Source organism: Chitinophaga alhagiae, assembly GCF_003568665.1.
In the GTDB taxonomy this organism is placed as follows: domain Bacteria; phylum Bacteroidota; class Bacteroidia; order Chitinophagales; family Chitinophagaceae; genus Chitinophaga; species Chitinophaga alhagiae.
The window spans coordinates 1841805-1957147 of the sequence record NZ_QXMH01000001.1 but is presented as its reverse complement, the minus strand read 5'-3'; the positions used below and the strand labels follow the sequence as shown (position 1 = coordinate 1957147).

General features: G+C 52.6%; 93 protein-coding genes, 1 tRNA gene and 1 pseudogene (2 of these 95 cut by a window edge). 51 read left to right on the top strand and 44 right to left on the bottom strand.

Going from position 1 to position 115343, the window contains the following annotated elements; genetic code table 11:
• The 4 genes from D3A97_RS07935 to D3A97_RS07920 form a co-directional block, all read right to left on the bottom strand.
• Positions 1-275: the 5' portion of an outer membrane beta-barrel protein gene (locus tag D3A97_RS07935; protein ID WP_119077837.1), read on the bottom strand. 439 nt of this gene lie to the left of the window's left edge; the window shows 275 of its 714 coding nt (coding positions 1-275); its start codon is at positions 273-275; the stop codon falls past the left edge of the window.
• 369 nt (positions 276-644) lie between these two features.
• On the bottom strand, positions 645-1259 hold the full coding sequence (locus D3A97_RS07930) for a porin family protein (protein ID WP_119077836.1): 615 nt from the start codon (positions 1257-1259) through the stop codon (positions 645-647).
• Between the two features lie 75 nt (positions 1260-1334).
• Positions 1335-2006, bottom strand: a complete 672-nt coding sequence (locus D3A97_RS07925) for a porin family protein (RefSeq protein ID WP_262697036.1) — start codon at positions 2004-2006, stop codon at positions 1335-1337.
• A gap of 106 nt (positions 2007-2112) precedes the next feature.
• Positions 2113-3525 carry a TlpA family protein disulfide reductase gene (locus D3A97_RS07920; protein WP_119077834.1) on the bottom strand — a complete coding sequence of 471 codons (1413 nt, stop codon included), beginning with the start codon at positions 3523-3525 and terminating at the stop codon, positions 2113-2115.
• Between the two features lie 42 nt (positions 3526-3567).
• Between D3A97_RS07920 and rlmD the strand changes: the two genes are divergently transcribed.
• From rlmD to D3A97_RS07880, 9 genes and pseudogenes are all read left to right on the top strand, one after another.
• Positions 3568-4977 (top strand): 23S rRNA (uracil(1939)-C(5))-methyltransferase RlmD, encoded by a 1410-nt coding sequence (rlmD, locus tag D3A97_RS07915; RefSeq protein ID WP_119077833.1) that lies wholly within the window; start codon positions 3568-3570, stop codon positions 4975-4977.
• Positions 4978-5062: 85 nt separating this feature from the next.
• Positions 5063-5860: a rhomboid family intramembrane serine protease gene (locus D3A97_RS07910; protein ID WP_232825880.1), complete on the top strand. Its 798-nt coding sequence runs from the start codon at positions 5063-5065 to the stop codon at positions 5858-5860.
• 38 nt (positions 5861-5898) lie between these two features.
• On the top strand, positions 5899-6846 hold the full coding sequence (locus D3A97_RS07905; RefSeq protein ID WP_119077832.1) for a rhomboid family intramembrane serine protease: 948 nt from the start codon (positions 5899-5901) through the stop codon (positions 6844-6846).
• 50 nt (positions 6847-6896) lie between these two features.
• Positions 6897-7130, top strand: a pseudogene (locus D3A97_RS25455) (hypothetical protein); the annotation flags it as partial.
• 81 nt (positions 7131-7211) lie between these two features.
• Complete coding sequence (locus D3A97_RS07900; RefSeq protein WP_157986412.1) at positions 7212-7988, top strand: endonuclease/exonuclease/phosphatase family protein; 777 nt, start codon at positions 7212-7214, stop codon at positions 7986-7988.
• Between the two features lie 116 nt (positions 7989-8104).
• On the top strand, positions 8105-9217 hold the full coding sequence (locus D3A97_RS07895; RefSeq protein ID WP_198673893.1) for an endonuclease/exonuclease/phosphatase family protein: 1113 nt from the start codon (positions 8105-8107) through the stop codon (positions 9215-9217).
• Positions 9218-9327: 110 nt separating this feature from the next.
• Positions 9328-10824: a cysteine--tRNA ligase gene (gene cysS, locus D3A97_RS07890; RefSeq protein ID WP_119078480.1), complete on the top strand. Its 1497-nt coding sequence runs from the start codon at positions 9328-9330 to the stop codon at positions 10822-10824.
• 87 nt (positions 10825-10911) lie between these two features.
• Positions 10912-11901 (top strand): M28 family peptidase, encoded by a 990-nt coding sequence (locus tag D3A97_RS07885; RefSeq protein WP_157986410.1) that lies wholly within the window; start codon positions 10912-10914, stop codon positions 11899-11901.
• Between the two features lie 3 nt (positions 11902-11904).
• Complete coding sequence (locus D3A97_RS07880; RefSeq protein ID WP_119077828.1) at positions 11905-12528, top strand: DNA-3-methyladenine glycosylase family protein; 624 nt, start codon at positions 11905-11907, stop codon at positions 12526-12528.
• An 11-nt stretch (positions 12529-12539) separates the two neighbouring features.
• Here D3A97_RS07880 and D3A97_RS07875 read toward each other — a convergent pair whose 3' ends face one another.
• Positions 12540-13154 (bottom strand): hypothetical protein, encoded by a 615-nt coding sequence (locus tag D3A97_RS07875; RefSeq protein WP_157986409.1) that lies wholly within the window; start codon positions 13152-13154, stop codon positions 12540-12542.
• A gap of 189 nt (positions 13155-13343) precedes the next feature.
• Between D3A97_RS07875 and D3A97_RS07870 the strand changes: the two genes are divergently transcribed.
• The 3 genes from D3A97_RS07870 (at position 13344) to D3A97_RS07860 (ending at position 18993) form a co-directional block, all read left to right on the top strand.
• Positions 13344-16424 (top strand): SusC/RagA family TonB-linked outer membrane protein, encoded by a 3081-nt coding sequence (locus D3A97_RS07870; RefSeq protein ID WP_157986408.1) that lies wholly within the window; start codon positions 13344-13346, stop codon positions 16422-16424.
• A 13-nt stretch (positions 16425-16437) separates the two neighbouring features.
• A complete protein-coding gene (locus D3A97_RS07865; RefSeq protein WP_198673892.1) occupies positions 16438-18195 on the top strand; it encodes a RagB/SusD family nutrient uptake outer membrane protein in 1758 nt (585 codons plus the stop codon).
• Between the two features lie 495 nt (positions 18196-18690).
• Complete coding sequence (locus D3A97_RS07860) at positions 18691-18993, top strand: T9SS type B sorting domain-containing protein (protein WP_157986407.1); 303 nt, start codon at positions 18691-18693, stop codon at positions 18991-18993.
• Positions 18994-19168: 175 nt separating this feature from the next.
• Here D3A97_RS07860 and D3A97_RS07855 read toward each other — a convergent pair whose 3' ends face one another.
• Complete coding sequence (locus D3A97_RS07855; RefSeq protein ID WP_232825879.1) at positions 19169-22159, bottom strand: serine hydrolase domain-containing protein; 2991 nt, start codon at positions 22157-22159, stop codon at positions 19169-19171.
• Positions 22160-22446: 287 nt separating this feature from the next.
• Here D3A97_RS07855 and D3A97_RS07850 point away from each other — a divergent pair, with 287 nt between their 5' ends.
• From D3A97_RS07850 to D3A97_RS07840, 3 genes are all read left to right on the top strand, one after another.
• Complete coding sequence (locus tag D3A97_RS07850; RefSeq protein WP_119077822.1) at positions 22447-23034, top strand: adenylate kinase; 588 nt, start codon at positions 22447-22449, stop codon at positions 23032-23034.
• Positions 23035-23140: 106 nt separating this feature from the next.
• On the top strand, positions 23141-24154 hold the full coding sequence (gene obgE / locus D3A97_RS07845) for a GTPase ObgE (protein ID WP_119077821.1): 1014 nt from the start codon (positions 23141-23143) through the stop codon (positions 24152-24154).
• Between the two features lie 20 nt (positions 24155-24174).
• Positions 24175-24248, top strand: a tRNA-Thr gene (locus D3A97_RS07840).
• Between the two features lie 16 nt (positions 24249-24264).
• On the opposite strand, the gene D3A97_RS07835 is transcribed toward D3A97_RS07840, so the two are convergent.
• The 5 genes from D3A97_RS07835 to rnhB form a co-directional block, all read right to left on the bottom strand.
• Complete coding sequence (locus D3A97_RS07835) at positions 24265-25386, bottom strand: DnaJ domain-containing protein (protein ID WP_157986406.1); 1122 nt, start codon at positions 25384-25386, stop codon at positions 24265-24267.
• 524 nt (positions 25387-25910) lie between these two features.
• Positions 25911-26918, bottom strand: coding sequence for a recombinase RecA (gene recA, locus D3A97_RS07825; RefSeq protein WP_119077819.1), 1008 nt, complete (start codon positions 26916-26918; stop codon positions 25911-25913).
• Positions 26919-27192: 274 nt separating this feature from the next.
• Positions 27193-27858, bottom strand: coding sequence for a hypothetical protein (locus D3A97_RS07820; RefSeq protein ID WP_119077818.1), 666 nt, complete (start codon positions 27856-27858; stop codon positions 27193-27195).
• A gap of 14 nt (positions 27859-27872) precedes the next feature.
• The gene (gene rpoN, locus D3A97_RS07815) at positions 27873-29360 is read right to left on the bottom strand and encodes an RNA polymerase factor sigma-54 (RefSeq protein WP_119077817.1); all 1488 of its coding nucleotides are present in this window, start codon (positions 29358-29360) and stop codon (positions 27873-27875) included.
• 16 nt (positions 29361-29376) lie between these two features.
• Positions 29377-29997, bottom strand: coding sequence for a ribonuclease HII (gene rnhB / locus D3A97_RS07810; protein ID WP_119077816.1), 621 nt, complete (start codon positions 29995-29997; stop codon positions 29377-29379).
• Between the two features lie 108 nt (positions 29998-30105).
• Between rnhB and D3A97_RS07805 the strand changes: the two genes are divergently transcribed.
• The 3 genes from D3A97_RS07805 (at position 30106) to typA (ending at position 35405) form a co-directional block, all read left to right on the top strand.
• Positions 30106-31134, top strand: coding sequence for a COX15/CtaA family protein (locus D3A97_RS07805; protein ID WP_119077815.1), 1029 nt, complete (start codon positions 30106-30108; stop codon positions 31132-31134).
• Positions 31135-31183: 49 nt separating this feature from the next.
• Positions 31184-33412 carry a patatin-like phospholipase family protein gene (locus tag D3A97_RS07800; RefSeq protein ID WP_157986405.1) on the top strand — a complete coding sequence of 743 codons (2229 nt, stop codon included), beginning with the start codon at positions 31184-31186 and terminating at the stop codon, positions 33410-33412.
• A 178-nt stretch (positions 33413-33590) separates the two neighbouring features.
• Positions 33591-35405, top strand: a complete 1815-nt coding sequence (gene typA / locus D3A97_RS07795) for a translational GTPase TypA (RefSeq protein ID WP_119077813.1) — start codon at positions 33591-33593, stop codon at positions 35403-35405.
• 66 nt (positions 35406-35471) lie between these two features.
• Here typA and D3A97_RS07790 read toward each other — a convergent pair whose 3' ends face one another.
• On the bottom strand, positions 35472-35786 hold the full coding sequence (locus D3A97_RS07790) for a YbaB/EbfC family nucleoid-associated protein (protein WP_119077812.1): 315 nt from the start codon (positions 35784-35786) through the stop codon (positions 35472-35474).
• A gap of 66 nt (positions 35787-35852) precedes the next feature.
• Here D3A97_RS07790 and D3A97_RS07785 point away from each other — a divergent pair, with 66 nt between their 5' ends.
• Both D3A97_RS07785 and D3A97_RS07780 read left to right on the top strand, forming a co-directional pair.
• The gene (locus tag D3A97_RS07785) at positions 35853-37091 is read left to right on the top strand and encodes an NAD(P)/FAD-dependent oxidoreductase (RefSeq protein ID WP_119077811.1); all 1239 of its coding nucleotides are present in this window, start codon (positions 35853-35855) and stop codon (positions 37089-37091) included.
• Between the two features lies 1 nt (position 37092).
• The gene (locus tag D3A97_RS07780; RefSeq protein ID WP_119077810.1) at positions 37093-38184 is read left to right on the top strand and encodes a DUF2891 domain-containing protein; all 1092 of its coding nucleotides are present in this window, start codon (positions 37093-37095) and stop codon (positions 38182-38184) included.
• 79 nt (positions 38185-38263) lie between these two features.
• Here the strand turns inward: D3A97_RS07780 and D3A97_RS07775 are convergent, their stop codons facing one another.
• From D3A97_RS07775 to D3A97_RS07760, 4 genes are all read right to left on the bottom strand, one after another.
• Entirely contained in the window at positions 38264-39901 is a 1638-nt protein-coding gene (locus D3A97_RS07775; protein ID WP_157986404.1) for an amidohydrolase family protein, read from the bottom strand.
• A gap of 24 nt (positions 39902-39925) precedes the next feature.
• The gene (locus D3A97_RS07770; RefSeq protein WP_119077809.1) at positions 39926-41113 is read right to left on the bottom strand and encodes a transporter; all 1188 of its coding nucleotides are present in this window, start codon (positions 41111-41113) and stop codon (positions 39926-39928) included.
• A gap of 1 nt (position 41114) precedes the next feature.
• Complete coding sequence (locus D3A97_RS07765; protein WP_119077808.1) at positions 41115-41765, bottom strand: ATP-binding cassette domain-containing protein; 651 nt, start codon at positions 41763-41765, stop codon at positions 41115-41117.
• Positions 41766-41877: 112 nt separating this feature from the next.
• A complete protein-coding gene (locus D3A97_RS07760; RefSeq protein WP_262697046.1) occupies positions 41878-43614 on the bottom strand; it encodes a DUF4836 family protein in 1737 nt (578 codons plus the stop codon).
• A 173-nt stretch (positions 43615-43787) separates the two neighbouring features.
• On the opposite strand from D3A97_RS07760, the gene D3A97_RS07755 reads away from it, so the two are divergent.
• On the top strand, positions 43788-44069 hold the full coding sequence (locus D3A97_RS07755; RefSeq protein WP_119077806.1) for a YciI family protein: 282 nt from the start codon (positions 43788-43790) through the stop codon (positions 44067-44069).
• A gap of 369 nt (positions 44070-44438) precedes the next feature.
• Here the strand turns inward: D3A97_RS07755 and msrB are convergent, their stop codons facing one another.
• The gene (gene msrB / locus D3A97_RS07750) at positions 44439-44903 is read right to left on the bottom strand and encodes a peptide-methionine (R)-S-oxide reductase MsrB (protein ID WP_317126364.1); all 465 of its coding nucleotides are present in this window, start codon (positions 44901-44903) and stop codon (positions 44439-44441) included.
• A 262-nt stretch (positions 44904-45165) separates the two neighbouring features.
• On the opposite strand from msrB, the gene mutL reads away from it, so the two are divergent.
• On the top strand, positions 45166-47013 hold the full coding sequence (gene mutL, locus D3A97_RS07745) for a DNA mismatch repair endonuclease MutL (RefSeq protein ID WP_119077804.1): 1848 nt from the start codon (positions 45166-45168) through the stop codon (positions 47011-47013).
• Between the two features lie 114 nt (positions 47014-47127).
• On the opposite strand, the gene D3A97_RS07740 is transcribed toward mutL, so the two are convergent.
• A complete protein-coding gene (locus D3A97_RS07740) occupies positions 47128-48609 on the bottom strand; it encodes a gluconokinase (RefSeq protein ID WP_119077803.1) in 1482 nt (493 codons plus the stop codon).
• A 102-nt stretch (positions 48610-48711) separates the two neighbouring features.
• On the opposite strand from D3A97_RS07740, the gene D3A97_RS07735 reads away from it, so the two are divergent.
• The 4 genes from D3A97_RS07735 to D3A97_RS07720 are packed head-to-tail and all read left to right on the top strand — an operon-like array spanning position 48712 to position 52529.
• On the top strand, positions 48712-50445 hold the full coding sequence (locus tag D3A97_RS07735; protein WP_119077802.1) for a GMC family oxidoreductase: 1734 nt from the start codon (positions 48712-48714) through the stop codon (positions 50443-50445).
• Between the two features lie 5 nt (positions 50446-50450).
• A complete protein-coding gene (locus D3A97_RS07730; RefSeq protein ID WP_119077801.1) occupies positions 50451-51134 on the top strand; it encodes a gluconate 2-dehydrogenase subunit 3 family protein in 684 nt (227 codons plus the stop codon).
• A gap of 56 nt (positions 51135-51190) precedes the next feature.
• The gene (locus D3A97_RS07725) at positions 51191-51856 is read left to right on the top strand and encodes a hypothetical protein (protein WP_157986403.1); all 666 of its coding nucleotides are present in this window, start codon (positions 51191-51193) and stop codon (positions 51854-51856) included.
• Positions 51857-51866: 10 nt separating this feature from the next.
• Positions 51867-52529 carry a hypothetical protein gene (locus tag D3A97_RS07720; protein WP_119077799.1) on the top strand — a complete coding sequence of 221 codons (663 nt, stop codon included), beginning with the start codon at positions 51867-51869 and terminating at the stop codon, positions 52527-52529.
• 91 nt (positions 52530-52620) lie between these two features.
• Here the strand turns inward: D3A97_RS07720 and D3A97_RS07715 are convergent, their stop codons facing one another.
• Entirely contained in the window at positions 52621-54264 is a 1644-nt protein-coding gene (locus D3A97_RS07715) for a peptide MFS transporter (RefSeq protein WP_119077798.1), read from the bottom strand.
• A gap of 222 nt (positions 54265-54486) precedes the next feature.
• On the opposite strand from D3A97_RS07715, the gene D3A97_RS07710 reads away from it, so the two are divergent.
• Positions 54487-55938, top strand: coding sequence for a Gfo/Idh/MocA family protein (locus D3A97_RS07710; RefSeq protein ID WP_119077797.1), 1452 nt, complete (start codon positions 54487-54489; stop codon positions 55936-55938).
• Between the two features lie 77 nt (positions 55939-56015).
• On the opposite strand, the gene D3A97_RS07705 is transcribed toward D3A97_RS07710, so the two are convergent.
• Both D3A97_RS07705 and D3A97_RS07700 read right to left on the bottom strand, forming a co-directional pair.
• A complete protein-coding gene (locus D3A97_RS07705; protein WP_119077796.1) occupies positions 56016-56456 on the bottom strand; it encodes a hypothetical protein in 441 nt (146 codons plus the stop codon).
• 35 nt (positions 56457-56491) lie between these two features.
• Positions 56492-56962: an META domain-containing protein gene (locus D3A97_RS07700; protein WP_119077795.1), complete on the bottom strand. Its 471-nt coding sequence runs from the start codon at positions 56960-56962 to the stop codon at positions 56492-56494.
• 158 nt (positions 56963-57120) lie between these two features.
• Here D3A97_RS07700 and D3A97_RS07695 point away from each other — a divergent pair, with 158 nt between their 5' ends.
• The gene (locus tag D3A97_RS07695) at positions 57121-59262 is read left to right on the top strand and encodes a S46 family peptidase (protein WP_119077794.1); all 2142 of its coding nucleotides are present in this window, start codon (positions 57121-57123) and stop codon (positions 59260-59262) included.
• A gap of 70 nt (positions 59263-59332) precedes the next feature.
• Here the strand turns inward: D3A97_RS07695 and D3A97_RS07690 are convergent, their stop codons facing one another.
• From D3A97_RS07690 to D3A97_RS07680, 3 genes are all read right to left on the bottom strand, one after another.
• Positions 59333-60640 (bottom strand): D-alanyl-D-alanine carboxypeptidase/D-alanyl-D-alanine-endopeptidase, encoded by a 1308-nt coding sequence (locus tag D3A97_RS07690; RefSeq protein WP_119077793.1) that lies wholly within the window; start codon positions 60638-60640, stop codon positions 59333-59335.
• A gap of 116 nt (positions 60641-60756) precedes the next feature.
• Positions 60757-62094: a Gfo/Idh/MocA family protein gene (locus D3A97_RS07685; RefSeq protein ID WP_119078479.1), complete on the bottom strand. Its 1338-nt coding sequence runs from the start codon at positions 62092-62094 to the stop codon at positions 60757-60759.
• Positions 62095-62190: 96 nt separating this feature from the next.
• Positions 62191-63156, bottom strand: a complete 966-nt coding sequence (locus tag D3A97_RS07680) for a formylglycine-generating enzyme family protein (protein ID WP_119077792.1) — start codon at positions 63154-63156, stop codon at positions 62191-62193.
• A gap of 204 nt (positions 63157-63360) precedes the next feature.
• On the opposite strand from D3A97_RS07680, the gene D3A97_RS07675 reads away from it, so the two are divergent.
• The gene (locus D3A97_RS07675) at positions 63361-64287 is read left to right on the top strand and encodes a hydroxypyruvate isomerase family protein (protein ID WP_119077791.1); all 927 of its coding nucleotides are present in this window, start codon (positions 63361-63363) and stop codon (positions 64285-64287) included.
• A 237-nt stretch (positions 64288-64524) separates the two neighbouring features.
• Here D3A97_RS07675 and D3A97_RS07670 read toward each other — a convergent pair whose 3' ends face one another.
• The 3 genes from D3A97_RS07670 to D3A97_RS07660 all read right to left on the bottom strand — a co-directional run bounded on the left by D3A97_RS07670 (position 64525) and on the right by D3A97_RS07660 (position 67241).
• Positions 64525-65376 carry an alpha/beta hydrolase gene (locus D3A97_RS07670; protein ID WP_157986402.1) on the bottom strand — a complete coding sequence of 284 codons (852 nt, stop codon included), beginning with the start codon at positions 65374-65376 and terminating at the stop codon, positions 64525-64527.
• A gap of 179 nt (positions 65377-65555) precedes the next feature.
• Complete coding sequence (locus D3A97_RS07665) at positions 65556-66695, bottom strand: formimidoylglutamase (RefSeq protein ID WP_119077789.1); 1140 nt, start codon at positions 66693-66695, stop codon at positions 65556-65558.
• A gap of 165 nt (positions 66696-66860) precedes the next feature.
• Positions 66861-67241, bottom strand: coding sequence for a hypothetical protein (locus D3A97_RS07660; protein WP_119077788.1), 381 nt, complete (start codon positions 67239-67241; stop codon positions 66861-66863).
• A 206-nt stretch (positions 67242-67447) separates the two neighbouring features.
• On the opposite strand from D3A97_RS07660, the gene D3A97_RS07655 reads away from it, so the two are divergent.
• Entirely contained in the window at positions 67448-68548 is a 1101-nt protein-coding gene (locus D3A97_RS07655) for a glycosyltransferase (RefSeq protein ID WP_157986401.1), read from the top strand.
• 9 nt (positions 68549-68557) lie between these two features.
• On the opposite strand, the gene D3A97_RS07650 is transcribed toward D3A97_RS07655, so the two are convergent.
• Positions 68558-68923 carry an arsenate reductase family protein gene (locus tag D3A97_RS07650; protein ID WP_119077786.1) on the bottom strand — a complete coding sequence of 122 codons (366 nt, stop codon included), beginning with the start codon at positions 68921-68923 and terminating at the stop codon, positions 68558-68560.
• Positions 68924-68981: 58 nt separating this feature from the next.
• Between D3A97_RS07650 and polA the strand changes: the two genes are divergently transcribed.
• Positions 68982-71801, top strand: coding sequence for a DNA polymerase I (gene polA, locus D3A97_RS07645; RefSeq protein ID WP_119078478.1), 2820 nt, complete (start codon positions 68982-68984; stop codon positions 71799-71801).
• Positions 71802-71900: 99 nt separating this feature from the next.
• Positions 71901-72455 carry a GNAT family N-acetyltransferase gene (locus D3A97_RS07640; protein ID WP_119077785.1) on the top strand — a complete coding sequence of 185 codons (555 nt, stop codon included), beginning with the start codon at positions 71901-71903 and terminating at the stop codon, positions 72453-72455.
• 112 nt (positions 72456-72567) lie between these two features.
• Here D3A97_RS07640 and D3A97_RS07635 read toward each other — a convergent pair whose 3' ends face one another.
• Positions 72568-73185, bottom strand: coding sequence for an L-threonylcarbamoyladenylate synthase (locus tag D3A97_RS07635; RefSeq protein ID WP_119077784.1), 618 nt, complete (start codon positions 73183-73185; stop codon positions 72568-72570).
• A 107-nt stretch (positions 73186-73292) separates the two neighbouring features.
• Here D3A97_RS07635 and mtgA point away from each other — a divergent pair, with 107 nt between their 5' ends.
• Positions 73293-74000: a monofunctional biosynthetic peptidoglycan transglycosylase gene (gene mtgA / locus D3A97_RS07630; protein WP_119078477.1), complete on the top strand. Its 708-nt coding sequence runs from the start codon at positions 73293-73295 to the stop codon at positions 73998-74000.
• Between the two features lie 79 nt (positions 74001-74079).
• On the opposite strand, the gene D3A97_RS07625 is transcribed toward mtgA, so the two are convergent.
• The 4 genes from D3A97_RS07625 to D3A97_RS07610 all read right to left on the bottom strand — a co-directional run bounded on the left by D3A97_RS07625 (position 74080) and on the right by D3A97_RS07610 (position 77593).
• Entirely contained in the window at positions 74080-74595 is a 516-nt protein-coding gene (locus D3A97_RS07625; RefSeq protein ID WP_119077783.1) for an AAA family ATPase, read from the bottom strand.
• Positions 74592-75218: a nicotinamide riboside transporter PnuC gene (pnuC, locus tag D3A97_RS07620; RefSeq protein ID WP_119077782.1), complete on the bottom strand. Its 627-nt coding sequence runs from the start codon at positions 75216-75218 to the stop codon at positions 74592-74594. Before pnuC ends, D3A97_RS07625 begins: the two co-directional genes overlap by 4 nt.
• Before the next feature lie 52 nt (positions 75219-75270).
• On the bottom strand, positions 75271-76926 hold the full coding sequence (locus D3A97_RS07615) for a PNGase F N-terminal domain-containing protein (RefSeq protein ID WP_119077781.1): 1656 nt from the start codon (positions 76924-76926) through the stop codon (positions 75271-75273).
• Positions 76927-77011: 85 nt separating this feature from the next.
• Positions 77012-77593, bottom strand: a complete 582-nt coding sequence (locus D3A97_RS07610) for a NifU family protein (protein ID WP_119078476.1) — start codon at positions 77591-77593, stop codon at positions 77012-77014.
• Positions 77594-77711: 118 nt separating this feature from the next.
• On the opposite strand from D3A97_RS07610, the gene D3A97_RS07605 reads away from it, so the two are divergent.
• Entirely contained in the window at positions 77712-78164 is a 453-nt protein-coding gene (locus tag D3A97_RS07605; protein ID WP_119077780.1) for a methylglyoxal synthase, read from the top strand.
• 189 nt (positions 78165-78353) lie between these two features.
• On the opposite strand, the gene D3A97_RS07600 is transcribed toward D3A97_RS07605, so the two are convergent.
• Positions 78354-79385, bottom strand: a complete 1032-nt coding sequence (locus D3A97_RS07600) for a DUF3500 domain-containing protein (protein ID WP_119077779.1) — start codon at positions 79383-79385, stop codon at positions 78354-78356.
• Positions 79386-80106: 721 nt separating this feature from the next.
• Here D3A97_RS07600 and D3A97_RS07595 point away from each other — a divergent pair.
• The 4 genes from D3A97_RS07595 to D3A97_RS07580 all read left to right on the top strand — a co-directional run bounded on the left by D3A97_RS07595 (position 80107) and on the right by D3A97_RS07580 (position 89368).
• Positions 80107-81645: a glycoside hydrolase family 10-like protein gene (locus D3A97_RS07595; protein WP_119077778.1), complete on the top strand. Its 1539-nt coding sequence runs from the start codon at positions 80107-80109 to the stop codon at positions 81643-81645.
• 272 nt (positions 81646-81917) lie between these two features.
• The gene (gltB, locus tag D3A97_RS07590; protein ID WP_119077777.1) at positions 81918-86450 is read left to right on the top strand and encodes a glutamate synthase large subunit; all 4533 of its coding nucleotides are present in this window, start codon (positions 81918-81920) and stop codon (positions 86448-86450) included.
• A gap of 35 nt (positions 86451-86485) precedes the next feature.
• Positions 86486-87961 carry a glutamate synthase subunit beta gene (locus tag D3A97_RS07585; RefSeq protein ID WP_119077776.1) on the top strand — a complete coding sequence of 492 codons (1476 nt, stop codon included), beginning with the start codon at positions 86486-86488 and terminating at the stop codon, positions 87959-87961.
• Positions 87962-88234: 273 nt separating this feature from the next.
• On the top strand, positions 88235-89368 hold the full coding sequence (locus tag D3A97_RS07580) for a terpene synthase family protein (RefSeq protein WP_119077775.1): 1134 nt from the start codon (positions 88235-88237) through the stop codon (positions 89366-89368).
• A gap of 11 nt (positions 89369-89379) precedes the next feature.
• On the opposite strand, the gene D3A97_RS07575 is transcribed toward D3A97_RS07580, so the two are convergent.
• Positions 89380-91140 (bottom strand): ATP-binding response regulator, encoded by a 1761-nt coding sequence (locus D3A97_RS07575; RefSeq protein ID WP_198673890.1) that lies wholly within the window; start codon positions 91138-91140, stop codon positions 89380-89382.
• A gap of 179 nt (positions 91141-91319) precedes the next feature.
• Between D3A97_RS07575 and ypfJ the strand changes: the two genes are divergently transcribed.
• Entirely contained in the window at positions 91320-92159 is an 840-nt protein-coding gene (ypfJ, locus tag D3A97_RS07570) for a KPN_02809 family neutral zinc metallopeptidase (RefSeq protein ID WP_119077773.1), read from the top strand.
• 6 nt (positions 92160-92165) lie between these two features.
• Positions 92166-92720, top strand: coding sequence for a putative glycolipid-binding domain-containing protein (locus D3A97_RS07565; RefSeq protein WP_119077772.1), 555 nt, complete (start codon positions 92166-92168; stop codon positions 92718-92720).
• Here D3A97_RS07565 and D3A97_RS07560 read toward each other — a convergent pair.
• Positions 92711-93781: a lipase family protein gene (locus tag D3A97_RS07560; RefSeq protein ID WP_119077771.1), complete on the bottom strand. Its 1071-nt coding sequence runs from the start codon at positions 93779-93781 to the stop codon at positions 92711-92713. The genes D3A97_RS07565 and D3A97_RS07560 overlap by 10 nt on opposite strands.
• Before the next feature lie 57 nt (positions 93782-93838).
• Between D3A97_RS07560 and D3A97_RS07555 the strand changes: the two genes are divergently transcribed.
• The 5 genes from D3A97_RS07555 to corA all read left to right on the top strand — a co-directional run bounded on the left by D3A97_RS07555 (position 93839) and on the right by corA (position 98005).
• Positions 93839-94336 carry a GNAT family N-acetyltransferase gene (locus tag D3A97_RS07555; RefSeq protein ID WP_119077770.1) on the top strand — a complete coding sequence of 166 codons (498 nt, stop codon included), beginning with the start codon at positions 93839-93841 and terminating at the stop codon, positions 94334-94336.
• Between the two features lie 11 nt (positions 94337-94347).
• Entirely contained in the window at positions 94348-94731 is a 384-nt protein-coding gene (locus D3A97_RS07550) for a septal ring lytic transglycosylase RlpA family protein (protein ID WP_119077769.1), read from the top strand.
• A gap of 121 nt (positions 94732-94852) precedes the next feature.
• Positions 94853-95335: a hypothetical protein gene (locus D3A97_RS07545; RefSeq protein ID WP_119077768.1), complete on the top strand. Its 483-nt coding sequence runs from the start codon at positions 94853-94855 to the stop codon at positions 95333-95335.
• Positions 95336-95431: 96 nt separating this feature from the next.
• Complete coding sequence (locus D3A97_RS07540; RefSeq protein WP_119077767.1) at positions 95432-96691, top strand: DUF3472 domain-containing protein; 1260 nt, start codon at positions 95432-95434, stop codon at positions 96689-96691.
• Between the two features lie 216 nt (positions 96692-96907).
• Complete coding sequence (corA, locus tag D3A97_RS07535) at positions 96908-98005, top strand: magnesium/cobalt transporter CorA (RefSeq protein ID WP_119077766.1); 1098 nt, start codon at positions 96908-96910, stop codon at positions 98003-98005.
• A 3-nt stretch (positions 98006-98008) separates the two neighbouring features.
• Here the strand turns inward: corA and D3A97_RS07530 are convergent, their stop codons facing one another.
• Positions 98009-98512: a DUF2480 family protein gene (locus tag D3A97_RS07530; protein WP_119077765.1), complete on the bottom strand. Its 504-nt coding sequence runs from the start codon at positions 98510-98512 to the stop codon at positions 98009-98011.
• A gap of 129 nt (positions 98513-98641) precedes the next feature.
• The gene (locus D3A97_RS07525; protein ID WP_119077764.1) at positions 98642-100759 is read right to left on the bottom strand and encodes a peptidylprolyl isomerase; all 2118 of its coding nucleotides are present in this window, start codon (positions 100757-100759) and stop codon (positions 98642-98644) included.
• A gap of 752 nt (positions 100760-101511) precedes the next feature.
• On the opposite strand from D3A97_RS07525, the gene nadA reads away from it, so the two are divergent.
• Positions 101512-102519, top strand: coding sequence for a quinolinate synthase NadA (nadA, locus tag D3A97_RS07520; RefSeq protein ID WP_119077763.1), 1008 nt, complete (start codon positions 101512-101514; stop codon positions 102517-102519).
• A 434-nt stretch (positions 102520-102953) separates the two neighbouring features.
• Here the strand turns inward: nadA and D3A97_RS07515 are convergent, their stop codons facing one another.
• Positions 102954-103184 (bottom strand): FeoA family protein, encoded by a 231-nt coding sequence (locus D3A97_RS07515; protein ID WP_119077762.1) that lies wholly within the window; start codon positions 103182-103184, stop codon positions 102954-102956.
• 133 nt (positions 103185-103317) lie between these two features.
• Between D3A97_RS07515 and ybeY the strand changes: the two genes are divergently transcribed.
• The 4 genes from ybeY to D3A97_RS07495 all read left to right on the top strand — a co-directional run bounded on the left by ybeY (position 103318) and on the right by D3A97_RS07495 (position 108946).
• Positions 103318-103743, top strand: coding sequence for an rRNA maturation RNase YbeY (gene ybeY, locus D3A97_RS07510; RefSeq protein ID WP_119077761.1), 426 nt, complete (start codon positions 103318-103320; stop codon positions 103741-103743).
• 1102 nt (positions 103744-104845) lie between these two features.
• Positions 104846-106714, top strand: coding sequence for a tRNA uridine-5-carboxymethylaminomethyl(34) synthesis enzyme MnmG (gene mnmG / locus D3A97_RS07505; protein WP_119077760.1), 1869 nt, complete (start codon positions 104846-104848; stop codon positions 106712-106714).
• A gap of 415 nt (positions 106715-107129) precedes the next feature.
• Complete coding sequence (locus tag D3A97_RS07500) at positions 107130-107705, top strand: RNA polymerase sigma factor (protein ID WP_119077759.1); 576 nt, start codon at positions 107130-107132, stop codon at positions 107703-107705.
• Positions 107702-108946, top strand: coding sequence for a porin family protein (locus D3A97_RS07495; RefSeq protein ID WP_119077758.1), 1245 nt, complete (start codon positions 107702-107704; stop codon positions 108944-108946). The genes D3A97_RS07500 and D3A97_RS07495 overlap by 4 nt, the downstream gene beginning before the upstream one ends.
• Before the next feature lie 3 nt (positions 108947-108949).
• Here D3A97_RS07495 and D3A97_RS07490 read toward each other — a convergent pair whose 3' ends face one another.
• From D3A97_RS07490 to D3A97_RS07475, 4 genes are read right to left on the bottom strand one after another with little or no spacing between them, the layout of a single operon-like run.
• A complete protein-coding gene (locus D3A97_RS07490) occupies positions 108950-109477 on the bottom strand; it encodes a CopD family protein (protein ID WP_119077757.1) in 528 nt (175 codons plus the stop codon).
• 26 nt (positions 109478-109503) lie between these two features.
• The gene (locus D3A97_RS07485) at positions 109504-110457 is read right to left on the bottom strand and encodes a carotenoid biosynthesis protein (protein ID WP_119077756.1); all 954 of its coding nucleotides are present in this window, start codon (positions 110455-110457) and stop codon (positions 109504-109506) included.
• A 10-nt stretch (positions 110458-110467) separates the two neighbouring features.
• Positions 110468-111769: an MFS transporter gene (locus D3A97_RS07480; protein WP_119077755.1), complete on the bottom strand. Its 1302-nt coding sequence runs from the start codon at positions 111767-111769 to the stop codon at positions 110468-110470.
• A 19-nt stretch (positions 111770-111788) separates the two neighbouring features.
• Entirely contained in the window at positions 111789-112862 is a 1074-nt protein-coding gene (locus tag D3A97_RS07475) for a winged helix DNA-binding domain-containing protein (RefSeq protein ID WP_119077754.1), read from the bottom strand.
• Positions 112863-112902: 40 nt separating this feature from the next.
• On the opposite strand from D3A97_RS07475, the gene D3A97_RS07470 reads away from it, so the two are divergent.
• A complete protein-coding gene (locus tag D3A97_RS07470) occupies positions 112903-114174 on the top strand; it encodes a hypothetical protein (RefSeq protein WP_119077753.1) in 1272 nt (423 codons plus the stop codon).
• A gap of 63 nt (positions 114175-114237) precedes the next feature.
• Here D3A97_RS07470 and D3A97_RS07465 read toward each other — a convergent pair whose 3' ends face one another.
• On the bottom strand, positions 114238-115343 hold the 3' portion of the coding sequence (locus D3A97_RS07465) for a Gfo/Idh/MocA family protein (RefSeq protein WP_119077752.1). The gene runs 298 nt beyond the window's last position; 1106 of the gene's 1404 nt are visible here — the last part of the coding sequence; its start codon lies beyond the right edge, outside the window; the stop codon is at positions 114238-114240.

The window sequence follows — 115343 nt, the reverse complement described above, 5'->3', positions numbered from 1 at the left end:
ACCGGGGGCACCTCTTTAAAACCGGTGCCTTTGGTGATGTACCTGATCACCGGCTGAAAATAGAAGCCGTTCCTCAACGGCACATTCACCACCAGGTCCAGGTGCCAGCCGTGAAAGGTTTTCATATACCCTTCTGCGGAGCCAAAATCTCCCGGGGTTTCTCCGGTAACATCAACATTGGAGGCGGTGTAGCCGGAGCTCAAACCAACACTCACCTGCGCACTACTGTGCATCACGAATGCCAGTGCCATAAACAGCAGACCTGCTTTTTTCATAATTTCAGTTTTTCAATAGGGACCTTGCTGTGCTATAGGAGATAGTAAAAAAGGGGGTGCCCGCCATCCGGTTCAATTCTGGTCAATTACTGCGGGGTATGGTTCATTTGCTAAAATGTATGCCTATGCTCTTCTTTTGAATTTCGGGATCAAACATACGGCAAACTTTGTTCATTTGAAACACCCTGGGTCCGGTTGCGAAACAATTTATGATAATTTAATCAGGGCATACCAGCTCCATAGCGCCTGACAGGCCGCAAAAAAAACAACCGGCGCCGGCAAAAGGTTCGGATCTCCACAAAAAAACGGCGACAAAGCCTGCAGGGCAGGCCTCATCACCGTATAGATCCTTGTTTAATGTTCCGCGTACTATCTTCCGCCGAACTTGTAGCCTATGGATAGCCCGAAAGAGGTGTTTTTGAAGGTGTTATCATTGTCTGCACCTTCAATGTTCACCAGGCCCAGGTCTGTAAACAGGCCTACGTTAAAGCCCATGGGAAATTCATAACCAACCTGGAAGTTGGCGCCGGCATCCAGCCTTTTAAGGTCTTTGCCGTCTCCCCACTCTATGTCCCTGCTGATGTTGGTGCCAAACCAGTCTCCTTCCCATTTGCCGCCAAGCCCGTAAGCAATGTAGGGGCCAAGGCCAATGAAGAGGTTACCGGCGCCTACTTCGGGTTTGTACATAAAATTGATGGGCAGCTGCAGGTAGTGGATCCGGCTTCTCAGGTCCACGTCTCGCAGGTCGTTACCGCCTTTCCCTACATAGAGCAGGCTGGGTTGAACATAAAACTCGTCCGCCAGCGGTATGTCTGCTGTAAAGCCGGCCCGCAAACCAGTCATCATTTTACTGGTTTCCTTGTTGCCGCTGACTTTAGTGGTAACGCTGGAAAAGCTGGGGCCCGCGGTTACTCCAAACTTCACCTGGGCAAAGGTGGCTCCGGCTATCAGCATGGCCGCAACGGATAATGCTAGTTTTTTCATGTTTCGCTTTTGTTGTTTTAGAGAGATTTATATATAGTCAGGATGAAATGATAACTCCGGAATAGCGTAAATTGTTTAACGGGCGCCACCCAGCAGGTAGCCTACAGAAAAGCTCCATACCCGGTTCTTGCTCTTGTCATCAGTGCTATTATCTGCGCCAGACAGTATCTTGCCAAAACCCAGGCCGTATTGCGCTGATATCAGGAAGTTGCCGAACTCCACACCGGCCAGAAAGTTACCGCCGTAGTCAAAACGTTTGTACTTGTCGTACCCGCGGTTCTGGTCGCCGTCATTAAAGGGGGTATCGTCATCCCATTTAATATTGGATTCCCCGCTGGTTTTCACGCCTGCCAGGCTGGCTTCCCATTTGTTTTTACCGGCTACGCCAAATGCGGCATACGGGCCTACTCCGAGGAAAACCTTAGCTTGCTCCCCTACGGGTATTTTACCTACAAAATTCACGGGAATTTCGATGTACTGCGGGTTGGTAGTGGTCTTGTAATAGGTGCTTCCATCCGTATCGCCTTCGCTGAGCCTGGAGCCTTTACCGGTGTAAAAAACGCCGGGCTGCAGGGAAAGTACCGGAGATAAGGGGATGTCTGCAATAGCACCTACATGGAAAGAATTTAAGGAGCGGTTATTGTCAACGCCGCCGCTGTTAGTATTTGTAACGTTGGCGATATTCCAACCGCCTTTCACCCCAACTCTGACCTGGGCCATTGCGGCCACGGATAAACCGACAGCCATACAAGTGAGAACAATCCTTTTCGTCATAACCTAATGTTTTGGTGATGACTAAGGCTTTCCAAAGAACGTGCCAAATGCCTGATAACGTCTTGTAACACATTGTTTATCAGGGTTTACGGGCGGTGTCTGCCAGCTCCCTTTGCAGAAAGCCATCCAGTTGCTCCACACCTAAACGTTTGGCGAGTATCTTCTTGTTCTCGTCCAGCAGGTAAACAACAGGGGTTGAATAGACATCATAGAATTTGCGGTAATTGGTGGTATAGCCGGGGTCCCAGGCGTGTATCCAGCCGGTCAGTTTTTTATCCCTGATAAAGGCGGTCCATTCTTCCCGCGTGCCTTCTGTTTTTACGCCCAGCATGGTAACGCCCTGTTGTTTCCAGCTTGCCTTGAAGGCGGAATCCAGTTTAGGCACCTCCGTTATGCAGTGGCCGCAGGTGGGGTCCCAGAACACAACAACCGTGTATTTGGACTTGATATCGTAGAGGGAAGTACGGCGGGAGGCCGTATCCTGCAGCACCAGCTGGGCTGCTTTCTGGCCTATCAGGTTGGGGGCAATGCTGTAAGCGCGGGAAATGATCTTTTCTTTCTGCTCGTCGTTCACCCAATATGCCTGGCCAGTCACGTAATACTTTTCCACCAGGTGTACAAATACGGCGTCCATGCCCATAATAGGAGATGTTTCGTAGGTTTTGGTAAGCCACCATACTACAAACTTGAAGCTCTCCTTATCTTTTTGGGTTTTGGCAATAAGCCAGTCCGCTTCCGCAATCACGGAATCAGGCTGGGGCGCCACCAGCTGGTCAAAATAGCGGGCAAGGCGGGCTTCCAGCACAGGGGTCCGCACCAGGCGGCCGTCTGCCAGGTTTACATCGTCCCAGTAATGAGCCTTGTAATAACGGTAGGGGTAAGTGGAATCCAGGCTGCCGTTGGCTTTTTGGGGCATGGGCGGCACCACCGGCTCGCGCATGGCCTTGAATATGACGGCCAGCAGGGTGCCCGGCCTGGTGGTAACAATATCAGACCGGTATTGCTGCAGTTTTTTGCCAATGGCCTCTGACGCAGCGCGTACCGCGGCCGTGTCCTGCGCGGTACGGGCAGCGGCCTGCCGGCGCTGCACCTGCTCCATCTCGCCGGCCATGGTGGCTATATAACGGTTATAGGCGGCAAACATGGCATTGTCTTCCGAATTACGGAACTCCGTTTTGCCGGCCAGGTCGGCCGTATCCGCCGCCACGGAAAAAGTCTGCTGTTTATCCAGCAGTATCTCAAAATACCGTTGTTTGCCGGGCAATACGATGAGGTAAATGCCCCCGGGCTGGGTTTCCTTGCCTTTCAGTACGGCTATGCCCTGCTGGTTCATCTGCGCGGAATCCATCACGTACGTGGTTTTGCCCATATAGTGACCCAGGTAAACAGTGCCGCCGGTGTACCCTTTCAGCTGTACAGTAATATCGTAGCCCTGGGCATGCAGGGAAAACGGGCCGCAGACGCAGCAGAGGAAGAATAGCAGTTTTTGCATAGGTGGGATAAAAGTAGCAAAAACCGTCCTACCTTTGCACCCGTGAGGAAAAAAAATGTAGTTCTGGAAAATGTGCCCGTAACCGCTTATGCGGCAGAGGGTAAGGCCCTGGCCCGGGTAGACGGTAAAGTTGTTTTTATTGAAGGAGGCGTGGTGCCTGGAGATGTGGTAGACGTAAAGCTGAGCAAAAACAAAAAAGACTGGGCGGAAGGCAAGGCCATCAACATACGGAGCCTTTCCCCGGAACGGGTAGACCCTTTTTGCGCGCATTTTGGCCTTTGCGGCGGCTGTAAATGGCAAATGCTGCCGTACGAGCTGCAATTGCAGTATAAACAGCAGCAGGTAACAGACCACCTGCAGCGCATAGGCCACCTGGCGCTGCCGGACATGCCGCCCATACTGGGTGCGGAAAAAACCCGGCGGTACCGCAACAAGCTGGAATTTACCTTTTCCAACAAGGCTTACCTGACCAACGAAGAAATACGCGAAGCAGGGGAAGAATGGCCCCGGCGCAACGCTTTGGGGTTCCATATCCCCAGGTTGTTTGACAAAGTGCTGGACATACAGACCTGCTATCTGCAGGAAGAACCAGCCAACCTCATCAAAAACACGGTGAGAGACTGGGCGGAGACCCATCAACTGTCTTTTTACGACATCCGGCAGCAGCAGGGCTGGCTGCGCAACCTGGTGCTGCGCATCTGCACCACCGGCGAGGTGATGGTGAACCTCGTGATCCATTATGAAGACAAGGAAGCGCGCGAGGCGCTGTTAAGCCACCTGCTGGCCACGGTGCCCGCCATTACTACGCTGCTGTACACCATCAATCCCAAAAAGAATGATAGTATCTTTGACCTGGAGCCGAAAGTATTTTACGGGAAAGGGTACGTGGAAGAAAAGCTGGAGGACTTTACCTTCAAGATAGGCCCGAAATCCTTTTTCCAGACCAATACTTACCAGGGCGAGGCCCTGTACAAGGTGGCGCGCAGCTTTGCCGGGCTTACCGGCCGGGAAACCGTGTACGACCTGTATTGCGGTACCGGCAGCATCGGCATCTTTGTGTCCCGCCAGGCAGGCAAAGTGGTGGGCATAGAGCTGATTCCCGAAGCTATTGAAGACGCCCGGGAAAATGCCGCCATGAACAATGTAAAAAATGCGGCGTTTTTTGCAGGTGATGTGATCGATATTTGTGACGATGCCTTTTTTGCCGGACACGGCGCGCCGGACGTGATCATTACAGACCCGCCCCGTGCGGGGATGCATGAGAAGCTGACGTCTAAGCTGCTGGAAGTAGCGGCGCCGCGCATTGTGTACGTATCCTGCAACCCGGCTACGCAGGCCCGTGACCTGGCGCTGCTGAACGAAAAATACAGCATTGAAAAAGTGCAGGCGGTAGACATGTTCCCGCACACTCACCATATAGAAAATGTAGTGCTGTTGCAGAGAAGATATTAGTAGTAACAAACGTATAAGTATACACGAAATGAGTGAATTCAGGCCCGGCAGATTCCAGATGTTGCCCCTGGTAATCAAGAATCTATTGATCATAAATGGGTTGGTATACCTGGCGCAGGTAACCCTCAAAGGTGTTTTCCGGTACGATCTTACGGACATGTTTGCGCTCCATTACTGGGGATCTGACCTGTTCCGCCCGCATCAGCTGGTGACCCACCTGTTCATGCACGGCGGTTTTGCGCACCTTTTCTTCAATATGTTCGCGCTCTGGATGTTCGGGAGCATCCTGGAGAACCGCTGGGGGCCCAAGCGTTTCCTCATTTTTTACATGGTGTGCGGGCTGGGTGCGGCATTTTGCCACCTGGGCGTGGTAACGTATGACAATATGCAGCTTTCCTCTGCCGTGCAGCACTTCAGTAACAATCCCTCTTTTGACGCTTTCAACACTATTTACGATAAATACGGCCTGGGCAACTATACCATGTTCGAAGGCCCGCAGGAAATTCCCATGCAAAGCTTCCGCGATGCCTGGAGCGTGCAACCGCCGGAATCTTATGACATGGTGATCCGCGCAAAGATCTATCTCGGCAAATTCATTGAAGCCTACCGCGATGTGGCTACCGTGGGCGCCTCTGGCGCTGTTTTCGGCGTGCTGTTCGCTTTCGGGTACCTGTTCCCCAACAGCTATCTCTTCATTCTGCCTATTCCCTTCCCCATCAAGGCCAAATATTTTGTGGGCGGCTACATACTCATGGAGCTGTACCTGGGCTTCAAAAACTCCGCCGGAGACAACGTTGCGCACTTTGCGCACCTGGGTGGCGTATTATTTGCATACATTTTGCTGAAGATATGGAACAAACACAATCGCAAAACGTTCTATTGAGGCAAAATGCCTAAATTTGTAACATAAACACCAGAGCCATGCAAGTAGCAGAAAAAGAGCGGATGCCCCGGCTATCTTTGGGGGAAGAAAGGAACATGGTAACCCAGCTGCTGCTCCTGAACATCACCGTATTCATCCTGCTGTTCTTTATCAAGATCATTTACCAGATGGAAAATACGGGCCTTGCAGCTTTCGAAAGGGACATCCTCAACAATACCCGTTTCCCGGCAGACCCTATGGTACTGCTCACCAAACCCTGGACGCTGTTAACGGCCATGTTTGCCCATACCGGCTTCTGGGACGTTTTCAGCAATATGGTCTGGCTCTTTTGCTTTGGTACGCTTTTGCAACAAATAGGCGGCTTCCGCCTGATCGTTCCCTTGTATGTTATGGGCAGCCTTTGCGGCATGGCCTTTTACCTGGGCGGCATGAACCTGGTGCCCGCGCTGCAAACCGGCGTAGCCGGCAGCAGTATAACAGGCGCAGGGGCCGGCGTAATGGCCATTGCCATCGGGTTAACCACCCTGGCGCCCCGCAGCCGCGTTTTCCCCTTGCTGTTGAAAGGCGGCGTACCGGTTTGGGTGATCACCGCCATTTTCCTGGCCCTTCATGCTACAGACATTTACAGCAGCGGCAGTTATGCCGCCACCGGCCTGTTTCTGCTGGGCGGCGCCTTTATGGGCTTTATGTTCATTGCCCAGTATAAAAAGGGCCGCAACTGGGGCGCTCCCGTCAACAAAGTGATCTTCTCCGCAGGGCATATTTTCCACCCCAAAGAGCAGAAAGAAATACTCAGGGAAGAATACCTGGAACCCTCCAGCACCGCCGCCGCCGCTCCCTTTCAAAAAATAGGCGCTGTACCGGAGCACAAATTGAATGAGCTGCTGGACAAGATCAGCGCACAGGGCATGCACAGCCTCACTCCCGAAGAAAAAGACACTCTCCTCCGCGCCAGCAAGGAAAAGGAAAGTGCGGAAGATTTTTAAATCCGGGGGCCGCATGCTAACTTTGGCTATCAACATTTTTGCCCCCGAACGTGAAACTCGTCCGTGTCATCATCCGTCGTTTGCTATTGTGGAGTAACATATTCCTCGCAACAACGCTGCTGTTCTCATTTTTTCTGACATTTACCGACCCCGCCGTTTTCTGGCCGGCCGGTTTTGCCGGGCTACCCTTCATTTACCTCTGGCCGGCCTGTTTTCTTTTTATACCACTCTGGATCTTTTACCGGCGCAGGTATTGGTTAATATCACTTCCCGCGCTGCTGCTAACCCTCCCGGGCGTTGGGGCCAGCTGGGGATTTCATACCACGGGCGCCGCCCTTCCGCCAGGCCCCGCCTCATTTACCGTTATGACCTTTAACTGCAGCAGCATGGGCCTGCTCCGTTACAAAACCGACACGGGGAGGCTCCAGCGCATGTACGAAGAACTGGAAAAAGCCAGTCCTGACATACTCTGCCTGCAGGAGTTCTTCACCAATTCGGGCACCCGGGCCCCGAACCACCTGGACAGCATCCGCCGCAAGCTGAAGTATGACCACTACTACTTTGTAAACCATTACACCAACTGGCAAAACTGGCATTACGGCACTATTATCTTTTCGCGCTTTCCGCTGGTGGATACGGCGGCCATAGACTTGCAAAATGTATCCCCGGAAGAAAAAATGATCACCGCCCGGCTGGTGGTACATGGAGATACGGTGCGCCTGCTCTCCGCTCACCTGGCCTCCCAGAACCTGCAGAAAAACGAATACACGGTTGTTACCGCGCCCAACAAAGACCAGGCCCACGGCGTTATGAAGAAGATGAAAGCTGCCTTTGGCCTGCGCTCCATGCAAGCCCAGCTTATCCGCAGGGAAATTGCCGCCACGCGGGAACCGTTGATAGTACTGGGAGATTTTAACGATGTACCCGTTTCCTACACTTACAAGACCATCCGCGGCGGGCTGCAAGACGCTTTCCTGGCGCAGGGCTCGGGGCTGGGCAGAACCTTTTCGGCAGTGGCGCCGCATCTGCGGATAGACTACATTCTGCCGGGGCCGCACTTCACCGTAGAAGATTTTTTCATTTACCGCCGCAAGGGATTTGAGCATTTCCCCATCATGGCGCGGCTGTCTTTGAAGCCATGAAGCCCCCGGAGCGGCAGCCATCCTCCACTGGCAAGTGCTTCGCCCCGCTCCCCATAATTTTATTAACCGCTTGTTTTTTAATGCGTTAAATTTATACCGGCCAAACAAACTGCCTGTTGAAATTTTTAAGACTTTTTACCAAGGGGTTCTTTTTGACCCTCAATGTGATAACTGTTCTGTTTTTCCTGCTGGCCTGCCTGGCGCCATTTATTTCGCCGGTGCGGTTCTGGCCTATCAGCTTTATCACGTTGGGTTTCCCGTTCCTGCTCGTTGTGCTTGTGCTGTTCCTCATATTCTGGCTCATTTTTGACGTGAAGTACGCCCTTATTCCCCTGGTAGCCCTGGTAGTGGGCTGGAAGTCCGTTTCCGCCTTCTTTTCCTTCCGCTGGCCCACGCACTGGGAGCCGGCCAGCAAGCCGGAGGGCAGTTTTAATGTGATGAGCTACAACGTGGCCCTCTTTGGCCTGTATGCCCAAAAAAACAGCAAACCTACCCGCGAGGCCATGTTTGAGCTGATACGCCGGCAGCAGCCGGATATACTGTGCCTGCAGGATTTTTATACCTCTGAAAAGCGGAACGACTTTAATAACCGGGAAGATATTTCGGCGCTGATGCGGCTCCCGCACCGTTTTTTTTCGAGCGATTTTAACCGGGACGGCAACCAGCACTGGGGCAGCATCATTTTTTCCCGATACCCCATCCTCCAGTCAGACAAGGTGAAACTTTCTCCCGGGCCGCTGGGCGAAAGCCTCATTTTTGCGGACGTGTTGCGGGGCAACGATACCATTCGCGTGGTGAACATGCACCTGGAATCTTACCGTTTCAACGCGCAGGATTACCGCTCCATTGAAAAGATCAGGAAACAGGAAGACACCGGCCTGGTGGCCGCCAAAGGCATCATGCACAAAATGCGGGACGCCTCCGCCCGCCGCAGCCGGCAGGCCAACATTGTGGCTGACTTTATCCGTACCAGCCCCCACCCGGTAATTGTATGCGGGGATTTTAACGACACCCCCGCCTCCTACACCTATTTCAAGATCAGGGGCAACCTGCAGGACGTGTTCCTGAAAAAGGGCAGCGGTATTGGCAGGACCTTCTCCGGCCTTTCTCCCACCCTGCGCATAGATTACATTTTCGCAGACCGCCGCTTCCACGTAAATGGCGTCAACATCATTCATTCAGACCTGAGCGACCACTACCCGGTTATCACCAACTTGTCCTTCAAATAACTGCGGATATAACGCATTCGTAATTTGTTTTTCCCCTTTTGCACAAAAAATTCGAACTTGGAGGCATTAAAATTGCGAAATTCGCCCAGCCGAAATACGAAATAATGGATATGTCAGAACAGCTAAAACTCTACAATACCTTAAGCCGTCAAAAAGAAGTTTTTACACCGCTATATCCCGGTCATGTGGGCATGTACGTGTGCGGCCCCACCGTGTCCGGAGAGTCTCACCTGGGCCACGCACGCCCCTTCATCACCTTCGATGTACTGTACCGCTACCTGATGCACCTCGGTTACAAAGTGCGGTACGTCAGGAATATCACAGACGCCGGCCACTTTGAAGAAGAGGGCCGCGCCGCGGAAGACAAGATAGCCAAGGTAGCCCTGCTGGAAAAACTGGAGCCCATGGAGCTGGTGCAGAAATACACCAACCTTTACCACTGGGCCATGGAGCAGTTCAACACGCTCAAGCCCAGCATTGAGCCTACCGCTACCGGGCATATTGTAGAACAGATAGAAATGATCAAAAAGATCATGGACGCCGGTTTTGCCTACGAGGCCAACGGCTCCGTGTACTTTGACGTGAAAAAATACTCCGAGGCCCACCATTACGGCATCCTCAGCGGCCGCGTGCTGGAAGACCAGCTCGAAACCACGCGTGAGCTTGAAAACCAGGACGAGAAGCGCAACAAGGTAGACTTTGCCCTCTGGAAAAAAGCGCCGCCCGAGCACCTGATGCGCTGGCCCAGCCCCTGGGGCGAGGGTTTTCCCGGCTGGCACATTGAGTGCTCTGCCATGAGCGGCAAATACCTCGGCAAACAATTTGACATTCACGGCGGCGGTATGGACCTCCAGTTCCCCCATCATGAATGCGAAATTGCCCAAAGTGAAATTGCCAATGGTGAACTGATGGCCCGCTACTGGGTACACAACAACATGATTACCATTAACGGTAAAAAAATGGGTAAAAGCTACGGCAACGTGATCCGCCTCACGGAACTGTTTGCCGGCACGCACCCCCTGCTGGAACAGGGTTACAGCCCCATGACCATCCGTTTCTTCATTTTGCAGACACATTACCGCAGCACGCTGGACTTCTCCAACGAGGCCCTGCAGGCCGCGGAAAAAGGGCTGCAACGCCTCTGGCACGCCTACGAGGTGCTGCAGAAACTGGAATATGCCAGCAACGGATCGCCGTTGAACGAGGAGCTTGACAAACAGGTGCAAGCCTGGTGCCGGGAGTGTGCAGACGCCATGAATGACGACCTGGGCACGGCCAAAGTGCTGGCCAACCTGTTTGAGCTGGCGCCCGTGATCAACTCCCTCCGCGGCGGTCAGATAAAAATGAACGAACTGTCAGAAAGCACTTTTACCCTCCTGAAAGAAACCTGGCAAACCTGGCTCATTGACATACTGGGCCTGCGCCCGGAAAAACCGGCAGACAACAACCGGCTGGAAGGCGTGCTGCAATTGCTTATAGACATCCGCAAGGAGGCCAAGGGCAAAAAAGATTACGCTACGTCAGACAAGATCCGTAATCAACTATTGTCTATTGGCATACAGCTGAAAGACGAAAAAGACGGTTCTGTTACTTACGCTATTGAGTAGCGGCCGCATCACCTTGTTTTTATTAACCGCTTCATGTTTGTTCAGACAGGCAACCATGAAGCGTTTCATTTCATAATAAACCGCATCATGCCGGGTATTTTTTCAAGAAGCGTGAATGTTCCGCAACTGGCCATCCTGTTGGCTTTTGCACTGGCAGCCTGTAACGGCGGCCATAAACGGTCAGGAGAAGATAATAACGCGGCCGCGGCCGGTACGCCGCCGCCCGTATTTGCGGCAGACTCCGCTTACGCGGCCATTGAACGCCAGCTCGCCTTTGGCCCCCGCGTGCCCGGCACGCCCGCGCAGGAAAAATGCGCGGAGTGGCTCACCGGCACCCTCCGCAGCCTGGCGGATACTGTGTACGTACAGCGCACAAAAGTGGCCGTAACCCCTCAGCAAGAAGTGCCCTGCATCAATATTATTGCCTCCTTCAACCCCGCCGCCGCGCAGCGCATGCTGCTGCTGGCGCATTGGGACACGCGGCCCGTGGCGGATAAAGACGCCTTTGACAAAACAAAGCCGCTAGACGGGGCGGACGATGGGGCCAGCGGCGTGGCCATACTCCTGGAAACCGCGCGGCACCTGCAGGCCCGCAAACCCGGTTACGGCATAGACCTGCTGTTCACAGACGTGGAAGACTACAACAGCAACTACTGCCTGGGCACCCAGTATTGGGCCCGTAACCTGCATGTGCCTGGCTACAAGGCAAACTATGGCATTTTGCTGGATATGGTGGGCGGCCGGAATGCTACGTTCTTTATGGAAGGCACCTCCCGGCAGTATGCCTACGGCCCCATGAAACTGTTCTGGGACGCGGGCAATAATGCCGGCTTCAGCAGCTTCTTCCCCTATTCAGAGCCGCCGGGCGGTACCTCCTTCATTGAAGACGACCATACGTACGTGAACCAGATCGCCAAAATTCCCACGTTTGACGTTATCGGCATGCAGCCTAATGGCGCCCTCATGCCGCATCACCATACCACCAGCGATAACCTGTCCGTGATAGACCGGCAAACCATCAGGGCCGTTGGCCAAACCCTGCTGAACGTATTGTATGGCCAGCCTTTTAACTACTGATATATGGGTACCCACCACACCATTTACATGCCGCACCTGACCCGTGACAAAAAGCTCGGGAAGATCATAGAGGCCCCACTGGCAGACCTGCCTGTAAAGAAGAACATTGCGCTGAAGCTCATTGGCTCCATTATGAGCCAGCAACTGTCTGTAAAAGTGGCGGATGTGATCTACAACAGGTTTTTGCAGCTTTACGGCGGCAAGGAGCCACGCACGCAACAGGTACTGGATACGCCTCCTGAAACGCTGCGCGGCATAGGTCTCTCCAACGCCAAGGTCACTTACGTACATAACGTAGCCCGCTTTGTACAGGAAGAAAAACTCACAGACGCGCGCCTGCATAAACTCGGCAACGAAGAACTGATTGCCTACCTCACCAGCATCAAAGGCGTAGGCCGGTGGACGGTGGAAATGCTGCTGATGTTTTACCTCGGGCGGGAAGATATATTTGCTATTGATGACTGGGGCCTGCAACAGGCCATGACCAAACTGTACAAGCTGGATGCGGCTGATAAAAAGGCATACCGGGCCAAACTGCTGCAATTGTCAGGTAAATGGGCGCCGTACAGAACGCACGCCTGCCGCTACCTCTGGGCCTGGAAAGACAATGCGCCGGTGAACGGTTGAGGAACACCGTTTTAACGGATAGCATAAGATTGCAGCCTTGTAGTATCTGTATCCGTATCAAGCTGGATCAGCCCTACGCCTTTTGCATAATAGTTGGTGCTCAGTTCTGTAGGAGGTAAATAAGGAGGAACAGACACTTCCATCCGCACCCCTATCACGTTATTGAACACGGTGCCCAGCACCGTTTTGGAAGTTCCTTTCTGCATAATGGTATAGTCTACCGTCAGCTGCACATCTCCCACAATAGGCAGGTTAATGGGAAACTGCTCCTGCCAGCCGCCGCCTAAAGCCACATTTTCTTTCAGGTATTCCGTTTTGACCACGTTGGAAGGTACATTGCTGACAGCCGCAATGTCTGCCAGTTGCACATAACTGCCGCCCCCGCAGCGGAACAAGGACATGCCGCTGCCTGCATCGTCTTCCAGCACCCGAAACTGCTCTCCGTTCACCACACTGTCTCCCATCACCTGCAAGGTATAATAGAATGTGTCCGGCGAAGATACCGCCACCTGCTGGTACGCAAATGAAGAGCCCGTAGTGTAAGGCGCATAATCACAGGTATTCTGTACTACCGGCTCCTCTTGGCTTTTCTCCTTTTTACAGGCCGCCAGCAGAACAACAACCATTACTCCGGCAAAAAGCTGGTAAAACTTCATATTAAAAGCATTCGTGGCCTGAAGGTACCAGTTATTTTTTTCAAAATGAAAGGGTACACGCTACGCTTTATTTCGAAAATATTTAAATAAAAACAAGATAACTTTATTATGCATAGTTATCTAGTGTTACTATTATTTAACCCACCTAAAAAACCCGTTATGCGAAAAATTCCACGTTTAGGCGCAGCCATGCTCATGGCTGCCCTGGCCCATTTCACGGGAGGCATGCCCGTCTCCCAGGCCCAGCAGGTGAACACCGCCTCTTCCAAGAACATTACGGTAAAAGGGAAGATCAGGGACGCAAAGAACAGTCCCCTGCCCGGCGTTACCGTAAGGGTAAAAGGCACCACCAAAGGCACCGTATCTGACGAAAAGGGGGCATTCAGCATCCCTGACACAGACCCACAGACGGTGCTGGTCATTCAGTTCATCGGGTATGAGACCCAGGAGTACCCGGTAAACGGCTCCACCAGCATCAGCATTTTGCTGAAAGAAACAGAAAAACAGTTGGACGAGTATGTGGTAACAGGTTACGGCACCACCAAAAAAGTGACCAAAACCGGCTCCGTTAGTACCGTCAAAGGCTCCGAGATCAAGCAGGCGCCAACAGTGAACATTTCAAACGCATTAGTAGGGCGCGTTTCGGGCCTGATGGCCATTAACAGCAGTGGAGAGCCGGGGTACGACGGGTCACGCATTCTCATCAGGGGGCGCAGTACGTTCAACAACTCTGACCCGCTGGTGGTCATTGACGGTATTCCGCGAGACGGGTTCCAGCGGCTCAACCCGAACGACATTGAGAACGTATCTGTGCTGAAAGACGCATCCGCGGCCATTTTCGGCTCCCGTGCGGCCAACGGCGTTATTCTCATCACCACCAAACGCGGGCGCACCGGCAAGCCCATGCTGAGCTACAGCTTCAACCAGGGCTTCACCCAACCCACGCGCCTTCCCAAAATGGCCGATGCGCCTACTTATGCGCGCATCGTGAACGAGATCAACGAGAACGCCGGGGACCAGCCCAGCTTTTCGGAAGAGCGCATCCAGAAATTTGCGGACGGGTCTGATCCCTGGGGCCATCCCAACACAGACTGGATCGGGGAAGTGGTGAAACCCCTCTCCAGCCAGAACCGGCACGATCTGTCCCTCCGCGGCGGCTCTGACAAGTTCGTGTATTTCGTGTCTTTGGGCACCCTCTTCCAGGACGGTATTTTCAAGAACAGCGCTACCAAGTACCGGCAGCACAACATCCGCATCAACCTGGACGCCAACGTGAACAAATACCTGACGGTAAGAATGGACGTGGCCGGCCGCCTGGAAGACCGCAACTTTCCGCCCCGCAGCGCCGGCTCCATTTTCCGCGCCCTGCTCCGCGGCCGCCCCACGGAAGCCGCCCGCTGGCCCAACGGATTGCCCGGACCGGACATTGAGTATGGAGACAACCCCGTGGTGACCAGCACCAACGAAATAGGTTACCAGCGGGACAGAACGTACGTGATCAACAGCAACCTGGGCGTGATGCTCTACATTCCCGGCGTAGACGGGCTGTTTGTAGACGCCAACTTCGCGCTTGACCAGAACTTCAACTTCCAGAAGCGCTTCATCAAACCGTGGACGCTCTACACCTACCAGGGCACTGACCCTAACGGCCAGCCTATACTGGAGGCTTCCAAAAGAGGCGTAAGCGCGCCTGAGCTGGAACAATGGTACGGGCAGAACCAGAACATCACGCTCAATGCCAAGGTCAACTACATCAAAAGTTTCGGCAAACACAATGTTACCGGCATACTGGCGGTAGAACAGAATACCAACAAGGGAGACAATTTCTGGGCCCGCCGCCGGTATTACATCTCCGATGCGGTAGACCAGCTGTTTGCCGGCAGCAATGAGGAAAAGGACAACACCGGCCGGGGCTTCGACTATGCACGCCTCAACTACTTCGGCCGCCTTTCCTACAACTTTGATGAAAAGTACCTGTTTGATTTTAACTGGCGGTACGATGGCTCGCAGAACTTCCCCACCGGCCGCCGTTTCGGCTTTTTTCCCGGCGTGTCCGCAGGCTGGGTGGTATCCCGCGAGAACTTCTGGAAACGGGCCATAGGCACTACTATTGACTACTTCAAGCTGCGGGGCTCTTACGGGCAGATGGGGAACGACCTCGTAAACCCCTTCCAGTACCTGAACACGTTCGGCATCGCAGACGGCGGCACCGTATTCGGAGACAAGCTGAACCAGGGCATTTACACGCTCCGCATCCCGAATCCCAACATCACCTGGGAAGTGTCTAACAACATGGACCTGGCCATTGAAGCCAAGTTTTTCAACGGCCTCATTGGCATAGAAGCGGAGTACTTCCGTACCCACCGCTACAGCATCCTTACCAAACGCTCCGCCTCCGTGCCCATTTACACCGGGCTAACACTGCCTGATGAGAACATCGGCAAGGTGCTGAACCAGGGCGTAGACCTCAACATTTCCCACAAGCGCACAACGGGCAAGTTCACGTACGAAGTGGTGGCCAATATTTCCCATGCAAAGAACCAGATCGTGTTCTGGGACGAGGTGCCCAATGTGCCGGAATGGCAGCGCTCCACCGGCCGGCAGATAGGCGCCACGCTGTATTATGAGGCCATCGGCATTTTTAAAAGCAAGGAAGAAATAGAAAAGTACCCGCATGTGGGAGGCGCCGTGCCTGGCGATGTGATCTTCAGGGACGTGAATGAAGACGGGCAGATCAATGACCTTGACCGTGTACGGGTAAACCGCTCCGAGTACCCGCTCTGGAATTACGGCCTCACCCTGGGGGCGCAGTTCCGGAACTTTGACCTCACCATGCTCTGGCAGGCCGCAACCGGCAGTAGCCAGTACATCCGCACGGAGTCTGGCCTGATCGGCAACTTCCCCATGAAAATAGTGGAAGACCGATGGTCTCCCGAAAACCCGAACGGCACCATGCCCCGGCCGTATGACCGCGACAAGGAATACTGGGTAAGCCGCCCCAACACGTTCTGGCTGTGGAATACCAATTACCTGCGCCTCAAAACGCTGGAGCTGGGTTACACCATTCCACAAGCCCTGCGCAAACGCACCGGGCTGGAAGACCTGCGCGTGTATGTAAGCGGGCAAAACCTGGTCACGTTTGACAAGGTGAAGATATTTGACCCGGAGTCTCCCACCGGCAGCGGGCAATACTATCCGCAAACAAGGATCTTCAACGCCGGCCTGAATGTCACCTTCTAAAAAAATCAATGCTATGAAAACGATCATCAATATACTGCTGCTCACCGTTGTGTGTACCATGGCCTGTAATAAAGACCTGTTGGAGAAAAAACCGCTGACGGAATATATGGAAGAAGATGTGTGGCGTGACCCGAACCTGGTACAGGCTTATGTAAACGACCTCTATCCAAAAATGCGGCATGGGTTCAATGAGGTGATGCTGGCCTCCATGACAGACGAGGCCCGTTTTATTCACAACTACGGCACCACCACTTCCGTAACGGAAGCCATGAGCCCTGAAGACCTTGGCGCCCTCAACCTCTTCGGGGAATGGGACAAGCATTACAAGGCCATCCGCAACTGCAACATCTTTTTTGAGATGGTGGGCTCCGCCAAAGACCTCTCTGCGGAACAGCGCAAGCGCCTCACCGGCGAAGTGCATTTTTTGCGTGCCTACTTTTACCACATGCTCGTAAAGTACTGGGGCGGCGTACCGCTGGTGAAGCAGATATTCAAGCTCACAGACGGAGAAGCCATGCTGATACCGCGCAACAGCTTTGAAGAGTGCGTGCAATACATTGTAGACGAGTGCGACAGCGCCATGGCCCTGCTCCCGGAGGCACATGACCGGGACAATACAGGCCGTGCCACCCGCTTTGCCGCCATGGCCCTCAAATCACGCATGCTGCTCTATGCCGCCAGCGACCTGTTCAACCGGGGCGGCAATACCAACAATCCTGAATGGGGGTATGTGCAGGTAGACCAGGCAGCCCGCACCGCGCGCTGGCAAAAGGCCAAAGCCGCGGCGCTGGAGCTGATGAACACCGGGGCCTTTGCGCTGTATAAACCCACCGCTTCGGCTGTAGACAACTACACCCGGGTGTTCCTTGACAAAAACAATTCGGAGATCATCTTCTGCAAGTATTTTAACAAGCAGCAGCTGGGTACCAGCCACGATCTTTACAACGGGCCCAACGGGTACCACAACTGGGGAGGCAATGTGCCGCTGGAAAACTTTGTGGAAGGTTACCAGATGGAAGATGGTACAGACTTCAGCTGGGCCAACCCCGCCATGGCCGCCAAGCCTTATGAGAAGCGCGACCCACGGTTTTACGCCACCATTCTGTACAACGGCGTTAAATGGAAAAAGCGCCCCAGCGATGCGGTGGGGCTGGACCCCGTAGGCGTTATCCAGACCGGCAGGTACGAAAAGAGGAATGGAGCCAATATAGAAGTGGTGAACGGGCTGGATACCCGCCAGGGCCCTATTGAAAACTGGAATGGCAGCTATACCGGCTACTACCTGCGCAAGTTCATGGACATCAACCTGGACGCACAGTTCTTCCGCGGAGACCAGTCCTGGCCTTTCTTCCGCTACGCGGAAATACTGCTCAACTATGCGGAGGCCTCCATGGAGCTGGGCGAGGAAGGAGAAGCCCGTACTATTATTAACGAAGTGCGCACCCGCGGCGGCATGCCCGCCCTCGGCACATCCGTTACCGGCGCCGAGCTGGAAAGAATGTACCGGTACGAGCGCCGGTACGAGCTGGCGTTTGAAGAACACCGTTACTTTGACGCGCGGCGCTGGCTGATTGCTGAAACCGTGTTCAGCGGTCCCGCCAAAGCCATTGAAATTTATGGCAAGCTGAACCCGGATACCCTGCTGTATACTTACAAAGTATTAACAAATGGCGTTCAGGAAAGAAAGTTCACCAGGAAGCATTATCTACTGCCAATCATGGCGGAAGAGATCCGCAGGAACAGTAAAATGACGCCCAACCCGGGCTACTGATTCCCGCCACCACCCTGCCCGCACACAAACATGTGTGTGGGCAGGGTTTATGTAAAACATACACTTATCCATTTAAAAAAAATCCCGTGCCATTTGGCCGTTGAATGTCCATAAATCGTACATTCGATTCCCGGTTAACATGTGATTAACATCCCAAAACCAAGACAAACAGCTTAAGCATTATTCCACCGGATAAATATGCACCCGTAACATTAAGGCAACCATCTGCTCATATTTACTTAATGCGCCTTTAATGTTGAATTAACGCCAGACCCGGAGCTTTGTACCAGTTTAAAGATCAGTACAACAAGTTAACTATTTAAAAAAACCATCATGAAACAGAGCTTTGTTTTCTCACCAAAACAAATTCTTACCGCTGCTGCCATTGTTTTAGGCTGCTCCCTGCAAGCCTCCGCGCAAAATGACGCCTTAGCCTATGCCGGAACCCGTAAAGAAAGCCCTAAGACCCACGCAGCCATTGAAGAAAAAAATGCCATGACATTAAGAGGATGTAAAATGAACATCCGGCAGGATGCAGACGCCGCCCTCCGCTTCCTGGTGTTCATTGACAACCCAGCTATGGACAAACTCACGCTGTACATCAAGGACAGCAACAACAACACCCTGCATAAAGAAGACCTGCAGGCCGATTCACCAAGGTTTGTTGCCCGTTATAACCTCGAGAACCTGGAGGATGGCGCTTACACATTTGAAGTACGGAACGGTAAAAATAAACTGGAGAAGGCCGTAGACATCAGAACGCAAATGCAGGTGAGCCGTGTGGTTTCACTTGACTAGGCCCTGTGTCTGAGAAAAGACTGGAGGTGCATGCCGGCGGGCATGCACTCTTTTTTTGCCCAAGATCCGGCAAAACCGATTGTACGCGGCATACAGGTTCTGCAAAAGCTGCATGCAAAAACACAACAGCCGGCCTGGTGCAGGCCGGCTGTTACACAATCTAATTTGCCGCTTGTTACAACATGGCGTCATACAAGGTCTCCATCATATTGCCGCGAACATTGAGGCTTGATATTTTGGTGTTGGCGCCGCCGTTGGGGCATACCCGGTTGCTGAGGTAAATGAACACCAGGTTGTACTGCGGGTCTATCCATACGCAGGTACCGGTAAAGCCTGTGTGCCCATACGTAAGCGGGGATGCGCTTTTGGCGGGGTAAGGATCTTTGCGGGGGTCTTTGTCTTTTTCCTTCTCCGGTTTGTCAAACCCGAGGCCGCGGCGGCTGATGCTGCTGCCGTAGGAAGAAAACAGCTGGATGGTCTCTGGCTTAATATACTCGTGCCCGTTATAGGAGCCGCCGTTGGCCAGCATCTGGGCCAGTACGCCCAGGTCTGTAGCGTTCGAGAAAAGCCCTGCGTGGCCCGCCACCCCGCCAAACATGGCGGCGCCGGGGTCATGCACATCACCGCGTATCCATTGCACCCTGAAGTTGTTCTCGAACTCGGTGGGTACCAGCTGAGACAGCTGCAGCCGGCTGCGTGGTTCGAACCCGGTGGTAACAAGGCCGAGCGGCTCATAGAAGGTTTCGCGCACATAGGCGTCAAGCCGTTTGCCGGTGAGGGCTTCCACTATTTTACCGAGAAAAATAAAATCGTTATCGCTGTAAATATACTGGCGGCCAGGAGGGAGCAAACGGCTGTCCAGTATGCTGCGGAACATGGTGTCTACATAAGTAGGCCGCATATACATGTTCTCCGCTACCCGCAGGGTATGCAGGGAATCCTGCTCCGGCCGGTACAGCAGCGTGTCAGGCCAGCCGTTCTCATACAGGGTTTCCCTGTAAAAAGGTATCCAGGCCACCAGGCCGGCCTGGTGCAGCAGTATATCGCGGATGCGCAGCTTCTCCTTGTCAGAGCCGCGTACAAAAGGCAGGTAAGTGCCCAGCGTGGCATCTAGCTGCAGTTTGCCTTCATCGTACAGCCGCATGATGGAAATGGTGGTGGCGCAGATCTTCGTAACAGAGGCCAGGTCATATACGGAACTGTCTGTTACCTGTTCCTGCTGGCTGTAATCGTAATACCCGAAATTTTTATGGTATACCTGTTTGCCATTGCGCAGGGCCAGTATCTGGCAGCCGGGGGCGGCGCCCTGGTTCATCATGTCATAAGCCAGCGAATCCAGGCGCAGCAGCACCTGTGAGCTCATGCCCTCTGTTTCCGGCGCCACGGCCTCCAGTTGAGGCTTGTGCGGCAATGCGGGCGGAATAATGGAAGTAAGGCCCATCCCGAACTTGAAGTTGTTGCATACGGTAACAGGCAGTTTGCCTTTGGGCTCCAGCTTGCCGAAGATCACATCTGCCGCAGCGCGGTGGGTAATGCTGTCATCTTCGTACGCCGCCACAACCGTAGGCGCATCGCAGAAATAGCGGATGGCGTACGGGTTGCCGAAGGCCACCGTTACCGCGGGCATTTCTTCCTGCACCTGGTTGATAACGGCCCTTTCCGCGCGGGATATGCCATAATTGTTAGCCGGGCGGCGGCTGTAGTTCTGCACGGCAATGATCACGGCCTGGTACTCTGTTTTCAGGCGTTTCACCATGGCCGCAACACCAGCCTCTGATTGCCGGGAAGAAAACACATAAGCGTCTGCGTCAGGCCGGTATTCCTTTACCGCTTCCACAAAAGTATTGTTACCGCCATCTACCCCCACGGCCAGCACCGCCAGTTTTTTGCCGGCCGGCATGGGCAGCAGGTGGTTATCATTCTTCAGTACGGTAATGGCGCTTTCTGATATGCGTTTACGTAAAGGCAGCACCGCCTTGTTGAGGTCTTCCGTAATATTCACCGGGTCTATGGGCTTGAGGTTGGCCAGGCCCAGCTCGTACTTGGCCCGCAGCACTTTCTTTACGCGGCGGTATACTTCTTCCCTGCTGATAGTCCCTTTTTTGATAGCCTGGGCAATGGCGTTAATGCTGCCCCTGGCGGTGGAAGGAAGTTCCATCAGGTCGTTGCCCGCCAGCAGGCTCCGCAAGGACTCCTGCCCGTTGGTATAATATTTTGAAATGCCTTTCATTTCCAGTGCGTCCGTTACTATCAGGCCGTCAAAACCAAGGTCTTTCTGCAACAGGTTGGTAACCGTTTTATAGGAAATGGAAGTAGGCGTGTTGGCTTTATTATCTATGGCGGGCACGTACAGGTGGGCTATCATGATGGAGCCCACACCCGCTTCAATGGCCCGGCGGAAGGGATACAGCTCCAGCGAGTCCAGGTCGCTGAGGGATTTGTTGATGGAAGGAAGGTCATAATGGGAGTCTACGTCCGTATCCCCATGCCCGGGAAAGTGTTTGGCGCAGGCCATAATCCCCACGTCTTGCATGCCCTTGATCATGGCTACGCCGAGGCGCGCCACCTGGTATTTGTCTTCCCCGAAAGAGCGGTCGTTGATCACCGGGTTATTGGGGTTGTTGTTCACGTCCAGCACCGGCGCAAAATTATATTGAATGCCCATGCGGCGGCATTGCTCGCCAATGGCCTTGCCCACCTGGTAAATGAGCAGGCTGTCTTGCACGGCCCCCAGCATGAGGTTGCGCGGAAAGGCCATCACGCTGTCTACAAAGCGCATGCCCAGGCCCCACTCCCCGTCTACCGCCACCAGCAACGGCGTTTTGCTGATAGACTGGTAGGTGTTCACCAGGTTGGCCTGCCTTACCGGGCCGCCCTGGAAAGTGACCAGGCCGCCCACCTTGTTGTTCCTGATGTCCCGGATCACGGATGCCACGTGTTCTGCGCCCAGGTTGGAGTGTACGCGTATCATGATCAGCTGCGCAATCCGCTCTTCGTACGAAAGGGAAAGGAACACACTGTCTGCCCAGCGATCTGCCGCTGTTTTGGGTTGTTGCTGAAGGGTGGTTGTTTTTCCTGTACGTGAAGGCTTCTTTTGTTGTATGGATTGTCCGTTAACCGGGAGTATAAGGCCTATAAGCCCTAATGCGAATAAATACTTCCTCATCATTTTATAAACATACAAAAATTACTACTGGAATAGTTTGCCTCTCAACACATTGCAAATGTTCTATATGTGAATGGCCCTCGTTGTGATGTTGCAATAGGCCTTTTTAATTCGTCTATTAATTCCCTTTATTTGTTGAATTATATTTATTATTTTCCATTATTCTTTTACAGTATTTCATCAATCTTAATTTTAATTACCAATACATTCAATTGTTTGTTATCTTTGTACCTTACGGTTTAACACACAGGCCCCGTTGCCTGTTTTACGAATCATTATCATAGAACATGGTCAATTTGATTTTATTTGGCCCTCCAGGAAGCGGAAAGGGTACCCAGAGCGCCAACATTATTGAGAAATACGGTTTGCTCCACCTCTCTACAGGCGATCTGCTGCGTAAGGAGATTGCGGAAAGCACGCCTTTGGGCCTTGAAGCGCAGAAATTCATGAACCAGGGTATACTGGTGCCTGACGAGGTAGTGATAGGGATGATCAGCTCCATGCTGGACGCTAACCCCGAAGCCCGCGGCTTCATATTTGACGGGTTCCCCCGCAATACGGCCCAGGCGGAAGCGCTTGACAAGCTGCTGACCCTGAAAAAGGCCCCCATTTCCGTGGTATTGAGCCTGGAAGTGCCGGAAGACGAGCTGATACGCCGCCTGCTGGACCGTGGCAAAACTTCCGGCCGCCCGGATGACGCCAATGAGGCCATTGTAAAGAACCGCATTGTGGAATATCATAATAAAACCGCTCCTGTGGCCGATCACTATGCCAAATTTGGCAAGTTGAAAAGGGTGAAGGGCGATGGTTCTATAGAAGCTACTTTTGAACTGCTGTCCAAAGAGCTGGATGAATTGATTGGCGAACGGGTATAACGCCCGCGGGCCTTCCAAACATATTGCAGACGCAAAGATCAGGTAAAGCTAAACTTTACGATCTTTGCGTTTTGCATTTAACCCCTTTAACAGGGCATAGCGAGATATGGAGAATTTTGTTGACTACATACGGGTATACTGCAAGTCAGGCCACGGCGGCGCCGGCAGCCGGCACTTCATGCGTACCAAGTTCAAGGCCATGGCCGGGCCTGACGGCGGAGACGGCGGCCGCGGCGGGCACATCATGCTCCGCGGCAACCAACAGTTGTGGACGCTGTTGCACCTGCGCTGGTACAAGAACGTAATTGCCGAAAACGGGGAGAACGGCAGCGGTGACAACTGCACCGGCGCCCAGGGCAAGGACATTGTGATAGAAGTACCGCTCGGCACTATTGTACGTGACGAGGAGACCGGCGAAATAGAGGCGGAAGTGATGCAGGAAGGGGAAGAGGTCATTTTTATGCCCGGCGGCCAGGGCGGCCGCGGCAATGCCTATTTTAAAAGCCCCACCAACCAGGCCCCCGAATACGCCCAACCCGGCGAGCCCGGCCAGGAAGGCTGGAAGCTGCTGGAGCTGAAGGTGCTGGCGGATGTTGGGCTGGTAGGCTTCCCCAATGCCGGCAAGTCTACCCTGCTTTCTTCCATCACCGCCGCCAAGCCCAAAATTGCCAATTACGCGTTCACTACGCTAACACCCCAACTGGGCATGGTGCAGTACCGCGACGACCGCTCTTTTTGCGTGGCGGACCTGCCGGGCATCATAGAAGGCGCGCATGAAGGCAAGGGCCTCGGCCACCGCTTTTTGCGGCACATAGAACGCAACGCCGTGCTGCTGTTTGTGATACCGGCAGACAGTGAAGACCACCGCAGGGAATTTGCCATACTGGTGAACGAGCTGGAACAGTACAACCCGGAAATGCTGGACAAACAGTTTCTCATAGCCATCAGCAAAAGCGATATGCTGGACGATGAGCTGAAGGAGGCCATTGCGGCAGAGCTGCCGGAAAACGTGCCCCATGTGTTCATCAGCGCCATTACCCAGTCTGGTTTGCAGGAGCTGAAAGACCTGCTGTGGGAAACGCTCAATTCAGCGGTAAATTCTGCGGAAGAAAACGAATAGATTATTATTTTTGTACGGCTGCCACCCTAGCTCAGCTGGTCAGAGCGGTTGTTTCGTAAATAACAGGTCGTCGGTTCGATCCCGATGGGTGGCTCAAACAATAACCTTCGTTACTGCGCAGGCGCAGCGGCGGAGGTTATTCTTTTTTGCAGCAGGTCTATCATGCCCGCCAGGTCTGCCCATACCGTGTCTTTATCATTTGCATCGTAGAGCTTCTCAAAGAGGTCACGGGTGAGCCGCCCGTTCCGCTGGTTGAAATGGAACGCAATGAAGTGCCGCAGCAGTTCCTTGCGCGTACCATCATCCTGACCGGAGGCATCCGGCGGGGGTACGCCCCTGTCAAAAAGGTAGCGCAGGTTTTCGAGAATGGCAATGCTGCGGTATTTGTCCGGCCCGGGAAATATCACCCGCCCGCCGTCATAGATCAGGCGTATTTCCGCAATAGGCTCGTCATTAGGCAAGTTTTTCACCGAGCAGCCATAGCAGCTGCGGTATGTTCCCACCAGGTCGTTAAAGTACAGGTACAACCGGTTGTGCTGCACGTACATGGCACCATCGTAATGGAAAACGAGGTGATACCTGCCCGCTTTCTCCGCAAACAGGTAGCTGCCCGCTACCAGTTCAGGCACCTCATCGTTGTCCATGTGCAGGAAGGTATGCGTGGTATCTCCACCCGCCAGGAAGTCCTTTAGCCGCTGCTCTCCCTGGCCCGGTATAACCAGCATAGGGTTGGGGTCTGCCACCTGGGGAAACAGGCCTGAGGCAATGGGCGGCAGTTCCACCTGCGTTTCCGGTACCTCTTCGGGGAAATACGGCTTTGGTTTGGGCCCGAAAAAGTACAGCAGCGTAAAGAAGGCCAGCAACACGGCGGCGGTGACCCACATGGCTTTTTTGGGCAGGCGGCCCGTTACCTGTATGTTCACCTGAAAGGAGTACGAACGGCCGCCCTGTTGCGGCGGTGGCTGGTAATACGTTCGCTGTTGTGTATGGCCGGCGGTAGATGCCGTGGGTGAAGTACGCTGCCAGGCCAGCCGCTGGTCATAACTGCGTTTGCGGTCAGGATTGCCCAATACTTCGTAAGCCGCCAGCACCTGCCTGAATTTCTCTTCCAGCGCCTTGTTACCCCCCGTTTTGTCCGGGTGGTATTGCATGCACAACTTCCTGAATGCCGCTTTAATCTGCTGCTCCGTGGCTTGTTCGCTTACGCCCAGTATGGAATACAAACTATGCATTACAATGTAAAGTAATGCATTATTTCCGGCTTGGGGAAGCGGCGGCCTGCGGCTTTTGCAGGGAGGCCGCATCCAGGCAACGCTGCTGGCACAGCCGTACCGCTGGTATCAATATTGAGACGGGAGGGTATGGTCCGTTCATTGCACATAGGCACCTCCGGCTGGAGCTATAAAGACTGGAAGGGGCTGTATTATCCGGAAAATCTTAAGTACACGGAAACAGAAAACCGGTACAAATTTGTGCATTTATTTGCCTGGGCGTGCAATTTTGCGGTACGTCACGCATTTTACCGTCCTGCCAAAGCCCTCTCCTGTACTACATTTGGGCATATCCCGTGTATACTTGCCCCATGACCTTGGCTATGGATGGAGCATGGCTGGTCCATATCAAGAGCATGGATACCCCGGGGTTCACGGTTTGTTGACAAAACCGGCGGGGAGTGCAGCACAAAAAAAGGTCCGTTAGAAAACGGACCTTCTACTAAACTAACCCAAACAAACGTTTAATTAACGTTTTAAAGATTTTATGCCTGTTCGGCCAGCTTGGCCTTGATTTTTGTTTCTACTTCGATGGCCACTTCAGGATTGTCTACCAGCAGCTGTTTTACAGCATCGCGGCCCTGACCCAGCTTGTTGCCTTCGTAGCTGAACCAGCTACCGCTTTTCTGGATAATACCATACTCCACGCCCATATCTATCAGCTCTCCTACTTTGGACACGCCCAGGCCGAATATGATATCGAACTCTGCCTGGCGGAAGGGGGGCGCTACCTTGTTTTTCACCACTTTTACCTTTACGCGGTTACCCACGGCTTCGTCTCCGTCTTTGATCTGGCTCATACGGCGGATATCCAGCCGGATGGAAGCGTAGAATTTGAGGGCGTTACCGCCGGTGGTGGTTTCGGGGTTGCCGAACATCACGCCTATTTTTTCGCGGAGCTGGTTGATGAAGATGCAGCAGCAATTGGTTTTGGAAATGGTGGCGGTGAGCTTGCGCAGCGCCTGGGACATCAGGCGGGCCTGCAGGCCCATTTTGCTTTCTCCCATTTCCCCTTCCAGCTCGCCTTTGGGTACCAGGGCGGCTACGGAGTCTATCACCACCACGTCTACCGCGCCGGACAGGATCAGGCGGTCCGCAATTTCCAGGGCCTGCTCCCCATGGTCAGGCTGGGAGATCAGCAATGAGTCCACATCCACTCCCAGGCGGCGGGCGTACGTGCTGTCAAAGGCATGTTCCGCATCTATAATGGCGCAGATACCGCCTTTCTTTTGCGCTTCTGCAATGGTATGAATAGCTATAGTGGTTTTACCGGAAGCCTCCGGCCCGTAAATTTCAATAATACGGCCTTTGGGCAGACCACCAACGCCCAGCGCAATATCCAGGCCCAGCGATCCCGTGGAGATCACGTCCCATACGTGGTCCCCCTTTTCTCCCATCATCATCACGGAACCCTTCCCGAAGTCCTTGTCGATCTTGTCCATCGTGAGGCGGAGGGCTTTCAGCTTATCGGCGTTTGTTGCGGCGTTTGACATTGTAGTAAGTATTTATTGTTCAAATTTAATGGTAATGCAAGGTATAATTATTTTCTGAAACGATCCTAAAAAACTTAGCATTTTTTATTTGATGCTAATTTTTGTAGTATCGTGCGTTCTCCCGTTAATTGGGGTAACACGCAATGGACAATACAAAGGTGCATGCGCATTGCGCAGGGAATGTGCGTAGTAAAAAAAAGTTCAGCAGAATTACCGCCGCCGAAGTGTGCGACGCAACGGCTGCCGGAGCAAGTACCCCGGCCGGGCCCACCCTCTACCCTACTATCCAGTAAGCGATCAGCTGTGAAGAAATGCCCACTATGAACCCGAGGTATATTTCGGCCGGGGTATGGGCGCTCAGCACCAGCCGCGCCGTGGCGGCCACGCCGGCCAGCAGGAAGGCCAGCGCCAGGGGAACGGACACGTTCATGCCCATGCCCCACATGAGGGCCAGCAGAAAGCCGATAACCCCGCCCCAGCCTACGGTATGCATGCTGATCTTCACAAAACTGTTGGCCACAAAAGAGATCACGATGGCAATGAAAATGCCCAGGAAGAAGGCGTTGAAGAAATCGGGGCTTACGCCTTCGCGGATGAAGGTGTAAAAAGCCCAGAAGTAGAAAATAATGGTGCCCACATAGGGAATGATGCGCTCCCGCGGGTCCCGGAGCTGCACGCTGTCTACGAACTTCAGGGTTTTGGCCAGCACCACCACCAGCAGCGGGAAAATAATGCAGGTTACCAGCACCCTGATGTAGAGCACGTCATAATTGAACCGGAAACTGTTCTGCCTGAACGCGGAAAAGTACTCCGGCAGCGCGGTAACGGCTATCAGGGTGATCAGTAGGGGTATGAACAGGGGATGCAGCAAATAAGAAAATACATTTGCAACGGCCCGCAGCGCAGGCGAAAAGGTAACGGGTGCTTTCTGCTCTTCCATGAAAATTAGGTGTGTTATAGTTCCTTGCGTAAACGGGCCACGGGAATATTGAGCTGCTCCCGGTATTTGGCCACGGTGCGGCGCGCAATGTTGTATCCTTTGTCCTGCAGCATTTTAGTCAGGTTCTCATCACTCAGCGGCTTGCGTTTGTTTTCCCCGCCGATCATATCCGCCAGTATCTTTTTCACTTCCCGGGTAGACACTTCCTCACCACTGTCTGTAGAAAGCGATTCGGAGAAGAAGAACTTCAGCTTGAAGGTGCCGAACTCCGTTTGCACGTACTTGCTGTTGGCCACACGGCTCACGGTGGAAATGTCCAGTTGCGTAATGTCCGCAATATCCTTCAGGATCATGGGCTTCATGGTGGTCTCGTCTCCCGTCAGGAAAAAATCGTGCTGGTAGTTCATGATGGCCTCCATGGTGCTGAGCAGGGTATGCTGGCGCTGCTTGATGGCGTCTATGAACCATTTGGCGGCGTCTATTTTCTGTTTGATGAACAGCACGGCCTCTTTCTGCCGTTTGTCTTTCTTGTCTCCGCGGTCATACTCCTTCAGCATTTCGCGGTAACCTTCGGAAATACGGAGGTCAGGCGCGTTCTTGCTGTTGAGAGACAGCTCCAGCTTGCCGTTATTGTTGAGAATGAAAAAGTCTGGTATCACATAACTCTCTGCCTTGTTGAGCACGCTGTAATTGCCACCCGGCTTGGGATTGAGCTTGATGATCTGGCCAATGGCCTCTCGCAGGTCCTCATCAGAGAGGTTGAGGGAGCGCTGTATCTTTTCGTAGTGCTTTTTAGTGAACTCGTCAAAGTAGTTTTCCAGTATCTGGGTGGCGGTGAGCACGCCGGGGTCTTCCTGGTTTTTCCGCTTCAGCTGCAGCAACAGGCATTCTTTCAGGTCTGTGCAGCATACGCCGGGAGGGTCAAAGGTCTGAATGAGCTTTATGAGCTGGCGGATCTCTTCTTCCGTGGTCTCGATGTTCTGCGAAAAAGACAGGTCGTCTACAATGGCGCCGGTTTCGCGGCGGAGGTACCCGTCATCGTCAATACTGCCAATGATCTGCTCTGCAATGCGGCGTTCCCTGTCATCGAGCGTTTGCATGCCCAGCTGGCTCAGCAGGTGGTCATGAAAGGTGGTTTCCACACGCACGGGAATGGTGCGGGTCTCATCCTGCTCGGGATAGTTATCGTCACGCAGTTTATAGTCCGCTATTTCATCATCGCCTTCAGAAACGTATTCTGAAATATCGATGTTGTCATATTCATTTTCGCTGCCATCAGGCTCAAATTCCTCTTCGGCGGGGGTCTCAAATTCTTCGTTATTATCCTTGTTAAAGTCCTCTTCCTGCCCGTCTTCACCATATTCCAGCGCGGGGTTCTCTTCCAGCTCTTCCTTGATCCTTTCTTCCAGTACGGCCGTTGGCACCTGCAGCAGTTTCATGAGCTGAATCTGCTGGGGTGATAACTTCTGTAATAGTTTCTGTTGTTGCGTTTGCTTTAACATGGCTCGTTCCTAAATTTTACCACTTTTCCTCTTCTCCCCCGTCCAGGCTGAGCTGTTCATCCGGTAACAAGCGGAACGTCCTTCTGTGATAGGGCGTATCGCCATGCGTACGGATCGCATCCCGGTGAAAGCGGGTGGGATAACCTTTGTTTTCTCTCCACCCGTAATGCGGGAATTGCTCGTGCAGCCTGTGCATGTACTCATCCCGGTATGTTTTGGCCAGGATGGAGGCTGCAGCTATGGATGCATACTTTCCGTCGCCCTGTATGATGCAGGTATGCGGGATGTTGCCATAGGGATGAAAACGGTTCCCATCGATGAGTATCATTTGGGGCTGTAGCGATAATCGTGCCAAAGCTTCGTGCATCGCCTTGAATGAGGCTTTCAGGATATTGATCCTGTCTATTTCCTCGTTGTCGATGCTGGCCACGGCAAATGCCAGCGCTTTTTTTTCTATCACCTTTCTGACCTTCATCCTGTCAGATTCCTTCATCTGTTTTGAATCATTGAGCAACGGATGGCGGAAGTTGCGTGGCAGTATCACCGCCGCGGCAAATACGGGGCCTGCCAGGCACCCCCTTCCGGCTTCATCGCAACCGGCTTCCGTCAAAACATCCTGGTAATATGGCAGTAACACGTTGAATGGCTTTGTTCGCGCTAAAATTACAAAAACCGGTGGAATGATCGGGGAATTGATAAAAATCATCCCCGGCCACCGGTATTTAACCCTAATTTTGCAGGGCTTATGGAAATGCAGCAAAATAAAGGGAACAGGGCCATTGTGATATGGCTTTTCACCGGCGTGGTGATGATCATTGTGCAGGTACTGCTGGGCGGTATTACCCGCCTCACCGGTTCGGGGCTGTCTATTACGGAATGGAAACCCATACTGGGCGCCCTGCCGCCCATGAACGAAGCGGCCTGGCAGGACGCGTTTGCCAAATACCAGGAAATAGGACAGGCAAAAGTGATCAACAGCCATTTTACACTGGCAGACTTTAAATGGATCTATTTCTGGGAGTGGCTGCACCGCAACTGGGCGCGCCTCATCGGGATCGTGTTTGCCATACCGTTCATTTATTTTATTGTGAAGAAGAAGATACACCGCAGTATGATCAACCCCATGATCGTCCTTTTTCTGCTGGGCGGCCTGCAGGGCGCCATTGGCTGGATCATGGTAAAAAGCGGCCTGAACGAGGAAAACCTGTACGTGAGCCACATCCGCCTGGCCATCCACTTTATTGCGGCCCTGGGGCTGCTCTGGTACACACTGTGGTTTGCGCTGAAACTGAGCGTGCCCCCGCAAAACATTACTCCCGCGCCCGCCGCCCGCAAACTCTCCTCCTGGATACTGGGCCTGCTGGTGATACAACTCATCTACGGCGCCTTTATGGCCGGCCTGCATGCGGCCCTGGCGGCCAACACCTGGCCGGACATTAACGGCATGTGGTGGCCGGAAGGCATGTTCCCCACGGGCAAATTCTGGGACGCCGTTACCCATAACAAGATCACGATCCACTTTATTCACCGCGGCATCGCATACCTGCTCACGCTGCTGATAGCCATCTGGTTCCTGAAAACGGCCAGGCTCCCCAGGCTGGCCGGCGTACGCATGCTGGCGCTGCTCACTGTGCTGCTGCAGGTATTTTTAGGCGTGCTGGTACTGCTGAACACGCGCACCGCCATTCCCCTGGGTTTTGCACTGGCCCACCAGTTCACCGGCATGGCCCTGCTAATGGTAATGGTGTGGGGGCGTTTTCTAACGTGTGCATAGCGCAGTCCGCTTTTTACACATTTAAAAAAATTTTAGTTTATTTTGAAGTGTGAAAAGAATCTGGCTTCGTTTTTTTTATTCCTTCCCTGTTCAGCTCCTGTTGCTGCATTTCCGCAAATACCAGGTGTTGCTGATTTTCTGGGCCATACTGTTCAGTACCATCAACGGCGGCTTTGCCAAGCTGTTCGGGGGCGATGCGCTGTACCTGGCCCCGGAATACATGGGGAAAGTGAATTTTTACAGCACCACGGTAATGGGTGTGGCCACCGCTATTTTCACCATGAGCTGGAACATTACCACGTTCATCCTGCACAGCGGCCGCTTCAAGTTCCTGGCCACCACCACGCAGCCCTTTTTCCGCTACTGCCTCAATAACGCCGTTATTCCAGGCCTCTTCCTGCTCAACCTGCTCTGGCGCGGCTGGGAATACCAGCGCTGGCAGGAGCTGAACTCCGTACCGCAAATACTGCTGCTGGCGGAAGGTTTCATCTGCGGCTTCCTGGCCGTGATCTTCATTTCCTTTTTCTATTTTTTCAATGCAGACAAAAACATCGGCAAACGCCTGAACCGCAAATTCGGCAACCCGCGCAATTTTCTGCGCACCGTGCTCAAGCCCAACCAGGAGCGTGACGAGAACGCGCTGCCGGTACACAACTATTTTGCCAGCCCCTGGCGCATACGCCGCGCGCGCAATGTAGACCACTACAACAAACATTACCTGGACAATATTTTCAAGCAGCACCACTTTGCCGCCATCATCACCGTGGGCCTGGCGCTCGTTTTTCTTGTGATCATGGCCTACCTGATGGATTACAATGCCTTCAGGATACCCGCCGGCGCCAGCGTGCTCATCTTCTTCGCCTTTCTCATTGCCATTGCGGGCGCCTACGCCTACCTGCTGGAAACATGGGCCATTCCCGTACTTATCTTCCTGATACTGGGCGTGAACTGGATGGTGAAAAACCAGTGGATAGACAACCGCAACAAAGCCTACGGGCTTGATTACCACAACAAGGAAGAGCGCCCCGAATACAGCGTGAAACACCTGCAGGAATTTTTTACGGCCTCACGCGCGGAGGCAGACAAAAAACATACCCTGCAGATACTGGAAAAATGGAAAGCCAAATTCCCCGCCGGTACCAAACCGCCTATGATCGTTATCAACACCAGCGGGGGCGGCAGCCGCTCGGCCACGTGGACCATGAACGTGCTGCAGCGATATGACAGTTTGTTGCAGGGCCGGCTGCTGAAACATACCATGCTCATTACCGGCGCCTCCGGTGGCATGCTGGGCGCCACCTACTTCCGGGAACTGTACCTGCAGCAGCAATCCGCCAAGCTGCCGGCAAAAACGCTGTATGACAGTATCTATACGGACAAGATCTCGCGGGACCTGCTCAATTCCGTGTTCAGCTCCTTTGCGGTGAATGACTTCATCACCCCTTTCCGCAATTTCAACATCGGTAAAAACCTCTACGCCAAAGACCGCGGTTATGCTTTTGAAATGCAGCTGAACATCAACACCGGCAACGCCCTCAACAAAACCGTCAGCGCCTACCGGCAGGCGGAGGCAGAAGCCAGCATCCCCATGCTGGTCTGGTGCGCCACCATCAATGCAGACGGACGCCGCCTCTACATTTCGCCGCAGCCTGTGAGCTATTTGTGCGCGGCAGATTACCAATACCCTACCCGCAGCGTACGGGATATAGACGGGGTGGATTTTGCGCAGTTCTTTTCCCGGCAACATGCGGACGAACTGCGCGTTACCAGCGCCATCCGCATGAGCGCCACCTTCCCCTACATACTGCCCAACGTGTTCCTGCCCAGCAAACCCATTGTAGACGTGATGGACGCAGGCATACGGGACAATTTCGGGCAGGAAACGAGCCTGCGCTTTCTGTACACCTTCCGGGACTGGATCAACGCCAACACTTCAGGCGTGATCTTCATGCAGATACGGGATACCCGCAAAAACGACGTAAGCCCCATCAAACAGACCAAAGACCTCGGCGACCTGATGTTTGAGCCCCTCTTTTCCATGCAGGCGCACTGGATGAGCATGCAGGACTTTCACCAGGACCACCTGCTGAACTACATAGAATGTTATTTCCCCAACAAATTCAACCGCCTCATTTTCCAGTACGTACCGCAGCAGGCGGAAAAAGCGGCCGCCCTCAGCCTCCACCTTACCAGTCGTGAGAAGCTGGATATTGCCCGTGCGCTGGACAACCCCGGCAACCAGGAAACCTTCCGCCAGCTGCAGAAAGCGCTGGAATAGCAGTACACGTACCGTTCCACAGGAAACCGGCAACTCATAACAAATTGATTATGAACGCTTAATAAGTTAGGCGCTACGGCTGTTTAAAGAAATGTTATTTCACGGTAATTTAAGGTGCATCCCCGCCGTTTTTCCCATAATATGCGTACCTTTGCGCCTCTTTTATCACAATTTATATATGCAAATAAGAAACATTGCCATTATCGCACACGTAGACCACGGGAAAACCACGCTGGTGGACAAGATCCTGCATTCTACGAACGTATTCCGGGCCAACCAGGAAACGGGTGAGCTGATCATGGATAACAACGACCTTGAAAAGGAACGCGGTATCACCATCCTCAGCAAAAACGTATCCGTGGTGTATAAGGATGTGAAGATCAACGTGATAGACACTCCGGGCCACGCCGACTTCGGCGGCGAGGTGGAGCGGGTGCTGAAAATGGCCGATGGCGTGATACTGCTGGTAGACGCCTTTGAAGGGCCCATGCCGCAGACGCGCTTCGTACTGCAAAAAGCGCTGCAGCTCAACCTGAAGCCGATTGTGGTGATCAACAAAGTAGATAAACCCAACTGCCGCCCCGATGAAGTGCACGACGCCGTGTTTGAGCTGTTCTTCAACCTGGACGCCACGGAAGAACAACTGGATTTCCCCACCTTCTACGGTTCGGGCAAAAACGGCTGGTTCAATGATTCCCTGACACAACGTGAAGACATTCTCCCCCTGCTGGACGGCATCCTGAAACATGTACCGGAGCCTAAAATATCCGAAGGTACCCTGCAAATGCAGATCACCTCGCTGGATTACTCCACCTTCCTGGGCCGTATTGCCGTAGGTAAAGTGGTGCGCGGCACGCTGGCGGAAAACCAGCCCATTTCACTGGTACAAACAGACGGCACCATCAAGAAATCACGCGTGCGCGAGCTGTATGTGTTTGAGTCTCTCGGCAAAAAACGCGTTACAGAAGTGCAGCCCGGCGATATTTGCGCCGTGGTGGGCCTGGAAGATTTCGGTATTGGCGATACTATTGCCGACTTCGAGAACCCCGAAGCGCTGCCGGTGATCAGTGTAGACGAACCTACCATGAACATGCTGTTCAGCATCAATAACTCTCCCTTCTTCGGTAAAGACGGCAAGTTTGTGACTTCCCGCCACCTGCGGGACCGCCTGCTGAAAGAAACGGAGAAGAACCTGGCCCTGCGCGTAGTGGATACAGACTCCGCAGACAGCTTCCTGGTATACGGCCGCGGCATTCTTCACCTGGGCGTACTGGTAGAGACCATGCGCCGCGAAGGGTACGAGCTGACAGTAGGCCAGCCGCAGGTGATCCTCAAAAACATTGACGGCAAAAAATGCGAACCGTACGAAACCCTGGTGGTAGACGTTCCGCAGGAATTTGCTTCCAAGGTGATAGACCTGGTGACCCGCCGCAAAGGTGAAATGCTTATCATGGAAACCAAAGGCGAAATGCAGCACCTGGAATTTGAGATCCCCTCACGCGGCCTCATCGGCCTGCGTACGCAGATGCTGACCAACACCGCCGGCGAAGCCGTTATGGCCCACCGCTTTAATGACTACAAACCCTGGAAAGGCCCCATCCCCGGCCGCAGCAACGGTGTGCTGATTGCCAAGGAAGGCGGTACCACTACCGGTTACTCTCTTGACAAATTGCAAGACCGCGGTTCTTTCTTCGTAGATCCGGGAGAGGAAGTGTACAGGGGCATGATCATCGGGGAAAACAACAAACCCGGTGACCTGGTGGTGAACCCGAATGAAGGTAAAAAACTCACAAATATGCGCGCCAGCGGTAGTGACGCAGCTACCAACATTGCGCCCAAGATATTGATGACTTTGGAAGAGTGCATGGAGTACATTCAACAGGATGAGTGTATTGAAGTGACACCGAACCATACCCGTATGCGTAAAACCATCCTGGATGAAGAAGAAAGGAAGAAGTTCCAGAAGATGATGAAAGCGGAAGAGGTGAACTGATAAGCATCAATAGCGCAAGACAAAAGGAAATAAAGCCGGGCAGTAAAAGCCCGGTTTTTTTATACCTTACATGCCCGGCAAACCCATGCCGCCCAGCATGCCCCCGGCCACGCCTTTCATTTCCGTTTCCCAGGCGTTCTCGGCGTTCTTAAGCGCGCGGTTGAGGGCGGTGATGAGCAGGTCTTCCAGCTCTTCCTTGCGTTCCGCGTTCAGCAGAGAAGGATCTACTTCCAGGCTCTGCACCTCGCGGTTGCCCGTTACCACTACCTTTACCGCACCGTTGCCGGCCTCGCCAGCCACCGTAATATTTTTAAGGCGCTCTTTGCTGTCATTCATTTTTTGCTGCGCCTCCTGCAGTTTCCCGAACAGGTCTCCGAACATAATAGTCAGTTTCAGGCAAAGATATATATTTCCACAGCGGCGCCAGAATACGTATCTTGGCGGCCTATGATCACCACATCAGTATGTATTATAGGGGCCGGCCCTGGTGGCGCTACAGCGGCCCTGCAACTGGACAGGCTGGGCATTTCCTGCGTAGTAGTGGACAAGGCCGTTTTCCCGAGAGACAAGGTATGCGGAGACGGGCTTAGCGGTAAGGTCATTACAGCGCTGGAAAAGATAGATCCCGCCGTGGCAGGGCGGCTGCGCCTGCTGGTGGAAAAAGAGAACAGCTGGGGCGTTACCTTCGTTTCTCCCGGCCGCCAAAGCATGGACGTTCCCTACAAACCCAACTACAACAAACAGGAAGACGCCCCCCTCGGTTTTGTGTGCAAACGCATTCACTTCGACAATTTCATGGTAGACGAGTTGAAGCGCAGCCTCAATGTTCGTTTATACGAAGGCGTTAGTATAGACAAATACACGGAAGAAGCAGACGGCTACATACTTACCAGCAACACCGGAGACTTTGCCGTAAAGGCCCAGCTGGTGATAGTGGCCAATGGCGCCCACTCCTCCTTCACCCGCGATGTAGCAGGCATCCGCATGGAGCCGAAATATTACGCGGCCGGCATACGGGCCTACTACAAAGGCGTTACAGGCATGCATGCAGACAGTTTTATAGAACTGCACTTCCTGAAAGACCTGCTGCCCGGCTACCTCTGGATATTCCCCCTGCCCAACGGAGAAGCCAATGTTGGCATGGATATGCTCAGCGATGCGGTGCGTGACAGGAAAGTAAATCTCAAAACACTGCTCACAGATACCCTGAAGAACGATCCCATTTTTGCCGAGCGTTTCAAACAGGCGGAAATGGTGAGCAGCCTGGACGGTTACGGCCTGCCGCTGGGCTCTAAAAAAAGACGCCTCTCCGGCAGCCGGTATATGCTGGTGGGCGATGCGGCCTTTATCATAGATCCTTTCACCGGCGAAGGCATCGGCAACGCCCTCTACTGCGGGGCCATAGCCGGTAAACAGGCCGCCGCTTGCCTGAGCGCGAAAGATTTCTCCGCGGAAACCCTGCTGGCATACGATGAGGATGTGTACCGTGTGCTGGGGCCCGAGCTGCGGCTCAGCTACAAACTGCAGCAGCTGGTAAAATACCCGCGGCTGTTTAACTGGCTGATGAAAATGGGCATGCGGAACAAACAGCTTCGTGACGTGATCTCCAGTATGTTCTATGAAGTAGACCTCCGGAAGAAACTCACACGGCCTTCTTTTTACTTTAAACTGTTACTTAACCGCTGATATGAGAGTTGTATCCCTGCTGGTATGCCTGCTGTGGCTTACAAAAAGCAATGCGCAAATGCCTCTCTACACGGAAAAAGACGGACAACTGCGCCTCACTACCGCCGGCGCGCTGCATTTTGCCGCGCTGCCCCTGAAGTGCATGCAGCATGCTTTCCCGTACAAAACAGGCATCGTGTTTTCAGACTCTTCCCTGCTGCAGGCCCCGCAAAACTATCACCCGGCCTTCTACGGCTGCTACGACTGGCACAGCAGCGTACACGGCCACTGGATGCTGGTACGGTTGTTAAAAATGTACCCTGACCTGCCTAACGCAGCGGAAATAAAGAGAAAGCTCGCAGAAAACCTCTCGCAAGACAACATCCGGCAGGAAATGCTCATTTTCCGCAACAAGGAAAACAAAGGGTTTGAGCGTATTTACGGCTGGAGCTGGCTGATGCAATTGCAAACGGAGCTTATAACCTGGGACGATCCGCTGGCCAGGCAACTGCGCGGCAACATTGCGCCATTGGCCCGCCTGTTCAGCACCGCCTGGCGGGATTTTCTGAAAAAGATCGTATACCCCATCCGCGTAGGCGAGCATACCAACCTGGCCTTTGGCCTCCGCCTGGCCTGGGACTACGGCGTTGTTACACGGGATACGGCCCTGCAGTCTTCCATCCGCGAGGCCGCCCTGCGCTTCTACGCCAAAGACCGCAACTGCCCCGCCTCCTGGGAGCCGGGCGGTTATGACTTTTTATCTCCCTGCCTGGAAGAAGCAGACCTGATGTGGCGCATCCTTCCTGCAGACGCGTATAAAACCTGGGTGAAGAACTTTTTGCCGGGGCTCTTTGAGCAAGAAATCACCCTGTTCAGCCTGGCCGAGGTAAAAGACCGTACAGACGGCAAACTGGTACACCTGGACGGCCTCAACCTCAGCCGCGCCTGGTGCCTGTACGGTATTGCGCGGCATTGCGGGGAAACGGGCAACAACATCAGGGAACTGGCCAACCGCCACCTGCACGCGGCGCTGCCGCATGTGGCCAGCGGGGATTATGCGGGGGAGCACTGGCTGGCAACGTTTGCGGTGTATGCGTTGACGGTGGAGTATTAAATCCGGAATATAAGAAACAGGACCGGCTAAGTATGATAGCCGGTCCTGTTCATTTTGGGTATGTGTTTGAAAATCCTTTCTATCCCCCAATCGTTTCCGAGTCAAATATCACCACCTTTTCCCAGTAGGTATTACAGTTCTTGATAAACTCCAGGTGTACAGGATGCTCCTGGTAAATATCATGCCCGGCCTCATCTTTGAAAACGGTGAGCAGACAATAGCTGTAACTTTTGTCTATAACGGGGCGGTCTGTTTTGGCGGGTTTGCCTACGTTGAACATCAGCAGGGTCTCAATTTTTCCCAGCGAGCTAACGCCTTCCTCAAATTTCTTTACGTCTGCCGCAGAGAGGCCCGGCTTCAGGTAAAAATTTACAACGTGAACGAATTTTTTAGTATCTGGCATGATGGTATTGTTTTGAACGGCCAACAAGTTAGCGGTTCCCTGTTTAAAAATCAAGCCGTCTTTCATCACAAAGCTCACCTTTCCCATTGCCTGTATGTCTTTCAGCGGGTCTCCGTCTACCGCGGTAAAGTCTGCCGTTTTGCCGGGGGTTATGCTCCCCAGTTGGTCCTGCACGCCCAATAGCTCCGCTGCCCGGCTGGTGGCTGATTTAATAGCTTCCATGGGAGGCATGCCGGCTTCCACCATGTAGGTAAATTCCAGCCAGTTGCGGCCGTGCATGAATACGCCGGCGTCTGTACCGAAAGCTATTTTAACACCTTTCTTCCAGGCCTTTGCAAAAGTGCCTTGTATTTGCGGGCCAATAGCTTCCGCCTTGGGCTTCACAATAGCGGGAAAGTAGCCGGCAATTTTGGCCGAATCTGCCACGGAGCGGCCGGCGGTAATGGTGGGTACATACCAGGTACCGTGTTTGATGGCCAGGGCCATGCCTTCCTCATCCATCAGCGTACCATGTTCTATAGAGTTAACACCGGCGCGGATGGCGCGTTTAATGCCCTCTGTGCCATGGGCGTGGGCGGCTACTTTCATATTGTAATCCCGCGCCGTGCTGATGATGGCTTGCAGCTCTTCATCCGTAAACTGCGGGCTGCTGCCGTCTTTGGCCACACTCAGCACACCTCCGGTGGCGGTGATCTTGATGAGGTCTGCCCCGTTTTTGTATGCCTGGCGTACGGCCTTGCGGCATTCATCCGCGCCGTTGGCCACGCCCGCTTCCGGGCCGGGGTTACCCATCAGGTCTTGCCGGTATCCGTTAGTAGGGTCTGCATGCCCGCCGGTGGTGGCAATAGACTTGCCGGCCGTGAAAATGCGCGGGCCGGTGATGAGGCCTTTGTTGATGGCATTCCGCAGGGCAATGTTCACCCCGGAGCCGCCCAGGTCCCGTACGGTAGTAAAGCCCGTCAGCAACGTGCGCTCCGCATAACGTACGCTCAGGTAAGCCAGGTCTGCGGGGTTTTGGATAAACTTGTCTGTATACGCTGTTTTGCTGGTCTCTCCTTCCAGGTGTACGTGCATGTCCATCCAGCCCGGCATTACGGTTTGCTGCTTCAGGTCGATCACTTTGTCTCCGGGGGCTGGCGCGGCGTACCCTGCCTGTACGGCCAGTATCTTTTTACCTTCAATGATCACAGACATTTGACGGCGTGCGTTGTTAGACACACCGTCTATCAGCATACCGCAATGCAGTATGGTTTTTTGCGCCAGGGCCGGCAGCATGCTGCAGGCAGTGCATAGCAGCAGAAAGGTCTTTTTCATGATTTTGGTAATAGGGGTGGTAAATTATATATCTGCAATATGTTTTTTAACGGAAAACAGGTTCACGGCATATACCAGTACCAGTATGGCCAGCGTGGCCAGCAGCGCCGCCAGCGAAGGCCATTGCGGCACAAACATGTTGTGCCCGGCCAGTATGCCAGACACCCACCATTGCAACCCCGCCACCAGCAGCAGCGCCAGCACGCCTATCACAATGTACATGGGAACAAATTGCCGGAGCAGGTAGCCCTGCAACTGCCGCGGCGCGGCGCCGAGGGTGATCAGCAGGCGTATTTCCTTTTTGCAGGAAGCGATCACCAGTTGAATGAACATACTGAACACCAACAGCGCAAACAGCAGCAGCACCAGCCCGAAAAAGCCCACTACGCTTACGATCACCTGCACAATGCCGCGTATCTTGCTATACTTTGTTTTTTCCGTGTCTGTAGAAAACCCGTGTTTTTCCAGGTAATCTGCCAGCACGGTGCTGCTGGGGTCTTTTGTTTTGATGATGATGCGGGAAGGCGCCTTGGCAGCCCCGCTGCCATATATGCCGTTAGCCCAGTCCATAAAGGCCTGCGGCACCAGCACGGTGGAGATGCGGTCGGAAAAACCAGCTATTTTACCGGCAAACTGACCGGTGCGGAGCCCCTGGCTGATCACGATACCCGGACTGAGGGTCTTGATGGTTTCTTCCGAGAACTGGGGGATGCTGTTGCCCAGGGCAAAACCGAAGTTGAACATATCTACAAAGTCACGCGGCACTATGACCGGTATCACCATCTGGCCCGGCTGCCATTTCCATTCATCGCTCTTCACATCTATGAAGCTGTCTGGCACCGCTTCAAAAAACATTTCAGTAGAAAACCCCAGCTGGTCTGCCACCATTTTTACATTGAATTGCGCGGCGGTAATAACGCCCAAGCTCTGCACAAAGGGCTGGGCGGCAAAATCGTTCAGCTCCGTTTTGGTAAAAGTGGTCAACTCGGGGCGGCCCATCATTTCATTGGTGATCTTTTTATTGATCACCAAAAAGTCTGCCCGCTCGTTCTGGTTCTTTTCGCCGTACAGCAGCGCTGAAAAATTGTGATGCACCTGCAGTGCCACCAGGATCAGCAGCATGGCTATTCCCAGGCCAACGGCCGCCATCCAGAACCGGCCTTTCCCAACGCCGGTGCGGATGATCTTTTTGAGTAACTGGTAAAACTGCATGTTATAAAAGATAGCTTACGTGGTAATCAAATCGGTTGTCGTGATCAAGGTCTGTGAGTATGAACCCGGCCTTGCGGCGCTGGCATTCCTCCGCGATCAGCTGCGCGGCTTTTTGCGCATTGGCCTCATCCAGGTGGCTGAACGGCTCGTCCATCATCAGCCATTGAAATGGCTGCATCAGGGCGCGGATGATGGCAATACGCTGCTTTTCCCCGTATGAAAGGGTGGCGGCGCTCTGGCGCAGCACATGGCTTACGCCCAGCCGCGCGGCAAACTCTTCTATCTTTTCCGGCCCGTACATGGGCTGTGGCTGCATCACCCTTTTCAACTCCACGTTTTCCTGTGCGGTCAGTTGGTCAAACAACCGGAGGTCCTGGAAAATTACGCTGATCTGCGCCTGCCGCATAGCGGCCAGTTGGTCCCGGCTATAGGAAGGCCATGGCTGGCCATTTATCTGTATGGTACCCGTATAATCATACCGGATATGATAGAGGTAATGCACCAGCGTGGTTTTGCCGGTGCCGGAGGGCGCCTTGATCTTGATGAACTGCCCGGGGCTGAATGTAACATTGCGGTTCCAGATGTCCGAAGCCTGCTGCATTACCTTGTCTCGCAGCGGTACGGGCACTACCGCAGATAGCGCTATCTGCATGTTTTGCTGTTCTGTTAAATGGCCGATGTGGAATGTTAAATATAGAATATTCCACCAAATAAAAAGCTGCCCCGGATGGGAGCAGCTTTTATATATCTTGAATATCTCAGGGTCAGGGGGCTACCGGGGCGGCCACGGTATCCGCAGCTACGGCAGCGGAGTCTGTTACAGCATCGCCCCAGGCGGCTTCGTCTTCTTTCTTTTTGGAAAGGTAGTAGCCGTACATTTTCTGGGTGAAGTTAGCCAGCTGTACCAGCGTGTTCTGCCCTTCGTTCTTGAAGTTCAGCTCCATCACGGATTTCTGTGACTTGCCGTCGAAAGGCTCTGTTGCAACGGTAAGGTCTTTCAGCAGGCCTTTAATATCGTTGGCCACACTGTCAGGCAATTTCATTTCTTCCGCAGGCAGGTTGTTGACGAGTTTTTCCACACTGAAGTATACGCTCAGTACATTGCCTTTCGCCTTGCTTTCCACTCCTTCGTCCAGCTTCACTTTGGATTTGCCCTCGGTATATGCCTGCATCAGCGCCGCATCGGAGCTGAACAGGATGCGCTCGTTGGTAATAGAAACGGCCATTTCGCCGCCAAGGTCCTGCGCAGGTTTGTATTCATTACCTTCTTTGGTGAACATGGGCGCAATGCGGGGAGCGTTCATGATCTTTTCAAAAGCGGCCTTGTCTCCCACTTTCATATTGAACACCCATTTAGCGTGCGGCTTGGTGGTTTTATAGGTAGAGTCCCATGCGGAGGGCACGCTTTCCACGGTAAAGTCTGAGCCAATGAGGGCAATTTCTCCCTTGAAGGCTTTCAGCAGGTCTTCCAGCGTAATGCCGGCTTCCGCCAAGCCCATGTTGGCAAAACCGTCCATGCCTACCAGTTTGAGAATGTCTCCCAGCATGCGCAGGTCAAAGTTGATCAGCATAAAGCCCAGTACATTTTCAGAAGGGTAGTTTTCCAGCATGCTCATGTTCACCTTCTCCATCGGGTATTTCTTCATGATCTCTTTTATTTCGGTGCCGGCATAGGAGGTGCTGTTCACTTTTATTTTGCCGTTCTCGAAATGCAGGGCCGCCGTCTGGAAAGCGCCGGCAGTCAGCTTCTTCACATTGGTGGTAACCAGCGCGGCCATACCGGAGGGGGTGCCGGGGTTGAAAGCGTAGATCTGTTCGCTGCTCATCCAGAACAGCACATCGCCTTTCTCTTTCTGGATGTCTTTGAAAGACTCTATGTTGGCTACAGACTCATCTGCTTTCAGGTGAAAGAGGCCGTCCAGCAATTCCGCCTTGTTGGCTTTTTCAGGAGCTTGAGGGGCGGGAGCGGTGGTATCTCCCAGCATGGCAAAGGGATCTGATTCGTCTCCGTAAGGAAGTTTGTTGGGATTGATGGGAAACACGCCAATAATGGTCTCTTTATTGAACCCGATGGCGGCGTCTTTGTCTTCCAGGAACTTAAAGTCTTTCCCCGCCGTTATCTCTTTTTTGGACTTCTCTTTCAGGAAGGCCTCAAACTTGGCTTCATCTTTCAGTTTGGCAACAGCCATCACATAGCCATTCCCTTTATCTCCGGGCACCATGGCCACGTATACGTTGCCCTGCAGGTCTACGCCGGAGTTTTCGGCTTCTTTCAGGGCCTTGGTCATTTCATTGCTGGTATCTTTCTGCTGCAGGGCGTCAAACAGCTTGTCTACAGAGAGGCCTTCGGTTACCAGTTTCTCCTGTATTTGTTTGGAGTTGATACCCAGCACAAGGGCTGCAGTTTTGGGGATGTGTTTTCCCTGCTCGGGAATTTTGGAACAGGCTGACAACAACAACACGGCAATTCCGGATAAAAGAAGGAATGCCCTTGAAATCATTTGTTTCATAATGAGCGTTAAATGGATTTGAAAATTACCCTCAAAAATACTAGGTTTTTTGCTAATACGTTTATTTTTATTGCATCCCGGCCGGAAAGGCGCTACTATCAACTATTTGTATACCTTTGTAAATATTCTGATTTTTAACCATTTACTGAAGAACCGTTTACATTATGTACCTGATCCTCCTGCAGTACATCAGGCCCGTGGCAGCTGTTGAACACTACCTTGAGGCCCACAATGCTTTCCTGGAAAAACAGTACAGGGAAGGCCGCTTCATCCTTTCCGGGCGCCGCAAGCCCAGAACCGGGGCCATCATACTTTGCAAGGCGGGAAGCCGCCGCGAGGTGGAGACCATTCTGGCGGAAGACCCGTTTGACAAATTCCAGTTGGCAGTGTATGACATTATTGAATTTGAGCCTAACACTTATGAACTGGCCGACGTGAGTTCCTGAAGCCGCTTTTTCCCTTCCCTGTTCTTTTCTCCTGTTGCTCCCTTACCCGCTGCCTTGCCGCAATCCGCACATTGCCGGAACATGCCGTCTTTTGATATGACCGCCCCGTTCCATTTCCTGTGAAATAATTTACCAGCTGTTACGCCCAACCGGTCTCCAGCCCGCTATATATGCAATATACCGTTCCGCAGGCAGTAGCTGCTTGCATGCGCATTGTGCGCGCAAACGGCATAACAGTAATGGTAAAAAAGAAATGTTGCTGAGGGGATATAACCAGGCATATTTTTACCCTGCGGTGAAAGATATATCAACACCCGCGCTGCGGTACAATACAGTTTGTACCGGCAGCATATAGTCAGGCGGGCAATGTTATTCTTTCTCTTTGTACTTCTTTTCCGCGTCTTGCGCCTTGTCAAAGTCCAGGATCACGGAATTGATGCAATAACGCAAACCGGTTGGTGGCGGTCCGTCGTCAAAAACATGCCCCAAATGGGCTTTGCAGCGGCCGCACTGCACTTCCGTACGTTGCATGCCGTGAGAGTTGTCTGGCGTATAAATTACGCTGGTTTTACTGATGGGCTGGTAGAAGCTCGGCCAGCCGCATCCGCTTTCAAACTTTGTGTCAGACACAAAAAGCGGGTTCCCGCATGCTGCGCAATAGTAAGTGCCTTTTTCCTTATGGTCCCAATATTTGCCTGTAAACGCCCATTCTGTGCCTTTTTCGCGGGCGATGTCATAAACTTCTTTCGGTAATACTTTTTTCCACTCTGCGTCTGTAAGGTTTACTTTACCAGTATCCGTGCGGGAGTACGCAGGATTCTTTTTTTCTTCCATGAATTTATTTTTTCCTCCGTTCTGAGAGTATGTACAATGGCTGAACAGTAATAATAACGGCAAAATTAGAAGTTTCCTTGTTTCCATACTAAGATTTGATTTTGCGTTAACTACGCTTTAACACCAAACGCAATACTTTGCTTTTCATCCCCATGCGCGGAGATTGTCCCTAAAGGTACGAAACGGGCTACCGATTGGTTTGCGCCGCTCTTTTAATTTAACATATTTTTTTCTTCCTACCTTTAGGGCAAAAGGCAGGCAAGTGGCGGATATCATCAATTTATTACCGGATAATATAGCAAACCAGATAGCAGCAGGGGAAGTAATTCAGCGGCCGGCATCGGCGGTAAAAGAGTTGCTGGAAAATGCGGTAGACGCAGGGGCTACCGAAATTCAGCTTTTTATCCGGGACGCCGGCAAGGAGCTGGTGCAGGTGATCGACAACGGCACCGGCATGAGCGAAACAGACGCACGCATGTGCTTTGAACGGCATGCCACCTCCAAGATCCAGTCTATAGACGATCTTTTCCACATCCGTACCATGGGCTTCCGCGGCGAAGCGCTGGCCTCCATTGCCGCCGTAGCGCAGGTAGAGCTGAAAACCCGCCGCCCCCATGAAGACGCCGGTACCTTCATTGAAATAGATAACAGCGTCATCAAACGCCAGGAGCCCTGCCAAACGGCCTTCGGCACCAGCATTGCCATGAAGAACCTCTTCTTCAACGTGCCGGCCCGCCGTAACTTCCTCAAAAGCAACGCCGCGGAAATGCGGCACATCGTAGACGAGTTCATCAGGGTAGCGCTTGCCTTCCCGCACCTCCAGTTTTCCCTTAACAGCAACGGCCAGCAAATGTTCCACCTTGAAAAAGGCTCGCTCAAACAACGCGTGGTGAACATCCAGGGGCAGCATTATAATGCCAAACTGGTAACCGTAAAGGAAAGTACGGACTACATGAATATTCACGGCTTTGTGGGCAAACCGGAAACGGCCAAAAAGACCCGTGGGGACCAGTTCTTTTTTGTGAACAACCGCTTTATCAAAAGCAGCTACCTCAATCATGCGGTGATGTCTGCTTTTGCAGACCTGATACCTGCAGACAGCTTCCCGCTGTACGTGCTGTTCATAGACCTTGACCCTGCGCACGTAGATATTAACGTACACCCCACCAAACAGGAGATCAAGTTTGATGATGAAAGGATACTCTACGCTTTTGTGCAGTCCGCCATCAAACACGCGCTGGCCCAGTTCAGCGTAACGCCGGCGCTTGACTTTGAGCTGGACCCCGGCATCCAGCAGCTGGACGCGCTCACCCAGCCTTTTACGGAGCAGAAAAAACAACAGTCTTCCAACACGTCCATCTATAAAACCTTTACACACGCCAACCAGGCGCATGTGATAGACAACAGCAGCAACCTGCGCCACTGGAAAGAGCTGTACGGCCCCGCACCGTCCCCGGATAACGGGAATGCCGCGCCGGCGGAGCAACCTGTTTCCACCGCGTCCGTTATAGACGAACGCTGGCAGGAAGCCGCCACAGACCAGAAAGTACCCGTGCAGGTACACCAGCAGTACATTCTATCACAGATCAAATCCGGTTTCATTCTCATAGACCAGCGGGCCGCGCATGAGCGCATCTTGTATGAGCGCTACCAGCGCGCGCTGTCTGAAAAACCCATTGCCACCCAGCAAAGCCTTTTTCCGCAAACGCTGGAGCTATTGCCGGCAGATGCTATTGTAATTACCGAAATGCTGCCGGAGCTGCAGGCACTGGGGTACGACCTGGAGCCTTTTGGCCAGCAAACCTTTGTGGTGCGCGGCACACCGGCAGATATTCAAACCGGCAACGAGCAGGCCAGTATTGAAGGGCTGCTGGAGCAATTCAAACATTTCAGCAACGAGCTGAAATTAAACCGCAGGGAGCAGCTGGTACGCGCCATGGCCCGCAACAACGCCATCCCCGCCGGTAAAATGCTGGGTACCAAGGAGATGCAGAATATTATAGACGAGCTGTTTGCCTGCGCTACGCCCAATGTTTCTCCGGGCGGGCGCTTCACTTTTATTTCCTTTAAACTGAATGACCTGGAACGGATGTTTGACCGGGGGGCCTGACGGTGTAGTAATGACAAAAGCGGATGCACGGCAGGCGTAGCGAAAGATGCCGGGCCGCCTATTACCCGGTGCCCACGGCGTTTCCATGTGGGCGAAAACAATATTCACCATTTTTCATTCCCGCAGCATAGCCATCACTTCTTTCAACTGGTGGTAAAGCAGGCCATAGGCCTTGTAGTTCCGCATGTAAACCGCATGATGGGTGCTTTCAGGCTCAAATACCCGCGCCGCAGCCATCTGGTTGAACTGCCAGGCGTCTGTTTTTTCCAGCGCATGCCAGCCCAGCATGGCGGCCCCCAGGGCCGAAGCATCTTCTTCCTGGTGCAGCAGCATGGGTTTCTGGAAAATATCTGCCAGCAATTGTATCCAGAGCGGCGATGCGGTGAAACCGCCGCTTACGGTCACCTCGCGCACTGGCTCCACTACGCTCTCCAGCGCTTCCGCCACGCTGTAGAGGCCAAAGCAGATGCCCTCTATGAGGGCGCGCTGAAAGTGCGCGGAAGTGTGTTGCTGGCGGATGCCAACATAGGCGCCGCGGGCGCCGCTGTCCCACACGGGGGCTCTTTCCCCCAGCAGGTAAGGCAGGCATAACAATCCCTCCGCGCCGGGCGGCGCGGAAAAGGCCGTTTTCAGAAAATTATTGTAGTCAGACCAGGGTAAAAAGGCTTTCGAGAACCACTGCAGCGCACCGCCGCCGTTATTGATGGCGCCGCCGCAGACATAATGCTCCGGCGTAAGCACATAAGAAAAGAGGCGGCGCTGTTCATCTTCCGCCGGTTTGGCCGTCATCATCCGGATGGCGCCGCTGGTGCCGATGGTAAGCGCCGCATGCCCCGGCTCCACGGCGCCGCTGCCCAGCTGCGCCAGGCAGCCATCGCTGCTGCCGGCCATGATGAGCGTGTCTGCCGGTATGCCCAGCGTTTCCGCCATGCCGGCGTCCATGCCAATCAGCAGGCGGGTGGTCTCTACCGGTATCGGCAACCGGTCGTCTGAAACACCGGCAGCTTCCAGTGCGCCAGGGTGCCAGTCTTGCCGGCGTATATCAAACATGCCCGTGGCGGATGCCAGGGAGTGGTCAATAATAAACTCGTGAAAACACCGGTGCAGGAACAGCTCCTTGATGCCGATGAAACAAGCCGCTCTTTCGAATATTTCCTGCTCCTCGTTGCGCAGCCACAGCAGCTTGCACAGGGGAGACATAGGGTGAATGGGCGTGCCGGTGGCCGCGTAGATCAGCGGGCCGGCCGGAGCGTTCTTTAACGCGGCGGCATAGGTTTCCGCGCGGTTGTCTGCCCAGGTCATGAGCGGCGTTAATGGCTGCCCCTGGCTGTCAACCGCCATCAGGCTGTGCATGGCGCAGCTCAGGGCAATGGCGGAAGGCGCGCCGCCCATTTCCTGCACGGTTTTCTGAATAGTGGTGATAATGGCTGCTATGACCTGCTCCGGGTCCTGCTCGCTATAACCGGGTTGCGGGTGATGTGTGGGATATGATTGCCTGTGGGCTGCGGTTACCTGGCCAACCGGCGTTACCGCCACGGTTTTGGCGCTGCCCGTGCCAATATCTACTCCGAGGATATAAGGTGAAATAGTTGTCATAGAATATATGCCGAAAGTAAAAAACACCTTTCATTTTCCGCATTTAATTTATAGATTTAAATACTTACAGGTCAAATCTTTTAATAAAAATCCACGTTTTACATGGCATTTGAGATCAAAAAGCAGGCAAAAGCATATGACGTATGCATAGTGGGATCTGGCGCCGGTGGCGGCATGGCCGCCAAAGTGCTGTCTGAGGCCGGCCTGAAGGTGGCGCTGCTGGAAGCAGGCCCCAAGTACGACCCGGCAGACCCTGCGCAACAAACACAGTTGAAGTGGCCTTACGAATCGCCGCGCAGAGGCGCCGGCACCACCCGCCCCTTTGGTGACTTTGACGCCGCCTACGGCGGATGGGAAATTAACGGTGAGCCATATACGAAAAAGAACGGTACGCAGTTCGACTGGTTCCGCTCCCGCATGGTAGGCGGCCGCACCAACCACTGGGGCCGCATTTCATTGCGCTTTGGGCCGAACGACTTCAAACACTATAGCCTGGACGGGCATGGCGATGACTGGCCGATAGGATATGACGACGTGAAACCTTTTTATGACAGGGTAGACAAAATGATCGGCGTATTCGGTTCCAAAGAAGGGATCTTCAATGAGCCGGACGGTTATTTTCTCCCGCCGCCCAAGCCCCGCCTGCATGAGCTGATGATCAAACAGGCCGGCGCCAAACTGGGCATCCCTGTTATCCCCTCCCGTCTTTCTATTCTGACCCGCACCGTAAATAAAGACCGCGGCGCCTGCTTTTTCTGCAGCCAGTGCAACCGCGGCTGCACCGTGCATGGAGACTTCTCCTCCTCCACCGTGCTCATCAAACCCGCCATGAAAAACGGTAATGTAGACCTCTACACCGGCGCCATGGTAAGGGAAGTGTTGACAGACAACACGGGAAAAGCTACCGGTGTTTCTTATGTAGACAAAAATGATCTGCAGGAATACCAGTTGACCGCGCGGGTAGTGGTACTGGCCGCCAGCGCCTGCGAATCTGCCCGGCTGCTGCTCAACTCAAAGTCTTCCGTACATAAGAACGGGTTGGCCAACTCCAGCGGAGTGGTGGGCAAATACCTGCATGACTCCACAGGCTCTTCGCGCGGGGCCTTTGTTCCCGCCCTCATGGACCGCAAGCGGTATAATGAAGACGGTGTGGGCGGCATGCACATGTATGTTCCCTGGTGGCTGGACAATAAAAAACTGGATTTTGCGCGCGGCTATCATATTGAATTTGGCGGGGGCATGCACATGCCGGCCTATGGCTTCGGTTTCGGTATTGAGAACCTGCAGGCTAAAGATCCGGCCCGTGCCGGCAAACCGGCAGGTGGCTACGGCGCTTCGCTGAAAGATGACTACCGCCGCTTTTATGGCGCTACCGTTGGTTTTGCGGGCCGCGGGGAAGCTATTGCGCGGGAAGATAATTACTGCGAAATAGACCCCAATGTGGTAGACAAATTCGGCATTCCCGTGCTCCGCTTCAACTACACCTGGAGCGAGCATGAGATCAAGCAGGCCAAACACATGCAGGATACCTTTGAACAGATCATCCACGAAATGGGCGGCATTCCGCTGGGCAACAAGCCCGGGCAGGAAAGCAACTACGGCCTGGAAACCCCCGGCCGCATTATTCACGAAGTGGGCACTACGCGCATGGGCGATGATCCCAAACGCTCCGTGGTGAACAAGTTCAACCAGGCGCATGATGTGAAGAACGTGTTTGTGGTAGATGGCGGGCCGTTTGTGTCTCAGGCAGACAAAAACCCTACCTGGACCATACTGGCGCTTTCCCTGCGCGCATCAGAATACATTGTGGACGAATTAAAAAAACAAAACCTCTGATTATCATGGATAGAAGAGAATCACTCAAAGCCCTGGTAATAGGCTCGCTTTCTTCCGGCGTAATACTGAGCGCCTGCCAATCAAAGCCCGGCGAAAAAGCCGTAGGTGCAGGCGTACTCAAAGTATACGGCCGCACGCCCGATGAAATTATGCGGGATGAGGAGCTGAACAAGGAAAAATTCTTTACAGACGCGGAAATGAAGACCATTGCCGTGCTGGCGGATATCATTATTCCGAAAGACGAGCGCTCCGGCAGCGCCAGCGATGCCAAAGTGCCTGAATTTATTGAGTTCATTGTAAAAGACATGCCCCGCTACCAGGTACCCATGCGCGGAGGGCTGCGCTGGCTGGACGTTCATTGCCTGAAAACGTACAATAAAACGTTTACGGAACTTACGTCCAAAGAGCAGCTGGCCGTGGCAGACCAGATAGCCTACCCCGGCACGGCAGCGCCGGAAATGAGCCAGGGCGTATCATTTTTCAGCACCATGCGCAACCTCACCGCCACCGGTTTTTTCACCAGTGAAGTGGGTATCAAGGACCTTGACTACCTGGGCAACAAGCCCAATGTTTGGGACGGCGTGCCGGATGATGTATTGAAAAAATACAACCTCTCCTACGATGAAAGAACGCTGGCCATCAGCATCAAACCGGATGACAGGGGCAAGGTCATGACCTGGGAAGATTAAATAGCTGTAACTTATAAGAGCAAAGGGCCGTTATACAATCATAACGGCCCTTTTTTATGCGTTTGCCAACACTCCCTATCATCCTTCACCTGTTGTTGCTGCTGCTGGCTGCCGGCAGCGTTGTTGCGCAAAAACCGCCTATTATCAACGGTATATTTCCGGAAACCAATCAGCTTAAATTTTCACTCAATACGGTGGCAGACCCTGTGAACCCCGGGTTTGAGCTGAGTTATGAAAAGCAGTACGCCGGGCGGTTTGCTACGCAGGCAGGTATAACGCTCATGTCTCTCGGGCTTAAAAAGGTTATGGACGCAGGGGATCATCCCCTCCGGTTTTCCGGCTTCAGGATCTCACTGGAAGAAAAGTTTTTTGTGCCCACCCGCACCATCAGGCGGGTCCACCCCTATTTTTCCGCGGAGCTGACACATCTTTCCGTAGAAGCGGAACTGGACCGGGGAGTAAACAAAACACCGCCCATTTACAGCTATCACCGCCGCACCTGGGCCGCCAATCTGAAGTTTGGCATGGAGATACCCATATGGACATCTTTTATACTGGACATTGCCGCCGGCATGGGGCTGAAACAGCGCATCGTGGAGAGCAACTATGTGCCGCCTATAAGGCGGGGAGGCCCGGTGCTTGGAGAATTTCTGGAATATGCCCCCTTCAACGCCACCACGTTCAATCTCCCCGGCACCATCAGAATTGGCTATATGTTTTAAATACCCGCGTATGAAACAACTGATCACACTCTCTCTGCTTATGCTCCTGGCCCTGCCGCTGGCCGCACAGAAGTTCTACGAGCATGATTACAAGAACAACATCAACCTGTCTCTCTTCTCCCTGGTATCAGACAACCCGGGCTTTGAACTGGGCTATGAGCGAAAATATGGCCGCTGGTCTACGCTGGCCACTTACACCATACTGTCAGATGCGTTGGCGCGGCCCTCATTCATTGCAGACACAGACACTACCTATTTCAAAAATTACGGCGGCTACCGGTTTTCTTTTGAGCAACGCTATTTTCTCCGCAAGCGAAAAGTGCTGATGCCGTATGCCGGTATTTTCACTTCCTGGCTAAAATCTGAATACAGCAGAAGCGAACGCTTTGGCCGCGGGGAGGGATATATAGATACGTTCAGCGTTAACAAAGCTACCTGGGTGTTGAGCCCCCGTTTCGGATTACAGTTCCACTTCAACCGGCTGCTGTTGGATGTAGGAACAGGCGTGGGTATCAAGTGGCGGCAGGTAAGCCATACCGGCCGCGAAGATCCTTCAGACAGGCCCAGTAACAGCCTTCTCTATATATTCTTCCCCCTCCCCCGTGAAACCGTGGAAGATAAAGGCCTCACTATTAGCATTCCGCTCAACGTCAGAGTGGCCTTTCAGTTCTGACAAAAAAGGCAGCGGGCCACCATGCCCGGAAAGCGAAAGCCTTTCCCTACACATGGCAGCCCGCGGTCTGCTTTATGCTCACATGATACGCTTATCCCTGCTGCGTATGCTCCCTGAATATCCGGTTCAGCCAGCGGAGCATCACAAAAATGAGGCCCGCGGCAAAGCCCAGCATGGCAAAGTTGACGAGGAAATAGTTCATCTTATTATCGTATGTATCCCACATGGCGGCCAATACGCCGGAGAGCTTGTTGCCCATGGAGGTGGCCAGGAACCAGCCGCCCATCATCAGCGAGGTAAGGCGCGGGGGACTGAGTTTTGACACCAGGGAAAGGCCCATCGGGCTCAGCAGCAGCTCGCCCAGCGTGATCACCCCGTAGCAGCCTACCAGCCACCAGAGAGATGCTTTCACCTCTCCGTTGCTGCATACATATACCGCACCCACCATCATGAAGGTAGAGAGGGAAGAAATGAGTAGCCCCCAGGCTATTTTGGTAGGGGTGGTAGGCTCTTTGCCTTTTCTGCGCAGCCATGCAAAAAATGCCACTACCAGCGGCGTGAGCACTATCACAAAGAACGGGTTTACAGACTGGAACAGCTCTGTGTTAAAAAGACTGATGCTGTCTCCTTCCGCGGGCATTTTTTCCGCCGCCACGTTCTTCAGGTACACGTTCTTGCCCAGCTCGCGCTGCGGCTGCCCGCTTTCGTTCTTTACCACCCTGAACTCATGGTCATACGCTACTACAGAATCCGTTACATTGGCAACCGTTTCTGCCAGGTAGAGGCCCTGTGCCGGCTTTTCAATAGCGGCGGGCATTTCACGGTCTGTATAATATTGCGCCCAGGTGGTGAGGGCCGTGCCGTTCTGTTTGAAAACGGCCCAGAACATAATGGACACGGCAAAAACCGCCAGCAATACCTTTACCTGGTTCTTTTCCGCACCGGCCGCCTTGCGCAGCAGGTTGGCAAAGAAATAAATAATAGGCAGGCAGGCGAAGATGAAAGCATCTGTAGAGTCCGTGCCGAAAATATTGCCCGGTATCACCCAGCCAATGTACCCTACCACCAGCACGGGGATGAACACCTGCGCAAAAATGCTTTTCAGCGGCATGTCTCCCGGCTGCTCCGGTTTCAGCACGTCTGCATGGCGGTAATGTTTGAGGCCTATAACAAAAATGATCACACCCAGGAACATGCCCACGCCTGCCGCAATAAAGGCGGCGCCCCAGTTGATGCTGTTGCGCAGGTAAGCGGCAAAAAAGGTGCAGATAAACGCGCCAATGTTGATGCCCATGTAAAAGATGTTGTAGCCCACGTCTTTACGGGCTTTATACCGCGGGTCGTTATATACATTGCCCAGCAGCGTGGAAATGTTGGGTTTGAAAAACCCGTTCCCCACGCAGATAAGGGCCAGGGAAAGGTAAAATATGGTCAGGTTCTGCACCGCCAGCCCCATATAGCCGATGCCCATCAGGATACCGCCTATGATGATGGATTTGGCGTAGCCCAGCTTGCGGTCTGCCAGCAGACCGCCTACAAAGGGGGTGAGGTATACAAAGGCGATGAAGGTGCCGAAAATGTCTACCGCCGCTTTCCGGTCCATGGCCCAGCCGCCGCTTTCGGCATCTGTAAGGTATAGTTGCAATATGGCCAGCAGCAGATAAAAGCCAAATCGCTCCCACATTTCGGAAAAGAATAAGAACGGCAACGCGGCCGGGTGTTTGCGGTCAGACATGTTGTAACTGTTTGTTTGGTGCCGCTAAAAATAACAACAAAACAGCAATGCCCCCAAATTTAATAATGGCTTAACCCGGTCAAATCCCTAACTTGTATGCCTCACCAGCAGGAGGTTCCTTTTGAGACAGGCCTAAAATCGATTTAGCACTGGCGCCGTTTATAGAGATTATTACAAACGGCAAATATTTTTCTATTATATTGAACGAAAATTTATCAAATCATGGTTCAGGAAAACAATAACAAAGGAAACCAGATTTCTCGTAGATCATTTCTAACCACAGGGGCTACTGCAGCTGCCGGTTTTATGATCGTTCCACGTCACGTTTTAGGGGGTAAGGGCCATATAGCGCCCAGCGACAAGTTAAGAGTAGCAGGTATAGGTGTTGGAGGTAAAGGGGAAAGCGATATCAGGGAGTTCGCCAAAGGCCCGGCAGATATTGTTGTATTGTGTGACGTGCACGACAGCCGTGCCGCCAATTCGGTGAAGCGATTCCCGAAAGCCAAGTTTTATAAAGACTACCGTGAAATGCTGGACAAAGAGCACAAGAACATTGACGCCGTGTCCGTATCCACACCGGACCATAACCACGCTGTACAGGCCATGGCCGCCATGCAGCTTGGCAAGCACGTATATGTTCAGAAACCGCTCACGCACGATATTTATGAAGCGCGTATGCTCACCGAAGCGGCCAAAAAATACAAGGTAGTGACCCAAATGGGCAACCAGGGCGCCTCCGGCGATGGTGTGCGCCAGCTCATGGAATGGTATAACGCCGGCCTCATCGGAGACGTTCATACCGTTTACTGCTGGACCAACCGCCCCGTTTGGCCGCAGGGTATTGCCTGGCCCGCGCAGAAAGCGGAAGTGCCAAAAGACCTTGACTGGGACCTCTGGCTGGGCACTGCTCCGCAAAAGGATTATGTAAACAAGCTGGTGCCCTTTAACTGGCGCGGCTGGTGGGATTACGGTACCGGCGCCCTGGGAGACATGGGCTGTCACATTGTAGAACCGCCGTTCCGCGTACTCGGCCTGGGCTACCCCACCTCTGCGGAATGCAGCGTGGGCAGCGTATACGTAGACGAGTTCCAGCGCGGTTATTTCCCGGATAGCTGCCCCCCCTCTTCCCACGTGATCCTGAACTTCAAGAACAAAAGCGGCGGAGACATCAAGATGCACTGGATGGACGGCGGCATTCAGCCTGCCCGCCCTGAAGAGCTGGGCCCCAACGAAAGGATGGGAGATCCCGATGGCAGCAACGGCGCGCTCTTTATAGGCTCCAAAGGCAAAATGATGTGCGGTACCTATGGCATGTACCCCCAGCTGCTGCCTACTTCCCGCACCAAGGATGCGAACGTGCCTAAAACCATTGCACGCGTGCCCGAAGGCCACTATGTACAATGGGTGAACGCATGTATTGCCGGGTATGGCAAAAAAGAGCTGAGCGCTCCGTTCGATATTGCCGGTCCGCTCACGGAAACCGTGCTCATGGGTAACCTTGCCATCCGCAGCTATGACCTGCGTACGCCCAAGGCAGATGGTAAAGGGTTCAACTATCCCGGCCGCGCCATCCAGCTGCTGTGGGACGGTGCAAATATGAAGATCACCAACTTTGACGAAGCTAACCAGTTTGTTAAACGTACCTACCGCAACGGCTGGGCGCTTGGCAAATAACGGCAGATATTTTTGGTTTAAAATGAAAGGGCTGGCCATTAATGGTCAGCCCTCTTCTATTATTAACGCTCCGCGTTCTAGCGGAACAATTCCTTGAAGTCCCGTTTAAATTCCTGCCATTCTTCATCGGCTTTTTTAAGGGATTTATCTACGCCTTCTTTCGTTTTATCCCAGGCTTCCGCCGTGCTGTTCTTTACATCGTCCAGCTTTTTAGCCAGATCATCCCGCACCTCCTGCAGGTCTTTGCGGGCCTGTTCACTCTTTTTGCTGCCGTCCTTTTTCAGCTCCTCCATTTTGTTGTCCAGCTCCTTCATTTTGGCTTCAATGCTGGCGGCCGCCTTGTCTTTCTGTTCTTTCAGGTAAGCGCCGGCCGTATCGGCTTTCATTTCCATGCCTTCCTTCACCTGGTCTACCCCTTCGGTGATCTTTTCTGTGGCGGTATCCGTAGTAGTCTGGGTGTTGCTGCCCTGGCAGGCCATCATCAAAGCGGCGCCGGCCAGGAATAAATACTTATACATAAGTTCCGGTTTTAGTAGTTAGACAATAAATATTATCAGGGCTGGGCGGCGGTAAAGGTGGCCAGTATGGAGTCTCCCTTTTGCAGGCGCAGCAGGTCCTTTTCAATGGTGTATTTGTTGGTTGCCTCCATGGCCTTGCCAAAGGCGTTTTCAATGTTCAGCCGCTCACAGGCCATCTGGGTGGATATTACATTGGTGATCTGCAGGTCCCCGCCGGGCGTGGCCAGGTATTTGCCCCCAAAACCGTTACAGCCAAGGAACCCGCTTACCTGGGAAGCGCTGTCTGTAAACTGCATATAAATTTCCCTGTCTCCGGGCGGTATTTCCATGGGGCTGGAAGGGAACTCCTTCAGTTTCCACTTGGTGCCCTCCAGTGTCCAGGCGGGCTCCGCGCTGGTTTGGGCGGCTACAGCAGCCGTATCTCCCCCGGCAGGCTTACTGGTACCCTGGCAACCCCAGGCCAGCAAAGCGGCCGCCGCCAGGGTGGTAAAAACTAATTGCTTCATAGTATTGGTTTTAAGGTGTATGAATAATTATGCAATTCTTAAGCCATTTTAACGCCATATAAAGAATAATTGTTCTGTATAGCCCCAAATTCATGGGTGGCAGGGCCGATATCAAAAAAATCGCTAGGTTTGGGCCTCTTTAAAAACCTGCTAATCATATGAAGAAAAATTTATTCCTGCTGCTGCTTTTACTGTCTGTAAAGCTGGTAAGGGCGGACGAAGGCATGTGGATGCCTTACCTGCTCGGCCAGCAAGTGTATGCAGACATGGTGAAGAAAGGGCTGAAGCTCTCCAAGGAACAGCTTTACAGCATCAACAAATCCTCCATGAAAGACGCCATCATTATTTTCGGCGGCGGCTGCACCGGGGAAATTGTGAGCAACCAGGGGCTTATTTTCACCAACCACCACTGCGGCTATGGCGCTATTGCCGCCGCCAGCAGCATGGAGCATAATTACCTCAAAGACGGGTTCTACGCCCAGAGCAGGGCGCAGGAAATACCCGCCAAAGGCCTCTCTGTACAATTCCTGGTAAGAGTGGAAGATGTGACCGAAAAGGTGGAAGCGGCGCTTAAAGACGCCACCGCTACAGACCGGAATGCCAAACTGCAGGCGGCCTCCGCGGAAATTATCAGCGCCGCTACGGCAGGCACCGGTTATGAAGCCCGTATAAACGCCATGTTCAAAGGCAACCAGTACCTCATGTTCGTGTACGAGCGGTATAAAGACATCCGCCTGGTAGGCACCCCGCCGGAAAGCGTGGGCAAGTTTGGCGGCGATACGGATAACTGGGAATGGCCCCGCCATACCGGAGACTTTTCCGTGTTCCGCGTGTACACCGGTCAGGACGGCAAACCCGCAGCATATGCGGCAGGCAACATTCCCCTCAAACCCAAATACTTCCTGCCTGTTTCCATCAAGGGGGTGAAGGAAAATGATTATGCCATGATCTTCGGTTACCCGGGTGGTACCAACCGCTACGAAACCTCTCTCGGCGTAAAGCTGAAAATTGACGTGGAAAACCCTTCCCTTGTTAACCTGCGCGACATTCGCCTCAAATACATGTTTGAGGAAATGAAAAAAGACCCCGCTGTTAAACTGCAGCTGGCGCCTTCTTACGCGGGCATTGCCAACTACTGGAAATTCTTTGACGGGGAAAGCAAACAATTGCTGAAATACCATGTGTATGAAGACAAACAGCAACAAGAGGCGGCCTTTAAAAAATGGGCAGCCGGCAAACCTGAGTTTGAGAACGTATTCCCCCAATACGAGAAGATATACAAAGCCTGGTCTCCTTACGCCAAAGTGCGCATGTACCTTATGGAAGGCGTATTAGGCTCTCCGCTGGCCGCCTTTGCTTCTTCGCTGGGCGCGCTGGAGAACGCCATCCTGAAAAAAGGCGATGTAAAAGCCGCCGCCGCCGCCGCTGATGCCGCGCGCGCCAACTTCCTGAAAGATGAGAACAAGCCCAGTGACCAGAAAATAATGGCCACCACCGCCATGATGTATTATACAGACATTCCGAAAGACCAGCACCCGGTTGCTTTCTACGAAGGTCTGAAGTCTTATGGCGACCTGCAGGACGAAAAGACCTACCGGACCTGGGCGGCCGCTGTATTTGCCAATACCATGATCTTTAATGATGCCAAATGGCAAGCCTTCATCTCCAACCCTGATGCTACAGTGCTGCAGGATGACCCGGCCTACGCCTATTCCTCCGCCTTCGTAAAGAATTATGTAGGCAAATACCTGCCGCTCTATACACAGTTTACCGCTGAGAACAACGAGCTGGGCCGCCTCTACCTGAAAGGCGAAATGCAGCGCAGCCCCAGCCAGTTCCGCTACCCGGATGCCAACTTCACCATGCGCCTTTCCTATGGCCAGGTGAAATCTTACAGTCCGCGAGATGCGGTGGCATATGACTATGTGACCACGGCCACCGGCGTGCTGGAAAAATACGTGCCGGGAGACTATGAATTTGATCTCCCCCCCGGCTATGTAGACCTTATCAAAAAGAAAGACTTCGGGCAATATGCGGACGCTAAACGGAAAGACCTGGTAGTGGGCTTCATCACCTCCAACGATATTACCGGCGGCAACTCCGGCTCTCCCGTTATCAACGGCAACGGGGAACTGATCGGGCTGGCTTTTGACGGCAACTATGAGGCATTGAGCCACAAGCTCCAGTTTGATAAGAACCTCAACCGTACCATTTGTGTAGACGTGCGTTACGTGTTATGGTGTATTGACAAGCTGGGCGGCGCCAAACATATCATTAACGAGCTGAAAATTGTGAAGTAAACATACTGCCGCTGTAAAGCAAAAGGGGCTGGACATTACACGTGTCCAGCCCCTTTTTTATTGCGTTTGATCAGCTCCCGTTTGCCACGCGCACCAGAAACTTCTCCACGGCCCTTCTTACCACCGTAGATGTTGTATCGTGATTATTGACCAGCACGCTGAAAATTAACGTTTTCCCCGAACGGGTAACCAGGTAGCCGCTCAATGCCACACAACCGCTCAGGGTGCCGGTTTTGGCGTACAGCCTGCCCGGCAGCTGCTGGTAATAGTTGCGCAGCGTACCCTTTCCGCCGGTGGGGAACAGCGGGTACAGGCGCTCCTTGGGGTACGTTTTATAGAGCTTCTGCAACACGCTCACAAAATCCTGCGGGGTAAACAGGTTGTAGCGGGAAAGCCCTGACCCGTCTACCCAGCTGGGCGCGGTTGGTAGGTCTTTGAGGCTGCTGTCCAGCATATACCGTATTACTTTCCGGGTGTCTATGGTGTCCCATTTCCGGGCGGAACACATCATCAGGATCTGTTCTGCAAAGAAATTATCGCTGCGGTGCATCATGGGTTGAAACAGCGTGTCTGCCGGAATGCTTTGCATCAGCCGGCCGGCCGTCATAGGGCCTTGCAGCAGGCCTACGGGCTTGTGCAGCGTGTCAGACAAACGCAGCAGCAACTGCTCCCGGCTGCCGGTAATGAAAGGCACCTCAAAATTGCGGGCGGTGGCATCGCTGGGCCGCATGTAGAGGGTGAAATGGTTCTCGCGCTCGTCCCGGTCTGCCAGCACTTCATCTTCAGACCTGTCTGGCAGGAACTGCAGGCTGGCGGACCTGGCAAAGTAAGCCGGTGTAATGCTGTACTCACGGCCCTTTATATCAATACGGGTAACGTTGCCATACATGGGCCATTCGTTCAGCTCAGGCTGGTAGTAGTCTGCATAATCACTCCAGGCCCAACCGGGGCCAAACCGTTTGTTCTTGATCACGGCGGGCTGGTACCATATCCGTTTGTCTGTGGCTGCCAGAAAATCCATTACGGGCTGGTGCGTGAAATCAGGGTGGAGGAAGGAAGGGTCTGCCGTTCCCTGTATATAAACCGCAGTGTCGTTCTCGGCGTACCGCATGCCGGGCAGGGAATCTCCCAACAATTGCAGGCCGGTGTAGAGGGTGAATATTTTGGTGTTGGAGGCCGGCATAAAAAACTTGTCTGCCTGGTATTGCAGCCAGTATTTGCCCGTTGCCGGGTCCAGTATACAAATGCCGGTGTGCGCATTGTGGAGGCCTTTTACGTTGAGAACGTATTGGTTGGCCCACTGGCGGATGGCCTTGGGTTGGGCGGCGGCGGCCATGCAAAGCAACAGGGCAGCCAGGGAGCATAAACATGATCTCATAGCAGAAAGATACTGTTTTTAGAGAAAAGAAGCGGGCGGCCCCGCTGCATAGTAGACATATACAAAGGGGCGCTCCGTTAGCGGAGCGCCCCTGATATGCTGCAATTATTTGCGTATTAGCTGAAATACTTGGTGATGCCGGGTTTGGCATAAGCGTAGTTGCCGTTGGCATCGGGCAGCACCGGCGGCGGTGCGTCAAATGCATATTTTGCAGGCTGCAGGTTAATGCCGGAAGCCAGTGCTTTTTCGTACCCGATAGATTGGCCGGAATAAGTGGCCATACGCCCGATGATAGCGGAAAGCGTGGCTTGCACACCGCGTTGGGCATCCTGGAACTTGAACTCGCCTTTGGCCACGGCGGCAAACAGCTCATCGTGCTCTGCCTGGTAGGGGCGGTTCTGCTGCTTTTTGTCAAATGCGTACAGGGTTTTCCCTTTATGGTCCAGGATGAGGCCCTTATCACAGATGATCCGGCCCTTGGTGCCTACGATCTCTTCGTCTACACGGCTTACGGAGTCTTTCCAGTGGCGGCACTGCGCGTTCATGGCCACGCCGTTCTGGTAGCGGTATTCTACGTAGTGGTGATCGTAGATCTCCCCGGCCTCGGGGCCGGTGCGGATAGCGCGGCCGCCCATACCAACGGCGGTAACCGGCGTTTCTCCCATGAACCAGTTGCCCACGTCAATATTGTGGATATGCTGTTCTACGATGTGGTCACCGCAAAGCCAGTTAAAGTAATACCAGTTGCGCATCTGGTACTCCATTTCGGTGTATTCGGGCTTGCGCGGGCGTACCCAGAGGGCGCCCTGGTTCCACCATACCTGTATAGAAGTGATGTCTCCGATCATGCCGCCTTTGAAGCGTTTGTACAGCTCGCGGTAAGAGGTTTGATAGTGGCGCTGCAGGCCCACCACCACGTTGAGCTTTTTAGCCTTTGCCACTTCTGCCGCGGCCAGCACTTTGGCCACCCCGGCAGGGTCTGTAGCAACCGGTTTCTCCATAAAAATGTGCTTGCCTTTGTTTACCGCTTCTTCAAAGTGAATAGGGCGGAAACCCGGAGGCGTGGCCAGGATCACCACGTCTGCCAGCGCAATGGCCTGCTTGTAGGCATCAAAACCGGTGAATTTGTTAGACTCCGGAACATTTACACGCTCCGGTTTGTCTTTCATTTCTGACGTAATGTTTTCAAAACTTTTGTCCAGGTTATCGCGGAAGGCGTCTGCCATAGCTACCAGCTGAACATTTTCTTTCGTTTTCAGTGCCTGCACCGTAGCGCCGGTCCCGCGGCCGCCGCATCCTATCACGGCTATTTTAATAACACCCGGCGCCCCGGAAAAATAATTGGCTTGAGACAAGATAGGTGCTGCCAGCAGGCCGCCCGCCAGTACGGAGGATTGTTTCACAAAGTCTCTGCGACTTTGCCCGTGGAATGATTGTGATTTTTCGTTTTCCATTGATGGGTATTTTACCGGGAGCTTGGGTTCCCTGGTGATATAATAGGTGATATAACTGAATATACTAGTAATGATCAAAACACCCGCCGGTTGCTTTTACCGGGCCCCTACAAATTTATCCACTACCTCCGCAAAAAACTGCTCCGCCTCTGCCTTGGTGGGCTGTTTTAAGGGGCGTACCAGCCGGAAACCCACAAAAGGCGCGTCTGCGTTCCACCACTTGCTTTTGGGGATCTGCGGGTCCCTGTCATTCCAGATCGGGTCAGACTCCAGGCGGGCAGCGCTGCGGGCGTCTGCCGCCGCATCTTCATAGTGGCCGCCTTTTACCGTACGGGGGGTGGTACCGGTAGGCTTGTTCCAGGGGTTGGCGGCCGCCGCACTGGCATAGGCCTTTTCATCATACTGGTCAAGCGTCCATTCCGCCACATTTCCCAGCATATCATACAAACCCCAGGCATTGGGCTTCAGCTCTCCCACTTTATGGTAAACGGCATCGCTGTTCTCCGCCGTCCAGGCATAGGCTTTCAGCTGGGCCGCATCGTTACCGAAGGGGTAAGCAGTTTTGGAGCCGGCGCGGCAGGCGTATTCCCACTCCGCTTCCGTAGGCAGGCGGTAAAAAACGCCTGTTTTGGCGTACAGCCACTTGCAATACATCAGCGCGCCGTACTGGCTCATGCTGTTGGCCGGGTAGCCGCCGCTTTTGCCCATGCCCAGTGTAAGGTCTATATACGGGGGGCTGGGCCTGGTCATGCCATCCGGCAGGGGCGCCTGGTCTTTATCCTTGTCTGCGTATAAGTCGTATTGGTCAAACGTTACTTCGTAAGCGCCCATCCAGAAGGGGTCTATCTTTACTTTCTTCTGCGGGCCTTCGTCCGCTTTGCGGCCTTTTTCGCCGGCGGGGCTGCCTAACATAAATTCCCCTCCCTGAACAGGTACCATTTTTATGGTCACATCCGTACCCTGTATCTTTTGCTCGTAGGCTTCAAAGGGTTCACTGGTCTGGGCATACACGGAGCCGGTCACAAACCCTCCGAGCAACAAAGCCACTGTTTTCTTTCTCATTGCTGATAACGTGCTGGAATATTAAAGCGTGTGAATTTATTAATTCTGGAGGTTGAAACCAACATATTTTTTATGAACGTCAAAACCCGCTTAGAAAAGTTGAAAAAAATACTAAAAAAGACTGTTTTGCGGTTTTTTTATCAAATCCGTTCGGATTTACATTGAAAAGCTATTAATTTCGGACGCTAATCATTTTTACACGCTATGGAAAGAAGAACCTTCCTTCAACAAGGCACGCTGGCGGGCATTTCGGCCCTCACCTTCGGCGCCGCGGCAACTGCCGGCGCCGCTGACACCCAACAGCCGGCCGCTGCCGGAAAACCCTTTAACCTGGACTATGCGCCTCACGCCGGCATGTTTAAGAACAGCGGCGGGGAGGACTTTCTTGACCAGATCCGTTTTATGCATGACCAGGGCTTCCGTTCCATAGAAGACAACGGCATGCTCAAGCGTGACAAGGCCCTGCAAAACAAGATAGGCGACCTCCTGGCCAGGCTGAACATGCGCATGGGCGTATTTGTGATAGACGGGGGAGACAACTGGAAGGTATCACTCACCACCGGCAAGCAGGAGTTCCTGGACGTTTTTCTCAAAACCTGCGAGGCGTCTGTAGAGCTGGCCAAACGCGTAAATGCCAAATGGGCCACCGTAGTGCCCGGCTATTTTGAGCGCAAGCTGCCTATTGGCGTGCAAACCGGCCACGTGATAGACGCACTGCGCCGCGGTTCCGAGATCCTGGAGAAGGGCGGCCTCACTATGGTGCTGGAGCCCCTGAGCGACAACCCGGACCTGTTCATGCGCACGTCTGACCAGACCTATATGCTCTGCCGCGCGGTAAACAGCCCCTCCTGCAAAATACTGTACGATATTTACCACATGCAGCGCAACGAAGGCCAACTGATAGCCAACATAGACCTTTGCTGGAGCGAAATTGCCTACATACAGATCGGCGATAACCCCGGCCGAAAAGAGCCCGGTACCGGCGAGATCAATTACCGCAATGTGTTCAAACACCTGTACAACAAAGGTTACAAGGGCGTAATGGGCATGGAGCACGGCAATGCCAAACCCGGCAAGGAAGGGGAACAGGCATTGATACAGGCTTACCGCGACGCTGATAATTTCCGCTGATAACAGCACATATGAAAAAATTGTTTTTGCTGCTGCTTGCCTGCAACAGCATCACCTTTGCCTGAATAAAGGGGCCGTCTCAAAAGTAATTTTTACCTGATCTTATTCGGGTACCTGATGGAGAGATTTTTCGTTTACGTGATTCTCGGGGCCATCAAATTACTTTTGAGACGGCCCCTTTTCGTTTATGCCTGCGAGGGCATGCACCGCGGCAAAGCGGCCTGCCTTCTCGTTCCTTTATTTCTTGTCCAGCACGCTCTTGATCCACTCCACGCTCAATGCGGGCCAGCTGTTCAGTACAGGGTCTTTTGGCGCCATGCCAAAGCCGTGCCCGCCGTGGTCATATATATGCATGGTAGCCGGTATTTTATGTTTGCGGAGCGCATTAAAGAACACCAGGCTGTTCTCCACCGGCACCCCTTTATCGTCAGAAGAATGGACCAGCATGGTAGGCGGCGTGGCGGCGGAAACACGTTTGTCTGTAGAGAGCGAGTCTTTCATTTCCGCGGTTGCATCCGGCCCCAGCAGGTTCACGGTGCTGCCGTTGTGCCGGAAGCTCTCGCTCATGCTGATAACAGGGTATACCAGTATGGCAAAGGCCGGGCGGCTGCTCCATTTTTCAGGCCCGCTGCCGTTGGGCTTGGCGGGAATGTGCATGGTGGCCAGGGTGGAGGCCAGGTGGCCGCCTGCCGAAAAGCCCAGCACGCCTATCTTTTCAGGATCTATTTGCCAGGCGGCGGCTTTGGACTTCACCAGGCGCATGGCATTGGTTACGTCATTGTACTGCGCCGGGTAACGGGAGCCGCTCTGGGTAACGTCGTTGAGGCGGTAATGGAGCACTATGGCGTCAAAGCCCTGCTCCGTGTAAAAAGCCGCCACGGCCGTACCTTCATGGTCAACGGCCAGGTGGGTGTACCCGCCGCCGGGGCATATCAGTATGGCCATCCCGTTCTTTTTGTCCGCCCGCGCCTTGTAGTGGTCAATGTGCGGAACGTCATTCACCTTGCGGCCACCGGCAATTTTCAACTGCGGCTGGCCCGGGTAAAGATCTATCCTTTCCTGTGCTGTGGCGTGTAATGAACTGATCATAAGTAATGCGGCAACAACGCTGTTTTTCATTTAATTCGTTTTTTTCGTGGTCTGCTAATGATAGGTAGCCCGGCGCCTGGTCCTGCCGCCGCGCGTATCGTTGATATTGTGTTGCACAATAAACGCTTTTTCGCCGGTTTTTTCAATCCCCCGTATCCCTTTCGAAGCAAACACGCCCCCTACAGCCGCTCCTGGCTCCGCAGCCACCTTTCGGGGACCTCGTTGTTGCTGGCCAGCAGGTAGTCGCTGTAGGCGCAGGGTACAAAAGACTTGTCTGGCAGCTGCATCCACCAGCGGCCGGTCTTTTTGCTTTTCAGGAATACCGTGTCTATATCTGTGAAAGCGATATGAAATTCGAGGAACGCCTCGCGGTCTGCCAATTGCGCCTCCTTGTTCTTGACGGAGCGGCCGTCCATAAAGTACCAGAGCATCTGGGCAATCTGTTTGGCCGTGAGGTCGTCTTTATCTTTGTCAGGGTTATAGCCGTAAATGCCATAGGTGCTCAGCTGTGCGCTCATGCCCGCGTAACGGGAAAGGGCGCAGGCCTCTTCCCCGCTGAAGCCGTTGGGAGAAAGGGAGCTGGCGGGCGCGTCCGTATGTTTGATCATGTTGATGTCTACGCTGAAGAGGTCCGTATTCCGCAGCACCGGCTCTATCTCTTCCAGGTTCTCCCGCACCTTGCCCAGGCGGAAGCAGTCAAACCGCAGCTTGTCAAGCGTTTCCAGCATGCGCGGCTGTACAAAGTAGCTCTGGAAACCGATATGGTTATAGTGGCGGATATAGTTGGGCTGCTCCATGAACATGCTGAACAGGAAGTTCTGCGAACGCACCGGGGAGGTTTCCTGCAGGTCTATGAGGGCATCCGCCACCGTTACTTCGATAATGTATTTTTTCATGGCGTATGCCTGGTACTGGGCATACGTGAGGTCGTGCGAGCCGCCGAGTATGATCACTGTTTTGCCCGCGTCTACCAACTCTGTTACCACGCTTTTGAGGGCGGCGTAGGCATCTGCGAGGGAGCGGCCCCCGAGTACGTTACCGGCATCGGCCAGGCGCACGTCCTGGTGCCAGTGGAAGAGGCGGTAAAATTCCCGGCGCACCACGTCAGGCGTATCTGTTCTCCCGTTGGGCAGGCCAGTGCCGCGGGTTTCACCGGCTCCCAGCAATACAATATCCGCCGCGTCCAGGTCGGGTATATGATCTTCTTCGTAAAGGTCTATGGAACTGCCTATCTGCAGCGGCTCGTAGGGTTCGTCTTCATTCAGCAGTGTTTTGGAAACAGGAGCCAGAAAGTCCTGCAGATGCGAAAAGTCGATCATCACAACGGATTTTGTTTGCCCGCAAACCTACAACAGATTTTATAAAATAAAATACCTGGACGGTACAAGACCGCCTGAATTTTTTCAACAACAACTTGGATGAGAAATGTGCAGTAAGGATCAGGGTAGGATATGAACTACCGGAATGACGCTACAATAATGACATCAGTTTTTGTGGACGATGAACTCAAATGCCTTTGGCTCTTTACGGAAGAACGCACGTTCCAGCACACGGCGCTTGCTGCTTACGCGGTGTTTGTTGCAGTCCGCTACCTCGGTGGCGGTGGCCAGATAATCCATGGTCTCAACCAGCGACAACATATCGCTGATCTGCTTCACTTCATACTGGATTTCCTGCTCGTTGTAACGGTCTTCGTGTAACAAGATGAGTAAATCCCTCTCTACAGGCTTCATGCTAATTACGTTTGATTGTTTTCTCTTTTTGTTGACATCAATTTCAATAACGTGTTCTTTCTTCACAAGGCGGTTCAAGGTATAGTGCGATAAAATTAATGTTTCATCCTCCCCGTTTTCATGGTCGGGCATCCACAATCATTTTTCTTTAATACGCTGCAGCCCTGCCACGCTAAACTTACCATAACTAAGAAAATAAAAAACCACTTGTACTTTTTCATTGATGCATATTATAAAATCTTCTTCTAATTGCAGCCTGAACGTTGTGAGAAGTTTACTGTTTCTTAACAATGGTCATTTCTAAATTAAGCTATTTTCGCAAAAAAAAATCTAAATATTTGTCCACATACGCCCAGGTGCCAAAAAAAGTGCTCATTGTACCCCTGGATTGGGGATTAGGCCACGCCACGCGCGACATTCCGCTGATACACGAACTATTAAACGCTGGTTGTGAAATAGTTATTGCGGCGGAGGGCAAACATGCGGCCTTGCTGGCGGCGGAGTTCCCCCGGATCACCATGCTGCCGCTGCCCGGTTACCACATCCGGTACTCGCAAAAGGGCTTTTTCTTTGGCCTTAAAATTATCAGGCAGATCCCCAAAATATGGCGTGCCGTGCGGTTTGAGCAGGCCTGGCTGCGCAAAACGGTGGCGGAGCTGGGTATTCATGCCGTTATTTCAGACAACCGCTTCGGCCTCTACCATCCTGATATTCCCTGTGTGTTCATTTCCCACCAGCTGCTCATCAAAACGCCCTTTGGCGGTGTTACGGAACGGCTGCTGCAAAAAATAAACTACCGTTTCATTCAACGTTATACGGCCTGCTGGGTGCCGGATTTTGCCGGGGAGCCCAACCTCAGCGGCGTGCTGGCCCACCCGCCGCAGCTGCCGGCACACACCACTTACCTGGGTTGCCTTTCCCGTTTTGAGCCTATGCCCGGCGTGGAAAAGAAATATGACCTGCTGGCCCTCATTTCAGGCCCTGAACCGCAGCGCAGCAACCTGGAAGCCCTTGTGCTGAGCCAGCTGCGGCAAATGCCCGGCATCAGGGCCCTGATCGTAAGCGGCCGGCCCGATGAGGCCGCCCGGCAGGATGTGGCGCCCGGCATCACGCAGGTGAGCCACCTCAATGCGCGAGACCTCAATGAGGCCATGCTGGCCGCTGACATGGTGCTCTGCCGCTCCGGCTATACCACCCTCATGGACCTCGCCAAGCTCAATAAAAAAGCCATCCTGGTGCCCACTCCCGGCCAGTCTGAACAGGAATACCTGGGCAAATACCTCATGCAGAAAGGATATTTCTACAGCCTGCCGCAACACCAGTTCTCCCTGAAGAAAGCCCTGGAGGCCGTCAAAACATTCCCCTTCGCTGCTTTTCAGCACGGGCAGGATATGACCGCGTACAAAACAGTGGTGCGCGCGTTCGTGAAAACACTTTAGAATATTTTGTTATTTAGAATTGGTTAACAAAAACTGCTTCAGGGCGGCCACCGTCTTTTTTTCATTCCCTACAAAGATCCTGTTGCCGGCAATGGTGACCGGGCGTTTCAGAAAAGTGTATTCTTCCAGTATCAGCTTCCGGTAGTCTTCTTCCGTCAGCTGTTTATCTGCCAGGCCCATGGGGCGGAATTTCATGGAGCGGCGGCTGAAAAGCGCCTCGTAGCTGCCGGCCAGCTTGCGCATCTGGTCCAGCTGCGCGGGGGTGATCTTTTGTGTTTTGATGCATTGCAGTTCAAAGCCCTTGGCCGTTATGCCGGTTTCTTCCAGTATCCGGGCGCAGGTATCGCATGTGGATAAATGATACGTCTTGTTCATCCCGTAAAATTATGAAACATCAATGTTCCATCTGGCCATTTTGTTTACTTTTACCGCCATGAGCAAGAAACTCTTTTTACTAGACGCCATGGCGCTCATCTACCGCGCCTACTATGCATTGATCAGGAACCCGAGGCTCACCAGCAAGGGGCGCAACACCAACGCCCAGTTCGGTTTTACCACCACCCTGCTGGACCTGCTGAATAAAGAGAAACCTTCCCACATAGCCGTGGCCTTCGATACGCATGCGCCTACAGAACGGCATACGGATTTTGAAGATTATAAAGCCAACCGCGAAGACGCGCCGGAAGATCTCCTGGCCGCCCTGCCGGACATCAAGCGCATCATTGCGGGTTTCAACATCCCGGTGCTGGAGCTGGACGGTTATGAGGCGGATGACATCATCGGCACGGTAGCCTGGCAGGCCGCCGCGCAGGGCTACACCGTGTACATGGTAACGCCAGACAAGGATTACGGCCAGCTGGTGAAAGACAATGTGTTCATCTGGAAACCGCCCGCCCTCGGCAACAAGGAAGAGATCATGGGCCCGAAGGAAGTATGTGAACGCTGGCAGATAAAGGACGTACACCAGGTGATAGATATCCTGGGCCTCATGGGAGACTCGGTAGACAATATTCCCGGCATACCCGGCGTGGGCGAAAAAACGGCCATGAAGCTGCTGGCGGAATGGGGCTCGCTGGAGAACATACTGGCCAACGCAGACAAGATCAGCGGTAAAATGGGAGAAAAAATAAGGGCCGGCGCGGAAAGCGCCATCCTCTCCAAAAAGCTGGCCACCATCATCACCAATGTGCCTGTCAGTTTTCACGAAGAAGATTTCTGCTGCACGGAGATCAACAAAGAGCAGCTGTCAGAGATCTTTACAGAACTGGAGTTCAAGACCCTGGGCAAACGCATACTGGGAGATACCTTCAGCGCCATCAGCGGAGAAGCAACGCCCGGCAGGCCCGTGCAGCAAGACCTGTTCGGCAACGCCTTGGCCACGCCCGCGGAAAACCTGGCGCAGCAGGCGGAAGCCATTGAAAGCACCGGCCTGGTGGCAGACAAGAACATCGAGAACACACCGCATACCTATTACCTGGCCAATACGCCGGAAGAGCACGCCGCCGTGGTAGCCACGCTGATGGCCGTGCCCGAGATCAGCTTTGACACGGAAACCACCGGTACGGATGCCAACGCGGCAGACATTGTGGGCATGAGCTTTTCCATACAGCCCGGCGAAGGCTGGTACATTCCCATGCCCGCGGACCGCGCCGGCGCACAGGAAATACTGGAACGCTTCCGGCCCGTGTTTGAACGGGAAGACGCCCTGTTCATTGGCCAGAACGCCAAATACGATCTTATTGTACTGAAATGGTACGGCATTGAAGTGAAGGGCACCATCTTTGACACCATGCTGGCCCATTATCTCATAGAGCCGGAAGGCCGCCGCAGCATGGACCTGCTGAGCGCACAGTACCTGCAGTACGCCCCCGTTCCCATAGAAACACTTATTGGCAAAAAAGGTAAAACACAGGGCAACATGCGGGACGTGGAGCTGGAAAAGATCAAGGAATACGCCGCGGAAGATGCGGACATTACCCTACAGCTCAAAAGCCAATTTGTGCCGCTGGTAACCGAGCGCAAAGTGGAAGATGTGCTCTACCGCATAGAGAACCCGCTGGTAAAAGTGCTGACGGATATGGAATACGAAGGCATTGCCATTGACACGCAGGCGCTGGCAGACTATTCCCGCTCCCTGGAGTCAGAGATCAAAGTAGCGGAAGAAAGCGTGTACCAGCAGGCCGGCGTGCGTTTCAACCTGGCCTCCCCCAAACAGCTGGGCGAGGTGCTGTTCGAAAAGCTGCAGCTGGACCCCAAGGCCAAAAAGACCCGCACAGGGCAGTACGCCACGGGAGAAGACGTGTTGGCCAAACTGTCCTCCAAACACCCCATTGTGGAAAATATTCTCGTTTTCCGCGAGCTGAGCAAACTGAAATCTACCTACGTAGACGCGTTGCCGTTAATGATCAACCCGCGCACCAGCCGGGTGCATACCTCCTACAACCAGGCGGTGGCCGTTACCGGGCGCCTCAGCTCCAACAATCCCAACCTGCAGAACATTCCCATCCGCACCGAGAGAGGCCGGGAGGTACGCAAGGCTTTTGTTCCGCGCAATGAGGAATATACCCTGCTCTCCGCGGACTATTCGCAGATAGAGCTGCGCATCATTGCCGCCATCAGTGAAGATGCAAATATGTCAGACGCGTTCAGGAGCGGGCTGGACATTCACACTGCCACTGCGGCAAAGGTCTACGGAGTTGACCTTTCGGATGTCACCCCTGAAATGCGCCGCAATGCCAAAAGCGTGAACTTCGGTATCATTTACGGCCAGAGCGCCTTTGGCCTCAGCGAAAACCTGGGCATTTCGCGCACAGAGGCCAAGGGCCTGATCGATAACTATTTTGCGCAATACCCCGGCATTAAGGCCTACATGGAAAACCAGGTGAAGTTTGCCCGGGAAAAAGGTTACGTGCAAACCATGATGGGCCGCAAACGCTGGCTGAAAGACATTACCTCGTCTAACGCCGTGGTGCGTGGTTTTGCGGAACGCAACGCCATCAACATGCCCATCCAGGGCACGGCGGCAGACCTCATCAAACTGGCCATGATCTCCCTGCACAAAACCTTCCGGGAACATAATTTCCGCTCCCGCATGCTGCTGCAGGTGCATGACGAATTGGTGTTTGACGCCCACGTAGACGAGGTGGAGATCATCAAGCCCCTTATTCTCGAAGGCATGCGCAACGCCATGCCCCTGGGAGTGCCTGTGGAGGCCGAATTGGGTACTGGTAAAAACTGGCTGGAAGCGCACTGACCCGGCGCTTCCCGTCCTGTATATTTGTCATCCCGGATCTGTCAATTCTTTGTTGGCATGCCCCTTGCATTTCCGGAAATCCTTTACTAGTTTTCATATATGATCCAAACCACAAGGTTACAGTTGTTGCCCTGCACGTTGAAATATTTTGAAGCGTTGCTGCATGGGAATGAAGCATTAGCCCAGACTTTAGGAGTAGATGTACCGGAAAACTGGACGGAATTTCCTGAAATGGTGTTGGTAGCTTACGATAAGTTGCGGAATGATCCGGCTTTGCTGGGATGGTTCTTTTATTTGGCCATTCACAAGGCAGACAACCGCCTCATTGGCACCGGCGGCTTTAAAGGCCGCCCTACACCGGATGGCGTGGTAGAGATCGGCTACGAAATATCTGTTGATTACCGCGAGCAGGGCTACGCCACGGAGATGGCGGAAGTGCTGATCCGTTTTGCATTTAACCATGCATACGTTCAGAAGGTAATTGCGCATACCCTGGAAGAATATAACGCGGCCGTAAAAGTGCTGCAGAAATGCGGCATGCGCTTTGGCGGCGCCGTAAACGGCACAGAGGCCGACCAGCTGTGGCGCTGGGAAATTACGCGCGAACAGTATGAGGCCACCCAAACCGCTCATCAAACAACCGGCCTGCCATAAAATTGAAGAGCGGTACTTGTATGACGCCGTTCTTTTTTGTGCCATGCCGGAACGGTGCTTTTGCACCGGCTGCTATGTTTACAGTGCTTGCTCTACGCCGCGGCTCTTTCCGCTACACCAGCTCTTCCCAACTGCCGGCCCCTTCCCTTACCAGCTCCGGCTCCGGCCCGGTACAGTCCACCACGGTAGAGGCAACAATGCCGCCCGGCCCGCCATCTACCACAATATCCACCAGCTTGCCAAATTTGTCATGGATGATCTCGGGGTCTGTATATTCTTCCACGTACGCTTCTACCGGTAAAGACGTGCTCATGATGGGATTGCCCAGCTCTTTCACCAGCGTGCGGCAGATCAGGTTGTCAGGCACGCGGATGCCCACGGTGTCCCGTTTTGTTTTCAGCATTTTGGGCACCTGCCGGCTGGCTGGCAATATGAACGTGTATGGCCCCGGCAATGCTTTTTTCAGCAGCCGGAACAGCGGGGTGTCCACGCTTTTGGTATAGTCTGTAAGATGGCTGAGATCGTAACAGATAAAAGAAAAATGCGACTTTTTAGGATCTATGCCTTTGATGCGGCAAATACGCTCCACCGCACCGGGCTTGAAAATATCGCAGCCCATACCGTACACCGTATCAGTAGGGTAGATCACCACGCCCCCGTCTTTCAGGCACTCGATAATTGTTTTCAGGTTACGCGGGTTCGGATTTTGCGGATGCAGTTCCAGTCTCATAATTCCTGTTTGTATAAGATTATAACAATCAATGCTGCGGCAATGTTGCTGTTGAAAAATACGCAATAATCTTGCTAACTTTCCGCCCGATATTGAAAAACACCTGGATGAAATTAAAAGGCATTGTTCCCAGAACCTGGCGACTGTTAAAAAAAATATTCCTCATACTGTTTGTTGCGCAACTGTTGTACATCATCCTGCTCCGCTGGGTAAACCCGCCTGTTACGGTTACCATGATCAGCAGCTGGTTCAGCCTTTGGGGCACAGACAAGTCTTTTCAGCGTGACTATGTGCGGCTGAACGAAATGTCCCAGCACGTAAAGCTGGCGGCCATAGCCAGCGAAGACCAGCTTTTCCCCGACCATGACGGGTTTGATTTCAAGTCTATTGAAAAGGCCATGAAGCACAACAAAAAGAGCAAAAAGATAAGAGGGGCCAGCACCATCAGCCAGCAGGTAGCCAAAAACGTTTTTCTCTGGCAGGGCCGCAGCTACCTGCGCAAGGGACTTGAAGTGTACTTTACGTTCATGATAGAAAAGGTCTGGGGCAAGAAGCGCATACTGGAAGTATACCTGAACGTGGCGGAAACGGGCGAAGGCATTTTTGGCGTGGAAGCCGCCGCGCAGGCCTATTACAAAAAACCCGCCGCCAACCTCAACCGGGAAGAGTCTGCCATGATCATTGCCTGCCTGCCCAACCCCGTTTCATATACCGTAGTGCCGCCGGCGCGTATCACCTATAACCGGCAGCGCCGCATCCTGCTCCAGATGCGCAACCTGGCGGGCGACAAGGATGTGGCGGAGCTGGTGAAATAGTATTTCCCCCAACGCCCGGGCGCCTGCTTCCGCGGGGCGGGCCGGGAACTTTTTACCGGCCGTGCAAAACCCCGCTGCTCTACAACATGCTGTTCACCGCCGCAATAGCCGCCTGCAGCCTTTCCTCCTGCCCGCCGCGGATGTCTGCCCAGGGCTGGCCTGTATTGATCACAATATCCCGGTAAATGTTATAGAAGTAAACGCGTTCTTCCGGCCGCGGGTGCTCCCGCAGCGGATCATCTACCCAGGGTACGTCAATGTAGGTCAGCAGGTAGCCGTTGTATTCTCGGGCAGCGATCATTTGCAGGATGCGCGGGTCGCAATCGCCATATTTTGCTTCGCTCCACACTTTGATCACCTGCAGGTCTGTATCGCAGATGAGCAGGCTGTTCGCCTTTGCGGCGGCTTCATCTTCCAACCGCAACTGCCCTTCGGCAATGGTGAGCAGATCATCCTTTTCGTATGGCCGGCGCAATGTTTCCAGGTAGCCCCTCGCAAACTCTCTCACCCAAACGGTATTGAAATGCTCCGCCAATGCCGCGCTCAAGGTGCTTTTGCCGGTAGACTCCGGCCCTATGACCACAATTTTTTTCAAGGCTTGTTTTCGTTTGGTTGCAGGCGGTAAAGTTTCAGCCAGTGAAAATAACCGTTCACCGCTACAATGAACAGGAAGATAGTTAAAAATGCATACAACGGCTGCGCTTTATAGAACAGCAGCGGTACGGCCACAAGATTGGAGATGTTCAGAAAGATCCAGTTTTCCAGCTTCCGTTTGGCCAGCAGCCACATGCCGCTCCAGGCCGTTGAGGAAACAAAGGCGTCCAGCACGGGTACGTTGGAGTCTGAGAACCGGTGCAGTACCAGGTAAATAATGCCCCAGCCTATCAGCGCAATGCCCGTGGCAATGCCCAGCTCCCGCCGGTCCGTCCGGGATATTTCCACCTCCTGGTTGCGGCGGTCTTTATGCGTCCAGTGGTACCAGCCATATACGCTCATGGTAAAATAATACACGTTCAGCGCCGCTTCCCCATATAGGCCTACGGCGGGCTGCACGTAGGCGTAAACGATCAGGGCCGTGCTGATAATGCCCGTAGGGTACACCCACACGCTGTTCTGCCGGGAGCACAATACGCTCAGCACGGCAAAGAACACCGCCGTAATGTCTATCCACGTCATTTGCCGCAGCCCTGTTGTAATTCCCTGTAAAAGTTCTTGCATATAAAAAAAGCAGGAGGCTGCGTTGAACGGCCTCCTTTTTAGAAAGTTTCTTTTATTCTTTTTCCCCGATCAGCACGCCGGAAACGTTCCAGGCGCTGAAACTGCCGCCTTCCGGCTTGCCCAGCGGAATGGCCACCTGCAGGGTATGCGTGCCGGCGCCCAGCTGCGGTAACGGAATATCTACCGGCAGGGTCAAAGTGCCGGGGCACCAGTTGGAGCGGCTCAGGTCTGAAGAAGACAGGCCGTTGCCAAAATTACCCGAAGCGGGGTTCAGCAGGCGGTAGGTAGCACAGTCTTCCCGCCAGGGGGTAAAGTGGTACACCCTTTTGCCATCCGCAAAGATCTCGTTCTGCTTGGGCACAAACTCGTCACCGCCGCCCCAGCCGCCATGGCCGGTAGTAATGTAACGCAGCTTCAGGTTTTTTACGCCTTCGGGAATGTTGACCGTTACGGTGAGGGAGTCTGTGTCAAACATTGTCCCGTATTCCTGCCCGGCCATTTCCATCAGGTTGGTGCTGTTGAAAACCGGCAGGAGCCAGGCTTTGGAAGCGGCATTGTTTTCCCCTTCGTAACCCGGGTAGTATTTGAACCGCAGGCTGGCCTTGTGGCCGCCCTTGTCATAATTGCCGATAAATATACCGATCCATACTTCTCCCTGCAAGCGCGGCAGCAGGGCGGTAATATCCTGTTTGTACACGGCGGAGTCTGCCCAGTTATACCCCTTGATCTTTGCCTGGGCGTTGAAATGCCCTACGCCAAAGGGCGTGAAGAAACGCATCAGCTCCAGCGGGGGCAGGTAATTTTCTGTTGCCGTTACGCCCTGGTATTTTTTGCCGTTGCGGGCCGTGTATACCGGTAACGCCTGTACGCCTTTTTCAAGCCCGTCCAGGAAAGACACGGCTTTGTCTGTAGGGATCATGAATACCGAGCCCGTACGGTCATACGCATCGCCGTTGGAATATTCTACCAGCTCTGCAAACAGCCGCTGGCCGGGCTTTGTGGCCGGCAGGGCCACTTTTTTGAGTATCACCGTGCCGCCTGAAAACCGGTAAGTGGCGTTGAGCTGTTCCGGCGCGGGGTTATGCGTATTGTTGCCGAAGGCGATCTGTTCCCTGTCAAAAATGTTCAGCGTGGTATAGCGGCTTTCTATCACCTGCCGCTGGTAGGTTGGCTCGTCTACCAGCTGGCCCCAGGATGCCGGCCAGGCCAGTTCCTCTTTTGTTACGGGGCGGTAGCTGATGTTTTTGGCAAAAGTTTCGGTATTGCCGTTGCGGATGGTTTTCAGTACCAGGCCCAGCCCGGGCGCAATGGTGAGGTGGGGGCTGCCTTTGATCTTCAGGTGGTTGGTATACCATACTTCAATGGTGTTGGAACGGATGAAGACCTTTGCCTTTTTGCAGGGAATGCCCAGGATGGTGTCAATACCCGGTAACAGCTCGGGTTTTGCGTATTCCGAAAAGTCCTTTTTAAGGGTATAGCCGCCCAGTACCTGGTAGCTGGCCTTTTGGCCGGTGTGCAAAAACTGTTGCTCCGTTTGCCTTCCCTGCGGCGCCAGCCTCACCTGGGCGCCTTTGATAAAAATCTGTTGTTCACCGCGGGATTCTTTCCCATTGTTGCGGAAGCCATACGTAACCACGGCCTCTGCCTGCTGTGCCCGCACCTGCGCGCCGCACAGGCAGAACACGCATCCTAATACGATCCATCTCATGGGTGTAAAGCTAATTAATCGGCACAATAAAAAAGCGCAACCGGCAAGGCTGCGCTTCTAACACTATCATTCACTCAACTATGGCTTATTCTGCTTCTGCCACCACTTCTTTCACTTCCGGGATCATACGCTTCATCATGCCTTCAATACCGGCTTTCAGCGTAATCATGGAAGAGGGGCAGCCTGAACATGAGCCCTGCAGCATAAGGGTTACCACTCCGTCGTGGTAGTCTTTGAACTGGATGGCGCCGCCGTCCATTTCTACTGCGGGTTTTACATGGTTTTCCAGCAACTCCTTGATGCGTTGCACCACATCGCTCTCATCACCGCTGAATGCGGGCGCGGTCACGATCTTGTCCTCATTGATCACCGGGCGGTTATCTTCCAGGTACTCTTTCAGGAACTGTTTGATGGTGGGGATCACGTCCGTCCAGTCTGTATCATTGGTTTTGGTGAGCGTTACAAAGTTGCTGCAGATGAACACCCCCCTGATGAACGGGAAGGTGAACAGTTCTGCCGCCAGCGGAGAAGGCTCGGTGCTGGCCGCATCGGGGAAATCAATAGATTTATTCGGATACAGGAGCTTGTTCACCACAAACTTCATCGTTTCCGGGTTCGGCGTCATTTCCGTATAGATACTAATAATGGGATTTCCTGTTTTTATCATTATATCAACAATTTTCTCCTGCAAAATTAGCAAAAATTGCCGACACTCCCGCCGGTCTTTTTCTCTTGCCAGCGCAAACAGGCTACCTTCAACTCGTCTATTTAATTATTTTTGCAATATGCAACTAACTAAAACCCTGCACGCCCGCAAGCGGATTGCCTTAATTGCGCATGACCATAAGAAAGCGGAGATGCTGGAATGGGCTATTTACAACAAAACGGTGCTGGCCCGCCATGAGCTGTACGCCACGGGTACCACCGGCAAACTGATCGAAGAGGCGCTGGACGTGTCTGTGCGCAAGCTGCTGAGCGGCCCGCTGGGTGGCGACCAGCAGATAGGGGCGGCCGTAGCGGAAGGCCGTATTGACGTGATCATCTTTTTCTGGGACCCCATGGAGGCCCTGCCCCATGACCCGGACATCAAGGCGCTGCTGCGTTTAGGCGTGGTGTGGAACATCCCGATGGCCAGCAACAGGGCGTCTGCCGACTTTTTGCTCACATCGCCCCTGATGCACCAGGAGTATTCGGCTATTCTGCCAGATTACAGCCAGTACCTGGGCCGCAAGGTATAAGGGCCGCGCCGGCGGTATTTTCCGGTTCAATTCCACAAAAAGTTCATGTTTTACAGAGCGAAGGGAAAGGTTTTCTATTGTACCTGGAGAGTTAGCTATGCCGTCAATGGACGTTCCGGCTCAGGTTCCCCGCGGCACCTGCCGCTGGCCGGTTACGCCCGCGTTGCCCTTTGAGCCGGCCGCCTCCTATTACCGGCTTCCCACATGCGCCTGCCGGTAGTGCTGCAGCAGCATATCCTCCCCGAAATCATTTTTCAGGTCGCGGAAGGTAGTGTGCACATGGTTGGCATTGTTCTGCGTGTTATCATATTCTATAATGAAGGTGGGGCCCTGGATACGGTAATAATGCGCTGTTCCCCAGGTTTTGCCCCCGGCCCAGGCAAAATGCAACTGCTCCCAGCCCGAAGCGCTGATCTCTTTCCACAACAGATCCGCCATCAGCTTGGTATAGCGGTCTACATACACCGCCACCAGTTTTTTCAGTATTTGCTGCTGTTTGGCCTGCATTTGCCCAAAGCCCAGCCCGGGCGGGTCTTGCAGCCAGGCTTTGCGTTTATTGCCGGTAATGATGTCTGCCGGGGCTTTTTCCGCTACCAGCGCTTGCTCCAACTGCCTGGTATCCAGGGTTTTTAGCAGTTCAAATGCCAGCGCGGACTCCTCTTTGAGAATCTGGCGGCCTTTGTGCGGGCCTTCCGGCACTATGGCCGGGTTGGCGCCCATAAAAGCAGGCGTGCCGGCCACCAGGGTATTGGTAACGGCGGAGAAGTTCAGGGAGAGGTGATGCCCCTCCATCCGCCAGCCCCAGGGCCTGCCGGCCCCCGGCTCCCCGAAAATGGAGAAATAGTACTTGCCCGGGTGGCGGTACTCATCATCCGGCCCGCGGCCTTCCAGCGCCCGCAGCACGTACTCGGTTTCCACAATGGTAGTGGCTTTTTTGTACCCGTCTGCGCTCAGGCAGGCCTTGAGGAGGGTATAGGCCCGGGCACGCTGGGCATCCGTCATGTCCTTGAGCGGAAGGCCTTTCCGGGCACGGGGTACAAAGTGCCAGTTGAAACGTTCTTCTTCTTCCCAGGAGAAACAGGCCTGCCGCCGGGCGGCCGTGTCCAGCACGGTCAAAAAATCCCGGGCGGCCTTTTCAATAGCGCCGGAAGAAGATTGGGCCGAGGCAGCGCCCTGTATTAACAAGGCATATATAATAATAAGGAGGGCGTGCTTTTTCATGATGCGTGGAATGAAGCCAGATCAAAATACAACAGTTTTTGCGGGAAAGGAAGCCGGCGCGGGGTTTATACACCGATTTTGAGGGTCTTTTCTGCGGGAAAGCGGCGCCTTTAAATACGCGGGCCGCAAGGTTTATGCATTGATGCGCTTCGATGGTCTCTTCTGTGGGAAAGCGGCGCCTTTAAATACGCGGGCCGCAAGGTTTATGCATTGATGCGCTTCGATGGTCTCTTCTGTGGGAAAGTGGCGCCTTTAAATACGCGGGCCGCAAGGTTTATGCATTTTCATTGGCTTCTAAAGGCTGTTTTGTCCGGAGTAGCGTCCTAAAACAAGAGCGCGCCAGGGCCGCCCGTTACGCCCTTATCTTTTTTTGTTTGAAAAACTATCAGGAACAGCCCCCATATATGGTGTATTTCACATATCCAACCACATCAATGCCAGCTCATTTCCACACCATCTCCATGTCATTTCCGCATCAAGTCCACGTACCCTTTACTGATCCTTGCTTCCACATAGGGTTACAGGCCTGTTACCCGGCGTAAATACAGTACCGGCAAGGCTCCCCTGCCCCGTTAAAATAACACCGGTTTGCCGGATCTTAAAACCGCCTTAAAAAAAACATGATTCCCCACTATTGCTGAAAATGAAGCAGTTCCGTATTTGGGATTTGACAGCGCGCGCTTTATTTTCGCAGTTTTCAGGGATAAACGTTACAGGAAAAATGGTGAAGTACTTACTGGCGGGTTTATTATGGTGCGGCATGGTGCGGCAAAGCAGCGCACAGCTCCCTCCCAAGCGGGAAATGAGAGCAGTGTGGATAGCCACTATTGAGAACATAGACTGGCCTTCGCGCAAGGGGCTCAACTCCCAGCAGCAGCAACAGGAGTTTATTGCCCTGCTGGAAAAACACCAGCGCAATGGTATCAACACCATCATTTTCCAGGTGCGCCCCGTTAGCGATGCTTTTTATCCCTCCCCTTACGAGCCCTGGAGCGAATACCTCACCGGCCGGCAAGGCCAGCCGCCCATCCCGTACTACGACCCGCTGGAGTTCATGATAACGGAAACGCATAAACGCGGCATGGAATTTCACGCCTGGTTCAATCCCTATCGCGCCGTGGCCAACATCCGCAGCAGCAGCATTGCCCCCAACCACATTACCCGCCTCAAGCCGCAGTGGTTTGTGACGTACGGGGACAAAAGATATTTCGACCCCGGCATTCCCGAGGCCCGCAGCTATGTGACCGATGTGATCCGCGACGTGGTGCGCCGCTACGATATTGACGCCGTGCATTTTGACGATTATTTCTATCCCTACCGCATTGCCAACCGGGAGTTCCCTGACGGCAACTCCTACCGCGCCTACGGCAAGGGCCTGGCTATTGACGACTGGCGCCGCTTCAACGTAGACACCATTATCCAGATGCTGAGCAAGGCCATCAAGGCGGAAAAGCCCTGGGTGAAATTCGGCATCAGCCCCTTTGGCGTTTGGCGCAACCGGGATAAAGACCCTGACGGCTCCCCCACCCGCGGCGCCCTCGCCAATTATGACGACCTCTATGCCGATGTGATCAAATGGCAGCGCCTGGGCTGGATAGACTACCTGATGCCGCAACTGTACTGGGAGTTTGGCCACCGCCTGGTGCCTTTTGACGTGTTGGTGAACTGGTGGGCCGCCCATGCCTACGGCCGGCATATGTACATTGGCCACGGCGCTTACCGCATTGGCAGCTCCGCCGCCTGGCGGGACCCGGGAGAAATGCCCCGGCAGATACAGGCTACCCGTGCCCTGGCCACCATCCAGGGCAGCGCCTTCTACAGCTCTAAGTCTTTTGACGGCAACCACCTGGGCATCGGGGATTCCCTCCGCCACCACTTTTACCGCTACCCCGCCCTGCGGCCTACCATGCCCTGGCTGGACAATACCGCTCCCAAGGCCCCCTATTTTACGGACGCCTTTGAAAAGGCAGACGGGCTGGAGGTGCGCTGGGCGGATGACGATACCACGGGCCAAACCCGCCAGTACGTACTGTACCGCTTTGAAGAAGGCCAGGTAGTGAACGTGAACGACCCCACGAAAATAATTGGGATAGTACCGCAGATGCCTGACCCGGTGGTGATAGATCATAGTTACATTAAAGGGCGTAATTATATTTATATAGTTACCGCTCTTGACCGTATGCAAAATGAAAGTATGATCAGCGATCCGCTGCGGGTAGAAATGAGGGCCGGGCGGGTGCATTTTGAGTTTGAGCCCTGACGCAGAGAGTTTTACACAACTTGTTACCAAAGCCGGGCGCCACCCGGCTTTTTTGGCGCCCAAAACCCCGTTCAATTTTCATAATTTTCAAATGGAATGGCTCCCCATTTTAAATATTTCTAAATTTTCACCGTTTAATAGAGTTTTATGTAAAAAATCCCGCATTCTCTTAGTATCTTTAAACCTGTTCCCAAGCAATTACGGTACATCCATCCGGCGGGGCTTACCCCAAAGGGAGGTGTGTATCTGAAAAGGAAAAAATCTAAACGCCAATGCGAAAAGTGAGCCAAGTGCAAGAAGGTTTGTATCGTCCGGAATTTGAACACGACGCGTGCGGTACAGGCTTTACCGCACATATTAAAGGGCGCAAGTCCCACCAGATCATCCGGGATGCTTTAACCATGTTGGAAAACATGGAACATCGCGGGGCCTGCGGGTGCGAGCGCACTACAGGCGACGGAGCCGGCATCATGATCCAGATGCCGCATGAGTTTTTATATGCAGAATGTCTGAAACTGGGTATCCGCCTGCCTGAACTGGGCAAGTACGGAGTGGGCATGGTATTCTTCCCGAAAGAGCCCCGCTGGCGCGAAGAGTGCCGCGAAATCATACAACGCTGCGCCGAAAAGGTCGGGCTGGACATACTGGGCTACCGCAAAGTGCCCGTACGCCCGGACGGGATCGGTGAAACGGCGCTTTCCGTAGAACCGGAAATCGAACAACTGTTCATCGCCTGCCCCTACCAGGTCTCCGATCCGGAAGAGTTTGAGCGTAAACTGTTTGTACTGCGTAACTATATTACCAAAACCGTTCGCAACTCCATCCCGAAAGACAAAGCGGAGATCTATTTCGCCTCCCTTTCCCACAAAACCATCGTATATAAAGGCCAGCTTACCACCTACCAGGTAGGCCATTATTATACAGACCTGCGGGACGAAAGGATGGTATCCGCATTCGGCCTCATTCACAGCCGCTTTGCCACCAACACCTTCCCCAGCTGGAAACTGGCGCACCCCTTCCGGTACATTGCCCACAACGGCGAGATCAACACGCTGAAAGGCAACCTCAACTGGCTGCGCGCCGGCGAAACCAGCTTCGTGACCAAATATTTTACACCGGAAGAGATGGAAATGCTCGCCCCCATTGTAGAAGATGGTCAGTCAGACTCCGCCAGCCTTGACAATGTAATTGAACTGCTGAACCTCACCGGCCGCTCCCTCCCCCATGTAATGATGATGCTCATCCCCGAAGCATGGGACGGTAACAACGACATGGACCCGGTGAAAAAAGCATTCTACGAATACCACGCCTCCCTCATGGAGCCCTGGGACGGCCCCGCTTCTATCTCCTTCACAGATGGCAAGATCATCGGCGCCACGCTAGACAGGAACGGCCTGCGCCCCTCCCGCTTTGTGGTAACGAAAGACGACCGGGTGATCATGGCCTCCGAAGCAGGCGTGCTCCCCATCGATCCCAAGAACGTAAAGGAAAAAGGCCGCCTGCAGCCAGGCAAAATGTTTGTGGTGGATATGGAACAGGGCCGCATCATCGGTGATGAGGAACTGAAACAGAACATCTGCTCGCAACAGCCCTATGCAGAATGGCTGAATAAATACAAGATCCGCCTGGCTGAGTTGCCGGAACCCCGCGTAACCTTCACCCATCTTGAAAAAGAGCAGATCTTCAAATACCAGCGCGCTTTCGGTTATTCTACCGAAGACCTGGAATCCATCATTGCCCCCATGGCCATTGATGGCAAAGAGCCCATCGGCTCCATGGGTACAGACGTGCCCCTGGCCATTCTCAGCGATCAGCCGCAGCACATCACCAGTTACTTCAAACAATTGTTCGCACAGGTAACCAACCCGCCCATAGACCCGATCAGGGAAAGACTGGTCATGTCACTGGCCACCTTCCTGGGCAACAACGGCAACCTGCTGGACGAGGACCCGCTGCACTGCCACAGCGTGGCGCTGCCGCACCCCGTGCTCACCAACTATGAACTGGAAAAGATTCGCAGCATAGATACCGGCATCTTCCAGGCTAAAACGCTCCACACCTATTTCAAGGCAGACGGTAAACCCGGCTCCATGGAAAAAGGCCTGGCGCGCCTGTGCCGCTACGCGGTAGATGCCGTGGAAGACGGGTTCGAAGTGATCATCCTGTCAGACCGGGCCATTGACTCTGAACATGCTGCCATTCCTTCCCTGATGGCGCTTTCCGCTGTACACCACCACCTCATCCGCAAAGGTTACCGCGGCCAGGTAGGCCTGGTAGTGGAAGCCGGCGACGTATGGGAAGTACACCACTTTGCCTGCCTCCTCGGGTTTGGCGCTACCGCCATCAACCCTTACCTGGCGCTCAGCACCATCCGCGACATGCGCCTTAGCGGCAAGCTGCAGACCGAGCTGGATGTAGACAAACTCAAAAAGAACTACATCAAGGCCGTATGCGAAGGCCTGCTGAAGGTATTCTCCAAAATGGGCATCTCCACCCTGCAGTCTTACCAGGGCGCACAGATATTTGAAATACTCGGCATCAACAAAACCGTTGTTGACAAGTACTTCACCGGCGCCGTGTCCCGCATACAGGGCATGGGGCTTGACCAGATCGCCCAGGAAACCCTGGCCAAACACTGGACCAGCTACGGCCGCAAGGAAACGCCCGTACAGCGCCTCTCTACCGGCGGCGTATACCAGTGGAAACGCAAAGGCGAGTTCCACCTGTTCAATCCTACCACCATTCACCTGCTGCAATATTCCACCAGGATGAATGATTACAATATTTTCAAAAAATACGCCAAGGCCGTTAACGAGCAGAGCGAGAAAGCAGCTACCCTCCGGAGCATGTTCACCTTCAAGCGTAACCGGCCTGCCGTGCCGCTGGAAGAAGTGGAACCGGCGGAAAGCATCCTGAAACGTTTTGCCACCGGGGCTATGAGCTTTGGCTCCATCAGCCATGAGGCCCACTCCACACTGGCCATTGCCATGAACCGCATTGGCGCAAAAAGCAATACCGGCGAAGGGGGTGAAGACGAAATGCGGTACGAGCTGCTGCCCAACGGAGACTCTATGCGCTCCGCCATCAAGCAGGTGGCTTCCGCCCGCTTTGGGGTAACCAGCTACTACCTCACCAATGCAGACGAGCTGCAGATCAAGATGGCGCAGGGCGCCAAGCCCGGCGAGGGCGGCCAGCTGCCCGGCCACAAGGTGGATGACTGGATCGGCAAGGTGCGTCACGCTACACCCGGTGTAGGCCTGATCTCCCCGCCGCCGCACCACGACATTTACTCCATTGAAGACCTGGCGCAGCTCATTTTTGACCTGAAGAACGCCAACCGCGCCGCCCGTATCAGCGTAAAACTGGTATCCAAGGCCGGTGTAGGCACTATTGCCGCTGGTGTGGCAAAAGCCCATGCGGATGTGATACTGGTGTCCGGCCACGACGGCGGTACCGGCGCATCTCCCATCAGCTCTATCAAACACGCCGGCCTGCCCTGGGAACTGGGCCTGGCGGAAACACATCAAACCCTTGTTCGCAATAAACTCCGCAGCCGCGTAACCGTGCAAACAGACGGGCAGCTGAAAACCGCCCGAGACATTGCCATTGCCACCCTGCTGGGTGCGGAAGAATGGGGTGTGGCTACCGCCGCCCTGGTGGTGGAAGGCTGCATCATGATGCGTAAATGCCACCTCAACACCTGCCCCGTAGGTGTGGCCACGCAAGATCCTGAACTGCGCAAGCGCTTTTCCGGAGACCCGCAGCACGTGGTGAACTTCTTCCACTTCCTGGTGGCTGAACTGCGTGAGATCATGGCGGAACTGGGCTTCCGTACCGTTGAAGAAATGGTGGGCCAGGTAGAAGTGCTGAAAGTACGTGATAACATCACCCACTGGAAATATAAAAACCTGGACCTGTCCCCCATCCTGTACAGGGAACCGGCTGCTGAAGACACCGGCCTGTATAAAATGGAAGAACAAGACCATGGCCTGGCCGAAGTGCTGGACTGGCAGCTGCTGAAAGCCGCCAAACCCGCCCTGGAAAATAAAACCCGCGTGTTTGGCCAGTACAAGGTGAAAAATACGGACAGGACCATCGGCACCATCCTCTCCAACGAGATCTCAAAGGTCTATAAAAGCGAAGGCCTGCCGGAAGATACCGTGCATTTCAAATTCTCCGGCTCCGCCGGCCAGAGCTTCGGCGCGTTCAACACCAAAGGGGTAACGCTGGAGCTGGAAGGAGAAGCCAATGACTACTTTGGCAAAGGCCTGTCCGGCGCCAAGCTCATACTGTACCCTTCAACGGAAGCAGGCTTCAAGGCAGAAGAAAATATCATTGCCGGCAACGTGGCCCTCTACGGCGCTACCTCCGGTGAGGCATATATCCGCGGTAAAGCCGGCGAACGCTTCTGCGTACGCAACTCCGGCGCTACCGTGGTAGTGGAAGGCACCGGGGACCATGGCTGCGAGTACATGACGGGCGGTAAAGCCGTTATACTCGGAGAAACAGGCCGCAACTTCGGCGCGGGCATGAGCGGTGGTATCGCTTTTGTGTACGATGTAAAAGGCAATTTTGCCAACCGCTGCAACCTGGACATGATTGACCTGGACCCGCTGGGCGAAGAGGACGCTGCTTTGCTGCACGACCTGGTGACTAAACACCACGCCTACACGAACAGCACCGTGGCCAAATTCATCCTGAAAGACTGGGAGAACCAGTTGCGCCAGTTTGTGAAAGTATTCCCGAAAGAATACAAGGCGGCACTGACGGCGGCAGCGTCAAAAAGTGTGAAGAGCAAAGCGTAACAATCAACTTTTAAAGAGATCAAGCAGAGACAGATATGGGTAAACCAACAGGATTTCTGGAATTTACAAGGGAGCTGCCCGGCAAGGCAGACCCGAAAAACAGGGTAAAGCATTACAACGAATTTGTGGAGCGCTTCGCTGAGCCAAAGCTCAACGAACAGGCCGCCCGCTGCATGAACTGCGGCGTGCCCTTCTGCCACAGCGGCTGTCCGCTGGGTAACGTGATACCCGAGTTTAACGATGCGGTGTACCGTAAAGACTGGCAGGAGGCGTATGATGTGCTGACCTCTACCAACAACTTCCCGGAATTTACCGGCCGCATTTGTCCGGCCCCCTGTGAAAGCGCCTGCGTGCTGGGCATCAACCAGCCGCCCGTGGCCATTGAGGAAATTGAGAAGCATATTATCGAGATAGCGTTTGACAAAGGCCTGGTAAAAGCCAGGGCCCCCCGTGTACGCACCGGCAAAAAGGTAGCCGTGATAGGCTCCGGCCCCGCAGGCCTCGCTGCCGCCGCGCAGCTGAACTATGCCGGCCATAACGTTACCGTGTTTGAACGGGACGATAAGCCCGGCGGCCTGCTCCGCTACGGCATCCCTGATTTCAAGCTGGAAAAATGGGTGGTAGAACGCAGGGTGGCGCTCATGGAAGAAGAAGGAATTGTGTTCCAATGCAATGCGAACGTAGGTGTGAACGTTAGTGTAAATGACATCCTCCGCGAATACAACGCAGTAGTACTGGCCGGCGGCTCCACCATTCCACGTGACCTCGCCATCCCCGGCCGCGAATTGAAAGGTGTACATTTTGCGATGGACTTCCTCAAACAGCAGAACAAACGCGTAAGCAAACTGCCCGTAGAGGGAGAAGATATACTGGCTACCGGCAAAAACGTGATCGTGATCGGCGGTGGAGACACCGGCTCAGACTGTGTGGGCACTTCCAACCGCCATGGCGCTAACAGCGTTACCCAGCTGGAGCTGATGCCCAAACCTCCGGGCATGCGTACGGAGTTTATGCCCTGGCCCACCTATCCCATGGTGCTGAAAACGTCTTCTTCTCACGAAGAAGGGGCTGACCGCCAATGGGCCATTGCCACCAAAGAATTTGTGGGCGATGGTAAAGGCAACCTGAAAGGCCTGAAGCTGGTAAACCTGGAATGGACGGTTAGCGGAGACGGGCGCCCCGCGCGCTGTGTGGAAGTACCAGGCTCTGAAAGAGTAGTTCCCTGTGAGCTGGCCCTGCTGGCCATGGGCTTCATACAACCGCAGCATACCGGCATGATAGACGATCTGGGGGTTGAGACCGATGACCGCGGTAATGTAAAAGCCACGGAAAAAGCATACCAGACCACCATCCCCAAGGTATTTGCAGCTGGCGATATGCGCCGCGGCCAGTCCCTCGTGGTATGGGCGATCAGTGAAGGACGGGAATGTGCCAGAAAGGTAGATGAATTTCTGATGGGCAGCTCCCAACTGGAGAGCAAGGACCACTCTTTGATGTTCCTGTCCATGTAAAAAAGAACTTTTTAAGTCTTCTCATAAGCAGGTTTAGATTTTGTTGTAACCTTCAGCCGGGCCGGGTTTTTACCCGGCCTTTTTTTGTGCCCGCCACTGTGGAAAACTCCCTGTTGATAAATTTCTCTACTGCTGCCAGGCAGCAGATCAAATGCATATAATTTAAGCTAAATCAACATATTAGCCGGCCCTGCAACATGCGCCTGAAAGTGCGTAACTTTTTAGTGATTAACGTCTCTATAACCTTTTTTCTTCACCCTAATTCACCAAGTTATGCCACACAAAGCACTCGGCAATACTACTGCCGTTACTTTAGAAAAAATCAGGAAAGAGTATGCCTTTCTGAGCAGGACCACTACCTTTTCCCTGCAGGAGCTTTTTAACCATGGCTCCTTCCGCCTGGACGAGTATTGTCAGGAATTTAGCCCGCACCCGCAAAGCGACGAGCTGCGTAAAACGGCCAAAGCCTTTGGGGAACAATACGGCGTCTGGCTGGACAATGCCAAACATCACATCACCTGCGCCCTGTTCCTGTACCCCACCGCGGAACCTCACCGTATGCTGAACATGATGAAGAACCTCACCATTGATTTTTACCTGAACGATGTAATGGGCCGCGATGTTTTCCACCAGCTCTCCCGGGAACAACAGCAGGAAGCCAAACAGATCATCCGGCGCATGGGCAAGTACGATCCGCAGCTGCGCATCCCGCCCTCCGCACCGGATATGGAAAAGGCCAACATCGAGGTGCTGCGCAACTTCAGGGATACCTCCCCGGCGGAGTGGTTCAAAAAGTTCCATCGCCTGTACAACTACCACCTCGCCATTACCCACCGCGATAATAACGCAGCGGCCATGGGCCGCATTCAGACGGTAGACGAATATATAGACCTGCGCTGCCACCTGTCTGGCATGCACCATATTGTGCTGTGGGTAGAGTATGGAGACGGTTTGTTCCTTGACTGGAACTGGCTGCGCCAGGCGGGCATAGACCAGGAGCTGGAACGGCTGCATTGGGTAACAGCCGCCTTCGGCGCGCTTTCCAATGACCTCTTCTCTTTCGAAAAAGAAGTGGTACAGAACGGTGCGGATTCCAACCTGCTGATGGTGATAGCGCTCAATGAACCCGAGCTGTCCCTCTTCCAGGTCATCTACCATGCCGCCGCCCTGGTGCGCGAGCTGCTGGTGGAATATGTGCAGCTGCTTGACACTGTGCGCAACCGCTGCGCCCAGCTGCAAGGCACTTTCCCGGAACAGGCCGCGCTGATGGAGATACACCTGGCCGGGCTGGAAAGAGGCGTGCAGGCCAGCTGGATGTGGCAGGTATACACCCAGCGTTACAAACACCCCGAGTCTATCTGGGAAGAAACCCTGCTGGCCACCCCGGAAAAAGTACGTACGGCTTAGGCAGATCAGCCTTATTCCTGTAACTCCCCATTGTTACGGTGCAAATGCTTTTGCAGTAGCTGCAGCAACCTTCTGTGGTCTATGGGTTTTTCAATGAAAGCATCTGCTCCCGCGGCCTCCAGGGCTTCGCGGGAGTCAAGGAACGCATCGCCGGTGGCGACTATTACAGGGATTTCTTTTAGCTGCGGGTCTTTTTTGAGGTAGCGGAGCGTTTCCTCACCATCCATCACGTCCATATGATAATCCAGGATGATCACGTCCGGCATATCTTTTTCCACCAGCTGCAGCAGCTCCAGCCCGTTGTGGGCAATAGATACGTTGCAGCCTATCTGTTTCAGCAAGCGGCTGAGCAGCAGGGCGTTCAGCTCATTGTCTTCCGCAATGAACACGTCTATATTGTTAAGGTTTGATACTTCCGGCTGCTTTTCTTCTGCCGGAATATCTTCTTCCCGCCCTTGCTGCAGGGGCAATGTAGCCGTAAAAACAGTGGGCTTTCCAGGCGGGCTTTCCACCCCTACCGTACCGCCCATGGCCTCTACCTTGTTCTTTACAATGTAGAGCCCCAGGCCGGTGCCTTCCGTGTATTTTCTTTTGTCTGTTATAAAAGGGTCAAATATCACCGCCAGCTTCTCCGGCGTAATGCCGGGCCCTTCGTTAATAACCGAAATGCTCCAGGTCTTTTTATGCCCGGTGATCTTCAACAGCACCACCGTATTTTTTTCTCCGTACTTGATGGCGTTGGCCAGCAGGTTGGTGGTTACCTGTATCAGTTTAAGCGAATCTCCCGTGATGATCTCCGGCATATGCTCAATGCTCAGCCGCAGCTGCATGTTACGGCTGCGGGCCACAACCTTGTTCATTTCTATGGCATGCGCAAAGAACGGTTTCAGCCTGAAAACATTTTCACTTATCTGTTCCGTTTGCCCTGATTCTATCTGCGCCATGTCCATCACATCATTGATAATGTTCCGCGCATTGTTGCTGGCGGCCAGCAGCTGGTCTGTCAGCGGCTCTACGGTTTTCAGCTCTTCGTTCAGCCTGATCTCTTTTTTCAGCAGTTGCGCCACGCCAAAAATGGCGTTCAGCGGCGTGCGCATTTCGTGGATCACCTGGTATACGAACACGCGTTTGAAATCATTGGCCCGTTTCAGTTCGGCGTTAATATCGTTGCTCCTCACGTACGGTTTGCTCACTACCACAATAATATACAGTACCGCCAGCACTACCAGCAGGTGTATCACATAGGCGGTGTTGGTACTGATGGGGATAACGGGCTCCGTATCGTGAAAATAATAGGAGGCTTCCAGCAGGGCCAGCACCACCAGCGCGGAAATGAACGCTATTCTGCGCAGCAGGTCTTCTTTAAAAATGAGGTAAATGATGGACAGCAAAAAAACGATGGTGAACTGCAGCTGCAGCAGCTTGCCCAGCAAAAAGCCGAAATACACAATGGCCATACATTGCAGGAAATAGAGCACCAGGCTGGCCGCTTTGTACCGGCGCCGGTGGTTGAGATAGATAACCCCGCAGTTGATCACGAACTCTGCTGAAATGGCAATGAAGATAGACGGCATGCCGTTCAGGAACCACAGCATAACCGGGGCAATAATAAGAATGACCCCGCCAAAGGCCAGGCTGAGCTTGTTGACCATTACCACCCTGGCTACGGCCTCCTCATCTTTCAGGGGAGCGGTACCCGCTTTCACGAGCCACCTGAATAAGGTTTTCAGCCTGTTGGCAAGGGTAGGATTTCCTTTTGCTACTGATCTCATATTATCAGTGTCAGATGTAGGGTTAAGTTGTAGGTGCATATCTGTTCCTAAGCTAAGCACATATCAGGAATGCATGTAAAACAATACGACTGCTGATCTGCCAGGTAATAAAGTTACAATATTTTCCGGCCAGTATATTTTTATTTAAATTTAGGGGAACTAACTAAAACCTCACCCTTATGCGTTGGCAAGGACGCCGTGAAAGCGGCAATGTTGAAGACCGCCGCGGCTCCCGTGGCGGGCTTGTTGCCGGAGGCGGCATTGGCGCTATTGTGATTGCGCTGCTTTTCTATTTCCTTGGCGGAGACCCCTCTCAGGTGATGAACACCCAGCCGGGCGCGGCCCAGCGGCAAATGTCGCCCCAGGAGCAGGCCAGGGAAGATGAAGCGGCCAGCTTTGTAAGGGTGGTGCTGGCGGAAACGGAAGATGTGTGGAACAAAATCTTTTCAGAGAACAACCAGCAATATAAAGAGCCCCGGCTGGTTCTTTTTACGGATATGGTGCAGTCTGCCTGCGGCAACGCCAGCAGCGCTTCGGGCCCCTTTTACTGCCCGGCAGACCAGCAGGTATACATAGACCTTTCTTTTTATGATGAATTGAAAAACAATCTCAACGCCCCGGGAGATTTTGCCATGGCGTATGTAATAGCCCACGAAGTAGGGCACCACGTGCAGAACCTGCTGGGCATCTCTGAAAAGGTGCAGCACATGCGCGGCCGCCTCAGCGAAACAGAGTATAACAAACTGTCTGTCAAGCTGGAACTGCAGGCAGACTTCCTTGCCGGCGTATGGGCGCACCATACGCAGCAGATGGCCGGCATTATTGAACCGGGAGATATTGAAGAGGCGCTCAATGCCGCCAACGCCATCGGGGATGACCGGCTGCAGCAACAGTCACGCGGCTACGTAGTGCCCGATGCCTTTACCCATGGCACCTCCGCCCAGCGCGTATACTGGTTCAAAAAAGGGTTCCAGACTGGAGATATCAACCAGGGCGATACCTTTAACAGCAATCAATAAGATCACATGAAAAAACAGGTTGTCTGGAAAGGGCTCTATTATCAAATGATGGAGTACTGCAATATTGAAACAACTGAAACGGATATACGAATAGATGGCACCATTGTAGGGTTTGGTGAAGATGCGCCCTTTTCCGTTAGTTATGATATTGTGACAGACAGCGCCTGGCAGATGGCCGCCCTGGAAATGGCCATAGAAAAAGGCGGCGAGTGCTCCTGGATCTCCATTCAGCGGGACCCAGGCGGCCAATGGACGCAAAGCGGCCACGCCCGCCCGGAATGGGAACACTGCATAGATATAGATATTTCACTCACCCCCTTCACCAACACCCTCCCCATCAACCGCCTCCGGCTGGCCCCTGGCGAAAGGCGCCGCCTGGACGTGCTGTACATCCACGTGCTCAAAAATGAAGTGAAACCGGTTGAGCAATTCTACACCCGCCTGCACGAAAACACTTACCTGTATGAAGGTGTGATAAAAGACTTCAAAAGAGAGATACTGGTAGATGAAACCGGCGTAGTGGTAGAATACCCCGGCCTTTTCACCCGCATTCAGTCCTGAACTTTATAGTATTTCCGCAGGAGATACTGGTATGGCTCGTGGCCGTGGTGTATAAAAATATTTTTCCCGTCAAACGGGAAGTGGCGGTGGTATTCTTCATCCGCCAGCAATACCACCGGCGTGCCCGCCGTCATGTAATTATTGCTGAACACGTAGGCCGGCTGCCTGAAACCCGGCAGATGTTTGGAAGATAATTTATAGACAAACCCGCCAAGGTATTTACGGAACCTTTTCACGGAACGGTTGGTGGTACGTGTTAATTTATTATACAGCATATTGCCGTACAACCGAACAAAAAACTTTTGCTTCTTCAGTTCTCCCTTGATGTTGATAAACGGATTGGGGTTATTAAAATCATTTACCGTTTGCAGGGATAGCGGGGTTTCCGGCACCCAGTCCGCACTGTTCACCACGCGGAACGCCCACCCGTTGCGGGTCAGGTTGTCAAAGTCATACGCGTATTGAAGGTTGCCGGGTTTGGGCGCGGCGCTGCAGTAAGTTTTATAACGGATGTCTGCCGGCAGCTCCCGGCAGTATGCAAGATAAGAGCGGGCCAGAAAGGCAATGGCCCCGCCCTGGCTGTGGCCCATCACTATAAATTCTCTGGTGCCGGTTGCATACAGCTCCTTGATATGCGCCACGATGTCTGGCGCCATAAAACCCAGCGCGGCCGTCCAGCCTACATGTACGTAAGCGTTGGCGGTATCTTTAGCCAGCCGGTAAGTAAAAAAAGTGCTGTCTGTCAGCTGCAGCGTTCCCTGCGCGGGTATCATGGCGGCATAAAAATTTGCCAGCCAGCTTTCCAGTTTCCCTACCGTACCGCGTATCAGTATGATCCCCACATTATCGCTCCGCTTCCAGAGGAACCAGCGGTTGTAAAAACCTGTTTCAGGAGAAACATACAGCAGGGTAAAGCCCTCCGGAGATGTAGCGGACGTGTCTCCGCCCTGGGGTAGCTGCAACAATTTACTGTACTCGTCAGGGTCAAAGCCGGGCTTCAGTTGCTGGGCCTGCGCAGGAAAGTAAATGCAGGCCAGTATTCCCAAGAGAAAAATGCGCATTCTTTTTTTTGTAGAATAACAACCAGGGCGCCTCTTTGTTTTTCCGTAAATTGCAGTATGGTGAAAATCATTACGGCCCGGCCGCAGCAGTTGCAGATAGTACGTGAAATAGCGCTGGTTACCTGGCCGCATACTTTCGGGGAAATTCTGTCACCGCCGCAGATAGACTACATGCTGGATATGATGTACAGCCCCGCTGCGCTGCAGCAGCAAACAGCAGAGAAAGGCCACGTTTTTTTGCTGGCGGACGTAGACGGTATATTTGGCGGGTTTGCGGCGTACGAGCTGAACTACAAACAACAACCGGTTTCCAAGTTGCATAAAATATACATCCTCCCCGCCATGCAGGGCAAACAGGTGGGCAAGGCGCTCATTCATGAAGTGGCCCGCATTGCCCGGGAGGCAGGTATGCAGCGGCTTTCACTCAATGTGAACCGCCACAACAAGGCCACCGGTTTTTATGAACGCATCGGCTTCTCCAAAACGGGAGAAGAAGATATAGACATTGGCAATGGTTTTGTTATGAACGATACCATTATGGAAATGCCGCTTTAAGAGATCAGCCTATGACACTACGCAATATGATGTTCCGCTATTTGCTGCCGGCCGCCACCCTGTTTTGCACCACATCCTGTGCCCGCAAGGTAACGGAAGCCGGCAAGGCCTCCTATTATGCAGACAAGTTCCAGGGGCGCAAAACGGCCAGCGGCGAAACGTTTCGCCAGCAAAGGATGACCGCCGCGCACCGCACGCTGCCTTTTGGCACCAAAGTGAAAGTGACCAACCTCGACAACGGCCGCACCATCAAGGTAAAGATCAATGACCGCGGCCCCTTTGTAGCCGGGCGCATCATAGATCTTTCCCGCAAGGCCGCCAACCGCCTCAACATGACCCGCGCGGGCATAGCCAACGTAAAAATCACCTATAAAAAGGCCAAACGGCGGAAATAAGGGAAATTTCACACGAAAGGCTTAAAAATTAACAGAAATTCGTCATATATTCGGGTAAAGTGATGTGTTCCATATGGATACCTGGTTTACCCTACCTACCGTTTCCGATGAACGCCCTCCTATGACCAATTTACCCGCTTACCCGGATTTTACGGTGACTCTTTCCGGGAACGACTGGCGGCAGGCAGAGTTTATCAACATTAACAAGCTATGCGCCGTTGGAGAGGAGATGGATGAGATCAAGGACGTGCGCATTAACCACAGCAAGGAATTTGCTGACGGCATGCGGCAGTATCACCGTTTGTATACCCGCCACCAGGTGGGCGCCCCGGAACTTTTCATCCCTCTTTTTGAACTGAAAACTTTTCTCAAAAGCAATATCATCGGCAGCATTGCCATGCAGGAGCATCCCGGCTTTGTGAAGCAGGGCTTTGCCCTTTCCTCCGCGGCCGGATGCTACTACGGGCTGGAAGAAAACGGTGTGGTAAAGTCTCTTTGCATCCATAACCTCACCCATGCGGCGGAAAAAGAAGTGCCGCGGCTGGTACGGGTCTTCTCCCTTATCTACGTAAACTGGTGCAACTGCACCATTCTGACCCCCTGAAAAAGCCCCCTTTCTCAGCAAATTGTCACTTTTTACCGCGCGTCATTGCATCAACCGGGCGGGAAGATTTTATTTGTATACTTCAATTGCAATGTTATGATAAGATCAGGCTACTCTCTGATGCTGCTGGGTTTGCTGGCAGGCGCGCCCATTGCCCGGGCCCAGCAGGGGCCGGTGGTGCTGCCCGGCTTTACCGCGTATGCAGTGCCGGAAGAAAAAGGGGTGGACGTGTCTGCCCGCAACGGCGTGGTGAAATGGACAGACAGTGCCAACACCGTCAACTTCTACTTTCATGCCGCGCATGCCGGCCCCGTCAAACTGGCGCTGCAGGCTAAAAGCGACGGCCCTTCCAAAATAAAGGTATCGCTCAACGGCGCCGAGAAAATAGTTAGTGTTGATAACGCCAACGCATACTCGGAAATACCGGTACTGCAAACGCGGTTAAAGAAGCCCGGCTTCTATACTGTTTCTCTGAAAGGCCTGGAAAAACAGGGCGCGGTATACGCAGATGTTAAAAGCATCAGCCTGGAAGGCGCCGCCACCAAAGACATGCAGTTCAATCCAAAACCATGGCGCCGCTCCGCTTCCGTGCATCTGAACTACAGCCCGCCGGAAGGCAAGGATGTGGAATGGTTCTACGGTGAAATAAAAGTACCCGAAGGGCAAGACAAACTGGGCACCTATTTCATGTCTTGCGGCTGGCACCGCGGGTATTTCGGCATGCAGGTGAACAGCCCCACAGAACGCCGAATCATCTTTTCCGTATGGGATTCCGGCAAGGAGCCGGATGACAGGGCCAAGGTGCGATATGAAGACCAGGTAACCCTGCTGGCAAAGGGAGACAGCGTGGTGGCCCACGGCTTTGGCGGAGAAGGTACCGGCGGCCACAGCCACTGGGTGTACAACTGGAAGGCCGGTGAAACTTACCGCTTTCTGATGCATGCCGTGCCCGCCGGCGTCAATACGCAGTACACCGCCTATTTCTACGTGCCCGAGCACAAAGAATGGAAGCTTATAGCCAGCTTCCGGGCACCGAAAGACGGCAAGTACATGAGCAGGCTCTATTCGTTCCTGGAAAATTTCAGCTTTGAGAACGGCTTCCTTTACCGCAAAGGCTACTTCGGCAACCACTGGATCAAAACCAGCGCCGGGGAATGGATAGAACTGACAAAAGCCCGCTTTAGCAATGACGCTACCGCCCGTGCAAAAGACCGGCTGGATTTTGGCGGCGGTTCGGAAAACGGCATGTTCTATTTATGGACAGCTGGCTTCCTTCCCGCTGATGCCAAGGCTGGTGACGTGTTTGAACGCCCTGCGCTCGGGCGTCAGCCGGATATTGAGCTGCCAAAATTCTGACCATAACCACCATTAAAATAGTATAGGGCCGTCCAAAAAGTAATTTTTACCTGGTTTCACTCGGGTACGTGATGGAGCGATCTTTCGTTTACACGATTCTCAAGCCCATCAAATTACCTTTTGGACGGCCCTTTTTATGGAAACAAACCTCATCTGGCCGGAACGGCGAAATGGTTCTCTGCTGAAATAAAGTTATTTTAGCAAAAAAACACCGGTATGGCCAAACGCCCACTATTGCCCATTCCAGATGCTATCAATCCGTTCCGGATAAAAAAACAGCGGCTGATGAACTTTAACCCGGTTACGGCCACCACCTCGCGCAAACCGGTAGACCATGTGAAGATCACTGTTTTTGAATACAATGAAAAAGGCGTGCGGGAAGAAGTAATGCCCGATGCCCAGAGTTGCCTCAGGTTTAGCAAAACGGACTGTGTGAAGTGGATCAATGTAGACGGGGTACGCCGGGAAGAAGTGGAGATCATTTGCAACAACTTCAACATCCACCCCCTGCTCATGGAAGACATCCTGAGCGAGGGCCAGCGCGCAAAAATGGACGAGATCCGCGAAAATCTGTTCTGCCTGCTGCCCATGGCATATTTCCGGGCGGAAAGCTCTTCCGTAGAAATTGAACAGGTCAGCCTGGTGCTGGGCAAGAACGTGGTGATCTCTTTTCAGGACGATCCTGACAGGGATGTGTTCAACCCCATACGAGAAAAGCTGCGCAACGGCGGCACCAAGCTGCGTATGAAAGGCGCGGACTATTTGTTGTACACCCTGCTGGATACTATTGTAGATAACTATTTTATGGTGATGGACCGCCTGGGGGAGCGTATTGAAGTGCTTGAGGACATTATTCCGCGCCAGCCCAATAACCGGACGCTGGGCCGCATCAACTACCTGCGCAAAGAGATGCTGCTGTTCAAACGTTCCATTGCCCCCGTGCGGGAGCTGATGAACGGGTTGATGAAATCCGAGAACGACTGGCTGATGGAAGACACAGAAAAATACTTCAAAGATGTGTACGACCATATTGTGCAGGCCAATGACCTTGCGGAAAGCTATCGGGACCTGGTCATGAACCTGCAGGAGCTATACCATGCGCAAATGAACCAGAAACTCAATGAAGTGATGAAGGTGCTGGCTATTGTAACCACGCTGCTGGCCCCGCTTACCGTTATTACCGGCATCTACGGCATGAACTTCGATATAATGCCGGAGCTGAGAAGCCCCTATGGCTACTTTATAGTGTTGGGCGTAATGCTACTGATTTTTGTTTCCATGATCTTTATTTTCCGGAAACGCGGCTGGTTCTGATGCCTACTTTTTCTTGAATACCGGTACGGTAGAGCAAGGTTCCCCATACATAATACTTTTTACCACCGGGCGCAGCAGGCGGGTAATTTCCACATAAGCGGCTTCGGTAATGGTTTTGTTTCCGCAACCTTTCACCACCACCCGCTGGTCCTGGTACTGCTGCGGGTCAATGGCAGCCATATTTTTGAGGAACAGGGTCTTGTGTACAAACTCTTCGTCCCCGAAGGCATAAAACGCCGCCACCGGCTGGAGGTAGCTGGCCACCAGCATGTACGCCCAGATAGGCACAATAGCATCTGCCGTACAAACAATGGCCACATTTTTATTGCGGTATATTTCCCAGTCTAACGCCAGCAGGCCAGCCCGGAAGTCTTTTTCTTTCAGGATCAGCTCCATGAAAAGATGATCTTTCATGTCAAAAACAACCGTTTCCCCCGTGGGATAGAATTTTTCCAGGTCTATAGTGGTAAGTGCGCTTTGCGCAACTTTATTAACGATCTCGTCCATAATACTGCAAATTTACGGATTCCGGCAGAATCAATGGTAATGGGAGGGTCATGCGCGGGATAATGGTCACGTACCAAAAACAAAAGGCCGGGAATATCCCGGCCTTTGCTATGAATAGATCTATAAAAATCAGTTTTGTGTAAAGAACTCCGCGCGGTTGTCTTTCACGTTGCTTTTCTTTTTCAGCACCTGGAACAGTTGTTGGTCTACCATCTGTTTCAGGTTCTGCTCGTAAGCCTGGCGCTGCTGGGCATAGTCCGTTCCGGGAGCCGGGGCGGGCGCATAGCTGTTTACCTTGATCACAAATACACCGCCGTTACCATGGATAGGCTCACTAACTTTTGCAGTGCCCCAACCTTTGTTAAAGGCGGCGCCTACTACGCGGGGCTCAAAGCCCATGGAAGGTACAAAGGGCGTAGAGAAGTTCACGCCTTCAGCCGTGAGTACCGGCTGGTTGGTGGCTGCAGCTGCTGCTTCCAGGTTAGCCGGTGATTTGAACTGCGCGGCGATCTGTTCTGCCTTTTTAGTTTTTTTCACTTCGGCTTCTACCTGCGGGCGCACTTCATCCAGCGGGGCCAGGCCCTTATTGCGAACACCGGTGAGTACCGCTACCACAAATTTGTCTTCCAGCGTAAATACAGGGCTCACCTCTCCTTTATCCGCCTTGTAAGCCCAGCTTACAATTTCGCGGGAAGAACCCAGGCCCGGCAGTACAAAGTCCATCGGTTGTATGTTATCTGCTATGCGTTTGTTCAGGCCTTTTTCCTGTACTGTTTTTTCAAATGTTTTACGGTCGCCGTTTTTAGAAGCAAAATCATTGGCAAGCCCCAAAGCATCACTGCTGGTGGTGGTACTCGCGTCTACCGGTTTGGCCAGGTAGGCTATTTTCAGCGCCGGGCCAAAGTTTTTCTGCTCGGTGATCTTTACGATAGCAAAACCGCCTACCGCCAGCCGGATGGTTTTCAACTGGCCGTTGGTACCGCTGAAAACAAAGTCTTTCACTTCTTTCAGTTCGTTGGCAAAATAGCTGTTGGGGCTGAGGGTATATTCCCCACCGGTTTGTTTGCTGCTGGGATCGTCAGAGAACTGTGCAGCCAGGGCTGCCATGTCTGCCCCACCACGGATGGCCGCTTCCAGGCTGTCTACGCGTTTTTTAACCGCAGAGTCCGCACCGGGCTGGGCTATCATCACTATCTGGCGGAACTTTACCGTGTCAGGCATAGTTTTACGGTCCAGCATTTTTGCGAACACCACTACATTATTATCCTGGTAAGGGCCATAGATGGCGCCTACGGGCAGGTCAATAATAGAGTCTTTTGCCGGCACCTGTATGGCGTTGCGGGATGCATAGCCGTCATAGAAAGCCAGGTCGGAATTGAGTTTGATGAAACCGGCAATATCAGGCGTGGTATCCATTTCCGCTTTCAGCTTCAGCAGCTCGGCCATGGCGGCAGTTGTATCTGAAGCAGTGGGTACTACGTCAAAAGATACATATTCCACCTTGCGGCTTTCAGGTACTTCAAAGCGGGCTTTGTTGTCCTGGATGTATTTATTCAGTTCAGCGTCTGTTACCTTGATAGTGCTGTCTGCAATGGTAGCATAGGGCACCTGCACATAACCGATGGTAGCGTTCTGGCCATTGTCTGCAGCCTGTTGGGTGGCGAGCCATTTGGGATAGTTGAGGCCCTGATGTACCAGGGTAATATATTTAAGGTTCCGCTGGTATTCTGCAATAGCGTTATCAAAAGCCACCAGCTGCGCGCTTACTTCACCCGTTTGGTCCTGACGCGCATTTTCCCGCACGCGGTCAAAAATGCCGCGGTCAAACTGGCCGGTTTCAGGATTGGTAAAATTCTGCAATACCAGGGGGTGCGGGTTCTTGCCATTAATATGATCAGCAATTTCTACGGGAGTTACATCAATGCCCAGTTCTTCATACTGCGCTTTCATAATGTGCTCGCGCAGGAACTGGTCCCAGGCTTCTTCACGGATGTACTGCTGTGTTTCCTCGTCGAGGCTGGCACCCTGCATTTGCTGGCGCATCCGGTTCTGGGAGTTTTCAATACGTTGCATGTACTCCCTGTAATCCAGTTCCTCGCCGTTCACTTTACCTACAGTGGTAGACTGGCCAAACATGCGGCTGGAACCAAAGAATACATCCTGCAGCAAAAAGCTCACAATAGCCAGACATATCAATACGATGATAACGACGGCATACTTGTCCCTGATTTTCTGAATAACTGACATATAATATATTGTCTAAATTTTAGAGGTAGCAAAAATAGAATAAAATAGTTGTAACTGCAAAATCGCTTTTAATTGCTCCAAAGCCAATACAGTAAAGGGTTTACGCGGTATTTGGAGGTCCCGGTTTTTGGCTTCATTCACACTTTTTCCACATGTTGGTTTAATTTAATGCACAGGTATTGGTTGTTATACATCCAGTTCAAAGTCCGTCATTAGGCTGTTTCCGGCAAAGAAACCCGTAAAATGCAGGTATTGGTTATCCACAAAATAAGGATATAGGTTGTATAATCCACAACAATTTGTGGATACTGCCACGTGAAACCGGAAAATTTTTGATGGCGGGAGATTTCAGCGAGGTGAGGTAATTTTTCCACAAAAGCTGTTAATAACCATGGGGTAAACCCTGTTTTTTGTGGGAAATGGAGGCGGCCGGAGTAGGTAAAACTAAATTTGTTATTCTTCCGGGAGTTTGTCCGGTAATTTCCGAGGTGGATAACCGGCCTGTTTTAACATTTTCTTAATACTCACAAGCCGGAAAAGTTGTTCACTCATTTCCCTGTCAACACTGTGGATAAAGCCGCTCAAATTCAGCAGCAGCGCCAAAATACGCTGTTAATTTCATGTGGATAGCGGCAGAAAAAATAATAACAACTACATTTGTATATGGTCAGGAAAATGAGTTTCCCCCATATTCACACCCCTAGTAGTAGTGGGCTTTTCTTCTTTTTTAAAAAGAAAAAAAATTATAGTGTATGATTACGGCATTAACGGAAGCAAAAAAAAATTTGCAGAAAAAAGGATTTCTGGATATGGAGGTGGATGTTCAGCTGGATCTTTTTGCTGAAATAGACCGGCTTAAAAAAGAAAAGAATGCCATCATCCTGGCGCATTATTACCAGGAGCCGGATATCCAGGATGTGGCGGATTATATTGGTGACAGCCTAGGCCTCAGCCAGCAGGCGGCTAAAACGGATGCAGACATTATTGTTTTTGCCGGGGTGCATTTTATGGCTGAAACCGCCAAAATTCTCAGTCCTCAGAAGAAAGTGCTGTTACCGGACCTGAAGGCCGGCTGCTCGCTGGCAGACAGTGCGCCGCCGGAGCTGTTCAAAAAATTCCGGGACCAGTACCCGGACCACATCGTGATTTCCTATATTAACTGTTCCGCCGGTATCAAAGCGCTCAGCGATATCATTTGCACGAGCTCCAACGCCGAAAAAATCATTGAAAGCGTGCCGAAGGACCAGCCCATCATTTTTGCGCCAGACCGCAACCTCGGGTCTTATTTGGTCAAAAAAACGGGTCGTGACATGGTGTTGTGGAACGGGGCCTGTATGGTGCACGAAATCTTCAGCCTGGAAAAGATCACCAAGCTGAAAATGCGGCATCCCGGTGCAAAGATCATTGCGCATCCGGAATGTGAAGCCCCGGTTTTGGCCATTGCTGATTTTATAGGTTCCACTACCGGCCTGCTGAAATTCACACAACGGGATGATGCGCAGGAATACATTGTGGTAACGGAAACAGGTATTTTGCACCAGATGCAGAAAGAGAACCCTGCCAAGACTTTTATACCTGCTCCGCCTAATAATGCGTGCGCCTGCAATGATTGTCCCCATATGAAATTGAACACGCTGGAGAAACTTTACCTCTGCATGGAATATGAAGAGCCGGAAATTACCATGGAAGAATCTCTGCGGATAGCGGCCAAAAAACCAATAGACCGTATGCTGGAGATTAGCGCCAGGGCGGGACTTTAAAAATAGAAGGTTAATCTGATTGGAGGAAGCTGCTTTGTGAAGCAGCTTTTTCTTTGGCTATTTAGGATGAATACGGGTATTTTTATGTATTTATATAAATGAATAACAAATAAATACGTATTAAAAGATGGATATTTTAGCTTGAGAGTATATATTTTTTTAGTAAGGTAACAGCTGATTGATTGTGGCATTCTGTTATAACGCTAGATGAATAATAACCAAAAGCTTTCACCTTACCGATGGGGATCTGTTTTGTTTGAGTATGGAATAGCCGGCAGGATACTGTTGTTCTTTTTGTTTCAGCTGTCTCCCTTTCTGGTTGTTTAAAACGGAACCTGCTCTCCATTATCCGAAATTGTATTATTATAACTCCCGGAAACAAAAAAGGATGCCCCTGAAAAGAGCATCCTTTTATAAGATCTTGAACGTTGGAACTAGACAGCAACTTCTTCTACCCAAATATGATCTGCTTCTGTTTTGCGGAGACTCAAGTTGTAGCCGGCCACAATAATACAGATGGGATCACCAAGCGGGGCAATTTTTTCAACCTTTACTGTTTCTCCCGGTACACACCCCATTTCCATTAATTTTATGTGGAGATCGCTTTTTGCAAATTCCCGGATCACTGCGCTTTTGCCAATCGTGAGAGACGAAAGTTTAATCATATATGTTTATTGAGCGAGTTAAAAACCAGTCTGTGACCAAGGCCCCAGCTATTACAATGCAAAGGTATCGTACAAAGGCCAATATGCAAAAAACGACGGTGGTAGATCGGGATTTTCACTATAATTTTACATTATGGCTATATATTTCTCAGCACATGAAGTGAAGGTAGGATTAAAAGACAGGACCCGGCTAAAGGGGTTTATTACTGAATTATTCAAAAGGGAACAGCAGGGTTTGGCTAATCTGCAATATGTATTTTGTAAGGATGAATATCTTCTCGAGATCAACCAGGAATTTTTGCAACATGATACCTATACAGATATTGTGACCTTTGAATTATCTGCTGACCCTGATATTACGGAAGGAGAAATTTACATTAGTGTAGACCGGGTGAAGGAGAATGCGGAGCATTTCGAGGTAAGTGAAAATTATGAATTACACCGGGTGATATTTCATGGGGCTTTGCATTTATGTGGTTATAGAGATAAGACGAAGAAAGAAGAAACGTTAATGAGGCAAAAGGAAGATGAATACCTTCACCTATATTTTGAAAAGTGATTTTGGGATGTTCCACGTGGAACATCCTTTTTTTTGAAGATGGCCCATTTAAAAGAACCGGTAGGTAAATGGGTTTACATTCAATTGTATTATCTGCCGGTCTCTCATGGAGGGGTTTGAAGATAATAGCAGTATAGGGTCTCCCCTATTTAATACATAGATTTGACTGTGCCTCAAGAAAAAAATTGATCCCCGACTTCTTCTTCAAATCCATCAAATCATGATTGTTGACAAACGAAAGGTTGGTTGCCTTGGCTAATACATGGTTTAAGGTGGATAGGTACATCTGAACGAAAAGGAGCGGATATTTTTATGACTATTTTCTTGTTGAGAAATTTATTGATGTATACTCCATGGAACCTTAGAAATATTCTACTTTTTATTTGAGGATTTTAAGAAGCGACGTAGCATTTTTCTGAGAGAGATACACTATGACATTTGATGTGACCACCGGCCATTTTGATAGTAGCATACATGACCTGCTGCTTGTTATTTGCTTAAGGATAAGGAATATCCCTCTGTATAAGTGGTGGTTTGAGCAGCCTGTTGTCAGTTTCTGGACTGTTTACAACTTGTACAGTCTCTATAATTGCTCGTTTTTTATACGTTGTTAGAAATTTAAAAGAGAAGACTTTTGTTGCCCGCTTTTAAAGCTGGCGATTACATGAGCCAATGTGTCTGGAGTAAAGATGCTGAACCTATTTCAGTGGCTGTAGCATCTCAATAAGGTATTCAATTCCATTTCAAGTAAGGTATCCAAGTCAATATACGGATTTCAAACGGGGGCTATCTACCTGAAACTTCCCAAGGTGTATAGGGATGCCGCCAATTGAAGCCAGGTTTTGATAGAAGCCCACGGACATCAATGATGATAGCCGGCGCTTTACTTAGTCTGTATACAGAAAAAGGCTAAGAACGATACGGTTTTAAACTAATCTGGATTGAATAGACCTTATACGGCCATGTTTTCTCGTACTTAAATTCCCGGGGAAATAAGCAATGTTCCACGTGGAACATTCTGGATGGGAGGTACACTGTTACTTCAAAATCCCTCCCTCCCATCCACGTTTTATACTTAACTTTGCACTTTCAAAAATCAAGTATGTTTCCTTCTTACGATGCTATTATTGTCGGTGCCGGACATGCCGGTTGTGAGGCTGCCGCTGCTGCCGCCAACATGGGGTCCCGTGTGTTGCTGGTGACTATGAATATGCAAACAATTGCCCAAATGAGCTGTAACCCCGCCATGGGGGGCATTGCAAAAGGGCAAATTGTACGTGAAATAGATGCATTGGGAGGATATTCTGGTATTGTTACAGACCAGTCCATGATCCAGTTCAGAATGTTGAACCGGAGCAAGGGTCCCGCCATGTGGAGCCCCAGAGCCCAGAGTGACCGCATGTTATTTGCCGCCAAATGGAGGGAAGCGCTGGAGAATACACCGGGAGTAGATTTTTATCAGGATATGGTGAAGGGCCTCCTCGTAAAAAACGGCCGGTGCTATGGTGTGATCACCGGTCTTGGGCACCATATAGAGGCAAAAGCAGTAGTACTTACCAATGGCACGTTCCTGAACGGGGTAATCCATATCGGGGATAAACAATTTGGCGGTGGCCGTGTAGCGGAAAAAGCCGCTACCGGTATCACAGAGCAATTGGTAACCCTTGGTTTTGAAAGTGACAGGCTTAAAACAGGTACTCCTCCCCGTATAGATGGCCGCAGTCTCGACTATTCCAAAATGGAGGAGCAGAAAGGAGATGAAGAAATGACCGGCTTTTCTTACATGGACGTAGAAAAGATCCGCCCTGAGCAACAACGGAGCTGCTGGATCACGTATACCAGTGAAGCCGTTCATGATGTTTTGCGCACCGGTTTTGACCGGTCCCCCATGTTCCAGGGCAGAATACAGGGTGTTGGACCCCGCTATTGCCCCAGCATTGAAGATAAAATCAACCGTTTTGCCGAAAGAGAACGCCACCAGTTGTTTGTAGAACCGGAAGGTTTTAATACAGTGGAGATCTATGTGAACGGTTTTTCTACCTCCCTGCCGGAAGATGTTCAGCAAAAAGCGCTGCGCATGGTGCCCGGTTTTGAGAATGCAAGGATGTTCCGGCCGGGGTATGCCATAGAGTATGACTACTTCCCCCCTACGCAACTAAAGTTTTCCCTGGAAACAAAACAGGTGGAAAACCTGTTCTTCGCGGGGCAAATTAACGGCACTACCGGCTACGAAGAAGCTGCCTGCCAGGGATTGATGGCCGGCATCAACGCCCACCTCAAGGTAACGGAGCAGGGACCGCTGGTACTCAAACGCAGTGAAGCGTACATTGGCGTACTGATAGATGACCTGATCAACAAAGGTACTGATGAACCTTACCGCATGTTTACTTCCCGTGCGGAGTTCCGTACACTGCTGCGGCAAGACAATGCGGACCTCCGCCTTACCGAAAAAAGCTATGGCCTGGGCCTGGCCTCGGAAGAAAGAATGGAGAGAACACGCTCAAAAATTGCCGGTGTGGAAAAGGTAAAAGGCATATTGAAGGAGTTGGCACTGGAACCGGAGGAAGCCAACGCTTGGTTGGAAGCCAACGGCTCGGCCCCGCTCACGCAAAAACAACGTGCCCACCAGGTATTGCTCCGCCCGGGACTGGATATTATTTCCATGAAAAACAGCTTGCCGAAAGTTGAAAAAGCACTCAATGATTATAGCCGCGAAGTAATGGAGCAAGTAGAGATACAGGTGAAATATGATGTATACATTGAAAAGGAAAATGAACTGGTGCAACGAATGAGCCAACTGGAAAACCTGGTAATACCGGAAACATTCGACTATTCAAAACTGGTATCACTCTCTAACGAAGCAAGACAAAAGTTCATAAAAATAAAACCACGTACTTTAGGACAGGCCAGCCGTATCAGCGGAGTAAATCCGAGTGACGTGCAGATCCTGATGGTTTTTATGGGTCGTTAATTTTGCAAAAGAATCAGCAAAAAAAGAGATGCAACAAAAAGGCATCTCTTTTTTTATGCATTTCCTGCAGGAAATGCATAAAATCAATAAAACATTGAAAATCAGCCCATAATGACCCTTAAAAACACATCCTCAAATTTCAACGATCTCTCCCTGTTGCAATACATGGTATCAAAATCACCTTTGTGACGAAAAAAGGCCCTTAGAATGCGATTTTCGGATACAACCGCAAAAAACATCATTTTTTAGCCTAAAAAATATAGAAAGGCAACCGGTATTACTGTTGACACGTACAAATGTGGAGAAAAAGAAAAAGAAGGGCCACATCAAAAAAGAAGAGTAACTTTTAGCAAAGCAGAATATTCCACGTGGAACATTTTGTTTTGTGCCGAGTCAGGATCGTAACTAAAACAGAGTGCACGACATATCAGACATTATTGAAGGTTGCCGGCAATGGAAGCGCGGTAGCCAGGAAGCACTTTACCGGCAGTTCTTCGGATATGCCATGGCCATCTGTTTGCGTTATGCGAGCAATAAGAGTGAAGCGATTGAGATCTTGAACGATGGCTTCCTGAAAATTTTTAACCACATCAATTCTTACGATACCTCCCGGCCGTTCAAAAGTTGGCTCAGCAAAATAATGGCCAATACCGCTATTGACCATTTACGAAGCCGGAAAAAAATTTCGTTTGCCGAAGACATTTCCCAGGCCTATGATCTGGGAGTTACTGATGACAAAGCCCTGGACAAGTTATCCTATGATGAAATACTCCTTCTGGTGCAAAACCTGCCACCTGCTTACAAAACTGTTTTTAACCTGTACGTAATGGAAGGTTTTCAGCACCAGGAAATTGCTGCTATGCTGGGTATTTCAGAAGGCACTTCAAAATCCAATTTGTTTAAAGCAAAAAGAATTTTGAAAGAGAAGATAGAAGAATTAACATCCCTAAACAAAGACGCCGACAAAATTGGCGCAAGCATCAGAAAATGAGCGAACAGTTTGAAAATAGCATCCGTAAAAAACTGCAAGAGGCAGAAGCTGCATTTGATCCCGCTGCCTGGGACCAGATGAAAAAGCGGCTGGACGATGCAGACCGCCGCCACCCGGCTTTCTGGTGGTGGGCCGGAGGTCTGGGACTGCTCCTTCTACTGGGTACCGGCGGTTGGTGGTGGCTTTCCAGGCATCAACCAGGTATAAACAACGAACTGCAAAACCGTATAACCGTTACTGATAGTATTTCACGGAATGTTGCAGAAAAACCTGTCAATAATGAAAATGCGGCCAGTGGAAGAAATACGGACATCAACATGCCTGTTGTGGACAAATCTGCATCAGCTGGTAATACAGCCAAGAGCAATACGGGCAGGTCGGTATTCAAGGTTCCTGGTAACAATACAAGTAGCAATAAAACAGACAGACCTGTAGATGTTAACCGTCAAAACCTTGCTATAAACAGCGATGACACTAACCGAAATGTGAATAAGCCAGCTGCTGACCCGCAAACAGCTACTAACGCCTCAGCCACCGGAGATAAACCAGTTACTGCAAATGTACTGCCTGCTCCGCCGCAAGAAACCCAATCACTCACTAACACGCCTGATACGGCTAAATCAGCCATGGTTGAGGATAAATTGCCGGTAAAACCCGCGCAAAAGACCCGCAAACGCGGCTTTGAAGGAGGCATTACCCTGAGCGCGGACTATAATTCAGTTCCTTCTCTCAAATACGGGCGCATCGGGTTTGGCGGCGGCCTGCTCATTAAATATCATATCAGCAACAGCTTTTACCTGAGCACGGGTGCGTCTTACACCAAAAAACTGTATGGCGCGGAAGATAGAGACTACACCAGCAACTACCCTACCAACTATAAAAAAATTGAGGCAGACTGTAATGTGCTGGACGTGCCGCTGAACCTGCATTATACCTTCCTGCACCGCCCAAAAGCCCGCTGGAGCGCAATGGCCGGTGCGTCATCTTATTTCATGCTGAAGGAAAAATACGAGTACTACAATTATTCAGGTGGCAAGTACACACGGGAATATAATAACAGCAATCACCATTATTTTTCTGTATTGAACCTGGGCGTGAATTATGAAAGGGAAACCCGTGGAAGGATCAGCTGGGGCTTGCAACCATTTGTGAAAGTGCCGTTGAGCGGGGTTGGAGCAGGTGGCGTGAAGTTGCATTCCGCTGGTGTATCACTGCAGGTTACTGTTGGACAAAAGAAATAAGGATCACTTTTTTTCACGGATAGACTTGTACATCCGTATGGCTACCAGGAGGCAGACCGTAAAAACCACCAGTCCAACCAATGCCCACAGCGTACTCAGCAGGCTTTTCAGAATAACCAGGAATACGATGGCCACCAGAAAGATGGTGGCAACTTCATTCCAGATGCGCAGTTGCGTAGAGCTGTATTTAAAACGCCCGTTCATCAGCCCTTTATAGATGCCGTGCAAAAGAAAATGATAGACATAGAGGCCTAGTACAAAAGCAAGTTTTACCCATAACCAGCCAGGGATACCACCCAGCAAAAATATCATCCAGGGCCCGAAAATAAAGGTGAGCACTGCAGAAGGCCATGTAATGCCGAACCATAAACGTTTTATCATGATGCGGAACTGCTCCTGCAGAATACTGCGAGCCGGCTCCTCTTTTTCCTGCGCTTCCGTATAGTATATAAAAAGGCGCACTATATAAAACAACCCGGCAAACCAGGTAACTACAAAAATGATATGCAGCGCCTTGATGTATAAATACATAGTATACAAAAATACTGAAATAATGCTCACGCTGCCAGCGCGCTCTTTTTTTGATGCAGATACCGGTACAGCAGCCAATGTACCAGTACGCCCGCTCCAAAACTGGTGATACTCCAGAAAGTCATCCACCCGTTTTCCCTGTAAAACCCGGCGCCAAAAAACCAGCAGGTGAAATATACATGGAACCAGGCGGGTACCAGCCAGGTTACCAATGGCAGGCGAACATGAGCGGCAACCTGGCGTTTGCGGAAGCCGGCCACGGCCATAACACTGAAAATTATCAGCAGGGCCACAAAACGGTGGGCGCTGGTAACGCCAAACTGCCGGAGCCAGTCAGACAGCGGGAACAATGAAATATACAAAGCCACTTGCGAAAGCAGGATGGATAATAATGGTGTTGAAATACGCCATGCATAAAATCGGCGCAATGAAGTTTTTTCCAGCCAGCGGGCAAAGGCCGAGTAATAGAATACTACCAGCAGCCAGCCGTAAAAATTGCCGTAGGGTACCCCAAACCATTGTCCGGTAAGCGAAAACTCAATGCCCGCCCGGTTTTCCCAGTCCCAGTGCCACATGTGCAGGCGGTAGGCCACCACATCCATGCTCAGGTCTATATTGATGGCCAGCAGGGTATCTATGGCCGCCGCGGCCCAGATGGGCAGATTAAATGCATCCGTTACCAGCCGCGCGGTGTACATGATCACCGCCCAGCCCATGCCAATGCACAATGGAATATCATTGGGTGCATGGCCTAACATGACCCAAAATTTTCCATACACATAACCCGCGCTGGTGGTTACGTTCACGTATTCCAGCAACAGCCCGAAACCAAGCCCTCCCAAAAGGTAAGCCACGCTGCCCGGCCCTTTTTTCCAGGCATGTATGCAGCACAGGGCAAATAGCACATACATGCATACTTCTGTAAGCGGGTAACAGAAGGCGGGAGGATAGTGGTAGGGCATTCCGCGGAAGGGAGGCATATGAATGGCTTTATGATTGTTCTTTGTCTATATATGAATAGGCGCTACTGTCTTTGGCAAATACGTATACCAGCAGGGAAATAAAAATGCAGCCGGTTACATACCAGTAGTAATAAGGCTCGTGCCCTGCATTTTTGAAATATAACGCCAGGTATTCTGCCGTGCCGCCAAAAAGCGCTACGGTTAAGGCATACGGCAGGCCAACGCCAAGCGCCCGCACTTCAGCGGGAAACAGTTCGGCTTTTACCACTGCATTAATGGCCGTGTACCCGCTTACGATCACCAGGGCGCAAAGTATCAGGAAGAATGCGGCCCACAGGGAAGCGGCATGGCTAATAGCGGTCAGGATGGGAACAGTGAACAGGGTGCCCATTACCCCGAACCAGATGAGCAACGGCTTGCGGCTTATTTTATCAGACAGCCAGCCGAACAATGGCTGCATACCGGCATAGATCAGCATGAGAAAAAAGGTGATAACAGTAGCATCTTCTTTGGAGAGTTTTACCGTGTTCACCAGAAATTTCTGCATGTAGGTGGTATAGGTGTAAAAAGCGATGGTGCCGCCCAAGGTGAGGCCTACCACGGTAAGCACCGCCCGCGGATATTTTTTTACCAGTACCATCACAGAGCCGCGTTCATCCTTTTTCCCACCCAGCGTAGCTGATTCATGCATGTTGCTGCGGAGGTAAAGCGCTACCAGCGCCAGCATAGCGCCAATCACAAACGGGATGCGCCAGCCCCACTCGCTTAACTGTTCCGGGGTCAGAAAGATCTTTTGCAGGGAAAGCTGAATGCCCAGCGCGAGTAGCTGACCGCCTATCATGGTCACATATTGAAAGCTGGAAAAAAAACCGCGTCTTCCTGCGGTGGCCACCTCACTGAGATACGTAGCGGAAGTGCCGTACTCCCCTCCTACGCTCAGGCCTTGCAGCAGCCTGGCCAGCAAAAGGAATACGGGCGCCATCATGCCAATGGAGGCATATGCTGGGGTACAGGCAATGATCATGGAGCCGAGAGACATCAGGAGTACAGACAATGTCATGGCGGCCTTTCTCCCCCGTTTGTCTGCTATGCTGCCGAACAACCAGCCCCCGATGGGCCGCATCAGGAAACCTACGGCAAAAATGGCCGCGGTGTTCAGCAATTGTACGGTGCTGTTGCTTTCCGGGAAAAATACGGGTGCAAAATACAGGGCAAAGGCAGAATAGGCATACCAGTCGTACCACTCCACCAGGTTGCCGATAGAACCTGTAAAAATGGCTTTCAGGCGCCATGCTGTGGAAACATGTTGCGGAAGCGGATTTTTGGTCATGAAATCAAAAATATAAAAATTATATCCATTCCACCGGCATGCCCATAAATGCCCCAAACTCCGCAGAACGCTTTACCATTGCCTTTTTGCGCGGGTCGCTAAACGGAGAGAAAAAGCTGGCTTCCAGTTGCAGGGTGTTTTTTTTCATCGTCCTTTTCCACGTGCCTGCTATCCGGCCGTTGGCAACAATGGTAGGTTGCAATATGCCATTTGGGGGTATCAGTTTTTTGAGCGTAGCCTCATCAGACAGCAGGCCCCTGTCACTATACCCGATGTAATATTCATCAAACCCTGGTAACAGGAACAGTTGGTTGGCGGAAGGGGCTTGGGCACTGGCAGGTACCATCCAGTATTCCTGGCCGCCAAATGTAATTTTTTGCAGGCTTTGGCCGAGGGATTGTATGGCGGCTTTCACCGCAGTGAGCGTAAACCCGCTCCACCATGCAAAATCCTGCGCGGTGGCGGGGCCATGCCCGGTGAAATAACGCCATGCCAGGCGGGCCAGCCCATCTTGCCCGGTCTGTTTAGCTGCTGCAGGCGGCAACCATTCATCCAGCAGCGTGTAAATAAATTCTTTTCCACGCCGCGGTGCGCAGCAGATCACAAGGTCTACCCCCGCCCTGCTGATGAAGTGGTTCATACGGTGGCCGCTGGTGTCTATCTTTTTTTTCTCCAACGCTTCCTTCAGTTCATCCCGGGAGGCCTGCCTGCCGCCCTCCAGGGTTTTGCGGATAACAGCATGGCTTTTTGAAAACATGGGTTCGCTTAGCCCGATGCTGTTGTAAAAAGAGCCGGAAGCAGCAACCATGCGGGGCTTTATCAGTTCGCCGACCCACCTTACATCTTCCGCCGCCAAAAAATGAATGGTACCCCGCAGGCTGGAAAGGCGAATAATGGTTTTATCGGCAATGGCTTCTTCTACCGCTGCGTCTGTAAGGCCGGGCGCGCGTAAACCAATAGACCACTTGGCGCCGGCAAAGTCTTGCGCCTGTATGGCACACAATTGCGTCACCACTTCCGCGGGCGTTTTGGCGGGAGACGCAGTGATGTACTGGTGGCAAAGCCGGTATTGCAGGATCTCTCTGGCTGTCATAACTGAGCTATCGAAATTAAATCTTTATTTTACAGTATTGATGCGGAAACTGCTTATCACCCTCATTTTTCTGGCCGGTATGTTGCCGGCGGCTGTTGCCCAAACCGATAGATGGACCGGCACCTGGCAAATGTACAGCAAACCCTGGCCGCACATCCCCGCAATAGTGCTGGAGCTGCAAATAGGCGCGCCGGAGCAGGGATTGCTGTACCCCGCGCAGATGAGGCTGCAGTATGGCCGGTTTTCAGGCGTATATGAAGTGCTGCTGGCAAAAAAGGATGATATGGAACTGGGCATAGGCCGGGGAAAATATCCCATAGAGGAAACGCCGTTCAAACTGGGCATCTGGATGTGGTACCTCAATGGTACCCTGCGCTACAACAACGGCCAGCTAACGCTGAACAGGATGTGGATAGACCGCTTCGGCATTTTTATGCGCGGCCTGTATGATGATGGGGACCTTTGGGTGAATACCAAAGTTATGCTGCGCAATTTTCTCTACCGCGATTCTATCAGCTTCAAAAAAATCAACAACACGCCCTGGACGCATGCGCATACCCGGCGTATCGTAAAACCGGATGCGGACAAAGACAGTATTTACTACGGCATTTACGACTGCATTACAGCCCATAACGGTACCGTGCAATTGCAGGTAGAAGACCAGGAAAAATATGACCGTGACACGGTGACGCTGCTGCAGAACGGGCGGCCCATTTTCAGCAGGGCGGAAATCAATGACAGCAATCGCCGGCAAACCCTGCAACTGGATTCCGGCCGCAATGTGCTGGCGTTTTTTGCAGATAACTACGGCGGCCTGCCGCCCAATACCGGCAATCTTTACATGCAGATAGACGGGAAGGAATACAGTTTTGACTTTCGCCACCGCGCCAATGCCTACGCCACCTTCCTGATAGCAGATATGTTTTATCAACCCACCCCTGGCAACAACCGGCCACTCACAGAACGGGCGGAAGGAAGGAGCACAACCCCCGTGGCCACTATTCCTGTAGATACGGCAGATGTGACGCTGGAGCTGTGGGACGGGCAGATGGAAGACGGAGACAGTATTTCCCTGCGTCTCAACGGGGAGTGGATCGCCACCGGCTTTGCGGTAAAAAAAAGGCTGCAGACAATAGCGGTGAGACTGCGGCCGGGAGAAAATTCGTTGCTGTTCATGGCAGACAACCTGGGCAGCATACCGCCTAACACCGCGGAGTTGCGCATCCGCTACGGCGGCAAAACAAAAACGCTGGGTCTGCATACAGACATGAACAGGAACAACGAGATCAGGCTGATACTGGCGGAACCTTAAAAATAAAGGGCGTACCGGAATGATACGCCCTTGTTGAATCTCATTTCTTTATTACTACAGTGGTTATGCCAACACATAAGGCCAGCGTTGCGGCCGCGTGAGCAAGGCATTCGCCTCGTCATCGTTCTTAAACAATTCTTTCACCGGGTCCCAATAAAGTTTGCGTTTCAGTTTCATGCCGGCGTGGTTGAGCAGGCATACAGAACAGGCACGGTGCCCCACTTCAATAGGCGCAATGGGCGGCTTGCGGGAAATGATAGATTCCAGCCAGTTGCCATGATGATCTTTACTGTCTATCAGGTGTATCTCGTTTTCCCCGATTACGGAACTCAGAATTTTCGGATCGCTGGCATCCAGCGCTTTTGAATTTTTTGCCTTGGCGGTAGGATCGTTGGCGGTAGCAGAATAATTGCCCCTTGATACGAATATCCAGCCTTCCGAGCCCACAAATTTTACCCCGTTGGGATAGGCGTTGCTGGCCAGTACTTTCACGCCATTGGCATAAATGTTCTCTGACTTGAAGGGCCCATGTACGTCCCACAGGCTGCCTGCCGGCGGAAATTCCGCGCTGGCGGTTATTTCAATGGGGCCAGTGTATTCCGTGCCCATTCCCCAGTTTACAATGTCAAAGTGGTGAGCGCCCCAGCCGGTGATCATGCCTGCGCCAAACTGCTCGCAGCGCAGCCACCCCGGCCGCGAAAAATCGTTGGTGGGATGCACGCGCTTGAGCGTGTACGGTACGTACGGCGTTTCGCCCAGCCATTTTTCGTAATTCAGTCCCGGGGGTACCGGCATTTCTTTTTCCACCGTGCTCTGAGAGGGATCATCCACAGGCAGGCCCACGTAGATGGTGTGCAGCTTGCCAATGCGCCCGTTACGCACCAGCTCGCAGGCCCTTTTAAACTGTGGCTGGGAGCGCTGCTGGCTGCCTATCTGCAAAATGCGGCCGGTTTTATGTACTTCGTTGCTGAGAAAACGCCCTTCTGCAATAGTCAGCGAGGCGGGTTTCTGCATGTATACGTCTTTACCGGCCCTTACAGCGGTTACTGCGGGCAGCACATGCCAGTGATCTGGCGTGCTGATGATCACGGCATCAATATCTTTATTGCCCAGCAGCTCTTCGTAGTTTTCATACGTTTTTACGTCCTGCTTCTGGTTCTTTTTGGCGT

Excerpts from the sequence above, each read along its gene's own strand:
- D3A97_RS07930 (WP_119077836.1), bottom strand. The coding sequence starts at position 1,259 with ATGAAAAAACTAGCATTATCCGTTGCGGCCATGCTGATAGCCGGAGCC.
- D3A97_RS07925 (WP_262697036.1), bottom strand. The coding sequence starts at position 2,006 with ATGGCTGTCGGTTTATCCGTGGCCGCAATGGCCCAGGTCAGAGTTGGG.
- D3A97_RS07920 (WP_119077834.1), bottom strand. The coding sequence starts at position 3,525 with ATGCAAAAACTGCTATTCTTCCTCTGCTGCGTCTGCGGCCCGTTTTCC.
- D3A97_RS07905 (WP_119077832.1), top strand. The coding sequence starts at position 5,899 with ATGCAAGTAGCAGAAAAAGAGCGGATGCCCCGGCTATCTTTGGGGGAA.
- D3A97_RS07900 (WP_157986412.1), top strand. The coding sequence starts at position 7,212 with ATGACCTTTAACTGCAGCAGCATGGGCCTGCTCCGTTACAAAACCGAC.
- cysS (WP_119078480.1), top strand. The coding sequence starts at position 9,328 with ATGTCAGAACAGCTAAAACTCTACAATACCTTAAGCCGTCAAAAAGAA.
- D3A97_RS07885 (WP_157986410.1), top strand. The coding sequence starts at position 10,912 with ATGCCGGGTATTTTTTCAAGAAGCGTGAATGTTCCGCAACTGGCCATC.
- D3A97_RS07880 (WP_119077828.1), top strand. The coding sequence starts at position 11,905 with ATGGGTACCCACCACACCATTTACATGCCGCACCTGACCCGTGACAAA.
- D3A97_RS07875 (WP_157986409.1), bottom strand. The coding sequence starts at position 13,154 with ATGGTTGTTGTTCTGCTGGCGGCCTGTAAAAAGGAGAAAAGCCAAGAG.
- D3A97_RS07870 (WP_157986408.1), top strand. The coding sequence starts at position 13,344 with ATGCGAAAAATTCCACGTTTAGGCGCAGCCATGCTCATGGCTGCCCTG.
- D3A97_RS07865 (WP_198673892.1), top strand. The coding sequence starts at position 16,438 with ATGAAAACGATCATCAATATACTGCTGCTCACCGTTGTGTGTACCATG.
- D3A97_RS07860 (WP_157986407.1), top strand. The coding sequence starts at position 18,691 with ATGACATTAAGAGGATGTAAAATGAACATCCGGCAGGATGCAGACGCC.
- D3A97_RS07855 (WP_232825879.1), bottom strand. The coding sequence starts at position 22,159 with ATGAGGAAGTATTTATTCGCATTAGGGCTTATAGGCCTTATACTCCCG.
- D3A97_RS07850 (WP_119077822.1), top strand. The coding sequence starts at position 22,447 with ATGGTCAATTTGATTTTATTTGGCCCTCCAGGAAGCGGAAAGGGTACC.
- obgE (WP_119077821.1), top strand. The coding sequence starts at position 23,141 with ATGGAGAATTTTGTTGACTACATACGGGTATACTGCAAGTCAGGCCAC.
- D3A97_RS07835 (WP_157986406.1), bottom strand. The coding sequence starts at position 25,386 with ATGCATAGTTTGTATTCCATACTGGGCGTAAGCGAACAAGCCACGGAG.
- recA (WP_119077819.1), bottom strand. The coding sequence starts at position 26,918 with ATGTCAAACGCCGCAACAAACGCCGATAAGCTGAAAGCCCTCCGCCTC.
- D3A97_RS07820 (WP_119077818.1), bottom strand. The coding sequence starts at position 27,858 with ATGGAAGAGCAGAAAGCACCCGTTACCTTTTCGCCTGCGCTGCGGGCC.
- rpoN (WP_119077817.1), bottom strand. The coding sequence starts at position 29,360 with ATGTTAAAGCAAACGCAACAACAGAAACTATTACAGAAGTTATCACCC.
- D3A97_RS07805 (WP_119077815.1), top strand. The coding sequence starts at position 30,106 with ATGGAAATGCAGCAAAATAAAGGGAACAGGGCCATTGTGATATGGCTT.
- typA (WP_119077813.1), top strand. The coding sequence starts at position 33,591 with ATGCAAATAAGAAACATTGCCATTATCGCACACGTAGACCACGGGAAA.
- D3A97_RS07790 (WP_119077812.1), bottom strand. The coding sequence starts at position 35,786 with ATGTTCGGAGACCTGTTCGGGAAACTGCAGGAGGCGCAGCAAAAAATG.
- D3A97_RS07785 (WP_119077811.1), top strand. The coding sequence starts at position 35,853 with ATGATCACCACATCAGTATGTATTATAGGGGCCGGCCCTGGTGGCGCT.
- D3A97_RS07780 (WP_119077810.1), top strand. The coding sequence starts at position 37,093 with ATGAGAGTTGTATCCCTGCTGGTATGCCTGCTGTGGCTTACAAAAAGC.
- D3A97_RS07775 (WP_157986404.1), bottom strand. The coding sequence starts at position 39,901 with ATGAAAAAGACCTTTCTGCTGCTATGCACTGCCTGCAGCATGCTGCCG.
- D3A97_RS07770 (WP_119077809.1), bottom strand. The coding sequence starts at position 41,113 with ATGCAGTTTTACCAGTTACTCAAAAAGATCATCCGCACCGGCGTTGGG.
- D3A97_RS07765 (WP_119077808.1), bottom strand. The coding sequence starts at position 41,765 with ATGCAGATAGCGCTATCTGCGGTAGTGCCCGTACCGCTGCGAGACAAG.
- D3A97_RS07760 (WP_262697046.1), bottom strand. The coding sequence starts at position 43,614 with ATGATTTCAAGGGCATTCCTTCTTTTATCCGGAATTGCCGTGTTGTTG.
- D3A97_RS07755 (WP_119077806.1), top strand. The coding sequence starts at position 43,788 with ATGTACCTGATCCTCCTGCAGTACATCAGGCCCGTGGCAGCTGTTGAA.
- msrB (WP_317126364.1), bottom strand. The coding sequence starts at position 44,903 with ATGGAAGAAAAAAAGAATCCTGCGTACTCCCGCACGGATACTGGTAAA.
- D3A97_RS07740 (WP_119077803.1), bottom strand. The coding sequence starts at position 48,609 with ATGACAACTATTTCACCTTATATCCTCGGAGTAGATATTGGCACGGGC.
- D3A97_RS07735 (WP_119077802.1), top strand. The coding sequence starts at position 48,712 with ATGGCATTTGAGATCAAAAAGCAGGCAAAAGCATATGACGTATGCATA.
- D3A97_RS07730 (WP_119077801.1), top strand. The coding sequence starts at position 50,451 with ATGGATAGAAGAGAATCACTCAAAGCCCTGGTAATAGGCTCGCTTTCT.
- D3A97_RS07725 (WP_157986403.1), top strand. The coding sequence starts at position 51,191 with ATGCGTTTGCCAACACTCCCTATCATCCTTCACCTGTTGTTGCTGCTG.
- D3A97_RS07720 (WP_119077799.1), top strand. The coding sequence starts at position 51,867 with ATGAAACAACTGATCACACTCTCTCTGCTTATGCTCCTGGCCCTGCCG.
- D3A97_RS07715 (WP_119077798.1), bottom strand. The coding sequence starts at position 54,264 with ATGTCTGACCGCAAACACCCGGCCGCGTTGCCGTTCTTATTCTTTTCC.
- D3A97_RS07710 (WP_119077797.1), top strand. The coding sequence starts at position 54,487 with ATGGTTCAGGAAAACAATAACAAAGGAAACCAGATTTCTCGTAGATCA.
- D3A97_RS07705 (WP_119077796.1), bottom strand. The coding sequence starts at position 56,456 with ATGTATAAGTATTTATTCCTGGCCGGCGCCGCTTTGATGATGGCCTGC.
- D3A97_RS07700 (WP_119077795.1), bottom strand. The coding sequence starts at position 56,962 with ATGAAGCAATTAGTTTTTACCACCCTGGCGGCGGCCGCTTTGCTGGCC.
- D3A97_RS07695 (WP_119077794.1), top strand. The coding sequence starts at position 57,121 with ATGAAGAAAAATTTATTCCTGCTGCTGCTTTTACTGTCTGTAAAGCTG.
- D3A97_RS07690 (WP_119077793.1), bottom strand. The coding sequence starts at position 60,640 with ATGAGATCATGTTTATGCTCCCTGGCTGCCCTGTTGCTTTGCATGGCC.
- D3A97_RS07685 (WP_119078479.1), bottom strand. The coding sequence starts at position 62,094 with ATGGAAAACGAAAAATCACAATCATTCCACGGGCAAAGTCGCAGAGAC.
- D3A97_RS07680 (WP_119077792.1), bottom strand. The coding sequence starts at position 63,156 with ATGAGAAAGAAAACAGTGGCTTTGTTGCTCGGAGGGTTTGTGACCGGC.
- D3A97_RS07675 (WP_119077791.1), top strand. The coding sequence starts at position 63,361 with ATGGAAAGAAGAACCTTCCTTCAACAAGGCACGCTGGCGGGCATTTCG.
- D3A97_RS07670 (WP_157986402.1), bottom strand. The coding sequence starts at position 65,376 with ATGATCAGTTCATTACACGCCACAGCACAGGAAAGGATAGATCTTTAC.
- D3A97_RS07665 (WP_119077789.1), bottom strand. The coding sequence starts at position 66,695 with ATGATCGACTTTTCGCATCTGCAGGACTTTCTGGCTCCTGTTTCCAAA.
- D3A97_RS07660 (WP_119077788.1), bottom strand. The coding sequence starts at position 67,241 with ATGCCCGACCATGAAAACGGGGAGGATGAAACATTAATTTTATCGCAC.
- D3A97_RS07650 (WP_119077786.1), bottom strand. The coding sequence starts at position 68,923 with ATGAACAAGACGTATCATTTATCCACATGCGATACCTGCGCCCGGATA.
- polA (WP_119078478.1), top strand. The coding sequence starts at position 68,982 with ATGAGCAAGAAACTCTTTTTACTAGACGCCATGGCGCTCATCTACCGC.
- D3A97_RS07640 (WP_119077785.1), top strand. The coding sequence starts at position 71,901 with ATGATCCAAACCACAAGGTTACAGTTGTTGCCCTGCACGTTGAAATAT.
- D3A97_RS07635 (WP_119077784.1), bottom strand. The coding sequence starts at position 73,185 with ATGAGACTGGAACTGCATCCGCAAAATCCGAACCCGCGTAACCTGAAA.
- mtgA (WP_119078477.1), top strand. The coding sequence starts at position 73,293 with ATGAAATTAAAAGGCATTGTTCCCAGAACCTGGCGACTGTTAAAAAAA.
- pnuC (WP_119077782.1), bottom strand. The coding sequence starts at position 75,218 with ATGCAAGAACTTTTACAGGGAATTACAACAGGGCTGCGGCAAATGACG.
- D3A97_RS07615 (WP_119077781.1), bottom strand. The coding sequence starts at position 76,926 with ATGAGATGGATCGTATTAGGATGCGTGTTCTGCCTGTGCGGCGCGCAG.
- D3A97_RS07610 (WP_119078476.1), bottom strand. The coding sequence starts at position 77,593 with ATGATAAAAACAGGAAATCCCATTATTAGTATCTATACGGAAATGACG.
- D3A97_RS07605 (WP_119077780.1), top strand. The coding sequence starts at position 77,712 with ATGCAACTAACTAAAACCCTGCACGCCCGCAAGCGGATTGCCTTAATT.
- D3A97_RS07600 (WP_119077779.1), bottom strand. The coding sequence starts at position 79,385 with ATGAAAAAGCACGCCCTCCTTATTATTATATATGCCTTGTTAATACAG.
- D3A97_RS07595 (WP_119077778.1), top strand. The coding sequence starts at position 80,107 with ATGGTGAAGTACTTACTGGCGGGTTTATTATGGTGCGGCATGGTGCGG.
- gltB (WP_119077777.1), top strand. The coding sequence starts at position 81,918 with ATGCGAAAAGTGAGCCAAGTGCAAGAAGGTTTGTATCGTCCGGAATTT.
- D3A97_RS07585 (WP_119077776.1), top strand. The coding sequence starts at position 86,486 with ATGGGTAAACCAACAGGATTTCTGGAATTTACAAGGGAGCTGCCCGGC.
- D3A97_RS07580 (WP_119077775.1), top strand. The coding sequence starts at position 88,235 with ATGCCACACAAAGCACTCGGCAATACTACTGCCGTTACTTTAGAAAAA.
- D3A97_RS07575 (WP_198673890.1), bottom strand. The coding sequence starts at position 91,140 with ATGAGATCAGTAGCAAAAGGAAATCCTACCCTTGCCAACAGGCTGAAA.
- ypfJ (WP_119077773.1), top strand. The coding sequence starts at position 91,320 with ATGCGTTGGCAAGGACGCCGTGAAAGCGGCAATGTTGAAGACCGCCGC.
- D3A97_RS07565 (WP_119077772.1), top strand. The coding sequence starts at position 92,166 with ATGAAAAAACAGGTTGTCTGGAAAGGGCTCTATTATCAAATGATGGAG.
- D3A97_RS07560 (WP_119077771.1), bottom strand. The coding sequence starts at position 93,781 with ATGCGCATTTTTCTCTTGGGAATACTGGCCTGCATTTACTTTCCTGCG.
- D3A97_RS07555 (WP_119077770.1), top strand. The coding sequence starts at position 93,839 with ATGGTGAAAATCATTACGGCCCGGCCGCAGCAGTTGCAGATAGTACGT.
- D3A97_RS07550 (WP_119077769.1), top strand. The coding sequence starts at position 94,348 with ATGACACTACGCAATATGATGTTCCGCTATTTGCTGCCGGCCGCCACC.
- D3A97_RS07545 (WP_119077768.1), top strand. The coding sequence starts at position 94,853 with ATGACCAATTTACCCGCTTACCCGGATTTTACGGTGACTCTTTCCGGG.
- D3A97_RS07540 (WP_119077767.1), top strand. The coding sequence starts at position 95,432 with ATGATAAGATCAGGCTACTCTCTGATGCTGCTGGGTTTGCTGGCAGGC.
- corA (WP_119077766.1), top strand. The coding sequence starts at position 96,908 with ATGGCCAAACGCCCACTATTGCCCATTCCAGATGCTATCAATCCGTTC.
- D3A97_RS07530 (WP_119077765.1), bottom strand. The coding sequence starts at position 98,512 with ATGGACGAGATCGTTAATAAAGTTGCGCAAAGCGCACTTACCACTATA.
- D3A97_RS07525 (WP_119077764.1), bottom strand. The coding sequence starts at position 100,759 with ATGTCAGTTATTCAGAAAATCAGGGACAAGTATGCCGTCGTTATCATC.
- nadA (WP_119077763.1), top strand. The coding sequence starts at position 101,512 with ATGATTACGGCATTAACGGAAGCAAAAAAAAATTTGCAGAAAAAAGGA.
- D3A97_RS07515 (WP_119077762.1), bottom strand. The coding sequence starts at position 103,184 with ATGATTAAACTTTCGTCTCTCACGATTGGCAAAAGCGCAGTGATCCGG.
- ybeY (WP_119077761.1), top strand. The coding sequence starts at position 103,318 with ATGGCTATATATTTCTCAGCACATGAAGTGAAGGTAGGATTAAAAGAC.
- mnmG (WP_119077760.1), top strand. The coding sequence starts at position 104,846 with ATGTTTCCTTCTTACGATGCTATTATTGTCGGTGCCGGACATGCCGGT.
- D3A97_RS07495 (WP_119077758.1), top strand. The coding sequence starts at position 107,702 with ATGAGCGAACAGTTTGAAAATAGCATCCGTAAAAAACTGCAAGAGGCA.
- D3A97_RS07490 (WP_119077757.1), bottom strand. The coding sequence starts at position 109,477 with ATGTATTTATACATCAAGGCGCTGCATATCATTTTTGTAGTTACCTGG.
- D3A97_RS07485 (WP_119077756.1), bottom strand. The coding sequence starts at position 110,457 with ATGCCTCCCTTCCGCGGAATGCCCTACCACTATCCTCCCGCCTTCTGT.
- D3A97_RS07480 (WP_119077755.1), bottom strand. The coding sequence starts at position 111,769 with ATGACCAAAAATCCGCTTCCGCAACATGTTTCCACAGCATGGCGCCTG.
- D3A97_RS07475 (WP_119077754.1), bottom strand. The coding sequence starts at position 112,862 with ATGACAGCCAGAGAGATCCTGCAATACCGGCTTTGCCACCAGTACATC.
- D3A97_RS07470 (WP_119077753.1), top strand. The coding sequence starts at position 112,903 with ATGCGGAAACTGCTTATCACCCTCATTTTTCTGGCCGGTATGTTGCCG.